The organism is Streptomyces sp. NPDC057702, from assembly GCF_042799315.1.
Lineage (GTDB): Bacteria > Actinomycetota > Actinomycetes > Streptomycetales > Streptomycetaceae > Streptomyces.
Genome location: NZ_JBHVJC010000001.1, coordinates 57,672 through 171,425, shown reverse-complemented (window position 1 = coordinate 171,425; position 113,754 = coordinate 57,672). Strand labels below are relative to the sequence as shown.

General features: G+C 73.7%; 99 protein-coding genes, 4 pseudogenes and 1 CRISPR repeat array (2 of these 104 running past the window's edge). Of the genes and pseudogenes, 49 read left to right on the top strand and 54 right to left on the bottom strand.

What is annotated here, in order from left to right; all coding sequences use genetic code 11:
• On the top strand, positions 1-355 hold the end of the coding sequence (locus tag ACFVFR_RS00725; protein WP_383696497.1) for an immediate early protein. The gene continues 1,214 nt to the left of window position 1, outside the view; 355 of the gene's 1,569 nt are visible here — the last part of the coding sequence; its start codon lies beyond the left edge, outside the window; it ends in the stop codon at positions 353-355.
• A gap of 1,107 nt (positions 356-1,462) precedes the next feature.
• Here ACFVFR_RS00725 and purU read toward each other — a convergent pair.
• Positions 1,463-2,383 (bottom strand): formyltetrahydrofolate deformylase, encoded by a 921-nt coding sequence (gene purU / locus ACFVFR_RS00720; RefSeq protein ID WP_383696495.1) that lies wholly within the window; start codon positions 2,381-2,383, stop codon positions 1,463-1,465.
• Between the two features lie 196 nt (positions 2,384-2,579).
• On the opposite strand from purU, the gene ACFVFR_RS00715 reads away from it, so the two are divergent.
• Positions 2,580-2,960 carry a hypothetical protein gene (locus ACFVFR_RS00715; protein ID WP_383696493.1) on the top strand — a complete coding sequence of 127 codons (381 nt, stop codon included), beginning with the start codon at positions 2,580-2,582 and terminating at the stop codon, positions 2,958-2,960.
• A 14-nt stretch (positions 2,961-2,974) separates the two neighbouring features.
• On the opposite strand, the gene ACFVFR_RS00710 is transcribed toward ACFVFR_RS00715, so the two are convergent.
• Entirely contained in the window at positions 2,975-3,475 is a 501-nt protein-coding gene (locus tag ACFVFR_RS00710; protein ID WP_383696795.1) for a hypothetical protein, read from the bottom strand.
• A 117-nt stretch (positions 3,476-3,592) separates the two neighbouring features.
• On the opposite strand from ACFVFR_RS00710, the gene ACFVFR_RS00705 reads away from it, so the two are divergent.
• Positions 3,593-4,930, top strand: coding sequence for an ABC transporter substrate-binding protein (locus ACFVFR_RS00705; protein ID WP_383696491.1), 1,338 nt, complete (start codon positions 3,593-3,595; stop codon positions 4,928-4,930).
• A 63-nt stretch (positions 4,931-4,993) separates the two neighbouring features.
• On the opposite strand, the gene ACFVFR_RS00700 is transcribed toward ACFVFR_RS00705, so the two are convergent.
• Both ACFVFR_RS00700 and ACFVFR_RS00695 read right to left on the bottom strand, forming a co-directional pair.
• A complete protein-coding gene (locus tag ACFVFR_RS00700; protein WP_383696489.1) occupies positions 4,994-7,219 on the bottom strand; it encodes a hypothetical protein in 2,226 nt (741 codons plus the stop codon).
• 435 nt (positions 7,220-7,654) lie between these two features.
• Positions 7,655-9,043 (bottom strand): transcriptional regulator, encoded by a 1,389-nt coding sequence (locus ACFVFR_RS00695; protein WP_383696487.1) that lies wholly within the window; start codon positions 9,041-9,043, stop codon positions 7,655-7,657.
• Positions 9,044-9,363: 320 nt separating this feature from the next.
• Between ACFVFR_RS00695 and ACFVFR_RS00690 the strand changes: the two genes are divergently transcribed.
• Positions 9,364-10,035: a bifunctional DNA primase/polymerase gene (locus tag ACFVFR_RS00690; RefSeq protein WP_383696485.1), complete on the top strand. Its 672-nt coding sequence runs from the start codon at positions 9,364-9,366 to the stop codon at positions 10,033-10,035.
• Between the two features lie 304 nt (positions 10,036-10,339).
• On the opposite strand, the gene ACFVFR_RS00685 is transcribed toward ACFVFR_RS00690, so the two are convergent.
• Both ACFVFR_RS00685 and ACFVFR_RS00680 read right to left on the bottom strand, forming a co-directional pair.
• Positions 10,340-10,846, bottom strand: a complete 507-nt coding sequence (locus ACFVFR_RS00685) for an RICIN domain-containing protein (protein ID WP_383696482.1) — start codon at positions 10,844-10,846, stop codon at positions 10,340-10,342.
• 231 nt (positions 10,847-11,077) lie between these two features.
• Positions 11,078-11,530, bottom strand: coding sequence for a protein kilB (locus ACFVFR_RS00680; protein ID WP_383696481.1), 453 nt, complete (start codon positions 11,528-11,530; stop codon positions 11,078-11,080).
• Between the two features lie 348 nt (positions 11,531-11,878).
• Here ACFVFR_RS00680 and ACFVFR_RS00675 point away from each other — a divergent pair, with 348 nt between their 5' ends.
• The 4 genes from ACFVFR_RS00675 to ACFVFR_RS00660 all read left to right on the top strand — a co-directional run bounded on the left by ACFVFR_RS00675 (position 11,879) and on the right by ACFVFR_RS00660 (position 16,562).
• Entirely contained in the window at positions 11,879-12,736 is an 858-nt protein-coding gene (locus ACFVFR_RS00675; RefSeq protein ID WP_383696479.1) for an SDR family oxidoreductase, read from the top strand.
• Between the two features lie 251 nt (positions 12,737-12,987).
• The gene (locus ACFVFR_RS00670) at positions 12,988-13,743 is read left to right on the top strand and encodes an ABC transporter ATP-binding protein (protein ID WP_383696793.1); all 756 of its coding nucleotides are present in this window, start codon (positions 12,988-12,990) and stop codon (positions 13,741-13,743) included.
• Complete coding sequence (locus ACFVFR_RS00665) at positions 13,740-15,464, top strand: transporter (protein WP_383696477.1); 1,725 nt, start codon at positions 13,740-13,742, stop codon at positions 15,462-15,464. The genes ACFVFR_RS00670 and ACFVFR_RS00665 overlap by 4 nt, the downstream gene beginning before the upstream one ends.
• Before the next feature lie 207 nt (positions 15,465-15,671).
• The gene (locus tag ACFVFR_RS00660) at positions 15,672-16,562 is read left to right on the top strand and encodes a hypothetical protein (RefSeq protein ID WP_383696474.1); all 891 of its coding nucleotides are present in this window, start codon (positions 15,672-15,674) and stop codon (positions 16,560-16,562) included.
• A 279-nt stretch (positions 16,563-16,841) separates the two neighbouring features.
• On the opposite strand, the gene ACFVFR_RS00655 is transcribed toward ACFVFR_RS00660, so the two are convergent.
• Positions 16,842-17,111: a helix-turn-helix transcriptional regulator gene (locus tag ACFVFR_RS00655; RefSeq protein ID WP_383696470.1), complete on the bottom strand. Its 270-nt coding sequence runs from the start codon at positions 17,109-17,111 to the stop codon at positions 16,842-16,844.
• Between the two features lie 205 nt (positions 17,112-17,316).
• On the opposite strand from ACFVFR_RS00655, the gene ACFVFR_RS00650 reads away from it, so the two are divergent.
• On the top strand, positions 17,317-18,306 hold the full coding sequence (locus ACFVFR_RS00650) for a LysR family transcriptional regulator (protein WP_383696468.1): 990 nt from the start codon (positions 17,317-17,319) through the stop codon (positions 18,304-18,306).
• A 1,101-nt stretch (positions 18,307-19,407) separates the two neighbouring features.
• Here the strand turns inward: ACFVFR_RS00650 and ACFVFR_RS00645 are convergent.
• The 3 genes from ACFVFR_RS00645 to ACFVFR_RS00635 all read right to left on the bottom strand — a co-directional run bounded on the left by ACFVFR_RS00645 (position 19,408) and on the right by ACFVFR_RS00635 (position 22,411).
• The gene (locus tag ACFVFR_RS00645; RefSeq protein ID WP_383696467.1) at positions 19,408-19,908 is read right to left on the bottom strand and encodes a hypothetical protein; all 501 of its coding nucleotides are present in this window, start codon (positions 19,906-19,908) and stop codon (positions 19,408-19,410) included.
• A 168-nt stretch (positions 19,909-20,076) separates the two neighbouring features.
• Positions 20,077-20,946 carry an alpha/beta fold hydrolase gene (locus tag ACFVFR_RS00640; RefSeq protein ID WP_383696792.1) on the bottom strand — a complete coding sequence of 290 codons (870 nt, stop codon included), beginning with the start codon at positions 20,944-20,946 and terminating at the stop codon, positions 20,077-20,079.
• A 772-nt stretch (positions 20,947-21,718) separates the two neighbouring features.
• Entirely contained in the window at positions 21,719-22,411 is a 693-nt protein-coding gene (locus ACFVFR_RS00635) for a metal-dependent transcriptional regulator (protein WP_383696464.1), read from the bottom strand.
• A 265-nt stretch (positions 22,412-22,676) separates the two neighbouring features.
• Here ACFVFR_RS00635 and ACFVFR_RS00630 point away from each other — a divergent pair, with 265 nt between their 5' ends.
• A complete protein-coding gene (locus tag ACFVFR_RS00630; protein ID WP_383696462.1) occupies positions 22,677-23,450 on the top strand; it encodes an SIS domain-containing protein in 774 nt (257 codons plus the stop codon).
• A gap of 393 nt (positions 23,451-23,843) precedes the next feature.
• Here the strand turns inward: ACFVFR_RS00630 and ACFVFR_RS00625 are convergent, their stop codons facing one another.
• The 3 genes from ACFVFR_RS00625 to ACFVFR_RS00615 form a co-directional block, all read right to left on the bottom strand.
• A complete protein-coding gene (locus ACFVFR_RS00625) occupies positions 23,844-25,433 on the bottom strand; it encodes a PAS domain-containing protein (protein WP_383696459.1) in 1,590 nt (529 codons plus the stop codon).
• A 1,085-nt stretch (positions 25,434-26,518) separates the two neighbouring features.
• Positions 26,519-27,388, bottom strand: coding sequence for a PhzF family phenazine biosynthesis protein (locus ACFVFR_RS00620; protein WP_383696456.1), 870 nt, complete (start codon positions 27,386-27,388; stop codon positions 26,519-26,521).
• Positions 27,389-27,528: 140 nt separating this feature from the next.
• On the bottom strand, positions 27,529-27,840 hold the full coding sequence (locus ACFVFR_RS00615; protein WP_383696453.1) for an EthD family reductase: 312 nt from the start codon (positions 27,838-27,840) through the stop codon (positions 27,529-27,531).
• 335 nt (positions 27,841-28,175) lie between these two features.
• Here ACFVFR_RS00615 and ACFVFR_RS00610 point away from each other — a divergent pair, with 335 nt between their 5' ends.
• The gene (locus tag ACFVFR_RS00610) at positions 28,176-28,472 is read left to right on the top strand and encodes a winged helix-turn-helix transcriptional regulator (protein WP_383696789.1); all 297 of its coding nucleotides are present in this window, start codon (positions 28,176-28,178) and stop codon (positions 28,470-28,472) included.
• A 312-nt stretch (positions 28,473-28,784) separates the two neighbouring features.
• Here the strand turns inward: ACFVFR_RS00610 and pdxH are convergent, their stop codons facing one another.
• Entirely contained in the window at positions 28,785-29,486 is a 702-nt protein-coding gene (pdxH, locus tag ACFVFR_RS00605) for a pyridoxamine 5'-phosphate oxidase (RefSeq protein ID WP_383696450.1), read from the bottom strand.
• A 377-nt stretch (positions 29,487-29,863) separates the two neighbouring features.
• On the opposite strand from pdxH, the gene ACFVFR_RS00600 reads away from it, so the two are divergent.
• From ACFVFR_RS00600 to ACFVFR_RS00590, 3 genes are all read left to right on the top strand, one after another.
• Positions 29,864-30,964, top strand: coding sequence for a citrate synthase 2 (locus ACFVFR_RS00600; protein ID WP_383696449.1), 1,101 nt, complete (start codon positions 29,864-29,866; stop codon positions 30,962-30,964).
• Between the two features lie 446 nt (positions 30,965-31,410).
• A complete protein-coding gene (locus ACFVFR_RS00595; RefSeq protein WP_383696446.1) occupies positions 31,411-32,625 on the top strand; it encodes a Cmx/CmrA family chloramphenicol efflux MFS transporter in 1,215 nt (404 codons plus the stop codon).
• Between the two features lie 117 nt (positions 32,626-32,742).
• Positions 32,743-33,321, top strand: coding sequence for a TetR/AcrR family transcriptional regulator (locus ACFVFR_RS00590; protein WP_383696443.1), 579 nt, complete (start codon positions 32,743-32,745; stop codon positions 33,319-33,321).
• Between the two features lie 190 nt (positions 33,322-33,511).
• Here the strand turns inward: ACFVFR_RS00590 and ACFVFR_RS00585 are convergent, their stop codons facing one another.
• On the bottom strand, positions 33,512-33,976 hold the full coding sequence (locus tag ACFVFR_RS00585; RefSeq protein WP_383696441.1) for a hypothetical protein: 465 nt from the start codon (positions 33,974-33,976) through the stop codon (positions 33,512-33,514).
• Positions 33,976-34,296 (bottom strand): hypothetical protein, encoded by a 321-nt coding sequence (locus ACFVFR_RS00580; RefSeq protein WP_383696439.1) that lies wholly within the window; start codon positions 34,294-34,296, stop codon positions 33,976-33,978. Before ACFVFR_RS00580 ends, ACFVFR_RS00585 begins: the two co-directional genes overlap by 1 nt.
• A gap of 38 nt (positions 34,297-34,334) precedes the next feature.
• Here ACFVFR_RS00580 and ACFVFR_RS00575 point away from each other — a divergent pair, with 38 nt between their 5' ends.
• The 9 genes from ACFVFR_RS00575 (at position 34,335) to ACFVFR_RS00535 (ending at position 38,439) form a co-directional block, all read left to right on the top strand.
• On the top strand, positions 34,335-34,478 hold the full coding sequence (locus ACFVFR_RS00575; RefSeq protein ID WP_383696437.1) for a hypothetical protein: 144 nt from the start codon (positions 34,335-34,337) through the stop codon (positions 34,476-34,478).
• A gap of 250 nt (positions 34,479-34,728) precedes the next feature.
• Entirely contained in the window at positions 34,729-35,568 is an 840-nt protein-coding gene (locus ACFVFR_RS00570; RefSeq protein ID WP_383696435.1) for a Scr1 family TA system antitoxin-like transcriptional regulator, read from the top strand.
• Entirely contained in the window at positions 35,565-35,765 is a 201-nt protein-coding gene (locus ACFVFR_RS00565; RefSeq protein WP_383696433.1) for a DUF397 domain-containing protein, read from the top strand. Before ACFVFR_RS00570 ends, ACFVFR_RS00565 begins: the two co-directional genes overlap by 4 nt.
• A 247-nt stretch (positions 35,766-36,012) precedes the next feature.
• Positions 36,013-36,213: a DUF397 domain-containing protein gene (locus ACFVFR_RS00560; RefSeq protein ID WP_383696431.1), complete on the top strand. Its 201-nt coding sequence runs from the start codon at positions 36,013-36,015 to the stop codon at positions 36,211-36,213.
• Between the two features lie 48 nt (positions 36,214-36,261).
• Positions 36,262-36,462: a DUF397 domain-containing protein gene (locus ACFVFR_RS00555; RefSeq protein ID WP_383696429.1), complete on the top strand. Its 201-nt coding sequence runs from the start codon at positions 36,262-36,264 to the stop codon at positions 36,460-36,462.
• Between the two features lie 46 nt (positions 36,463-36,508).
• Positions 36,509-36,709 carry a DUF397 domain-containing protein gene (locus tag ACFVFR_RS00550; RefSeq protein WP_383696426.1) on the top strand — a complete coding sequence of 67 codons (201 nt, stop codon included), beginning with the start codon at positions 36,509-36,511 and terminating at the stop codon, positions 36,707-36,709.
• 37 nt (positions 36,710-36,746) lie between these two features.
• A complete protein-coding gene (locus ACFVFR_RS00545; protein ID WP_383696424.1) occupies positions 36,747-36,947 on the top strand; it encodes a DUF397 domain-containing protein in 201 nt (66 codons plus the stop codon).
• Positions 36,948-36,984: 37 nt separating this feature from the next.
• Positions 36,985-37,185 carry a DUF397 domain-containing protein gene (locus tag ACFVFR_RS00540; protein WP_383696421.1) on the top strand — a complete coding sequence of 67 codons (201 nt, stop codon included), beginning with the start codon at positions 36,985-36,987 and terminating at the stop codon, positions 37,183-37,185.
• 135 nt (positions 37,186-37,320) lie between these two features.
• Positions 37,321-38,439: an erythromycin esterase family protein gene (locus ACFVFR_RS00535; RefSeq protein ID WP_383696418.1), complete on the top strand. Its 1,119-nt coding sequence runs from the start codon at positions 37,321-37,323 to the stop codon at positions 38,437-38,439.
• A 104-nt stretch (positions 38,440-38,543) separates the two neighbouring features.
• Here ACFVFR_RS00535 and ACFVFR_RS00530 read toward each other — a convergent pair whose 3' ends face one another.
• From ACFVFR_RS00530 to ACFVFR_RS00520, 3 genes are all read right to left on the bottom strand, one after another.
• Complete coding sequence (locus ACFVFR_RS00530; RefSeq protein ID WP_383696415.1) at positions 38,544-40,286, bottom strand: CocE/NonD family hydrolase; 1,743 nt, start codon at positions 40,284-40,286, stop codon at positions 38,544-38,546.
• A 304-nt stretch (positions 40,287-40,590) separates the two neighbouring features.
• On the bottom strand, positions 40,591-41,124 hold the full coding sequence (locus ACFVFR_RS00525) for an AidA/PixA family protein (protein ID WP_383696413.1): 534 nt from the start codon (positions 41,122-41,124) through the stop codon (positions 40,591-40,593).
• Positions 41,125-41,228: 104 nt separating this feature from the next.
• Entirely contained in the window at positions 41,229-41,747 is a 519-nt protein-coding gene (locus ACFVFR_RS00520) for an AidA/PixA family protein (RefSeq protein WP_383696410.1), read from the bottom strand.
• 136 nt (positions 41,748-41,883) lie between these two features.
• On the opposite strand from ACFVFR_RS00520, the gene ACFVFR_RS00515 reads away from it, so the two are divergent.
• Positions 41,884-42,237, top strand: a complete 354-nt coding sequence (locus tag ACFVFR_RS00515) for a transposase (RefSeq protein ID WP_383696408.1) — start codon at positions 41,884-41,886, stop codon at positions 42,235-42,237.
• Positions 42,238-42,668: 431 nt separating this feature from the next.
• Here ACFVFR_RS00515 and ACFVFR_RS00510 read toward each other — a convergent pair whose 3' ends face one another.
• Positions 42,669-43,316: a DUF4360 domain-containing protein gene (locus ACFVFR_RS00510; RefSeq protein ID WP_383696406.1), complete on the bottom strand. Its 648-nt coding sequence runs from the start codon at positions 43,314-43,316 to the stop codon at positions 42,669-42,671.
• 450 nt (positions 43,317-43,766) lie between these two features.
• On the opposite strand from ACFVFR_RS00510, the gene ACFVFR_RS00505 reads away from it, so the two are divergent.
• Together ACFVFR_RS00505 and ACFVFR_RS00500 are read left to right on the top strand one after the other, a co-directional pair.
• Entirely contained in the window at positions 43,767-44,138 is a 372-nt protein-coding gene (locus ACFVFR_RS00505) for a hypothetical protein (RefSeq protein WP_383696403.1), read from the top strand.
• Positions 44,139-44,654: 516 nt separating this feature from the next.
• Positions 44,655-46,181: a DUF4157 domain-containing protein gene (locus ACFVFR_RS00500; protein ID WP_383696400.1), complete on the top strand. Its 1,527-nt coding sequence runs from the start codon at positions 44,655-44,657 to the stop codon at positions 46,179-46,181.
• A gap of 259 nt (positions 46,182-46,440) precedes the next feature.
• On the opposite strand, the gene ACFVFR_RS00495 is transcribed toward ACFVFR_RS00500, so the two are convergent.
• The 7 genes and pseudogenes from ACFVFR_RS00495 to ACFVFR_RS00465 all read right to left on the bottom strand — a co-directional run.
• Entirely contained in the window at positions 46,441-47,067 is a 627-nt protein-coding gene (locus tag ACFVFR_RS00495) for a TetR/AcrR family transcriptional regulator (RefSeq protein WP_383696398.1), read from the bottom strand.
• 260 nt (positions 47,068-47,327) lie between these two features.
• Positions 47,328-48,119, bottom strand: a pseudogene (locus ACFVFR_RS00490) (enoyl-CoA hydratase family protein); the annotation flags it as partial.
• Between the two features lie 793 nt (positions 48,120-48,912).
• Positions 48,913-50,076, bottom strand: a complete 1,164-nt coding sequence (locus ACFVFR_RS00485) for an acyl-CoA dehydrogenase family protein (protein WP_383696395.1) — start codon at positions 50,074-50,076, stop codon at positions 48,913-48,915.
• Between the two features lie 120 nt (positions 50,077-50,196).
• Complete coding sequence (locus ACFVFR_RS00480; protein ID WP_383696393.1) at positions 50,197-52,341, bottom strand: biotin carboxylase N-terminal domain-containing protein; 2,145 nt, start codon at positions 52,339-52,341, stop codon at positions 50,197-50,199.
• Positions 52,342-52,419: 78 nt separating this feature from the next.
• A complete protein-coding gene (locus ACFVFR_RS00475) occupies positions 52,420-54,018 on the bottom strand; it encodes an acyl-CoA carboxylase subunit beta (RefSeq protein ID WP_383696390.1) in 1,599 nt (532 codons plus the stop codon).
• Positions 54,015-56,006 (bottom strand): acyclic terpene utilization AtuA family protein, encoded by a 1,992-nt coding sequence (locus tag ACFVFR_RS00470; RefSeq protein WP_383696787.1) that lies wholly within the window; start codon positions 56,004-56,006, stop codon positions 54,015-54,017. Before ACFVFR_RS00470 ends, ACFVFR_RS00475 begins: the two co-directional genes overlap by 4 nt.
• Before the next feature lie 1,023 nt (positions 56,007-57,029).
• A pseudogene (locus tag ACFVFR_RS00465) lies at positions 57,030-57,824 on the bottom strand (TIGR03084 family metal-binding protein); the annotation flags it as partial.
• A 1,090-nt stretch (positions 57,825-58,914) separates the two neighbouring features.
• On the opposite strand from ACFVFR_RS00465, the gene ACFVFR_RS00460 reads away from it, so the two are divergent.
• The 3 genes from ACFVFR_RS00460 (at position 58,915) to ACFVFR_RS00450 (ending at position 62,109) form a co-directional block, all read left to right on the top strand.
• Positions 58,915-59,307 (top strand): hypothetical protein, encoded by a 393-nt coding sequence (locus ACFVFR_RS00460; protein ID WP_383696388.1) that lies wholly within the window; start codon positions 58,915-58,917, stop codon positions 59,305-59,307.
• Positions 59,308-59,763: 456 nt separating this feature from the next.
• Positions 59,764-60,372 carry a carbonic anhydrase gene (locus ACFVFR_RS00455; RefSeq protein WP_383696386.1) on the top strand — a complete coding sequence of 203 codons (609 nt, stop codon included), beginning with the start codon at positions 59,764-59,766 and terminating at the stop codon, positions 60,370-60,372.
• A 117-nt stretch (positions 60,373-60,489) separates the two neighbouring features.
• On the top strand, positions 60,490-62,109 hold the full coding sequence (locus tag ACFVFR_RS00450; protein WP_383696384.1) for a SulP family inorganic anion transporter: 1,620 nt from the start codon (positions 60,490-60,492) through the stop codon (positions 62,107-62,109).
• Between the two features lie 241 nt (positions 62,110-62,350).
• Here the strand turns inward: ACFVFR_RS00450 and ACFVFR_RS00445 are convergent, their stop codons facing one another.
• Both ACFVFR_RS00445 and ACFVFR_RS00440 read right to left on the bottom strand, forming a co-directional pair.
• Positions 62,351-63,490 (bottom strand): hypothetical protein, encoded by a 1,140-nt coding sequence (locus tag ACFVFR_RS00445; RefSeq protein ID WP_383696381.1) that lies wholly within the window; start codon positions 63,488-63,490, stop codon positions 62,351-62,353.
• A gap of 1,113 nt (positions 63,491-64,603) precedes the next feature.
• Positions 64,604-67,888: an FAD-binding and (Fe-S)-binding domain-containing protein gene (locus tag ACFVFR_RS00440; RefSeq protein WP_383696379.1), complete on the bottom strand. Its 3,285-nt coding sequence runs from the start codon at positions 67,886-67,888 to the stop codon at positions 64,604-64,606.
• A gap of 48 nt (positions 67,889-67,936) precedes the next feature.
• Between ACFVFR_RS00440 and ACFVFR_RS00435 the strand changes: the two are divergent.
• Positions 67,937-68,083, top strand: a pseudogene (locus ACFVFR_RS00435) (DUF4157 domain-containing protein); the annotation flags it as partial.
• A gap of 366 nt (positions 68,084-68,449) precedes the next feature.
• Here ACFVFR_RS00435 and ACFVFR_RS00430 read toward each other — a convergent pair.
• A complete protein-coding gene (locus ACFVFR_RS00430) occupies positions 68,450-68,899 on the bottom strand; it encodes a hypothetical protein (protein ID WP_383696833.1) in 450 nt (149 codons plus the stop codon).
• A gap of 563 nt (positions 68,900-69,462) precedes the next feature.
• Here ACFVFR_RS00430 and ACFVFR_RS00425 point away from each other — a divergent pair.
• A complete protein-coding gene (locus ACFVFR_RS00425; RefSeq protein WP_383696377.1) occupies positions 69,463-70,014 on the top strand; it encodes a cupin domain-containing protein in 552 nt (183 codons plus the stop codon).
• A 117-nt stretch (positions 70,015-70,131) separates the two neighbouring features.
• A CRISPR array of direct repeats spans positions 70,132-70,648; the repeat unit is 29 nt; unit sequence GGGACCATCCCCGCGTGTGCGGGGACCAG.
• Between the two features lie 140 nt (positions 70,649-70,788).
• Here ACFVFR_RS00425 and ACFVFR_RS00420 read toward each other — a convergent pair.
• The 9 genes from ACFVFR_RS00420 to ACFVFR_RS00380 form a co-directional block, all read right to left on the bottom strand.
• A complete protein-coding gene (locus tag ACFVFR_RS00420; protein WP_383696375.1) occupies positions 70,789-71,268 on the bottom strand; it encodes a hypothetical protein in 480 nt (159 codons plus the stop codon).
• Between the two features lie 38 nt (positions 71,269-71,306).
• Entirely contained in the window at positions 71,307-71,585 is a 279-nt protein-coding gene (locus tag ACFVFR_RS00415) for a hypothetical protein (protein ID WP_383696372.1), read from the bottom strand.
• On the bottom strand, positions 71,582-72,163 hold the full coding sequence (locus ACFVFR_RS00410) for a hypothetical protein (RefSeq protein WP_383696370.1): 582 nt from the start codon (positions 72,161-72,163) through the stop codon (positions 71,582-71,584). Before ACFVFR_RS00410 ends, ACFVFR_RS00415 begins: the two co-directional genes overlap by 4 nt.
• Positions 72,163-72,513: a hypothetical protein gene (locus tag ACFVFR_RS00405; protein ID WP_383696367.1), complete on the bottom strand. Its 351-nt coding sequence runs from the start codon at positions 72,511-72,513 to the stop codon at positions 72,163-72,165. The genes ACFVFR_RS00410 and ACFVFR_RS00405 overlap by 1 nt, the downstream gene beginning before the upstream one ends.
• 182 nt (positions 72,514-72,695) lie before the next feature.
• A complete protein-coding gene (locus tag ACFVFR_RS00400; RefSeq protein WP_383696365.1) occupies positions 72,696-73,538 on the bottom strand; it encodes a helix-turn-helix domain-containing protein in 843 nt (280 codons plus the stop codon).
• The gene (locus tag ACFVFR_RS00395; protein WP_383696362.1) at positions 73,535-74,263 is read right to left on the bottom strand and encodes a DUF6879 family protein; all 729 of its coding nucleotides are present in this window, start codon (positions 74,261-74,263) and stop codon (positions 73,535-73,537) included. The genes ACFVFR_RS00400 and ACFVFR_RS00395 overlap by 4 nt, the downstream gene beginning before the upstream one ends.
• A 170-nt stretch (positions 74,264-74,433) precedes the next feature.
• A complete protein-coding gene (locus tag ACFVFR_RS00390) occupies positions 74,434-74,697 on the bottom strand; it encodes a hypothetical protein (RefSeq protein WP_383696359.1) in 264 nt (87 codons plus the stop codon).
• On the bottom strand, positions 74,694-74,933 hold the full coding sequence (locus ACFVFR_RS00385; protein ID WP_383696357.1) for a hypothetical protein: 240 nt from the start codon (positions 74,931-74,933) through the stop codon (positions 74,694-74,696). Before ACFVFR_RS00385 ends, ACFVFR_RS00390 begins: the two co-directional genes overlap by 4 nt.
• Before the next feature lie 72 nt (positions 74,934-75,005).
• Positions 75,006-75,221, bottom strand: coding sequence for a hypothetical protein (locus ACFVFR_RS00380; protein WP_383696354.1), 216 nt, complete (start codon positions 75,219-75,221; stop codon positions 75,006-75,008).
• Positions 75,222-75,430: 209 nt separating this feature from the next.
• Between ACFVFR_RS00380 and ACFVFR_RS00375 the strand changes: the two genes are divergently transcribed.
• Complete coding sequence (locus ACFVFR_RS00375) at positions 75,431-76,138, top strand: GPP34 family phosphoprotein (RefSeq protein ID WP_383696351.1); 708 nt, start codon at positions 75,431-75,433, stop codon at positions 76,136-76,138.
• A gap of 318 nt (positions 76,139-76,456) precedes the next feature.
• Here the strand turns inward: ACFVFR_RS00375 and ACFVFR_RS00370 are convergent, their stop codons facing one another.
• On the bottom strand, positions 76,457-77,200 hold the full coding sequence (locus ACFVFR_RS00370; protein ID WP_383696786.1) for a putative protein N(5)-glutamine methyltransferase: 744 nt from the start codon (positions 77,198-77,200) through the stop codon (positions 76,457-76,459).
• A 1,904-nt stretch (positions 77,201-79,104) separates the two neighbouring features.
• Between ACFVFR_RS00370 and ACFVFR_RS00365 the strand changes: the two genes are divergently transcribed.
• Entirely contained in the window at positions 79,105-79,635 is a 531-nt protein-coding gene (locus ACFVFR_RS00365; RefSeq protein ID WP_383696348.1) for a VOC family protein, read from the top strand.
• Positions 79,636-79,850: 215 nt separating this feature from the next.
• On the opposite strand, the gene ACFVFR_RS00360 is transcribed toward ACFVFR_RS00365, so the two are convergent.
• Positions 79,851-80,354: a hypothetical protein gene (locus tag ACFVFR_RS00360; RefSeq protein WP_383696345.1), complete on the bottom strand. Its 504-nt coding sequence runs from the start codon at positions 80,352-80,354 to the stop codon at positions 79,851-79,853.
• 11 nt (positions 80,355-80,365) lie between these two features.
• Positions 80,366-80,683, bottom strand: coding sequence for a hypothetical protein (locus ACFVFR_RS00355; RefSeq protein WP_383696342.1), 318 nt, complete (start codon positions 80,681-80,683; stop codon positions 80,366-80,368).
• 442 nt (positions 80,684-81,125) lie between these two features.
• Here ACFVFR_RS00355 and ACFVFR_RS00350 point away from each other — a divergent pair, with 442 nt between their 5' ends.
• Together ACFVFR_RS00350 and ACFVFR_RS00345 are read left to right on the top strand one after the other, a co-directional pair.
• Positions 81,126-81,998: a helix-turn-helix domain-containing protein gene (locus tag ACFVFR_RS00350; protein WP_383696339.1), complete on the top strand. Its 873-nt coding sequence runs from the start codon at positions 81,126-81,128 to the stop codon at positions 81,996-81,998.
• Complete coding sequence (locus tag ACFVFR_RS00345; RefSeq protein WP_383696337.1) at positions 81,995-82,210, top strand: DUF397 domain-containing protein; 216 nt, start codon at positions 81,995-81,997, stop codon at positions 82,208-82,210. Before ACFVFR_RS00350 ends, ACFVFR_RS00345 begins: the two co-directional genes overlap by 4 nt.
• Positions 82,211-82,323: 113 nt before the next feature.
• On the opposite strand, the gene ACFVFR_RS00340 is transcribed toward ACFVFR_RS00345, so the two are convergent.
• Positions 82,324-83,910 carry a PLP-dependent aminotransferase family protein gene (locus tag ACFVFR_RS00340; RefSeq protein WP_383696334.1) on the bottom strand — a complete coding sequence of 529 codons (1,587 nt, stop codon included), beginning with the start codon at positions 83,908-83,910 and terminating at the stop codon, positions 82,324-82,326.
• A 46-nt stretch (positions 83,911-83,956) separates the two neighbouring features.
• Here ACFVFR_RS00340 and ACFVFR_RS00335 point away from each other — a divergent pair, with 46 nt between their 5' ends.
• Both ACFVFR_RS00335 and serC read left to right on the top strand, forming a co-directional pair.
• Positions 83,957-84,409, top strand: coding sequence for a carboxymuconolactone decarboxylase family protein (locus ACFVFR_RS00335; RefSeq protein WP_383696332.1), 453 nt, complete (start codon positions 83,957-83,959; stop codon positions 84,407-84,409).
• A 248-nt stretch (positions 84,410-84,657) separates the two neighbouring features.
• Positions 84,658-85,776 (top strand): phosphoserine transaminase, encoded by a 1,119-nt coding sequence (serC, locus tag ACFVFR_RS00330; protein ID WP_383696329.1) that lies wholly within the window; start codon positions 84,658-84,660, stop codon positions 85,774-85,776.
• Positions 85,777-85,972: 196 nt separating this feature from the next.
• Here serC and ACFVFR_RS00325 read toward each other — a convergent pair whose 3' ends face one another.
• A complete protein-coding gene (locus tag ACFVFR_RS00325) occupies positions 85,973-86,263 on the bottom strand; it encodes a hypothetical protein (protein WP_383696326.1) in 291 nt (96 codons plus the stop codon).
• A 238-nt stretch (positions 86,264-86,501) separates the two neighbouring features.
• Here ACFVFR_RS00325 and ACFVFR_RS00320 point away from each other — a divergent pair, with 238 nt between their 5' ends.
• Positions 86,502-87,095, top strand: a complete 594-nt coding sequence (locus tag ACFVFR_RS00320) for an NUDIX hydrolase (protein WP_383696323.1) — start codon at positions 86,502-86,504, stop codon at positions 87,093-87,095.
• A 108-nt stretch (positions 87,096-87,203) separates the two neighbouring features.
• Here the strand turns inward: ACFVFR_RS00320 and ACFVFR_RS00315 are convergent, their stop codons facing one another.
• The gene (locus tag ACFVFR_RS00315) at positions 87,204-88,241 is read right to left on the bottom strand and encodes a hypothetical protein (protein WP_383696320.1); all 1,038 of its coding nucleotides are present in this window, start codon (positions 88,239-88,241) and stop codon (positions 87,204-87,206) included.
• A 150-nt stretch (positions 88,242-88,391) separates the two neighbouring features.
• Here ACFVFR_RS00315 and ACFVFR_RS00310 point away from each other — a divergent pair, with 150 nt between their 5' ends.
• From ACFVFR_RS00310 to ACFVFR_RS00290, 5 genes are all read left to right on the top strand, one after another.
• Positions 88,392-89,036, top strand: a complete 645-nt coding sequence (locus ACFVFR_RS00310; RefSeq protein WP_383696318.1) for a Uma2 family endonuclease — start codon at positions 88,392-88,394, stop codon at positions 89,034-89,036.
• A 123-nt stretch (positions 89,037-89,159) separates the two neighbouring features.
• Positions 89,160-90,158: an aldo/keto reductase gene (locus tag ACFVFR_RS00305; protein WP_383696315.1), complete on the top strand. Its 999-nt coding sequence runs from the start codon at positions 89,160-89,162 to the stop codon at positions 90,156-90,158.
• A gap of 195 nt (positions 90,159-90,353) precedes the next feature.
• Positions 90,354-90,806, top strand: coding sequence for a hypothetical protein (locus ACFVFR_RS00300; RefSeq protein WP_383696313.1), 453 nt, complete (start codon positions 90,354-90,356; stop codon positions 90,804-90,806).
• A gap of 83 nt (positions 90,807-90,889) precedes the next feature.
• Entirely contained in the window at positions 90,890-93,163 is a 2,274-nt protein-coding gene (locus tag ACFVFR_RS00295; protein WP_383696310.1) for a DUF6571 family protein, read from the top strand.
• Positions 93,164-93,252: 89 nt separating this feature from the next.
• Positions 93,253-93,798, top strand: a complete 546-nt coding sequence (locus ACFVFR_RS00290) for a hypothetical protein (RefSeq protein WP_383696307.1) — start codon at positions 93,253-93,255, stop codon at positions 93,796-93,798.
• A gap of 266 nt (positions 93,799-94,064) precedes the next feature.
• Here the strand turns inward: ACFVFR_RS00290 and thpR are convergent, their stop codons facing one another.
• From thpR to ACFVFR_RS00275, 3 genes and pseudogenes are all read right to left on the bottom strand, one after another.
• A complete protein-coding gene (thpR, locus tag ACFVFR_RS00285; protein ID WP_383696304.1) occupies positions 94,065-94,631 on the bottom strand; it encodes an RNA 2',3'-cyclic phosphodiesterase in 567 nt (188 codons plus the stop codon).
• Positions 94,632-95,368: 737 nt separating this feature from the next.
• Positions 95,369-96,682 (bottom strand): annotated as a pseudogene (locus ACFVFR_RS00280) (MFS transporter); the annotation flags it as partial.
• A 226-nt stretch (positions 96,683-96,908) separates the two neighbouring features.
• The gene (locus ACFVFR_RS00275; RefSeq protein ID WP_383696301.1) at positions 96,909-97,373 is read right to left on the bottom strand and encodes a MarR family winged helix-turn-helix transcriptional regulator; all 465 of its coding nucleotides are present in this window, start codon (positions 97,371-97,373) and stop codon (positions 96,909-96,911) included.
• 128 nt (positions 97,374-97,501) lie between these two features.
• On the opposite strand from ACFVFR_RS00275, the gene ACFVFR_RS00270 reads away from it, so the two are divergent.
• Positions 97,502-97,714, top strand: a complete 213-nt coding sequence (locus ACFVFR_RS00270; protein ID WP_383696298.1) for a ribbon-helix-helix protein, CopG family — start codon at positions 97,502-97,504, stop codon at positions 97,712-97,714.
• A 222-nt stretch (positions 97,715-97,936) separates the two neighbouring features.
• Here ACFVFR_RS00270 and ACFVFR_RS00265 read toward each other — a convergent pair whose 3' ends face one another.
• Positions 97,937-99,403 (bottom strand): NCS2 family permease, encoded by a 1,467-nt coding sequence (locus ACFVFR_RS00265; RefSeq protein WP_383696296.1) that lies wholly within the window; start codon positions 99,401-99,403, stop codon positions 97,937-97,939.
• A gap of 318 nt (positions 99,404-99,721) precedes the next feature.
• On the opposite strand from ACFVFR_RS00265, the gene ACFVFR_RS00260 reads away from it, so the two are divergent.
• The gene (locus ACFVFR_RS00260) at positions 99,722-100,015 is read left to right on the top strand and encodes a DUF2530 domain-containing protein (protein ID WP_383696293.1); all 294 of its coding nucleotides are present in this window, start codon (positions 99,722-99,724) and stop codon (positions 100,013-100,015) included.
• 207 nt (positions 100,016-100,222) lie between these two features.
• Complete coding sequence (locus ACFVFR_RS00255) at positions 100,223-102,694, top strand: HAD-IC family P-type ATPase (protein ID WP_383696290.1); 2,472 nt, start codon at positions 100,223-100,225, stop codon at positions 102,692-102,694.
• A gap of 149 nt (positions 102,695-102,843) precedes the next feature.
• On the opposite strand, the gene ACFVFR_RS00250 is transcribed toward ACFVFR_RS00255, so the two are convergent.
• Together ACFVFR_RS00250 and ACFVFR_RS00245 are read right to left on the bottom strand one after the other, a co-directional pair.
• Positions 102,844-103,617 (bottom strand): calcium-binding protein, encoded by a 774-nt coding sequence (locus ACFVFR_RS00250; RefSeq protein WP_383696286.1) that lies wholly within the window; start codon positions 103,615-103,617, stop codon positions 102,844-102,846.
• Between the two features lie 248 nt (positions 103,618-103,865).
• Positions 103,866-104,261: a RidA family protein gene (locus tag ACFVFR_RS00245; RefSeq protein ID WP_383696784.1), complete on the bottom strand. Its 396-nt coding sequence runs from the start codon at positions 104,259-104,261 to the stop codon at positions 103,866-103,868.
• Between the two features lie 135 nt (positions 104,262-104,396).
• On the opposite strand from ACFVFR_RS00245, the gene ACFVFR_RS00240 reads away from it, so the two are divergent.
• Positions 104,397-105,374 carry a helix-turn-helix transcriptional regulator gene (locus ACFVFR_RS00240; RefSeq protein ID WP_383696283.1) on the top strand — a complete coding sequence of 326 codons (978 nt, stop codon included), beginning with the start codon at positions 104,397-104,399 and terminating at the stop codon, positions 105,372-105,374.
• A 44-nt stretch (positions 105,375-105,418) separates the two neighbouring features.
• On the opposite strand, the gene ACFVFR_RS00235 is transcribed toward ACFVFR_RS00240, so the two are convergent.
• The 3 genes from ACFVFR_RS00235 to ACFVFR_RS00225 form a co-directional block, all read right to left on the bottom strand.
• On the bottom strand, positions 105,419-105,823 hold the full coding sequence (locus tag ACFVFR_RS00235; protein ID WP_383696783.1) for a nuclear transport factor 2 family protein: 405 nt from the start codon (positions 105,821-105,823) through the stop codon (positions 105,419-105,421).
• Positions 105,824-106,069: 246 nt separating this feature from the next.
• A complete protein-coding gene (locus ACFVFR_RS00230; RefSeq protein ID WP_383696780.1) occupies positions 106,070-109,696 on the bottom strand; it encodes a sacsin N-terminal ATP-binding-like domain-containing protein in 3,627 nt (1,208 codons plus the stop codon).
• 617 nt (positions 109,697-110,313) lie between these two features.
• Complete coding sequence (locus ACFVFR_RS00225; protein WP_383696280.1) at positions 110,314-111,321, bottom strand: DUF3027 domain-containing protein; 1,008 nt, start codon at positions 111,319-111,321, stop codon at positions 110,314-110,316.
• Between the two features lie 573 nt (positions 111,322-111,894).
• On the opposite strand from ACFVFR_RS00225, the gene ACFVFR_RS00220 reads away from it, so the two are divergent.
• Entirely contained in the window at positions 111,895-113,715 is a 1,821-nt protein-coding gene (locus tag ACFVFR_RS00220; RefSeq protein ID WP_383696277.1) for an MFS transporter, read from the top strand.
• Positions 113,716-113,741: 26 nt separating this feature from the next.
• Positions 113,742-113,754, top strand: partial view of a hypothetical protein gene (locus ACFVFR_RS00215; protein ID WP_383696274.1) — the 5' end (the start) only. 515 nt of this gene lie beyond the right edge of the window; the window shows 13 of its 528 coding nt (coding positions 1-13); it begins with the start codon at positions 113,742-113,744; its stop codon lies beyond the right edge, outside the window.

Sequence of the window (113,754 nt, the reverse complement as noted above, 5' to 3'; positions counted from 1 at the left end):
CCTGAACCTGATGATCGACCTGTGCGCGCGGCTGTTGCCCCGGGTGCTCGCCGAGCGACGGCAGGCCGGGCTGGCGAGCCCGCCGCACAACCTGGGCCGGGCGGGCGTGCCGAGCCGCACGTTGCACCTGGAGGTCGAGGGGCACGGCGGCGGTCACTGGTACATCGCGCTCGACTCGCCCACCGCGCCGGCCTCCCCGGACGCGGAGGTGGCACACATCGCGCTGGATCGGGAGGAGTTCTGCCAGTTGGTGGCGGGTCACGTGCCACCGCTGGGCGCGGCGGCCGGCCAACTCGGCGACCCCGAGGCGATCCGCGACGTGCTCTACGCGACCGCCTCGCTCTCCCGCCTGTGAGCCCGCCCCGCAGCCCGCCGGGCCCGCCGAGGCACCTGACGCCGGTGGGACGCCGGGCCTCGCCACGACGCCGGGCACGGCGAGGCCCGGGGCCTCGCCCCGGCACCGATCCCGGGCTGGGCGCCGGGCCCCGGCAGGGCGACGCCCCCCGGTAGACGCCCGCCCCCGGTGGCGTACGGGCCGCGGCGGCACACGGACCGCCGCGCCCCGGCACCCCCAGCGCCCCAGACGACGAGCCCGCGCCAGTCGACGGCCCCCGGCGGTACGCGAGCCTCAGCGACACACGGGCGCGCGATCTCCGTCGGGCCCCCAGGCCCACGCGCAGGCCGGCACCCCGGCGACGAGCCCCCTCCGGCCAGCCCGTCGACCACCCGCACCCCAACGAGCCCGGCCCCCAGTCCCGGAAGACAAACCCACCCCGGGAGGCGGCCCCACCCCAGGGGGCGAGCCCACGCCGGACGACGAACCCACCCCGGGAGGCGGCCCCACCCCGGAATGACGAGCCCGTACCGAACGGCGACCCCACCCCAGACGGCGGCTCCGCGCCGGACAGCGACCCCACCCCAGGAGGCGAGCCCACCCCAGACGGCAGCCCCACGCCGGACAGCGGCCCACCCCAGGAGGCGACCCCACCCCAGACGGCGGCTCCGCGCTAGACAGTGGCCCCATCCCAGACGACGAGCCCGCGCCGAACGGCGACCCCACCCCCGGGCGGCGAGCCCACACTGGACGGCGGCCCCCGCCGGACAGCGGCCCCCGCCGGACGGCGGCCCCACCCAGGCGGCGAGCCCACCCCAGACGGCAGCCCCACGCCGAACGGCGACCCCACCCCAGGCGGCGAGCCCACACCGGACGGCGGCCCCACCCCAGACGGCAGCCCCGCGCCGGACAGCGGCCCACCTCAGGAGGCGGCCCCACCCCAGGAGGCGAGCCCGCGCCGGACGGCGGCTCCGCGCCGGACAGCGGCCCACCTCAGGAGGCGGCCCCACCCCAGGCGGCGAGCCCGCGCCGGACGGCGGCCCCGCGCCGGACAGCGGCCCACCCCAGGAGGCGGCCCCACCCCAGGCGGCGAGCCCGCGCCGGACGGCGGCCCCGCGCCGGACGGCGCTACGCGAAGACGACCGTGCGGCGGCCGTTGAGCAGGACGCGGCGCTCGCTGTGCCACTTGACGGCGCGGGCCAGGGCCTGGCACTCCACGTCGCGGCCCACCGCGACGAGCTGGTCCGGGGTGACGTCGTGGCCGACCCGCTCGACCTCCTGCTCGATGATCGGGCCCTCGTCGAGGTCGGCCGTCACGTAGTGCGCGGTGGCGCCGATGAGCTTGACGCCGCGCGCGTGCGCCTGGTGGTAGGGCTTGGCGCCCTTGAAGCTCGGCAGGAACGAGTGGTGGATGTTGATGATCCGCCCGGACAGCGCCTTGCACAGGTCGTCGGAGAGCACCTGCATGTAGCGGGCGAGCACGACGAGCTCGACGTTCTCCGCGCGGACCAGCTCCAGGAGCCGCGCCTCGGCCGCCGCCTTGGTGTCGGCGGTCACCGGGATGTGGTGGAAGGGAACGTCGTAGGAGGCGACGAGTTCGGCGAAGGTGGGGTGGTTGGAGACGACGGCCGCGATCTCGACGGGCAGCGCGCCGATGCTGGAGCGGAAGAGCAGGTCGTTGAGGCAGTGCCCGAACCGGCTCACCATCAGCACGACGCGCATCTTCTCGTCGGCCCGGTGGATCTGCCAGTCCATCGCGAAGGAGTCCCCGACGGCGGCGAAGCTGGCCCGCAGCTTCTCCACGGTGACCGGCGCCTGCGCGCGGGGGGCCGGCTCGGCGCTCTCCTCGCGCCCGCCGCCGGCGAAGTGCACCCGCATGAAGAACAGGCCGGTGTCGCGGTCGCCGAACTGCTGGCTGTCCTCGATGTTGCAACCGGTCATGAACAGGAAGCTGGACACGGCGTGCACGATGCCCTGTTTGTCGGGGCACGACAGCGTGAGCACGAAGCTCTCGGGAGCGGACGACGGCGCGGGGTGCGAGGCGTTCATAACGCGATAGCGTCGCACACCGCGCGGCGGGCCCGGGTGGTGCGGGTCGGCCCAGGCGGTGCGGGTCGGCCCCTGCACGCAACCTCGGGCTCGCGCCAGGAGCCGTTTCGGTCACGTCCTCCTCTCGGCTCGTCCGCGGCCGCGGGGCCACCGCCACCTTGCGGACCCGGTCTCCCTCGGCGTCGCGCGTTCGTCCGTGCTCGTCATCGGCGCGGTCCTCGGCCTCTTCCCCCTCACCCTGGGCGCGGTGGGCACTTTCCCGTCGGTGAAGCACCTGCGCGACAAGGTCGTGCCGCGACGGAGAGGCGTGAGGGTCGAGGCGCTCTCCGCGCACACACCGCCCGGGAGATCGGAGTACCGGTTCATCGACGGAGAGGGCAACAAGCGCACGTTCACGAGCGCGCTCCACACCGGAAGGTCTGAGGTGACCCACGACCCCAGGAACCCGAAGCGGACGGCCCCGAGCATGTCGCCACCACTACCGCTGGCGGTGCCGGTAACGACCCTGAAACTGGCTGTCGCCCCGGACCTGGTGGCAGGGGGCGTGGTCGCCGCCTTCAGCCCCGGGCTTCCCTGAGGACCCGCGTCCTCTCAGGCCGTGCGAGTCAGCTCCGCCAGCGCGTGCAGCGAGCGGGGCGGCACGTCCGGGTCCTCCCCGTCGCTCGCGGCCAGGTGCGCGTGGGCCTCGCGCGCGGCCCGCACCGCCTCCGGCCAACCGGGGTGGCCCATGTACGTGGAGACGGGCGCGTCCGCCCCGACCTCGTGCATGATGCGCAGCACCCGCAGCACGGCGACGTCCACGAGCGCGGCCTCCCGCGCGTCGCGGAAGATCGTCCCGACGTACTTCTCGGCCGACCAGTTGTCCAGCCAGGTGTCCTCGACCAGCCGGTACACGGCGTCGGTCACATCCCCGTACCCGTCCTGGCCCGCGAGCCAGCAGTCCCGTTGAAACCCGGGGTCGGAGAGCATGTGCAGCGCCGAGCGCACGTTGCTGCGCCAGCGCCACCACGGCATGTCAGTGAGCGGCATAGCGCCCATGGTGGTCGAGCGGCGACCGCGACGGGAAGTCTTCTCCGAACCTTGCACAGCAATCGATCATACGTTCCGCACAAGGAGCCCCCCTCACACCCCCGCAATTCACCTTCAATACACCTCGCATTAGACAGACAACTCTCAACCGTTCCGGGCGACGCGCAAGGGTCTGTGCCCATGAACGGTCGGCGACGTCCCTTCCTCCGTCCTTCCAATACCGCACGAGCGGCGGCGTGTGCGGCGGCCGGCACGCTGCTGATCAGTGGCTGCGGCATCCTCTCGGGGTCCTCCAGCGGCTCCCGCGACGACCCCATCACCGTGATGACCTGGGCCCCGGACGACACCAACGCGACGAACATGCCGGGCATGCCCGCCATGGCGCAGGCGTACGCCCGCTGGGTGAACGACAAGGGCGGCATCCACGGCCGCCCCCTGCGTGTCCTGACCTGCAACGACCGCAACGACGCCATCGCCGCCGCGCATTGCGCCCGGCGCGCCGCCGACGAACGGGCCGTGGCCGTCGTCGGCTCCTACAGCCAACACGGGCGCTCCTTCATGTCCCCGCTCGAAGCGGCCGGCATCCCCTACATAGGGGGCTACGGCCTCTCCGAGGAGGAGTTCAGCAGCCCCTTCTCCTATCCGGTCAACGGCGGCCAGGCGGCGCTGCTGGCGGGCAACGGGCGCCAGCTGGCCGGCGTGTGCGGGCCGGTGTCGCTGGTGCGTCCGGACACCATCGCCGGTGACGAACTGCCCGAACTCTTCGACGCGGGCCTGGCCGAGGGCGACCGCCGGCCGGCCGCCGACATCCGCGCCCCGGAGGACGCGAGCGACTACACGCGCCAGGCCGAGCAGGCGCTGTCCGGGGCGGGCACCGGCGCCACCCCGAGCACCGGCACCGGCGTGAGCGACGGCGCGGTCGCCGACACGACGGGCAACGGCCCGGGGTGCGTGACCGCGGCGCTCGGCAAGCGCACGAACACCTTCTTCGACTCCTTCCGCCGCGTGCAGAAGGAGGGCTCGAAGGTGCGGATCGCCTCGATCCTGGGCAGCGTGCGCCAGTCCCTGGTGGACAGCACGGGAGGCCGCGACAGCGCCCTGGAGGGCACGTACGCCACCGGCTGGTACCCGGTGGCCGACGACCCGCGCTGGAAGCCGATGCACACGGTCGTCGACGACTACGCCTTCGACGACAACCGCATCGACGTCGCCGACCCCGGCGTGCAGACCACGTGGATCGCGTACACGGCGCTCAGGTCCGTCCTCACCTCGCTCGACCCGGACAAGGTCAGCGCGCACTCGGTGCGCACCGTGCTGGATCGCGGCCACAGCGTCGACACCGGCGGCCTGACGCCCAAGCTACGCTGGCGCTTCCAGGACCTGCTGCCCATCCGCGACTACCCGCGGATCGTCAACGCCAACGTGACCTACCAGGTCGTCAGGGACGGCAAGCTGGTGGCGGTGCGGCAGGGCTTCGTGGACGTGGGCCGGACGCTGGTCAACCGCAAGGCGGCCTGACACCACGCGAGACGCGCCCCGCCCGGCCCGTGTGACGGGCGGGGCGGGGCGCGTCTCATGTGGCTAGAGCTGGGCCGCCTTGCGCTCCGTCAGCTTGTACTTGACCGCGAGGGGGTTCCACAGCTTCGCCGCCTGCTCCTTGGCCGCGCTGGCCGCGTCGCTGGCCCGGTTGCCGTTGAGCGTGTGCCCGGTGGAGCGGGCCCGGCCCTTGTCGCAGCCCTTCTTCTTGCCCGCCTGGTCGGCCCAGGCCGCGTAGTGGTTGTCCGCCGACGCGGAGGAGCGCCACGCCTTGGTGAGCGCCTGGGTGAGCTCCGCGTGCTGGGGGATCTTGTCCACCGAGAGCTCGCTGAGTCGGGTGACCAGGGCGTTGCGCTGCTGCGCCGCCGCTCGCAGGTCGGTGGCCGCCTTGGGCAGCGCCTTGCACGAGCGGATGTTGTTGACCGAGGCGATCACCGTGGCGCGGCTGTTGCCGCTGTCCTTGAGCAGCGCGTCCAGCGCCTTGACCTGCGGCTCGGCCGGATCGGCGGCCGGGGTGGGCGCGGGGGAGGCCGAGGGCGCCGCCGACTCGCTGGCCACGACCTCCTTATCGGACTCGACCTTCTTGTCGCCCTTGTCCTTCTTGTCGTCGTCGCCCATGCTCATCGCCGCGCCCGCCGCGAGCCCGGCCACGGCGCAGGCCGCGACCACCGCGCCGATGACCACCCCGCGCCGCGAGCGCCGCCGCCCGCCGTCGCCCCCGGGTCCGCCGCCCTGTCCGTCGTAGCCGCCGGGACCACCGTGGTCGGGGCCGTGGTCGTACGAGCCGTGCGGCGGGTACGCGCCCTGCCGCGGGGGCTGCGGGCCCGGGCCCTGGTCGAAGAGCGGCATCTGCTGCGTCGAGTCCGACGCCTCGCCCGCCCCCTCGGTCCGGAAGAGCCCGTCGAACTCCGCGGGCGGCTGCCGGTCGCCGGGCGCTCCGGGCCGTACCCCGTAGGGCGCGCCACCCGGGTGGGGCGGCGGGCCGGCCGCCGGGATCGGGCCCGGCAGCACCTGCGTCTCGTCGGCGGCGCCGGGCCGCGTCGGGCTGTCGCCGAAGACCGGTCGGCGCAGCATCGTGGTGGACTCGGCCGGCGACTCGGGCGGCTGCCGCAGCTCGGGCTGCGGCTGCCGGGCGCCGGCCGACGCGCCCGCTCCGGGGGCGGCGGACCGCGGGCGCAGGATCTGCGTGTGGCCCTGGTCGGCGGCGGGGGCCGGCGGCTGCGGGCGCAGGATCTGCGTGTGCGCCTGCCCGGCCGGGGGCGCCGCCGGCTGCGCGCGCAGGATCTGGGTCTGCGGCTGCGCCTCGGGCTGGTACGCGGCGGGCCGCCCGGGCTGGCCCGGGTAGGCGGCGGACCGCTCGGGCTCCCCGGCGTAGGACGCGGGCTGTCCCGGCTGCCCGGGGAGCTGACCGAACGCCCCCTGCTGGCCTCCGTACGATCCGGGCTGGCCCGACTGGCCCGACTGGCCCGCGTGGTCCGGCTGACCGGCGTAGGGGCCGCCCGGCAGCGGCTGGCCCGGCCCTGGCTGGCCGGGCTGGGGCTGGCCGGGCAGGGGGGCCTGGTCGTACGGGCTCGGCCGCGGGGCCTGCGGCTGGTCGGGCTGGCCCGGGTAGCCGTAGCCCTGCTGCGGGTAGCCGGCCGGCTGGTCGGCCTGCGGGTAGCCGTAGCCCGGGGCCGGAGCCTGCGGGTAGCCGTAGCCCTGACCCTGGGCCGGCGGGTAGCCGTAGCCCTGCGGGGCGGCGGGGAAGGGCTGGCCCTCGGCGGGCAGCGGCAGCGCGGGCACCCCGTAACCGCCGGGCGGCGGCTGCGGCGCGCCGGCGGGGGCGCCCTCGGCGGGCAGCGGCAACGCGCCACCGTGCGGCGGGCCGCCGGGCATCGGGCCGGGCAGCGCGGCGCCGGGCGGCGGGCCGCCCGCTATGGCCCCGCCGACCGGCGGCATGAACTGGGTGGCCTCCGCGTCGGGCCCGGTGGTCTGGCCGTACCCGGCGGGCGCGGCGGGCGGCAGCGCCTGGCCCGGCGCCGGCTCCCGCGCCATCAGCGTCCCGGCCGGCTCGGCGGGCGGCGGGCCCTGCGGCGGGCGCGGCGTGTCGGGGCCCCACGGGTCGCCCCAGGGCTGGCCCTCGGCCGGGGCCGCCTGGTCGGGCGAGGGCCAGCCCTGGGGCGCGCCCTGCCCTCCTCCGTGGCGCAGGCCAGCGGAGGGCAGGACCACGCCCTCGTGCGCGGGCGGGGCCGCAGGTGGCTGCGGCTCGTTTCCCTGTCCGCTCTGCGTCACCGGGGACTCCTATGAGATATGCGGGAAGTACGGAACCGCCGTCACGCTACCGGGTCGCCGCGCCCGGCGGGCCGCGGGCAACGCCCCAGGGCCCGCCGCACCGGGGCGTGTCGGGGGCGCGGACCGGTACGGATGGGGCGTGCCGCGACAGCTCACGCAGCACGCCACAAGGTCCCGCACAACGCCCACGCGGAAAGGGGCCCGGCGGGGGCCCGCGGGCCGCGCCGCCGAGCCCCCGCCGGTCCCGTGCCAGCGGCGCCGTACCCGCCTCACCCCCCGGTACGACACCGCGCCCTCCCCGCACGGGCCCGCTCTCCTCCTCCCCCGGCCCCGACTCCCAGGCCACCGCGCGCGAGGTCCCGCACGCCCACGGGCGCCCCCCGCGCGCCCCGTCGCGCCCGTGGTGGGCCAGAACACACCGCGCCGGCCGGTCGGTTACGCCGCCGCCACCTCCAGCCGGGCCTCGAACTCGCGCACCACGGGCTCGTCGCGGAAGGGTTCGAGCCGCTGCTGGAGGTCCTCCAGGTACTCCACTCCTCGGTGGGAGCGCAGCGCGCCCAGCAGTTCCACGGCGCGCGTCCCGGTGTGGCACGCCTCCTCGACCTCGCGCTGTTGGACCTGGGCGGCGGCCAGCAGCAGCAGGCCGATGGCGCGGCGGCGGGCCCGCGAGTCGGGGTGGCTGTCCACGGCCTCCCGCGCGCGCTGCCCGGCGGCCTCGCCCTGGCCCAGGTCGCGGTGGCAGTGGGCCAGCTCGTCGGCGAGGTAGGCGCCGTCGAAGTGCCGGATCCAGTGCGGGTCGTCGCCGGACTCGGGGGCGTCGTCGGCCTGTTCCAGCGCGGCCAGGGCCTGCCGGGTCGAGGTCTGGCAGGCCCCGGTGTCGCCGAGCAACGCGTGTCCACGCGCCTCGGCCGCGTGGAACATGGCCCGCACCCGTGGGGTGATCTGCCCCCGGGCGCCCTCCTGCGCGGCCCGCGCGAGCTGGGCGATCTCGCGCGGGTTGCCCAGGGCGGCGGCCAGGTGGCTCATGCTCGCGGCCAGCACGTACCCGCCGTACCCACGGTCGCCGGCGGCCTGGGCCAGCCGCAGCGCCTGGATGTAGTAGCGCTGGGCGAGGCCGGGTTGGCCGGTGTCGACGGCCATGTAGCCGGCGAGTTCGGTCAGCCGGGAGACGGCGGCGAACAGGTCGCGGCCCACCGACTCGCGGTAGGAGCCGGCCAGCAGCCCGGAGACCACGCTGTTCAGATAGTGGACGACGATCGGGCGCACGTGGCCGCTGCCGTAGCGGTGGTCGAGCTCGACGAGCGCCTCCGTGGTCGCGCGGACCGCGGCCACGTCGGCCTTGCCGACCCGGGCCCCCGCCGTGCGCGCCACCTGCGGGTCGGCGCTGGTGATCAGCCAGTCCCGGCTGGGCTCGACCAGCGCGGAGGCGGCGACCGTCGAGCCGCTGAGGAAGTCACGCCGCCCCACGTCGCTCCGCCACAGCTCGCAGACCTGCTCGATCGCGCCGAGCACGGTGGGCGAGAACTGGAGACCCACCCCCGAGGCGAGGTTCTTGCCGCCCGCCATGCCGATCTCGTCGATGGTGACGGTGCGCCCCAGCTTGCGCCCCAACGCCTCGGCGATGACCGCCGGGGCCCGCCCACGCGGCTGCTGGCCCCGCAGCCAGCGGGCCACGGACGTCTTGTCGTAGCGCAGGTCGAGGCCGTGTTCGGCGCCGCACATGTTCACGCGACGCGCCAACCCCGCGTTGGAACAAGCCGCTTCCTGGATGAGCGCCTGCAACCGTTCGTTCGGCTGCCGCGCCACGAGTGGCCTAGCGGCCATGGTGTACCCCCTGTTACTGCTGCGCGTTCACCCGGTGAACGCTGGTCTCTCGCCATCGCTGCCCGTGCCGGCGGCGGGAAATGCGACACGTGCCCGCCTCGGTCACGCGCGACGCCCACGGACCCCCGCGCCCCTCCCGACGCGTGACGACCGGAGGGGACCATGGCGTGTCCGTCACGGAAGGTGGTTACCCGCACACAGGCTGAGTCCTCGTACGCGCCCCCGCCCATGCACCCATGCGCCCCATGTGCCGTCGCGGTGCTCCCCTCCCCGGCTTCGGCCTGGCCGTAACCCTTGGTGACAAGGGGAGTTGAGAGGGCGTGGAGAAGACCTTGGACGTCACAGCAAGTGCGCAAATCCCCCCGCAGCATGGCGAAGCGCTGCTCGACGCGGCCGTGCGGTACGCGGACGAGCGTCATTGGGATGTCCACCCGGGCACCTGGCTCCAGGTGGTCGAGGGGGGCGAACGGTGCTCGTGTCAGCGGGCCGACTGTGCCGCACCCGGTGCGCACCCGGCGCGGGCGGACTGGGCGGGCGCGGCCAGCGGCAGCGGGGTGGCCGCGCGCCGCATGTGGGGCAAGACCCCGCAGGCGTCGATCCTGTTGCCCACCGGGCGCAGCTTCGACGTCCTGGAGGTGTCCGAGTCGGCGGGCTGTCTGGCGCTGGCCCGCATGGAGCGGATGGGTGTGCCGCTGGGCCCCATCGCCTGTACGCCGGGTCGCCGGATGCTGTTCTGGGTGCTGCCGGGCGGCGCCTCGAAGGTGCTCGACCTGGTCCGTCGCATCGGCTGGCCGCCCGCCGCGCTGGACCTGGTCCCGCGCGGCGAGGGGGACTACGTGGTGGCGCCGCCCTCCCGGGTGGGCTCGCGGGGCCCGGTCCTGTGGGCCCGGCACCCCACGTCCGCCAACCGCTGGCTCCCCGACGCGGAGGAGGTCGCCAGCGCGCTGGCGTACGCGTGCGGACGCGAGGCCAGCGTGGCCCGGCGCGGCTGACCGCCCTCGCCGCGCCCGCCGGTGGGCGCGGCGGAGAGGGGCCCGGACCTCCGTCGGCGGACGGCGGCCCATACGGCCCGGCGGGTCAGGGCGCGCGAGGGCCCGGTGGGGCACGGTGGGGTCACCGTGTCCCACCGGGCCCTCTTCTTTCGAGGCCGAGCCCCGGGCCTCGGGTGGACGCGGCGCCCGGTCGCGTCCGCCCTCGCCCCGCGCGGCCACGGATACGGCTACGACGGGGCTGGCGCGACGCCCCGCCGACCCGGGCGGGTCAGCGGTCGGGCCGGCGACCGTCAGGCGGCGACCGTCAGGCGCCGACCAGTGTCCAGAGCTGGTCGTCGTACCGCCGGTCGCAGGGGGTCTGGACGACGGGCTCGTTGTCGGCGAAGCCCCGGGCCACCAGGCACAGGCCGGTGTGTCTGTTCCGTATCTGGAAGCCGTGTTCGGTGGAGCTGGAGAGGTGGTCCCAGCGCTGGTCGCCGTACACCCCGCAGTCGAACTGCCGCGCGTTCTGACCGGTTCTGGAGGTCAGACACCTGCCGCTGTTGGCGTTCACCCAGTAGATGCCGTCAGGGCCTCCGTTGTACTCCCACTTCTGGTCGTTCCACGGGCCGCAGTCGGAGACGACGACGGGGTTCTCGTTCGCCGGGCCCCGCACCACGACGCACAGGCCGCTGTGCACGTTCGCGATCTTGTACAGGACCCTGGTGCCGCCGACCCCGTGGTCCTGGGCCACGGCCGCCGGCTGGGTCCCGGCCGCGCACAGCGCCATGGTCAGCGCGGCCAGGGCCGTCGCGATTCCCGTTTTCCGCATGACGTTCCACCTTCCGGAGAGCTGGACGAGAGCGTGCGCCCCCAGAATGGTGTGGACCAGAGCGCGACACCATGCCCGTACCGGCTTCGCCGCGTGATACCGCCACTCTTCGACTGATGTACGCACATCAGCCCCCGGCCCGCCCCCGCGCGTCCGCCCGTCCCGCCCCCGCGCCACGCACGCCGCCCCGGGCCCACGCGCCGCCCCGGCCACGCGCGCGGCGCGGGCCGCTCAGGCCAACGCCCGGCCGGCGGCGGCGATCAGGGCGTCGGTGGCGGCGATGGCCGTCTCGCGACGGGCCGACAGGTCCGCGTGGTCGGTGGCCTCGCGCAGGTCGAAGGCGGCGAGGGCGGCCGAGCGGGCCGGGGCGGCGAGGGCGGGTTCGAGGACGGCGACGGTGACCAGGGGGCCGGTCACGGCCGAGCGGGTGGCGTGCGAGGCGGTGCGGGCGGCGTCGACGGCCACCGGGTCCGCGCCGTCCAGCCGCAGGGCCACCCGGTGACGCAGGGCCCGCCGGTGGTCCCCGAGCGCCGCGACCAGTTCGGCGAGCGCGGTGCGCAACGCCTCCTCCCGCCGCTCGGCGCGGGCCGCCCGACGCGCGCCACGGTCGAGTCGGAGTTGGAGCAGTCCGGTGAGCGCGCCGCCGAGCAGCGTGCCGGCCACCGCGATGACGCTGGGCCACATCGCGCGGTCTCCTCGGGAGTTCGGGAATACGGGGGTACGGGGGTACGGGGTGGTGGCGCCGGCCGGCCGGGGCCGCGCCCCGTCGCCCCGCGCGCGAACATCCTGCGCGACATCCGGTTCCGCTGCCCAGCCCCGCCGCCCGGCCCCGTGGTGCGCCGGCCCCGGTGCGCGGGTCCACGACGGGACCCGGGTGCGCGGCTGGGCGGGAGCCACCTCGGGACCCGGTGCGCGGCTGGGCGGGAGCCAACGCGGCGCCGGGGAGCGCGGCCAGGGCTGGTGCGCGCGGATTCCCCCGGCCCCGGGCACTCGCGGACACGACCTGTCCGCGAGGCTTCCTAGGGTCGGGGCATGACACAGACGCGGAAGATCCTTGTCACCGGTGCCACCGGAACCGTCGGCCGGCAGGTCGTCGCCGAACTGCTCGCCCGGGGCCACGCGGTGCGCGCCCTCACCCGTGACCCGGCCGGCGCCGCCCTCCCCGCCGGCGTCGAGGTCGTACGGGGCGACCTCACCGATCCCGACAGCCTGGCCCCGGCCCTGGTGGGGGTGAGCGGACTGCACCTGATCACCTTCGGCGGGGCGCTGTTCGCCCCGCTGGAGACCGGGCCACGGATCGTGGAGCTGGCGCGGGCGGCCGGTGTGCGCCGGATCAGCGTGCTGCACGGCGGCGGGCCCTCGCCGCTGGAGGACGCGGTGCGCGCCGCCGACGGGCTGGACTGGACGGTGCTCATGCCGGTCGAGTTCATGGCCAACGCCCTGGAGTGGGCGCCGGGGATCGTGGCCTCGGACGAGGTGCGCGAGCCGTACGTGGACCGGCTCAGCGCCATGGTCCACGAGCGCGACATCGGCGCCGTGGCGGCGGTCGCGCTCACCGAGGAGGGGCACGGCGGCCGGGAGTACGTGATCACCGGCCCCGAGGTGCTGACCGTCGGCGACAAGGTGGCCGCCCTCGCCGCCGCCCGCGGCCGGGCCGTCCGGCTGGTCGAGCTGAGCCGGGAGGAGGCCGTCGAGCGGTGGCGGGCGGCGGGCCAGCCGCAGGAGGTCATCGACTTCATCGTCGCGGCGTACGGCGACACCCCGCTGGTGGGACGTACGGTCACCGACACCGTCGCGCGGGTCACCGGCCGGCCGGCGCGCACCTTCGCCCAGTGGGCCACCGAGCACGCGGCCGGCTTCGCGCCCGCGCCCTCCGACACCCCCGCGTAACCGCCGTGTGACCTGCGGGAACGGTCGCGAAGGCCGGCTCCGGGCGGGCCGCCGTAGGGTGGACGGCGCACGGGGGCGACACGGACCTCCGGGCGTCGGCGGAAGGCGATTCGGTGGCATCGGAGGCAGCGCACACCAGCTCGGAGGCGGAACCGGCGGACCGGCGGACCGCGCCGGAGGTCGGGGCCGGGGCACAGGCCCGGGCCTCGGCGGGGCCCGCGTCGGGCGGCGCGGACACGCGGCCCCCCGCGGTGCGCGTCTCGGGGCTGTGGAAGCGGTTCGGGGAGCAGGTGGCGGTCGCCGGTATCGATCTCGACCTGCCCGCCGGCCAGTTCGTCGGCCTCGTCGGCCCGAACGGTGCCGGCAAGACCACCACCCTGTCGATGATCACCGGGTTGCTCCGGCCCGACCTGGGGCGGGTGGAGATCGCCGGGCACGACGTGTGGCGGGACCCGGTGGCCGTCAAGGCCCGGATCGGGGTGCTGCCCGAGGGGCTGCGGCTGTTCGAGCGGCTGTCGGGGCGCGAGCTCCTGGCGTACACCGGGCGGCTGCGCGGTCTGGACGGTGACGAGGTCGACCAGCGCGCCACCCAGCTCCTGGACGTGCTCGACCTGGCCGGCGCGCAACACAAGCTGGTGGTCGACTACTCGACGGGCATGCGCAAGAAGATCGGGCTCGCGGCGGCGCTGCTGCACAACCCCGAGGTGCTGTTCCTGGACGAGCCGTTCGAGGGCGTGGACCCCGTCTCCGCCCAGACCATCCGGGGCGTCCTGGAGCGCTACACCGCCTCGGGCGCCACGGTCGTCTTCTCCAGTCACGTGATGGAGCTGGTGGAGTCGCTGTGCGACTGGGTCGCGGTGATGGCCGGCGCCAGCATCCGCGCCCACGGCCCGCTCGCCGAGGTACGCGGCGACGCGGCCTCGCTCCAGGACGCGTTCCTGGAGCTGGTGGGCGCGGGCGACCGGGCGCACGGGCACGACCTGGACTGGCTGGGCGGTGCCCGATGAGCGTCCCGCCCCCGCACCGACCCGCCGACCCCGCTTCGTCCCACGGCGGTTCGGCGGTGGCCCAGGCGGCGCCGGCGGCCCCGCTCGCGCAATCCGCCGGCGGCGGGACCACCGCCCCCGCGACGGCCTCGGTCGGCGTGCTGGTCCCGGTCTTCGTCGCGCTCAAGCTCGCGCTGCTACGCAACGGGCTGCGGCAGTCGAGCCGGCGGCGGACCGCGTACATCGCCTCGGTCGTCCTCGTCGGTCTCGTCGCGGCCCTCCAACTCCTCGGCCTGATCGCGCTGCGCGGCAACGAGCACGCCACGTCCCTGGTCGTCCTGCTCACCGCGGTGCTCGCGCTGGGCTGGGCCGTGATGCCGCTGCTCTTCCCCGGCGGCGACGAGACGCTGGACGCCACGCGGCTGGTGATGCTGCCGCTGCGGCCTTCCGCCCTGGTCGTGGCGCTGCTGGCGTCCTCGCTGGTGGGCATCGGCCCGTTGTTCACCCTCGCGCTCGCGGTCGGTTCGGTGGTGGCCGTCGCGCACGGTGGCGCGGCGGCCGTGGTGGCCGTACTGGCCGTGGCGCTGACGATGCTGGTGTGCGTGGCGCTGGCCCGGCTGGTGGCCACCGCCAACATCCGGCTGCTGACCAGCCGCAAGGGCCGCGATCTGGCCCTGTTGAGCGGCCTGTTCATCGCGGTGGGCGCGCAGGCCGTCAACCTCGGCACCCAGAAGCTCTCCCAGGAGGGCGGGCTGGAGTCCCTGGAGCCGCTGGCCGACGTGGTGCGCTGGGTGCCGCCGGCGGCGGCGGTGGACGCGGTGGGATCGGCCGGCGACGGGGCGTACGGGACGGCCGTGGCGCAACTCGCGCTCACCGGCGTCGCCCTGGTGGGCCTCCTGTGGTTCTGGCAGCGCGCCCTGACCGCGCTCATGACGGCACCCGACTCCTCGACCCTTCAGGTCGCCGAGAAGAGCGCGGGCCGCTCCGACGCGCACGGCCTGGCCCGGCTGCTGCCGGCCGGCCGCACCGGCACCGTCATGCTGCGGACGCTGCGGTACGCCTGGCGCGACCCGAAGACCAAGGCGAGTTGGGCCACCGCGCTGGGTATCGGGCTGCTGCTGCCGGTGGTGCTGGCCGTGCAGGGCGGTGGCAGCGTGTACTCGGCGTGCTGGTCGGCCGGGCTGCTCGGCCTCCAGATGTACAACCAGTTCGGGCAGGACTCGTCGGCGTTCTGGATGGTCGCCCAGACCATCGGCACCCCGCGCGACGCCTATCTCGAACTACGCGGCCGGGCCCTGGCCCTGACCCTGGTCACCCTGCCGTACGTGGCGCTGGTGGTGCTGGGTTCGGCGGCGCTGCTGGACGACTGGGCCGCCCTGCCGGAGACCCTCGGCCTCTCGCTGGCCCTGCTCGGCGCGCTGCTGGCCACCGGCGCGGTGGCCAGCGCCCGCTACCCGTACTCCATCCCGCAGGACAGCGGCCACAAGAACGTCGTCCCCGGCCAGGCCGGTCTGGCGTGGATCTCCATCCTGAGCGGCATGCTGGTGGGCGGCGCGCTGTGCTCCCCCGTCGTGGGCCTGACCATCTGGCTCCACGTCGCCGGCCACCACGGCCTGCTGTGGCTCGTCCTGCCGGTCGGCGCCGGCTACGCGTACGTCGTGGCCCGCGTCGGCCTCCGCGTCGCCGCCCCCCAGACGGTGGCCCGCCTCCCGGAGATCCTGACGGCCGTCAGCAAGGGGTAGTCGGAGCGGGGTGACAGGCGGGGCCCGCGCGTCGGCGCGGGCCCCGCCTTCGCGTACGGGCTCCGCGTACGGGCTCCGCACCGGGGACGGCCGCCGGCCCTGGTGAGCCGCGAGGGAAACCGTGGGCGCGTGGGGCGCGTGGTATAGAGACGCGGGATCGGGGACCCCCGCGTACACGGTCCCCAGGAGAACGACCGGGAGGTCCGCGTGGGGGTACGGGATCGCATACGAGGTGTCGGCGAGGCGGTGACCTCGGCGGCGGCGAACGTCGGCCGGGAGGTCGTCAGTCGGGGCGGCGACGCCCGCCGGACCGGAGCCAACGCCTCCGGTGAGTGGGTGCTCGGCGTGCTGGGCGCGCTGCCCGCGCCGCCGGCGCCCGCCGAGCGGGAGTGGGAGTTCTCGTTGGGGGCGCTCATCTGCCAGCACCCCCGCGTGCCCGCCGTCACGGCCAGGGCGCTGGGCGGCCTGGACGGCCTGGGGGCGCTGCGGTTCGGGCCCGAGTCCGTGGGCTTCGACGGCGAGGACATCCCCTGGAAGAAGGTCACGGGGCTGCGGCTGCACAACGCGTTCAGCTCCATGACGACCGAGGGGCTCGACGCGGAGGTGGACCGGATCCGGGAGGTCCTGCCGCCGCTGCCCGGGCGCAGGTGGGCGGTGACCAAGGTGGTCGAGGGCCTGGCCACGGTGGTCCTGGCGGCTCTGGAGCAGGCCGCCGACCAGCGGCTCGACGGTGTCGACGTCGCCTGCGAGGTGACGTATCGCGGGGCGCTGGGTCGGGAGAGGTCGCTGCGCGCCAACCTCTTCACGACGGCGCTGCTGGCCCATCAGGTCGATGTCGCCCACAGTCTGATGGTCACGGCCCAGGCGGCCGGCGTCCCGGTGATCCCGGCCGACCCCGCCGCGCTGGACGCGAGGACGGTGGAGCGGGTGCGCGCGCTGCGCGAACGCACCGACGCGATGGCCACCGAACTCCGCGAGCAGAGCGCCGAGGACACCCCCGCCGCCCCCGCACCGGCCTCTCCTTCGACCCCGAACGGCCCGGCCCCGGACCACTCGTCACCGAACGGACCGTCACCGTCCGGGGCGCCACGGTCGTAGCGGTGACGGGCCGGCCGCCGCCGGACCGTCGCCGCCCGGGGCAGTGCTGTCTCCTGGGGTGGTGCCGTCCTGGGGCGGGGTCGTCCTGGGGCGGGGTCGGCGGCCAGAGGCGTAACCGCCGGCCCCGCCGCCCGCACGCTCCGCCGGTCGGGAGCCGCCCAACCAACCGGCCGGGAACGTGGGGGCGCTGGGCCGATCAGACGGAGGGCTGACCGGCCCAGCGGGGAAATAGTCCCCCGGCCTCGGCGTGCGCACAATTGTCACGGGAGGCATTGCCGTTTACGGCAACAGGTCGGAACGGTATCGATATCCGATCAGGGCGGCCTGCAACCTGGATTCCACGCCGAGTTTCCGCACGATGTTCGCCACGTGCGCGCGCACCGTCCGCTCCGATATACACAGCTCGTGAGCCATATGCGCGGCCGGCAGCCCTTCCGAGAGCCTCAACAGCACTTCGCATTCGCGCCGGGTCAGGCTCGCGACCCTGGCGAGCATGTCCTCGCCCTCGCGGCGCCCGGACGTCAATTCGGATACTCCCATGCTGTGCATCCACCCTCCCTACATCCGCTCTCACCATAGTAAGCAGCGCGACGAACCGGGCCACGACCACCTCACTCACGCCCGGCAAGTGACACAGCTCACCGCGCAATTGACTCCACCACGCGTGTCAGCATCGCGGCGATAGGGATTCCCTTTCATCATTCACTCCCCGGGAAATACGTCTGCTTAGGATACGGACCGGAAGGAGTTCGCCATGCGCGTGGAACAGTTGGAGTACCTGGCAGCGGTGACCCGGCTGGGGTCATTACGTCGCGCGGCGGACGAACTGCACCTCTCCCAACCCGCGCTGGGCGAAACCCTGCGCAACCTGGAACGGGAACTCGGGGTGGAACTGCTGGACCGTCGACGTTCCGGCACGCGGATCAGTGACGGCGGGCGGGAACTGCTGCCCCACGTCGCCGATGTCCTGGCGGCGGTCGACCGGTTGCGGCGGGCGGCCCGGGACCGGCAGGGCGCCGACCGACCGGTGCGGCTGGGTACGGTCAGCGCGGCCACGTTCTCGCTGCTGATGCCGGCCATCCGGGAGCTGCGGGCCGCCCATCCGCTGACCCGGGTGGACGTGGTCGCGGGCCAGCAGGACGCGATTCAACAGCACCTCTCGGAGGGCGGGTTCGACCTCGGGCTGGTCAGCTACCTGCACGGTGAACAGCCCCCGTCGGGTCCGCACACCACGGAGCTGTTGCGCGGGCGCCCGGTGGTCTGCGTGCGGGGCGACAGCCCGTTGGCCGCGCGGGGGGCGGTCACCGTCGCCGACCTGCTGGCCCACCCGCTGATCGTGATGCGGGCCGGTTACGCCATGCACGGCTACGTGCGCAGGCTCCTCGCCGGCCGCGACCCCTCCCCCTCGTACGCGACCGACGGCCCCGAGATGGGCAAGCTGATGGTGGCCGAGGGGCTGGGCGTGACCGTACTGCCCGACTACAGCGTGGTCGGCGACCCGCTGGAACGTAGCGGGCGGATCACGTGCCGACCGTTGGCGGGCGACACGACCGAGGTCCGGGTGCTGATCCAGCGTCGGGGCGCGGACCTGCCCAGGGCGGCGCGTGACCTGCACGCGATCCTCGTCCGCCGGGCCACGGAGCGGCGCGTGCGCCAGCCCGCACCACCCCCCGGGCCGCCACCACCCGAGCCGCCGGCCGCCGGCCGCCCGGGCGGCCGGCCACGCGGTCGGGGGACGCGCTGACGCACCGCGACCACGGTCCCCGCGACCGCGCGCCGGGCGAACCGGCGATCAGAGCGCACCGGCGATTCAGAGCGCATCGGCGATGGGGGTGGAGGAGGCGAGAGGGAGCGGCCAGGTCGGGAGAATGACCACGGCGGGGGCCCGATGCGGCGCATTCCGGAGCGTCAGGCGACGCCGGAGAACACGTTCTCCGGCGTCGCTGTCATTCTTTCCCGGGTACGCGCGCGCTTTCCCGGATGTGCGCGCACTTCGCCCAGGCAGCTCGGGAGATCTCGTGGTACCGGGGCCCATTGGCCCGTGGCGAACTGTTCTCCTCGGTCCGCGCCGAGGACGCTCCGCCGGCGCGGACCACGAAGTCCGCGCTACCGCGGGGGTGAGGGCCGCGCCCACGGTTGTTCACCCGGCAGGAGCGTTCGCCACTGCCGCCTTTGTCGTTTCCCGACTCGTGAGGGGGGCAGCCGTGCGTTCTTTGGCGGGAATCACGGCTGCCCCCGTGTCCACTCCGGCAGGAATCCAGCGCGCGGTATCCGCAGGCCGCTCGTGGCCTGATGGGGCGGATACCGCGGGACGCGATCGCGCTGGACGGTCCCGGAGTGGAGGTGGCGAGCCGATCGAATCGGGGGATGTGCCGATCAGCTCGCTGGAACAACCATCGCCGGAAAGGGCGCCGGGCGCAATTGTCATTCCCGGCATCGCCGCTGGCGACAATCGCGCCCGTGGACCGAGCTGAAATAGGGACACCCGGTCCTGGCCCGCCGGGAGTTCACGAGACCGGAACAGGCGGAGGGCTCGACCGCTCGCGCGGTGGGGGAATTCCGACGAGGGCGCCGGGCGGGCGCCGACCGTCACGTGGCCACCAGAGCGGGGGTGCGCCCGACGGACGGAGTCGCGTCCGGGCCGAGGCGGCCACGGCCCGCCGGCGGGGGACACGCGCCCTGGCGAGGCTGGGCCCGGGGCGGGGCTGGGCTCGGGGCGGGGCTGGGCCCGGGGCGGGGCTGGGCCCGAGGCGGGGCTGGGCCCGGGGCGGGGCTGTGTCCGAGGGCAGGGCTGGGCCCGGGGCGAGGCTGTGTCCAGAGGGCGGCGCTGTGTCCGAGGGCGGCGCTATGCCCGCTGGTGGGGAGCGAGTGCGCCGACCAGGGCTGTGAGAAACGCCTGCGGGGCGCGGCTGGGGATGGTCAGGGCCTCGCCCTGGCGGGTGGTGACGATGACGCTGTCCATGCCCATCGGCACGGCCCAGCCGCCGCCGACCAGGCGCGGCGGGCGCTGACCCGGCGTCATGGCCGGGTGGGCCGCGAAGGGGCGGCCCGGCGGCTGGCGGGTGAGGTCCAGCGCGGCGGCGGCCGAGGCGGGGTCGAGGTCGGTGAGCGCGAACCGTTCGCGGCCGACCCGCAGGGTGGTGTGGTCGAGGTCGATGCGGTTGTAGACGTACTTAGAGATCGGGACGCTGGTGAACGCGAAGAGCAGGAGCAGGAACAGCGCGGAGACCGCGAGCCACGGCCCCAGGTCCGCCGGCAGCGCGTCCACGGCCATCCAGGCGACGCCGACGACGTAGAGGGTGACGCAGATCAGGGTCCAGACCTTGGACGGGCGCTCGCGATACATGCGCTCGATGATCGACAACGGGTTTCCCCCTGGCAAGCGCCCGCCCGCCCCCGCCGCGATGAGATGAGCCACACGAGGCCGCTTCCCGCGCGTCGCGGGCCCGTTGGCCCGCGCCGGGCACGGCGGTCGCTCGCGGCCGAGGCCGGGGGCCCGCCGTGGCCGGCGCGCTCAGGCGGGGAGGACCGTCTCCAGAAACGGTTCGACAACGCGCCGCCAGCCCTCCGGTTGGTCGTAGTGGACGAAGTGGCCGGCGTCCGACACCTCCGCGTAGGTGCCGCGCGGCAGCACGCGCACCATCTCCTGGGCCTCCGCGCGGCCCAACTCGCCGTCCAGGCCGCGCACGACCAGGGTCGGGCACTGGACGAGCGCGAGCTCCTCCCAGTGCGCGTCGTGCACCCAGGTCTCCCGGGCCAGCAACATCTGGCGGCGGGAGAAGACCGGGCGCCAGCCGTCGGCGCGCTCGGACATGATCTCGGCGAAGAACTCGCCCCGCGCCGGCCGGGGGCGCTCCAGCCACGGGTCGCCCTCGCCGAACCACGTGCGCACGTCGGCCAGCGTGGCGAAGGGCACCGGCCAGGACTTGAACCACGCCGACCACTCGTGCTGCGAGGCGGCGCCCAGGGCCGAGGCCCGCATGTCGCAGATGACCAGGGCGCGCACCAGGTCGGGTCGGCGGGCCGCGAGCTGCCAGGCGGTCAGGGCGCCCATGGAGTGCCCGATCAGGGTGACCGGGCCGAGGCCGAGCTGCTCGACGGCGGCCTCGGCGTCCGCCACGTACGCCTCGCGCGTGAACGGGCCGTCGGACGGCTTGTCGCTGCGGCCGTGGCCACGCTGGTCGAGCGCGACGGCCCGATACCGGGTGGAGAGCCAGCGGGCGGTCTCCGCCCAGTGCGCGCCACGGCCCATCAGCCCGTGCAGTAACAACACGCCGGGGACCTGGTCGCCGGCTCGGCCGCTCTCCGCCTTGGGCGGATCGGCGTACTCCCACGCGGCGAGCCGCACGCCCCCGGCTCCGGTCACGTCCGTGCGCCGCACCATGTGTCCTGGCACCTCCATCCCTCCCTAGAGCAGCCCCACCGTATCGAACCTGCATTCGAACAAGCAGCTATCGGCGCGAACACCCCTCGTTCGAGTGACCGCGCTCGGGGATTGTTCGCCGCCCCCACGGGGAGACAGCTACACGGGGGCGGACTGCTCGGGGAAGGGAGTCCGCCGCGGTCGACCTTGAGAGCTCGGGGCTCCGGGTCGCCACAGGGGAGCGGGGAGGCGGGGCCCCGGCGGCCACGGCCGCCGGGGCCCTTGTGCTGCCGGCCGCACCGCGCGTGCCCGGGGCGCCGCGTGTGCCGCGCACCGCGCCGCGCGTGACACCTCGCGCGACCCACGGCAGGCGGGCGCGCTCCCCACGACCTTGACGGGCCCATCGGCCCCCCTCTCCAGCCCCGGAGACGCCGGGACGAGGCCCGCTTGCCCCACATCCCCGGTTCTCAACGCAACTCCGCGCATATGCGTCAGCGACAGCGTCGCACGCTGCGCGCCCGAACGTGCGGTTTCCGTCAACTCCGCTCCGGAAAAACCGCGTTGCCGCAGGTGAGCGGCGTGCTCGAAGGCCGGCAGCACCCGGGGCGGCTCCGGCGCGGGTTCCGCGCACCGCGCCCCCGCCCGCACCACTCCCCGCCCGCGCCGGCCTCCGCGGCGACCCCCGGAGGCGGCGTACGGGCGAGGCGTACGGACACGGCGTACCGGCGTGGCACACGGAGATGGCGCCGGTCCCCGCGAGGGGGCCGGCGCCATGTGGGTCCGCGACGCGGTGCTAGCGCTTGGCCACGAACACGTGCGAGGCGATGGCCGACTCCAGCTCCGCCGCCTCGCCGCTGCTGCCGACCAGGACGCCCCCGGCCGACTCGGTCACGCTGACCACGGCGCCGGGCTGCACTCCGGCCCGCCGCAGCGTGTACATGAGCTGGGCGTCCGTCTGGATGGGCTCGCCGATGCGGCGGACCACGACGGTCTTGCCCTCCGTGCCCGGCTCCAGCTCCAGCAGGCTCACCATGCCGGAGTCCAGGAACGGATCGGCCTCGGCCGTCTCGCCCAGCTCTTCCAGGCCGGGGATGGGGTTGCCGTACGGCGACTCGGTGGGGTGCCGCAGCAGCTCCAGCACGCGACGCTCCACCGCCTCGCTCATGACGTGCTCCCAGCGGCAGGCCTCGGCGTGCACCTGCTCCCACTCCAGGCCGATGACGTCGACGAGCAGGCACTCGGCGAGCCGGTGCTTACGCATGACGCGCGTCGCCAGGCGACGCCCCTCGTCGGTCAGCTCCAGGTGACGGTCACCGGCGACGGTCACCAGCCCGTCACGCTCCATTCGCGCCACCGTCTGGCTCACCGTGGGGCCGCTCTGGTCGAGCCGCTCCGCGATCCGGGCGCGCATCGGGACCACGCCTTCTTCCTCGAGCTCCAGGATGGTGCGGAGATACATCTCCGTCGTGTCGATCAGTCCGGACATGTGCGTGCCCCTCGATGTGTCGTGCGGTGGCCCTGGACTCAATTCTGACTCATCCCACAGACAACCGGGACTCGCGCGCGTGATCGACCCGTGTTCGACCGAGTACGACGTATTGACAGCGCACTGGTCCAGACCGCAACGTGATCCGCGCCACGCACGGCACAGGCACGCCAGCGGATGCCGAAAAAGCGCGCACATCCATGGGCGTTCCAGAGCGAAAACACCCGAATAACGAAAGCAGAACCAAGGAAAGGGCCCCTCGTCGATGAGCGAGAGCACGCGGTCAGTCCCCGCCGAACTGGCCGAGCAATACCTCGACGCCGCTATCGCCCTGCTACGCACCGTACGGGACGAGGAGAAGGGGCCCATCGCCGAAGCGGGCGCGATGATCGCGGACACCGTGGCGGCGGGCGGGCGGATCTTCGCCTTCGGCGCGGGGCACTCCTCGCTGCCCGCGCAGGACGTCGTCTATCGCGCGGGTGGGCTCGCGCTGGTGAACCTGCTCCAGGTGCCGGGGGTGATCGGGGTGGACATCCGGCCGGCCACGCTGGGCAGCGCGCTGGAGCGGGTGGACGGGCTGGCCGGCGTGGTGCTGGACACCAGCCCGGTGGTGGCCGGCGACCTGCTCGTGGTCATCTCGCTGTCCGGGCGGAACTCGCTGCCGGTGGAGATGGCGGTCAACGCCCGCGCGCTGGGCCTGAAGGTGATCGGTGTGACGTCCGTGGCGTACACGGAGCGGACGAAGTCGCGGCACTCCTCGGGCACCTTCCTCAAGGACCACTGCGACCTCGTGTTGGACAGCAAGATCGCGGTCGGGGACGCCGAGTTGACCGCGGAGGGCGTCGAGGCGCCGTTCGCGCCCGCGTCCACCGTGGTGACCAGCGCCATCATGCAGGCGGTGATGGCCGCGGCGGCCGGCGCGCTGGTCGCGCGCGGCATCGAGCCGCCGCTGCTGCGCTCGGGCAACGTGGACGGCGGCCACGAGTGGAACGGGCGCGTGATGACCGAGTACCGCGACCGGATCTTCTACCGGCACTGAGCCGCGCGCGTCGCCCGGGGCGACGGCCCCGGGCGACGGGGCGCCCCCACACCCCGGGCGCCCCGGGTCACGGCCCGCCCGGCGCACGGGCCCGCACCCGCCGTACGCGCCACCCCGACACGCGAACCCGGACGTACGGCCCACGCCGGCACACGCGGCACCCTCGACGTACGAGCCGCGCCGGTACGCGCGGCACCCTCGACGTACGGCCCACGCCGGCACACGCGGCACCCCCGACGTACGAGCGCCCCCCGGTACGAGCCACGCCGGCGCACGGGGCCACCCCCGCCACGCGAGCCACCACCCGACCACGGGCCACCACCACACGGACACCCACCACACGGGCCACCACCGCACGGGCCCCCCGCCACGCACGGCGCTCCCGTCGCCCCGCTACCGCAGGCGTTGGGTCAGGTCGATGGCCGCCGCCACGCGGACCGCGACGTCCTCCGCGTACGCGGCGTCCGCGCGGTCGAAGGCGCGGCGGCTGGCCCCGCGCAGGAAGGTGGCCACGCCGAGCGTGCGCCCCCGGCTGCGGAGCACGGCGCACAGGCCGTGCACGGTGCCGCTGGGCCACCTGCGGGCCGCCGCCCACTGCGTACCGCCCTCCTCGTCGACGCGGCTCGCGCTGGCGCGCACGGAGCCGCCACGGTCGGCGGCCTGGAGCGCGGGGTGGCCGGCGCCGTACGCCACCGGGATGCCGTCGGTGGTGCCCGGGGGCGCGGAGGGTCCGATACCGAAGGCGGCTCCCTCGGGGGCGGCGACGGCGCGTACGAGCACGATCGGCGGCCGGTCGGCCAGCGCCGACGGCTCGCCCGACCGGTCGGACCGGCCCGGCGGGGGCTGGTCCGGCTGGTCTGGCGGGGGCTCGTCCGGGCGGTGTGGCGACGGGTCGCCCGGCCGGTCGGCGGCGGGCTCGCGGACGAGGTCGATCAGGGCGTGGTCGGCGAAGCCGGCGAGGGCGAAGTCCAGGTAGACGGTGGCCGCCTCGAACGGGTCCTCGCACTCGGCGGCGGCCCGCGCGGCGCGGTGCAGCTGGTTGCTGCGGAAGCGGGTGCGGGCCCCCTCCTGCTCGGCCCGCTTGGCCTCCGTCACGTCGCGGAAGATCCAGGCCACGCCCAGCGGAACGGCCTCCTCGGTCAGCGGCGAGGCCAGCCGTAAGAAGCCGCTGCGCCAGCAGCGGCGCGGGGGCGGCTGTCCGACGTCGGCGGCCTCGCCGCGCACGGTCACCCAGATCTCGGCCGGCTCGGGCGGCGCCCCCTCGGCGAGTACGTGTTGGAAGGCGCTTTCCACCTCCTCCACGCCCTGGTCGAGGAGTTCGCCCAGCGGGCGGCCGAGGAGCGCCGCGCGGCTGGTGCCCAGCGAGCGTGCGGCGTGGCCGTTGACGACGGCGGGGCGCAGGTCGGCGTCGACGAGGACGACGCCCCAGGAGGCGTCCTCGAAGAGGGCCTCGCTGAGCGCGATGGAGCGTTCCAGGTCGATCTGGGTGTGAACCTCGCTGAAGGCGCAGTACACGCCGGCGGCCTTGCCGTCCGCGCCCGGTACGGCGGCGGACTGGGTGCGCACCAGCACCCGGCCGCCGGCCTTGGTCAGCAGCGCGAACTCGTGCACCTGGCGCCCGCGCGCGTGCATGGCGCCCAGGAGCAGCGTCTCCACCTCCTCGGCGTCGGCCGCCCGCACCGCCCAGCCGGCCAGGCCGCGCCGGCCGACGGCCTCGTCGGCCGACCAGCCGAGCACCCGCTCGGCCTCGCGGTTCCAGTGGGTGACGGTGCCGTCGGCGTCGAAGGCGCACAGGGCGGCGTCCATGCCGTCCAGCAGCGCGGCGAGCAGGTCGGAGTCGTCGCGGTCGGCCGGGCGGTCGGGGCCCTCGGCACCCGGGGCGTCGGGTGGGCCGGGCACGGGGCCGCCGGGGGGATCGTCGGCGTCGGAAGCGGATGGCGAACCCGAGGAACGGGCGGGCTCGGAGCGTGGCGAAGCGGTCACCGGTCACCCCCTGCTGGGCGTGCTGAACGTGCGGGACGTGGGCTGCGTGGGCTGCGTGGGCCGAAGTGCCGAAGTGTGCCGAATGGTCCGAACGGTGGGCGCGGGTGGCGGGCGTGGCGGTCGATGCCGCGCGACAGCCGCTCGCCGAGTTATTCAACTCGAACGTGACGCGGACCACACCACCTTCGGCTAAATCGTTGCCTGCCGGAAATTCGGTTGTGAGTGCTGCGAGCGGTTCCTAGTGTTGAGGTACACGAGAAGGGAGGTGGTTCGGCCGATGTACGAAATCCGGACGCGTGAGGTGACTGCGGGCTAGTCGCCCGACGTCGCATCTCGCCCGCTCCCCCGGCTCCGCAGCGCGGAGCGCGGAGGACAACGAGGCCGCGTAACGCCGGGCGTGCGCACATCAGTTGTGTGCGGCTGGCCAATCCCAAGCAGTCACCCGACCCGCGAGTCGCCGGTACGTCCGACCGGCCCCGATGCGCCATCCGGCGCACCGGGAGACGACTCGCGGGTCGTCTGTTTTTCCCCACGGCCGGCCTGACGCGCCACGGGAAGCGCCCCACTCGCGCAGGCCCCACCCACTCCCCGACTCCCCGGCCCCCCGCGTGATCGCGACGGACGCCCCCGGCCCCACACACGGGCCGCAGGTCACAGCCCCCACGCGCGGCTCGCGGGTCGCGGCGAGGGCCCCGCACGGGCCACGGATCACAGGTCACAGGCCCCCACCCACGGCTCGTGGCCCACGGATCACGGAACGCAACCCCTCACACGACTCGGTATCCCCCGTACAGCTCGCGGCGCGCGGACACGGAGGCGCGCGGAACACGCGTCACGGGCCTCACGCACGCATCGCGGCTCGCGGCGAATGGGCCCCGCACGGGCCACGGATCACAGGTCACAGGCCCCCACGCGCGGCTCGCGGCCCACGGCTCGCGGCCCATAGCCCTCCACACGACTCGGCCCCCGTACAGCTCGCGGCGCGCAGACACTCAGGCGAGCGGACGCGCAGGCGCGCGGACACACAGACGCCCGGACACTCAGGCGCGCAAACACGCAAACACGTGGACGGTCCGGCCGTCGTCTCAGGGGCCGTCGCGGATCACGGCCAACCCGCCGACCCGGGTCGTGATGCCCGCCGGCCCGCGTCGGGCCGAGGCGAGCACGCTGGCCGGGCGGCCGAGGCTGTCGCCCTGCTCCACCTCGATCGCGACCGTCCGCGCCCCTGTCACGTCGAGCAGGTGGGCGGCCAGGCAGCCGGTGCTGTTGGCGTTGGCGACGTCCTCGTCCACGCCGATCGCCGGCGCGAACATCCGCGCCGCGCCCGGCCCCTCGCCCGTCGGCGGTACGTGGACGAAGCAGCCGAGGAGTCCGTACCGCCGGCAGACCGCCGCCAGTCTGCCCGGCTGGGGGCGGACCCCGAGCAGCGCCGACCGGTCGCGGACCGGCACGAGCACGCGGGGCGCGCCGGGCGCGGCGATCCGTGGCACGTCGGTCGGATGCGCGTCGGCGGCGGTGAGCCCGAGCGCGGCGAGGATCGCGGCGTACGCGTCCGGTGCCGGATGGCGCAGCGCGACGGGGCCCTGGTCGAACCACACCTCGATGCCGGCGGGGCGGCGGATCGCGACGGTGTCGAACGTGCGCCCCCCGGTGCGCTGGCGGTCGTGCAGCTCGGCCAGCGCGGTGCGGGCCAACCGGACGGCCTGCGCGGCGATGGTGCCGTGGCCGCAGCCGGACAGTTCGGCGGTGGCGGTGAAGAACCGGACCGGCCAGTTACCGTCCGGCGCCCGTCCCGGGCCGAGGAACGCCGCGTGCGAGGCGCCGGACGCGGCGGCGACCGCACGCCGGTCGGCGTCCGTCGCCCTCGGGTCGTCGTCGGTCACGGCCGTGGGGCTACCGCCCCGGCCGTCGCGCCGCACACACGCGTCGACCACCGTGACATCCCGCCAGGGCATCGGCCCGCCTCCCCCGCGCGACGAACCGGCGACCGCCGAACAGCGACCACCGAACGGCAGCCACCGAACGGCGACCACCACCGGCCGGGACCGGCCTCACCACGACCGGCCGAACGCGCCCCGGAGCGTACCGGCCCGCCTCAGTCGGTGCCCTCCCGCACCGGGTAGTCGAGGACGACCAGGCCCCCGGTGGCGTAGTGGGCGACGTCGGCGGCCAGTCGCCGGCCGTGCGGCGACGCTCGCGCCACGGCCAGGGCGTCGGCATCGGCGAAGTCGGCCTCGAAGACCGCGAAGTACGGCGCGCGCCCCTCGGCCGCCGCCACGTCGAAGCTGTAGCGCCAGGCGAGCACGCCGGGCCAGCTCCTGACCAGCGGGAGGTGGTGGTTCACGTAGTAGTCGCGGAAGTGGTCGGGGTCGGTGGGTTCGGAGTACAGGACCAGCGTCCTATGCATGACGGCCTCCGTTCGGGGGTGTCGGCCGGCCGCCCGACGCGGGGCGGGGCCACCGGTGCGGGGCGCCGGCCGCGGGGCGGTTCCTGGCGGACGTACGGAGCGGCCCGATCGGCGGGGCGGCCCCGGGGGTCGGACGGGTGAGCGGCGTGCCGGTCTGGTCGGTGCGCCGTGGTTCCAGCGGGACGGTCCGTGTCATCGGCTCTCCCGTCGAGCTTGTTTCGAAATAAGAAACACTGAGGCGATGCTAGTGTTTCGAATTACGAAACGCAAGGAGGGTCATGCCGACACCGCGCCCAGGAACACCGGTTCGCGGCTCGACGACCGGCCGGCCGCTGATGGCCGCGATGGACCTGTTCGGCCGCCGGTGGGCGCTGCGCGTTCTCTGGGAGCTGCGTACGGGTCCGCTCGGCGCCCGCGCGCTGCTGGCCCGGTGCGAGGGGCTGTCGTCCAGCGTGCTCTACCAGCGGCTGCGCGAACTCACGTCGAGCGGGATCATCGCGCCCTCGCCCGACGGCTACGAGCTGACCCCGCTGGGCACGGCGCTCCGCGACGCCCTGAACCCGCTCGACGAGTGGGCGGCCACCTGGGCGCGCGAGCGGGAACGGGCCGACCAGGAGCCCACGGAGCGGTGACGTGAACGCCGCGGCCAACCGGCGCGGCGACGCGTGGGGCCACGCTCGACCGGCGGCGTGACGTGCGGGTCACGCCCGCCCGGGTCGAGCGGTGAGCTGACGACCAGTCCGACCCCCGGCACCCCCCGCCTCGCCCATCCGTTCGCGACGCGGGCCATCCGTTCGCGACGCGGGCCAGCGGTTCGGGACGCGGGCCAGCGGTTCGGGGCGCGGACGGGCGGGCGAGGCCAGGGGTCAGACGTCGAGGGCAAGGGCGGAGGCAGGGGCGGGGGCAGGCCCAGCGGGCAGGCGATCAGACGTCGGGGCCGGGGGTCAGGGGCAGAGCCGCTCGACGCGCCAGGTGGGCGCGGCCTCGTCGGGGCCTTCCGGGGCGGCGGCCAGGACGTAACGCAGCCGGTCGTGGAGGCGGTTGGCCCGGCCCTGCCAGAACTCGACCGCCTCGGGGACGACGCGGAAGCCGCCCCACTGCGGGGGGACGGGAACCTGCTCCTCGGGCGGGTAGCGGTCGGCGAGTTCGGCGTACATGCGGTCGAGTTCGGCGCGGGAGCCGATGACCTCGGACTGTCGGCTGGCCCAGGCGCCCAGTTGGGAGCCGTGCGGGCGGGTGCGGAAGTAGGCGGCCGTCTCGTCGCGGCCGGTGCGGCGCGCGGTGCCGGTGATGATGACCTGACGGTCCAACGGGTGCCAGGGGAAGAGCAGGGAGACCGCCGGGTTGGCGGCGAGTTGGCGGCCCTTGCGGGAGCCGTAGTTGGTGAAGAAGACGAAGCCGCGTTCGTCGTAGCCCTTGAGCAGGACCGTACGGGAGTGGGGGCGGCCCGCCTCGTCGACGGTGCTGGCGACCATCGCGTTGGGCTCGTGCAGGCCGCCGGTCACGGCCTCTTCGAACCAGTGGGTGAACTGGGCGAAGGGGGTGCCGGCGAGGTCGGATTCGAGGAGCCCCGCGCCACGGTAGTGCTCACGCATGGCGGCGGGGTCGTGTACGCGCTGCTGCGGGTCGGCATGGGACACGCGCATATCTTGCAGCATGCCGGGCAGACCACTTCACGCTGCCCCGGCCCGCGCCCCCGTAACCCTCTCGGGTGGAAGGGGGCACTGTGCCTCTTCTCACGCTTCCCCGCAGGTGGTGAACCCACCAAAATCATCGACTGGCCCACTGTGGCCTCCGGATACCGCCCGCTGACGTATCCGACCCGTACCGAGCCGCACGACGTACCGCCCGGTCCGGCTCCGTACGCGACGGGACCACCGACCCGTCGCGCGGAGCCACCGCCGAGGACGGTCGTCCCGGATCGCGAGCCGCGCCGACGGCCGTGAAACCGAGCCGACCGCCCGAAACCTTGACAACTTGGTCAGAAGCCGCTTTGTCGACCACTTCGCAGAGGAGCCGCCTGATGTCCGACTTCGTACCCGGACTTGAAGGAGTCGTCGCGTTCGAAACGGAGATCGCCGAACCCGACAAGGAGGGCGGCGCGCTTCGCTACCGAGGCGTGGACATCGAGGATCTGGTGGGCCGCGTCTCGTTCGGGAACGTGTGGGGGCTGCTGGTGGACGGGGCGTTCAACCCCGGGCTGCCGCCGGCCGAGCCGTTCCCGATCCCCGTGCACTCCGGTGACATCCGGGTGGACGTGCAGTCGGCGCTGGCGATGCTGGCGCCGGTGTGGGGCCTCAAACCGCTGCTCGACATCGACGAGGAGCAGGCCCGCGAGGACCTGGCGCGCGCGGCCGTGATGGCCCTGTCGTACGTGGCGCAGTCGGCGCGCGGGCAGGGGCTGCCGATGGTGCCGCAGCAGGAGATCGACAAGGCGGAGACGGTCGTGGAGCGCTTCATGCGGCGCTGGCGCGGCGATCCGGACCCCAAGCACGTGGCGGCCGTGGACGCGTACTGGACCTCGGCGGCCGAGCACGGCATGAACGCGTCCACGTTCACCGCCCGCGTCATCGCCTCCACCGGCGCGGACGTGGCCGGCGCGCTGTCCGGGGCGGTCGGCGCGATGTCGGGGCCGTTGCACGGCGGGGCGCCCTCGCGGGTGCTCGGCATGATCGAGGAGATCGAGCGCACCGGCGACGCGAGCGCGTACGTGAAGGGCGCGCTGGATCGCGGCGAGCGGCTGATGGGCTTCGGCCACCGGGTCTACCGGGCCGAGGACCCGCGCGCCCGCGTGCTGCGCCGCACCGCCCGTGAGCTGGGCGCGCCGCGTTTCGAGGTGGCCGAGGCGCTGGAGAAGGCCGCGCTGGCGGAGCTGCACGCGCGCCGGCCGGACCGGGTGCTGGCCACCAACGTCGAGTTCTGGGCGGCGATCGTGCTGGACTTCGCGGAGGTCCCGGCGCACATGTTCACCTCGATGTTCACGTGCGCCCGCACGGCCGGCTGGAGCGCGCACATCCTGGAGCAGAAGCGCACCGGCCGCCTGGTGCGGCCCTCCGCGCGCTACACGGGCCCCGCCGCGCGCGACCCGAAGGAGATCGTCGGGTACGCCGACATCGCCCGCTGAGGCGCTGACGCGCCGGCGCGCTGACGCGCCGATCCACCGTTACGCGAACGCCCCGTCGCCCCGGCCCCGCCGCCGGGCCGGCGGGGCGTTCGTCCGCGCCGGGCATTCGCCCCCGCCGGGACGCCGGCGCGGTCCCGAAGCGCCGAGGAGTCGGGGGCACCCGGCCCGCGCCGGTGCCGGTGCCGGTGTCGACATACCGACGCACGCCGACGCGCGCTGACGCGCACCCCGCAACTCCCCGCCCATGTTTTGAAGCGCTCGCTCCATAACATGCTAGGGTCCGGACCGACGAGCGGACGCCAGCCACGTGCCCAGATTCTGAAGCGTACGCTTCAGAACGAGCCGTGGCCACTCCCCCGCACCGCCACACACCCGCACCACCGCACTCGCCCCACACCCCACACCCCGCGCCCACCCGCGCGCCGGAGAACCACCGGAGGAACGCCGTGCCGCTGCCCGTATACGTCCTGGGCCTAGTGCTCTTCACCCAGGGAACGTCCGAGTTCATGCTCTCCGGGCTACTCCCGAACATGGCCGACGACCTGGGCGTCTCCATCCCCGACGCCGGACTGTTGATCTCCGCGTTCGCGATCGGGATGGTGGTCGGCGCGCCGCTGCTGGCGTTGACCACGTTGCGGTGGCCGCGTCGTACGGCGTTGGTCGCGCTCCAGGCGGTGTTCATCGCCGCGCACGTCGTGGGCGCGCTCGCGCCCGGGTACGGCGTGCTGTTCGCGACCCGGGTGGTCAGCGCACTGGTCTACGCCGGTTGCTGGGGGGTCGCGCTGGCGGCGGCGGTCAGCCTGGTGCCGGCCGGGGCGCGGGGGCGGGCGGTCGCGACGGTGGCCGGCGGGCTGACGCTGGCGACGATCGTGGGCGTGCCGGCCGGCACGCTGCTGAGCCAGCACGCGGGGTGGCGCGCGGCGTTCTGGGCGGTGGCCGCCGCGACGCTGGTCAGCCTGGTCTGCACGGTGTTCGCCATCCCGGCCGGGCGCGCGGCGACGGCGTCCGCCGCGCCCACCGGTTCCGCCCGCGCGGAGCTGCGCGGCATGGCCCGGCCCCAGCTGTGGCTCTCGTACGCGCTCACGGCGTTCACCTTCGGCGCGGTCATCGTGACCTTCAGCTATCTGGCGTCGCTGTTGACCGAGGTGAGCGGGCTCGCGGAGGGCTGGGTACCGGTCGTGTTGGCGCTGTTCGGCGTCGGCGGGCTGCTGGGCATCGCGGTCGGGGGCCGGCTGGCCGAGGCGTATCCGATGCGGACGCTCGGCTGGGGGCTGGCCGGGCTGGTGGGCGTCTCGGCGGCGCTGGCGCTCACGGCGCGGCACGCGGTGGTCGTGGTCGGGTTGGTCCTGGTGCTCGGCTTCGTCGCCTGGGTGACCAATCCGGTGCTCCAGTCGCGCGTGTTCGCGCTGGCCCCCGAGGCGCCGACGCTGGCCGGGGCCGCGAACACGGCCGCCTTCAACGTCGGCAACACGCTGGCCCCCCTGCTCGGCGGCCTGGTCATCGACGCGGGGTACGGCTTCGCTTCGGTGGCCTGGGTGGGCGTCGCGCTGGCGGCGGTCGGCTGCGCCGGCACGCTGTGGGCGGCCCGCCTGTCCGCGCGCCCCGAGCCCGCGGCACCTCCCGCGCACCCCGCCCACCTCGCACCCCCGGTGACCCGGTGACCCACGCGGCGGCCCGCCCGACAGGCACGACGGCCCGCCCGACCCGCACGGCGGTACGTCGCACGCGGCCACCCACAGGGTTTTGTACAAGCGCTACAGAACCCTTACCGTGGCGTCATGGCCAGGCCACGCGGGTTTGACGAGGATCGCGCCGTGGGCGCGGCGATGGAGACGTTCTGGCGGCACGGGTACGAGGCGACCTCGACCCGCGATCTGAGCCAGAGCACCGGGCTGGGCCCGTCCAGCCTGTACAACGCGTTCGGCGGCAAGCGCCAGCTCTTCGTCCGCGCGCTGCACCGCTACTGCGCCACCGCCACCGCGCACCAGGTCGAGGTACTCCGACGGCCCGGCCCGGTGCGCGAGCGGCTGCGGGCGCTGATGGTCGAGGCCGTCGACGCCGACCTGGACCCCGACGGCCCGCGCGGCTGCTTCGCCGTGAACTCGGCGATCGAGGCCGCCGGCGACGATCCGGAGGTCACCGAAGCGGTCCGGGGGAACTTCGCCCGGGTGGAGGAGGAGTTGTACGCGGTGCTGGCGCTGGGCCAGGGCACCGGCGAGATCCGCGCCGACCGCGACGCCCGCGCCCTGGCCCGCCAGGTGCAGAGCGCGTACTACGGGCTGCGCGTGCTGGCCCGTGCCCAGGACGACCGCGAGGCGCTGCTGACCACGGTGGACCTCACGTTGGCCGCACTGTAGCGGGGCGGGTGCGTACGCCCGGTGGCCGGGCTGGGGCGCGTGCGTACGCCCGGTGGCCGGGCTGGGGCGCGGGGTGGTGCGCGGCGCCGCCGTGTCGCTTGTGGCGGGTGGGGCGGCGCGGCGCGCGGTGGCGGGGGCCGACGGGTGGTGGTGGTCGGGCCCGGCCGGGGGCGGCGGGAGCGAGGGGGGTTCAGCTCTCGTCGGGGAGGTCTCCGCGCCACAGGAGCGCCGAGGTGTGTTCGCCGGTCAGCAGCGAGCGGAAAGCGTGGATGAGGGCGACGCGGCTGACCTCGCGCATCGGGGTCCACGCGGTGTGGCCCTGGCCGCAGTCGTCGCAGGGCGGCAGGTCGTCCGTGGCCAGCCAGCCGCCGTCGAAGACCAGGTCCACCTGTTCGGCCTGGCCGTTCTCCGGCGGGCGTTGGTCGAGCGCGAGCAGCCGGAGCGGTTCCGGTGGCGGGCGCAGGCCCAGCGCGTCCGCCACCCGCGCGGCGGCGGCCGGCAGCGCCTCGCCGGGCCGCAGGACGACTCCCGGCGGCGAAGCGACGCCGTCGCGTACGACCTGGAGGACGCGCGGCCAGGACCGGCTGACGTCGAGCGGGTCGGCGGGGTCCACGGGCCGCCACACGAGCAGGTGAACCCAGGTCTGACGATCCATCAGGATTCCTCTCCCCTGGACAGTTGGAGCATGCCGGCGCACTCTTCGGGCGCGCGGTCGTCGAAGGTGCACAGCCCCTGCTTGCCGCACCCGTCCGACCAGTACCAGCCCTCGACGGTGGTGCACTCGAAGCGTCGCGCGTTGGGGCACAGCACGTCCCTGCGCAGCGCGTCGGGGTCGAAGAGGGCCAGTTCGTAGGCGTGCTGGAAGTCGGTGTCGGTGGCCGGCGCCCACGTCTGGTCGGCGCGTAGGAAGAAGCGGAGCGGGACGCCGCGTACGACGACGCGGTGGGTGCCCTCGAAGACGAGGTCGGTCAGCACGGGGCGTCACCACGCTCGGGCCCGGCCTGTCCAGCCCCTTGGCGATCGACACCCCGTTCGAGGGGATGTTCGCGAAGTCGGTGGACATGCAAAGCCTCGATGGCCTTACGGTGCTGAACGGCGTCGCGAAGCGTCCTGGCCCGCTCGGCAATCATGCCGATGGCCCGACATTTGGCGCATGAACTCGCGCCGCCGACAGGTGAGTTGGCTTTCCGGTGGTCCCGCGCGACCACCGGCGGGCCCTCTCGCTCCGCGCGGTCGTGTCGGGCGATCAACGCGGCGAGTTTCGCATCAGGCGGGTTGGGGGCGGGGGTAGACGACATGGTGAATCCGCTCCTCTCCGTAGCGGCATCACTACCAGGGGGCATCAGCGTGACCCACACTGAGTAACCCTTCAAGTAATCCAAGCCGAAGGAAGAGATGAGATAACCCATGGTCAACCGCAAAGACCTCAACCCCGAGAGCAGCCCGCGCGCCAACTACGGAGCGCGTTTACGGAGGCACCGGGAGAATCGCGGCTGGACGCAGGAGCACTTCTCCGACCGCATGGGCATGTCCAGCCAGCACATTTCAGCCGTGGAAACAGCACGGAAACCGCCGACCCTTCCGTTCTCGCGCAAGGCGGATCATGTGCTCGGCCTGAACGGCACCAAGGAGTCGTTCGAGCGCCAGTGGAACGAGATCCGCCACGGGAACTTGCTCGAAGGTTTCCCGGAGTACGTCCTGATCGAGGGGCGAGCGGTCGAGATCCGACTGTTCACGGTCGGCGTCATTCCAGGATTGCTCCAGACGCCCGCGTACGCGCGTGCGCTCGCGGAGGATCACGTACGGCGAGGTCGCATCACGCCTGAGCTGGCCGAAGAGCGGGTCGCGCTCGTAGCCGAGCGTCAGAAGGCGCTCGTGCGGCACCGTCCCCCTGTCGTGATGGTGGTGATGGACGAGAGCTGCATCCGGCGACGGGTCGGCGGCGAGGAGGTCATGCGCGAGCAGCTCGCGCACCTGGAAGAGTTCGCCGAGCGGCCCAACACCACGCTCCAGATCGCCCCGTACGAGATCGGTGAGCGGAGGCCGTTCGATCTGCCGGTCAACCTGCTGACCATGACGGATCGCACGGTGGTCGCGTATGCGGAGTCTCACGCGCAGGGTCATCTGGAGCGTGAAAGCGGCTTCGTTCTGGGCGCGTTGGCGGACTACCATCAGCTCCAGGCCGAATCTCTGTCGCAGGCCGAGTCTGTGGCGATGATCAACCAGGTACGAAAGGGCGCCCCGTGACGACCGAACCCCGCTGGACCAAGTCCTCCTACAGCAACAACGGTGGTGACTGCGTCGAGGTCGCCGCCAACCTTGCTCCGTACGGTGCCGTCCCCGTCCGCGACAGCAAGGACCCGCAGGGCCCCGCCCTCGCCTTCGAGCCGGCGTCCTGGTCGGCGTTCGTGGCGAGCGTCAAGGCCGGCGACTTCACCGCGTAACCGCCCAGCCCGAACCGAAAGGCCCCCGCCCCTCCCCACCCGGGAGGAGCGGGGGCCTTCGGCGTTCCCCGCCCCCGCTTGTCGTAACTCCGGTGTAGTTACCGCCAGTTGAGTCGCCCGTGCTCCCCCGGACGCCTCCGGCCACGGCCGACGCACCCCCCGTACGCCTTCCACGCGCCCCCGCCCGCGCGCCTACGCTCCGTCGCGGGCCCCGACACCCGCCCACCCCGCGACGGAGGGATTCCCCGTGACACCCGCACCCCGCTGGACCAAGTCCAGTCACTCCGACAACGGTGGCAACTGCGTCGAAGTCGCCCCCAACCTCACCGCGTACGACACCGTCCCCGTCCGCGACAGCAAGGACCCCGACGGACCCACCCTCACCTTCGACACGTCCGCCTGGTCGGCGTTCGTGGCAGGCGTGCGAGCCGGCGACTTCGCGGCGTAACCCCGCACAGCGCGACCCTCGCCCACCCACACGACGGAGGAAACCCCGGTGACACCCACACCCCGATGGTCGAAGTCCAGCCACTCCGACAACGGCGGCGCCTGCGTCGAATTCGCCCCCAACCTCGCCGTGTACGGCACCGTCCCGGTCCGCGACAGCAAGGACCCCGACGGACCCACGCTGGCCTTCGAACCGACGGCCTGGCAGGCGTTCGTCACCAGCGTCAAGACCGGCGACCTCACGGCGTAACGCACCCACCGAACCCACCCACGCCACCCACACCGAAGGAGAACCCGTGCCCACCGAACCCCACTGGACCAAGTCCAGCCACTCCGACAACGGCGGCGAGTGCGTCGAGTTCGCCCCCAACCTCGCCCCACACGGCACCATCCCCGTCCGCGACAGCAAGGACCCCGACGGACCCACCCTCACCTTCGCGCCGGCGGCCTGGTCCGCGTTCGTCGCGAGCGTGCGGGCCGGCGACTTCGCGGCGTAACGCGCCCACCGACCCCACCCACGCCGAAGGAGAACCCGTGCCCACCGAACCCCACTGGACCAAGTCCAGCCACTCCAGCAACGGTGGCAACTGCGTCGAGATCGCCGCCAACCTCGCCGCGTACGGCACCATCCCGGTCCGCGACAGCAAGGACCCCGACGGACCCACCCTCACCTTCGAACCGACGGCCTGGCAGGCGTTCGTCACCAGCGTCAAGACCGGCAACCTCACGGCGTAACGCACCCACCGAACCCACCCACGCCGAAGGAGAACCCGTGCCCACCGAACCCCACTGGACCAAGTCCAGCCACTCCAGCAACGGCGGCGCCTGCGTCGAATTCGCCCCCAACCTCGCCCCACACGGCACCATCCCGGTCCGCGACAGCAAGGACCCCGACGGACCCACCCTCACCTTCGACACGTCCGCCTGGTCGGCGTTCGTGGCAGGCGTGCGGGCCGGGGACTTCGCGGCGTAACCCGCGCGGGGCGGCGGGCTCGGCCTGGTCGTGCTTGACCTCAACCCCGGTTCACCTCGCAGGCTGCCCGTGCGGCGTTCGGCCGCTCCCCGGGGCTCGGCTCCGGGGTGACGCGTAGCCCGGGAGGGGCCTGCCATGACCGAGACGGTGACCCGGTGGATCAGCCAGCACGCCCACGGCCTGACCACACTCGACCCGACGGCACCGCTGACCGACCTCCGGCCGCTGGCCGACGTGGTCGGTGACGCGCGGGTGGTCGCCCTCGGCACGGCGATCCGGCAGGCCCACGAGCCCTCCGCCCTCGCCCACCGGCTGGCCCGCTACCTGGTCGAAGACCTGGGCTTCCGCACGATCGCGTTGGAAGGCGACGACGCGGCCCGGGTCGGACTCGACACGTACGTCGCCACGGGCGCCGGAGACCCGGCCCGACTCCTGGCCGAGGCCCGTGCCTTCTGGCAGACCGGGGAGATCCTGGACCTCGTCCGCTGGATGCGCGCCTTCAACCGCCAGCATCCGAGCGACCCGGTCCGCTTCGCGGGCGTGCCCGGGGTGAACGGGGCGGGGGAGCCCGTCGGGCCCGGTGAGGTGGGGAAGCCCTCCGGGCCGGGTGCGGCGCCGGGGCCGGCGGGGCCGGACGGGCCGGCGGGGGTGACAGGGTCGGGTGGGGCGCCGGGGCCGGCGGGGCCGGGTGGGGCGCCGGGGTCGGCGGCGGCAGGGCCGGGTGGGTTGGCCGGGTTGGCGGGCATCGAGCGGGAGCTGGCCGCGCACACGATCCGGTGGCACGAGCACACCGGCGACCGGATCGTCTACTGGGGCGGCCTCGCGCACACCGCCGTCGGCGACCCCCGCTCCGTCTCCCCCGCGTCCCCACCGCAGATCCACCGCAACGCGGGCGGCTATCTGCGCGAACACTTCGGCGCGGGATACGTCTCACTGGGGCTGACCTTCCACCACGGCCGGGCCCCGTACCCGATCCCCACCCCACCAGCCGAGTTCGCCGAAGCGACACTGGGCACCGCCGGCCCGGACGCGTACCTGCTCGACCTGCGCGCACCCGACGCCCCCGCCCCCGTCCGCGCCTGGCTCGCCACCCCCACCAGGACGCGCCTGGTCGGCCCCTTCTACGACCCCCAGCACGACGCCGACCACCACCTGTCGGGCGGCTCGCTCACCGACTGGTTCGACGCGGTCGTCCACCTCCGGGAGATCACCCCGGGCCACCCCCTGCCCGAGCGCACGGACACGCCGGCCTGAGCGGGGGGCGGGCCGCCGGCCCACACACGCGGATGCCCCGGTGCGACCGGCCCGGCCCCGCTCGGCCGGGGCCCGGTCGCACCGGGGCTGTCGGGGGGTGGAGGTCAGTCCACGGGGGCCAGCGGGACGTCCAGGTAGGACTCGAAGCCCTCGGGCGAGGTGATGTCGAGAGTGGTCACCGAGGTGGCGGTGTCGGGAGTGGCGAAGAGCGGGTCGTGGGTGTCGACGACCAGTTGCAGCCGGCGGCCCTTGGCCAGGACGTAGTGGGCGGGCTGGAGCCGGAGGGTCACCGTGGTGGTCTCGCCCGCCGGCTGGTCGGTGAAGGTGTGGGGGGCGTGGGTGATGATCGTGGACCGGTCGGCGGCGGGGTCGTTGTCCAGCAGGTAGGCCACGATCGTGGCGTTCGCCCGCTGCGGGGTCACCGTCAGCCGCAGCTCCAGTTCGCCCTGCACGCGCGAGGCCCGCTCCAGCGGCGCGGAGTGCCAGAGCGCCGCGAGACCACGGTCGATCTCGGCGGTCCGGTAGACGTGGGGCAGGCCCGCGCGCTCGGCCAGGCCGGTCTGCACCAGCTTCGGGGCGACGACGACGTCGGTGCCCTGCCCGGTGGCCTTCACGGTGCGCGACCAGCCCGCCCGCGGCCCGTCCTCGGTCAGCTCGCCGTCGCTCGTGCCGGAAGCCACGTCCGTCAGGTGGAGGCGCTTCGGAGGCAGGGCGTAACTGGCCCAGTCGGGGTGACGCTGGTCGGACAGGAGGTTGTGCATGTACTCCGAGCGGACGTCGAAACGCGGCTCCCGCCCGTCACCGGCGGTCCCGCCCAGATGGTGGTCCAGCCAGCGGTAGGCCATCTCGGTGGGCTTGGACAACAGACCCGCCAGGCCGGGGAGTTCACCGTTACCGTGATCGCCGACCTGCACGAGGAGCGACTTGGGGCCCGTCAGGCCGTTGTGGAAGTCGATGACGGCCGGCACCGAGAAGATCGTCTCGTGCCAGGCGGTCGTGAGCAGGATCGGCGTCCCGGCGTCGTTGTACGCGTCCAGGTAGGCGCGGGGCGACCGCTCCCGCGCGAACTCCCTTACCTGGTCGTCGATCGTGTTGGCGCGGACCTTCTGGATGACCTCGCGGAACTCCGGCGAGCACCGGTCCTCGCCGAACAGCTTCACCAGCGCCTCGAAGGCCGCCAGGTGGCGGGTGCCGTTCTCGTACAGCGAGGCGAGCAGGTCACCCCAGGCACTCGTGCCGGCCACGGCCTTGATCCGCCGGTCCCGCGCGGCGGCCAACAGGCTCGTCCCGGCGCCGTAGGAGGAGCCGAAGAAGCCGATCCGCTCCGCGTCGGCCGGCGTGTTGGCCAGCACCCAGTCCACGACCTCGGCGGCGTCGGCCACGTCCCGCGGCCCGGCCACGTGGATCTCACCCGTGGACTTGGCCAGACCACGCTGGCTGTAGGCCAGCACGACGTAGCCACCCAGGGCCCAGCGCGGGAGCATGCCCAGATAGGCGCGGTGCCCGACGTTGATCAGCGGGGCGGGCAGGACGACGACGGGGAAGGTCTGCCCGGGGGCGGGGTCACGCGGGACGCTCAACGAGGCGTCCAGCACCGTCCCGTCCGCCAGCGTGATCGCGACCTCCGTGAACCGGGCGATCTCGGCGTAGACCTCGTACGTGTCGGCCAGACCCCACTGGTCCAGGCGGCCGATACGACGTGGCGACGGGTCCGACAGCCCCTCGCGGATGGCTTCCAACCGGGCGTGGTCGTCGGCGTTCAGCGCGAACGGGGAGTCGAAGGTGCCGTCAACAGGCATGCGGGCGCCCGCCTTCCGTGCGGTGGTGGTGACGAGTGGTCGTCTCATGCTCACCCCACGAAGATCGCCCTCAGGGAAACGTGCCCCATTGACCACTCGAACGGGCGATCGGCACTGATCAAACCCCTTAGCCGGATAACCAGCCAGAACACGGCTGATAGCCGTCGGTGGTGGGGTGCTTGGGCAGGACTCTCGGCGCGGGCCCACTCGGAGTGAGGCCCGCGCGGCGTCGAGCCCACGCGGCGTCGCCCCCCGGGCCCGTGCGGCTGGAGATGCGCGCTCCGTCCGGCCGCACGGGTTGTCGTTCAGCGGGGCCGGGGCCGCCAGCGGGGCCGGGGGCCCGGTGACTCCGTCACTGGCCGAAAGTGATTTCCGTCGCGACCAGGAAATAGCCCAGGACCTCCGCGTCGCGGTTCAGGACCTGGAAGAAGAACTCGAATACGCCCACCCCCCGACCCGTGACCCGCATGTCCCAGGCGTGCTTCCTGAACTCCTGGGTCGCGAAATGCGTGTCGCCCTCGTCCCGGGGGTCCGGATAGGGCACCTGAACCGGGTGGATTTCGGCCGAGAACCCCGATGCCAGGCCCTGTCCACTGACATTGCGACAGTGGTACATCAACACCGCGTACGAGGAGTCGAGTGCGATGCTGGTCTCCTGCCAGCGCACGACGTCACCGGGCTCGGCGTCAATCCGCACCACACCGGAAGCCGGCGGCGACAACGCCCCGGCCAGAGGCGGAATGTGCACGTACTTCTCGTCCACCCACGTCGGTGCGTCGGATTTCCGCGAAGGATTCTCGTACCGCGCGACAATCGATTCCGCGTCGAACACCACGAGGACGTCAATGCGGCGCGACGCCTTACCGCCGCCCGCGTCTTCTGCCATAGCTGACCTCCAGCACTGGGCCCACGATTCCTACGGCCGCCTCCCCCCTGGGTGAGGCTCCGTGGCGCCCGGCCGAGCGGACCGGGCGCCACGGCGGGCGCACGCTAGCTGATCGTGAGGAACGGGTCCCACGAGAAGTAGCCGACGACCTTGCCGTCCTGGTCAATGACCTGGAAGAAGAACGTGTACGAGTCGCTGCCCTTGTTCAGGACCTCCGCCGACCAGTGCGGGGCGATGACGTCCTTCTGGGTCTTGAACGCCGCCTCGTCACCCGCCTGCGGGTCCGGGTAGGGCAGGTCGGCCGTGGGGCGCTTGGACTGCGGCGTCTCGATCAGCTTTTTCGACGGGTCACCGGGAACGTAGCGGTAGAACAGCACGCTGTAGAAGGAGTCGACCGAGTAGGTGGTCTCGCGCCAGCGAATGGTGTCCTGCCGCTTCGCGGAAACGTTGAGTTCGGCCCCGGAACTACCGTTGACCTCGTTCTTGTGTCGAACCGTCATGTAGATGTAGGACTTGGGGTCGCTGACGGGCGTCGGGTTGTTGTGGTCCTGGGACGGGTTCTGCGTGTTAGCGATAAGATCCTGGGCGTTGATGGCAACCAGTACGTCGATTGTTTCCGACATTTACGCCTCCCGCTGTGCGGCTTTCCCACAGACCGACCTTCGGCCTGTGGGGCACAAAGCTAGAACCGCGAGCCGCGACACCACCGCAGGAGGCGGCGTTTCTTTTGGTGCTCTTCGCTGTCCGAGTAGAGGTCCTGTGAACCCCCTCGTCACGCGCCTTGTCCCCGACGAGTTGTGGAAATCCTTCCGAGTGGTCGTGCCCTCCCAGCAGCCGAGCCGACCGCAGGGCGGTGGTCGCCGCAAGGCCGACGACCGGGCGGTGCTGGCCGGCATCGTCTTCGTCACCCTGACCGGCTGCGCCTGGCGGGAGCTGCCGCCGGCACTCGGCCCCCGCTGGCAGACGGTCTACCGCCACTTCTCCGAGTGGAGCCGCGCCAGCACGTGGGAGCGGCTGCGGCACGTCGTCACCCAGCGGCGCGGGAACTCGGCCGAGGACCTGTGGGTCCGCCTCGTGGTCGACTCGCTGCACGAGCGGTGGGCGTCGTACTAGCGGAACCGAGCGCGCCACATACGACACGGGAGCGGCACACGGCGACAGTCGGCCCGCCAAAAGAAACAGAGCGTGCACCGACAGTTCACCCGTACGAGGGGTCACCGTCCCGGCCACCCGCCCCGACATCAGTGAACTCACCGTACATACAAGGCAGTTGACGCCGACAACGACCATCGGACCGACGCCCCGCCCACTCCCCGTACGCGGGGGTCGTACGGCGGGGGGAAGGGCGCGCCCTTCCCCCCGCCACACGCGGACACCGACCGGCGCCCACCGCGACCGCCGGCCCGGACCCGGCACCCACCGGCTACGGCCACCGGCCGCCCGGGCCACCGACACCGCGACCGCGACCACGGAGGTCACGGCGCCACCACGAGCGCGGGTTCACCACGCCGCGAGCGCCGACGGCCGGCCGCCGACCGCTCAGGTCACGGCTTGGGGCACTGCTTCCAGGCCAGGCGGTAGACGGTGTTGATGTCGCCGTCCGTGGAGTCCATGGTCATGAAGCTGGTCTTCTTCGGGTCCGAGGTGCCGGCGTTCACGCGCAGTTCGGTGTTGACGTTGAAGTTGCGCCGCGCGCCGCAGGGGGCCCAGACGAGCTGGCCCCAGTCGGTCTTGTCGGTGGCCTGCCAGTTGTCGTTGTGCGGGCCCTTGAACGGGTGGGACAGCGAGGCCGTGTCCGGCGAGCCCTGGAAGTAGTACGACGCCTTCTGCTGGCTGGTGGCACCCGGTTGGAGCGAGGCGTAGCCACGGTAGTCCGCGCTGGCGACCGCGTAGGTGAAGCCGCTCGGGACGTACACGACCAGGCTGAGCTGGCAGTTCTTCCTGAAGTCGGTGGGATCGGAGTCACCACCGACTCTCGCCAGGTAGCGGCTGTACGTCACGGTGAAGGCGGTGTTGTCCGGAGCGACGGCCACCTCGGCGGTGCCCTTGGGGCAGCCCGAGCCGTTGACCGTCGCGACCTCGATCACGATCTTGTCGGCGGGCGGGTTCTCGATCGTGGCCGGGCTCTGCGGGGAGAGCGTCGCGCCGAAGAGGCCCACTACCGCGCTGGTCGCGAGAATGCCGGAGTGCATGAGAAGTCCAATCCTGTGCCTTGGGGATGAGCGGTTACGCGGGCACGCGGGGGCCACCGAGGAGCTGGGGACGTGCTGTGCGTGAGCGGCGACCCGCCGGAACCCGTACCGATGGAGCGGTACGGCGGAGACGCATGGGATCAGAGCGCCATGCGCATGCCAATTGAGCGAGATGTTAAGGAGCCGTACGGGGGTCGCCTAGGGCGAACTCAGGCCAAACCGAGGGCATACGACGTATAGGGGCCATACGTCGTAGAGCACCCGCCCGTGGTCCCGGGTGCCGCGAGCCCGCGCCGGCGCGGCGTTCGGCCACGGTGGGGGCCGCCGTCGTGCCCGCACCGCGCCCGGCCACGGTGGGGGCCGCCGCGCACGTCCGCCGCGCCCACCGTCGCCCGCCGTGTTGCGTACCGTGGCGGCCGTGCCCACCGCCGGTTATCGAGAGGCCGTCACATGCCCACCGTCAGCTTCTTCTTCGACGCGGGATCGGGCGGCGCCCTGTGGCCCACCACACCCGAGGACCGGGAGGAGTGGGGATACCCCGTGGAGCTGGACCGACTGCCGATCGGCGACGCGACGCGCGCCGCGCTGGGCGAGCTGATCGCCCGCTACGACACGTCGTTGAACTGGGACTACCCACCCGACCCGGGCCCCTGGCGCGAAGCGGAGTGCCGTCACTTCAACGAGGCGGTCGGGCGCGTCCTGGACCGCCTCCGTGCCGAACTCGGCCCGACCTGGCGGATTCACGACGCGTTCCCGCCGCTCCACGAGGACCCGGACCTTGACCGCTACCTGGCCGACCCGGCCCGGTTCACGCGCGGCTAGCTTCGCCTGGGCGGGTGCGCCTGGGCGGCGGGGTTCGCCTGGGCGGCGGGCTGCGGAGTGGGGCGCGCCTGGGCGGCGGGCTTGCGGGGTGAGGGCGGCGGGGTTGGGGGCTGGCTTGCGAGGTGGGCTGGCTGTGAGGTGGTGCGCGCCAGGGCGGCACGCTGCGGAGCGGGGTGCGCCTGGGCAGCGGGCTGCGGGGTGGGCTGGCTATTGCGTGGGCTGGCTGCGGGGTGGCGGACGTCAGGGCGGGCGCCGGGTGGCGGGGTGCGGGCTGCGGGGTGGGTTGGTTCGCGCGGCGACGGGGGCCGGGAAGCGGGCGACGCGCGGCGGTGACGGGAGCGGGCGCGGGCCTCATCATGTGAGGGGCGTGGCGGCAGCCACGGAGCGCACCAGCGGCGCGTGCGCCGCCATGTCGGAGGCCGGCCACCGGGGGCAGCCGGGCGCGCGGGACCTCGACGTGGGCGCGTACGACCTGGGCGCGTACGACGTGGGCACGTACGACAGGGGAGGAAAGCCATGCACGCGGACGGCCGAGCGAAGAGCACCGAGACCGTCAACAGCCGCCCCACCGGCACGGCCCCCCGTCACGCCGCCCCGCCGCCTCCCCCGCTCCTGGCCCTCCAACGCGAGGTCGGCAACGCGGTGGTGGGCCAGCTCCTCCACCGGGCCGAACGCCCCGCGCCAGGCGCCTCCGTACGCCAGGTCCTGCGCACGCCGGGGCGCCCCCTGGACGACCGGTTGCGCGCCGACATGGAGTCGCGGCTCGGCGCCGACTTCTCGGGCGTCCGCGTCCACGAGGGCGCCGCCGCCCGGGCCTCCGCCGCCGACATCGACGCCCGCGCCTACACCCACGGCCAGCACGTCGTCCTCGGCGAGGGCGGCGGCGACCGGCACACCCTGGCCCACGAACTCACCCACGTCATCCAGCAGCGTCAGGGCCCGGTCGCCGGCACGGACGACGGGACGGGGCTGCGGATCTCCGACCCCTCGGACCGCCACGAACGCGAGGCCGAGGCGAACGCCGGGCGGGTGATGTCCGGCAGCGGAACCGACGCGCAGAGCGCGGGAACACCGCAGGTCACGGCGGTGTCGGAACAGCGGTCATCCGTGCAACGCGCGGTCGAGAACGACACCTACCTGGACGACGACGACCCGAACAAGGCCGACGCGCGGGAGTTCTTCGACGCCGTCGACGCTCTCACCCAGGCCGCCTACCACCGCGTCGTCAACTCCCCCAACCTCAGCGCCTCCGGGGTCTCGGCCAAGTACCTGGCCCACATCCACCGTTGGAACACCACCTGGACCGAGTACGTGGGAGGCGGGAAGCCCAAGCTCATGGCGGCCCGCTTCGGGTACGCGGTGGAGGCGCTGGTCACCTCCGCCATCGAGGCGAGCAACCCGATGACCGGATTCACGATCGGCGCGCAGGTCGCCCACGGCTCGACCCGGCCCGACCTGGTACTCCGGGCGAACAACCACGCCGAGATCGCCTGGGTCGACATCACGGCGTCCGGAAGCGCCGGCCACATCTACGACAAGGGCGACTGGAGCAGGGACATCTCCATGTTCGCGGAGGTGACGTACCCGTCCGTGAACAACGCGACCCTGTACCTGATGCGGCAGAACCTGGCCAACGGGGTCGCGATGACCGCCGAGGAACTCGCGGAGCGGAAGGCGGAGGCGGAGATCAGGTACAAGGAGCAGAAGGCCACCTGGAAGGCGCTGGCCACCGAAGTACTGGAGGGCGACGTCCAGAACCAGGTCGAGCAGCGGACGGGACTCCCGCCCAAGGTCTGGGAGCTGGCCGGCAACAAGGAGAAGGTCCAGGAGGCCATCGCCCAGATCCTGGGCGACGAGTTCGACGCCGAGACGCCTCCTCCCCTGACGATGGTGCCCAGCATCCTGGAGGCTCTGGGGTTGCAGCCGAAGGCGAGGAAGTGGGGCGAGTTCACCGTGGGGTTCAGCGTGAGCACGCCGGCCGGCGACGCGTGGCTCGTCGACCACCCCCACCCGCGCCTACGTCCCGATGTGACACAGCCGTAGCGCCTCGCCACTCCGCGCGCCGGGACACCACCCGGCGTCCACGGCGACAGGCACCACGGCGGCGAACACCACGGCGACGGGCGCGCCCCTCACCGACCACACCCCCGCCAGGCCCGCCCCGGCAGCCTGACCCAACCAACCCGACTCCGGGCGGCCCGCGCCCAGCCAGCCCGCACCCCGGCGGCCCGTTCCCGCCCAGTCCGTCCCCACCAGCCCGCACGAGCGGCGGCCGTGCCCCGGGGACGGCGGCGGGTCGTACTCACTCCCGCGTGAGGACCTCGTGGACGAGGCGGGCCCACTGGGTCACGACGCGTTCGCGACGGGAGGCGTCGTCCGTGAGGAGGTTGGCCAGACCGAGGCCACGGGCCATGTCGAGGAGGCCCTGGACGGTCTCGCGTGCGCCGGGGACGCCCTCGTCCGCGCCGAGGAGTTCGATCGCCATGCGGTGGCTCTCGCGACCGATGCGGGCCTCAAGTGCCGTGACCCGCGAGCCCAGTTGGGGCTCGTTCGCGGCCGCCACCCACAGTTGCAGCGCGGCCCGGAACAGGGGGCCCGTGTACAGGTCCACCAGCGCGTCCACCACGGCGTGCGTGCGCTCGGGGCCGTCGCCCTCGGGCGGGTCGGCCGCGTCGGACAGCAGCGCGCGCAACGCCGCCGAGCGCTCCTCGGCGACCTGCTCGACAGCGGCCGTGAACAGGTCCTCGCGCGTGGGGAAGTGGTGCTGCGCCGCCCCACGGGACACCCCCGCCCGCTCGGCCACCACCGACACCGTAGAACCCGCCCAGCCGTGCTCGGCCAGACAGGCGATGGCCGCCTCAAGCAGCCGCTGCCGGGTGGCGCGGCTGCGGTCCTGTTTCGGGTCACGCAGTGCGGGGCGCGCGGTCACCGGAAATCCTCCACGGTACGGGGGCCTTCGGCCGTGGCGGCGTCGGCTGCGGGGTGGGTTGGGGAGTGAGGTGTGGGGGTGGGTGTGGCTTCGGCTGTGGGGTGGGGTGGGGGTGGTTCTTCGGCCGCGCGATGGGTGGGGGGCTCGGTGGTAGCGGGTTCGGATTCGGGGGTGGCGGGGGCGGGCTCGGGCTCGGGTTGGCGAGCGGTGGCGGCGGGTTCGGCCTCGGGGGCGGCGGCGGGCTCGGGTGGGGTGGTCAGCCAGGCCGGGGCGCGGCGTTCCAGGAACGCGGTCATTCCCTCACGCGCTTCGGGCGAGCCGAAGAGTTGGGCCGAGCGTTCGACCAGCGCGGCCGTGTCGCGGTCGAAGACCCGCAGCACTTCCGCCGTGGCCAGCCGCTTCGACGCGGCCAGCCCCTGGGGCGAGCCCCGGCGCAGGCCGTCCAGGACCGGGGCCAACGCCTGGTCCGGGTCGCCGGCGAGGGTGACCAGGCCGATGCGGGCCGCCTCCGACGCGTCGAAGCGCTCGCCGGTCAGGTAGTAGCGGCCGACCGCGCGTGGGTCCAGCCGGGGCAGCAGCGGCAGGGAGATCACGGCGGGCGCCAGGCCGAGCCGGGCCTCGGTGAACGCGAAGCTCGCGGCGGGCCCGGCCACGGAGATGTCGCAGGCTCCGAGCAGACCGAGCCCGCCGGCGCGTACGTGCCCGGTGACCCGGGCCACCACCGGCACCGACAACTCCACGACGGCACGCATCAGCCGGGCGAGGCCCAGCGGCCCGGCCACCGGCGCGTCCCCCTCCGCCGCCGCTCCGCCCACCGCCTCACTCAGATCGGCACCGGCGCAGAACGTGTTGCCCGTGTGGTCGAGCAAGACGGCCCGCGTCGCGGGGTCCGCCGCCGCGGCCACCAGGCCCGCCAGCAACTCCGTCACCAGGCGGGACGAGAGCGCGTTGCGGTTGTGCGGCGAGTCGAGGGTGAGCGTGGCGATGCCACGGTCGTGCCCGCGACGCACGAGCGGCGCCACGGACCCCGGGCGCTCGGACGGGTGGGTCATCGGTCCGCCGACCTCCTTCCTGTTTCCTGCCTGATTCCTGGCTGTTTCCCGCCACCGGCCCGGGGCCTGGCCCGGCGATCGGCCGGTGGTCGGCGGCCTCGACGAGCGCGGGTGGCTGGCGCTGACGTTCCGACCGTGGCTGGCCGAGCGTGTCGCCTCGCGGCGGGCTGGGTCTGTCGCTCTCGGCTGGTTCGGTCGCGGCTTGTCGCCTCGCGGCTGGCTGCTTGGTGGCGGGTGGGTTGTGGGTGGGTTGTGGGTGGGTGCGTACCGCTGGGTGGGTTGTGGGTGGCTGGGGTCGGGCTGGCGGGGTGGGCGGGGCTGGTCGGCGGTCGGCCTTCGTCTCGGGTGGGATCGGCGAGGTGCCGGCGCGGGCGGTGGACGGAAGAACCTATTCAACTCGCCACGTCAGCGCACGGGGCGCGCCGGGGGCGGCGGAAGCGCTCGGGCGCTCGTTGAGGTTGATGGCCTGCGGGCCCCACTGGTTCCCCGGAGCACGCATCCCGGAGCCTCGATCCCGGGCACCCCGTACCCGACCCGTACGACCACGAGCCCCCAACCCGTACGACCCCGAGCCCCAACCCGTAGCACTCCGACCGCTGCCCCCTACACGCACGGACTCCCACTCCCGGGCACCCCCGACCTCCGCCCCGGACCACCACGGGCCCCGCCCCGGACGCCCACCACCCCGCGCCCCCCCGGCGAGCGGTGCGTACCCGGCGGGATACTCGGGATCCACAGAACACGCGGACCATACGGGCCAGGCAGGTCATACAGGCCGTACGGGGCACGTGGGTCAGTACGACTTGGGCAGGCCCAGCGTGGTGTGGGAGACGAAGTTCAGGATCATCTCGCGGCTGACCGGCGCGATACGGACGACCCGCGCGCCGGTGATCAGCGACGCCAGGCCGTACTCCGAGGCGAGCCCGTTGCCGCCGAGGGTGTGCACGGCCTGGTCGACGGCGTTCACGGTGGCCTCGCCCGCCGCGTACTTCGCCATGTTGGCCGCCTCACCGGCCGCCATGTCGTCGCCCGCGTCGTAGAGGACGGCCGCCTTGCGCATCATCAGCCGGGCCAGTTCCACCTCGATGTGCGCCTGGGCCAGCGGGTGGGCTATGGCCTGGTGGGTGCCGATCGGCGCCTGCCAGACCTGACGGGTGCTGGCGTACTCGACGGCGCGGGCGATCGCGAACCGCGCCATGCCGAGGCCGAAGGCGGCCGTCATGACCCGCTCCGGGTTCAGGCCGGCGAAGAGTTGGAGGAGACCGGCGTCCTCGTCGCCGACCAGCGCGCCGGCCGGCAACCGCACCTCGTCGAGGGTCAGCTCGAACTGCTTCTCCGCCGCCGACACCTCCATCGGGATCTGCCGGTAGCCGAAACCCGGGGTGTCCCGGTCCACGATGAACAGGCACGGCTTGAGCTTGCCGGTGCGGGCGTCCTCCGCGCGGCCGACGATCATCGTCGCGTCGGCGACGTCCACACCGGAGATGAAGACCTTGCGGCCGGTGAGCGCCCAGCCGTCACCGTCCCGACGGGCGGTGGTGGTGATGCGGTGCGAGTTCGACCCCGCGTCGGGCTCGGTGATGCCGAACGCCATCGTGCGCGAGCCGTCGGCCAGCCCCGGCAGCCAGGCCCGTTTCTGCTCCTCGGTGCCGAAGCGGGCGATGACGGTGCCGCAGATGGCGGGCGAGACGACCATCAGCAGCAGCGGGCAACCCGCCGCGCCCAACTCCTCCAGGACGATGGAGAGTTCGACGATCCCGCCGCCCCCGCCGCCGTACTCCTCCGGCAGGTTGACCCCGAGATAGCCCAACGCGCCTGCCTCCGCCCACAGTTCGACGGGCTGCTGGCCCGCGCGGACGACGGAGTCCATGTACGAGCGGCCGTAACGCTGGCCCAGCGCCGCGACGGCGGAGCGCAGCGCGCGGTGTTCCTCGGATTCGATCAGGGCGTCGGTCATGGGGGTGGTCCTCCTCGAAGCGGTGCGGGGTGCCGTACGAGACGGGGCGGGGTACGCGTCGGGCGTACGGGGCGGGGCGGGGCCCTGGCGCGGGCACGCGGGCACGCCCCTCCGGGGTGATCAGGTGGAGACGACGGCGAGCAGGGCGCCGACCTCCACCTGTTGGCCCGGCGTCACGCGCAGGGCCGTCAGGGTGCCGGCGGCCGGCGCGGTGATCTTGTGTTCCATCTTCATCGCCTCCAGCCACAGCAGCGGCTGTCCGGCCCGCACCGGCTCGCCCTCGGCCACGTCGGCGAGTCGGACGACGGTGCCGGGCATAGGCGCGAGCAGCGAACCGGGCTCGGCACGGGTGGCGGGATCGGGGAAGCGCGGCAGCGCGGTGAAGACGTACGCGGCGGGTTGGCGGGTCGGGACCGGGGACCCGACCGAGGGCGTGACCGGGACCGGGGCTGGAATGGGGGGCGGGGCCGGGGCCTCGGTGGTCGGCGTGCCGGCCGGCGCGGCCTCCCCCGCCGGGCGGGCCCCACGCGGCGACAGCGGCGGTACGTCGACGTACACCGTCCCGTCCTCGTACGCGCTCACCGCGAACCGCCGCCGCACGCCGGCCACCTCCAGGACGACCAGGTCCCGGGTGGCCAAGACCAACCGCGGGTCAGGCAACCCTTCGACGGTCAGACCCGCGCGGGAGAGTTGGTAGCGGACCTCGTGGTCCGTGCCGTCCGGCTCGGCGCGGTAGGTCTTGGTCTGCGGCTGGGACGGCACGTTGCGCCAAGCGCCGCCGAGGCGGGAGCGCCCCTGGCCGTCGGCCAGCGCGGCGGCCAGAGCGGCCAGCCGTACGCCCGACTCGTCCGGCGGGGCCGTCAGGTCGGCGAGATGACGGTCGTAGAAGCCGGTGTCGATGTCGGCGGCGACGAACTCCGGGTGCCGCAGGGAACGGACGAGCAGGTCGCGGTTGGTGACCGGGCCGTGCAGCCGGGCCCGCTCCAGGGCGTGGGCGAGTTGGCGGATCGCCTCCGCGCGGGTCGGGGCCCAGGTGATGACCTTGGCCAGCATGGGGTCGTAGTGGACGCCCACGGTGTCGCCGGCCTCGAACCCGGAGTCCACCCGAGGCCCGGCAGCGGGCCACGCTCCGCCCGACAGCCCGGCCCCGCCCGCCGGCCCGGCGCCCGCCGCGCGTCCCGTCGCGGCCCCGCCCGCCCCCTCCCGTCCGGCCGGGCCCAGGTCGAAGCGGTGGATCGGGCCGGTCTGCGGCTGCCAGTCGCGGGCCGGGTCCTCGGCGTACAGGCGGGCCTCCACCGCGTGCCCGGTGGGTTCGGGCGGGGTGGCGGGCAGCGGGTGGCCCTCGGCGACGCGCAGTTGCCAGGCGACGAGATCGAGTCCGTAGACGCACTCGGTGACCGGGTGCTCGACCTGGAGTCGGGTGTTCATCTCCAGGAAGTAGCCACGGCCCTGCGGAGAGACGAGGAATTCGACGGTGCCCGCGCCCCGGTAGTCGATCGCGGTGGCCGCCCGGGTCGCGGCCTCGTGCAGCGCCGCGCGCAGCCCGGCCGGTAGGGCGGGGGCCGGGGCCTCCTCGATGACCTTCTGGTGGCGGCGCTGGAGCGAGCAGTCCCGGGTGCCGAGCACCCACACCGTGCCGTGCGCGTCCGCGAGGAGCTGCACCTCGACATGGCGCCCGCGCTCCACGTACGGCTCGGCGAACACCTCGCCGTCACCGAACGCCGAGACCGCCTCGGCCCGCGCCGCCTTCACCTCGGCTGGCAAGGCGTCGAGTTCGCGTACCAGGCGCATGCCGCGTCCGCCGCCGCCCGCCGCCGCCTTGACCAGCAGCGGCAGGTCCGCCTCGGTGGCCTCGGCGGGTTCGACCGGGGCGAGCAGCGGCACGCCCGCGTCGGCCATCAGCTTCTTGGCCCGGGTCTTGGACGCCATGGCGGCCATCGCCTCCGGCGGCGGGCCGACCCAGGTCAGGCCGGCGGCCAGAACGGCGCGGGCGAAGTCGGGGCGCTCGGAGAGGAAGCCGTAACCGGGGTGGACGGCGTCCGCGCCACCGGTCAGCGCGGCCCGTACGAGCAGGTCGCCCCGGAGATAGGTGTCGGCGGGGGCGGCGCCCGGCAACCGTACGGCCGTATCCGCCTCGCGGGTGTGCGCGGCGTCCGCGTCGGCGTCCGAGAAGACGGCGACGGTGGCGATGCCCAGCTCACGGCAGGTGCGGAAGATACGGCGGGCGATCTCGCCGCGGTTGGCGACGAGCAGGGTGGTGATCACGGGTGCCTCGGCTCCGATCACTGGTGCGGTCACTGGCGCGGTCACGGCCGCCTCACGTCCACGGGGTCCACCGCCGCCTCACATCCGAAAGACGCCGAAGCCGCCGCGTACGCCCTCGACCGGCGCGCCGTGCACGACCGACAGGCACAGACCGAGGACGGTGCGGGTGTCGCGCGGGTCGATCACGCCGTCGTCGTAGAGCCGGCCCGACAGGAACATCGGCAGCGACTCGGACTCGATCTGCCGCTCCACCATGGCGCGCAGCGCGGCGTCCCCCTCCTCGTCGTACGGCTGACCCTTCGCGGCGGCCGAGGCGCGGGCGACGATGGACAGCACGCCGGCGAGTTGCTGCGGACCCATCACGGCGGACTTGGCGCTGGGCCAGGCGAACAGGAAGCGCGGGTCGTACGCCCGCCCGCACATGCCGTAGTGCCCGGCCCCGTACGAGGCTCCGACCAGCACGGACAGATGGGGGACGGTCGAGTTGGACACCGCGTTGATCATCATGGCGCCGTGTTTGATGATCCCGCCCTGCTCGTACTGGCTGCCGACCATGTAGCCGGTGGTGTTGTGCAGGAAGATCAGCGGGGTGTCGCGCTGGTTGGCGAGTTGGATGAACTGGGCGGCCTTCTGCGACTCGGCGGAGAAGAGCACGCCGCGCGCGTTGGCCAGGACACCCACCGGATAGCCGTGCAGGGTGGCCCAGCCGGTGACCAGGCTCGGCCCGTACAGCGGCTTGAACTCGTCGAAGTCCGAGCCGTCCACGAGTCGGGCGATCACCTCGCGCGGGTCGAAGGGTTCCTTCAGGTCGCCGGGCACGATGCCCAGCAACTCCTCCTCGGCGTACTTCGGCGGGTTGGCGGGCGGCGGATCGGCGTGGGCCTTGACCCAGTTGAGCCGGGCCACGACGCGGCGGGCCTGGCGCAGCGCGTCCCGCTCGTCCACGGCGAAGTAGTCGGCGAGTCCGGAAACGCGGGCGTGCATGTCGGCGCCGCCGAGCGACTCGTCGTCGCTCTCCTCGCCGGTGGCCATCCTGACCAGCGGCGGACCGCCGAGGAAGACCTTCGCCCGCTCCCGGACCATGATCGTGTGGTCGGACATGCCGGGGACGTACGCGCCACCGGCCGTCGAGTTGCCGAACACCACGGCCACGGTGGGGATGCCGGCCGCCGACAGCCGCGTGAGGTCCCGGAACAGGGCGCCCCCGGGGATGAAGATCTCCTTCTGGCTGGGCAGGTCGGCGCCGCCGGACTCGACCAGCGAGAGACACGGCAGCCGGTTGGCGCGGGCGATCTCGTTGGCCCGCAGCGCCTTCTTCAACGTCCACGGGTTGCTGGCGCCGCCGCGTACCGTCGGGTCGTTGGCCGTGATCAGGCACTCCACGCCCGCGACCACGCCGATACCGGTGACCAGCGCGGCGCCCACGGCGTAGTCGCTGCCCCAGGCGGCGAGCGGGGAGAGTTCGAGGAAGGGCGTGTCCGGGTCGACGAGCAGCTCGATCCGCTCGCGGGCCAGCAACTTGCCGCGCGCACGGTGCCGGGCGACGTACTTCTCTCCGCCGCCGCCGATCGCCTTGGCGTGTTCGGCTGCCACCTCGGCGAGTTTGTCGAGCATCGCCGCCCGGTTGGCGGCGTACTCGGCGCTGGTCACATCGAGCGCCGACGCGAAGACGGTCACAACAACACCTCCGGTATCTCCAGTCGCCGGGCGCGCAGCCACTCGCCGACGGCCTTGGCCTGCGGGTCGAACCGCGCCTGCGCCGCGACGCCCTCGCCGAGCAACCCGTCGACCAGGAAGTTCAGCGCGCGCAGCGCGGGCAGCGCATGCCGGGTGACGGGCAGCCCGGCCACCTCGGGCAGCAACTCGCGCAGCCGCTCCACGGTCAGCTCGTGGGCCAGCCAGCGCCAGCCGGCGTCCGTACGCGCCCAGACGCCGATGTTGGCGCTGCCGCCCTTGTCGCCGCTGCGGGCCCCGACGACCAGGCCGAGCGGCGCGCGGCGGGTTGGCAGGTCGGGTGGCAACGGCGCGGGGAGCGGCGGCGCGTCCAGCGGTGCCAGCCCACGGGTGTGCGCCGGCGGGTCGACGGTCAGGCGCGCGCCGTCGGGCAGCACCGCCGTGTGCGGCACGCTGGCGGCGGGCACGTAGGCCGCCTCGAACACGCCGTACGGGGCGCCCTCGCCGGGCGGGGCCGTGACGTGGAAGCCGGGCACGCTGGCCAGGGCGAGTTCGACGGCGGCGGCTCCGAGCGCGCGCCCCACCGGTTCCAGCTCCGGATCGCGCGCCACCAGCCGCAGCAGCGCGCTGGCCTCCTCCTGCACGGCCGCGTCCGGGTGGTCGGTCCGAGCCAGCGACCACCGCACCTCGGCCGGCCGCCGCCCGGTGAGCGCGTCCTCGACCTGCTCGCGTACGAGGGCGGCCTTGGCCTCGACGTCCAGCCCGGTCAGCACGAAGGTGACCGCGTTACGCCAACCCCCCAGCCGGGTCAGCCCGACCTTGAGATCGGGCGGCGGCGCCTCCCCGCGCACCCCGCTGACCCGCACCCGGTCGGGCCCCTCCTGAGCCAGGCGCACCGTGTCGAGCCGCGCGGTCACATCGGGCCCCGCGTAGCGCGCCCCCTGCGTCTCGTAGAGGAGTTGGGCCGTGACGGTCTCGACGGTGACGGCCCCGCCGGTCCCGGGATGCTTGGTGATCACGCACGAGCCGTCGTGGTGGATCTCGGCGACCGGGAACCCGGGGCGGTAGGGGCGGTCGGGCCGTTTGGGGTGGTCGGGGTGGTCGGGCCGGCTGGGGCGTACGCCGGCGCCCTCCCCGGCGGGGTGGCGGGCCGTACCGGGGGCGGGTGCCCCCGCCGCCGGCGGGTCGGCGGGTCGCGGGGTGTCCTCGGGCGGGGGTGGCGGGTCGGCGGGTCGGGTGGCGGTCCCCAGGCCGGGCCGCGGGGAGAAGGGTTCGGCGGTGTCGGGGACGGGGCCGGGGGAGGCGGGTCCAGCGGTCTCCGGGGCGGGGCCCCGGGGGAAGGGTTCGGCGGTGTCGGGGGCGGGGCCGCGGGCCAGGTGTTCGGTGAAGAAGGCGTAGTTGCCGCCGGTGGCCTGCGCGCCGCACTCCAGGACGTGGCCGGCGACCACGGCCCCGGCCAGCGCGTCCCAGTCGTCGGGCGCCCACCCGAAGTGCGCGGCGGCGGGCCCGCTGACCAGGGCGGCGTCGGTGACGCGACCGGTGACTACGACATCGGCGCCAGCGCGCAGACAGGCGGCGATACCCGCACCGCCGAGATAGGCGTTGGCGGTCAGCGCATTCGCGCCCCACCCCTCGCGGTGCGCCCGCGCCAGCACGTCGTCACCCTCCACGTGCGCCACGCGGACCGCGACCCCGGCCCGGGCGGCGAGGTCGCGTACCGCCTCGGCCAGCGCGGCCGGCGCGAGCCCACCCGCGTTGGCGACGATCCGTACGCCGCGCTCCACCGCGAGACCAAGCCCTTCCTCCAACTGCCGCAGAAAGGTCCTGGCGTACCCACGGCCCGGGTCCTTCATTCGGTCCCGACCGAGGATGAGCATGGTCAACTCGGCGAGATAGTCCCCGGTCACCACGTCCAGCGGCCCCCCGGTGAGCATCTCCCGCAACGCGTCGAACCGGTCACCGTAGAACCCGGAGGCGTTACCGATCCGCAGCGGCCGAACGACGCCACCCGAGCCCGGCCCCCCAACCGAGCCAACCCCCCGACCCCACCCCGAGGCGACCCCCGACCGGGACCGCCCCGACACCGACGGGGCGACCGGGCCTGGCGACGTGGCCGAGTCCGGCGTGGTGGCCGGGCTTGGCGTGTGGGGCGAGCCCGACGTGGTGGCCGGGCCCGGCGTGGTGGCCGGGCTTGGCGTGGTGGCTGAGTCTGGCGTGGTGGCTGAGTCCGGCGTGGTGGCCGACCTCGGCCCGCCGGCCGGGCTTGGCATGAGGGCCGAGTCCGGCGTGGTGGCCGAGCCCAATGCGGCGGCTGAACCCGACGCGATCGCCGAGCTGGGCACGGTGGCCTGGCTTGGCGTGGTGGCCTGGCTTGGCGTGTGGGCCGAGTCCGGCGTGGTGGCTGAGTCCGGCGTGGTGGCTGAGTCCGGCCCGCCGGCCGGGCTTGGCGTGTGGGTCGAGTCCGGCGTGGCGGCCGAGCCCAATGCGGCGGCTGAACACGACGCGATCGCCGAGCTGGGCACGGTGGCCTGGCTTGGCGTGGTGGCCGAGCTCGGCCCGAACGCCGAACCCGACGTGGCGGCCTGGCTCGGCCTGGTGGCCGACCCCGGCCCGCCGCCCGAGCCCGACGCGGTTGCGGAGCCCGACGCGATCGCCGAGCCCGACGTGGCGGTGGGGTCTGGCCCGGAGGCCAGGTCCGACCCGGTAGCCAAGCCAGACCCGGTGGCCAACCCCGGCACGACGAGCGGGTCGGGCGTACGGGGCGGGGCGGGCTCACCCGAAGGGTCCGACGCGCCAGGCGGACCCGGCTCGGCTACCGGGACGCGCTCCCCCGGTGAATCCGCCCCACCAGGAGAGTTGAGCTCACCAGTAGGGCCGGGCCCACCAGAAGAGTTGAGCGCCTCCCCGGGAGCGCCGGGCGCCTCGGAAGGGTTGGGCCCACCGAACGGGCCGGCCACCACACCGGGCCCACCAGCCACACCGGATACACCGGACACGGCGGCGCGCCCCGCGCCGGGTGGGCCGGCGAACGCCTGGGCGATGTCGAGCCAGCGGTGGGCCTCGGCGCCGTGGGCGGACAGGGCCAGGTCGTCGCGGTGTGCCCGCCGCGTGACCAGCAGGCAGAAGTCCAACGCGGGCCCGCTCACGCGCTCCGTGGCGTCGGCTGGCCCGTACGTCCACAGCGAGCCGTCCGGGGCGATCAGCTCGACCCTGAACTGCATTGCCGGTGGGGTGAGTTGACGTATGGCGTACGCGTAGTCCCGGGCCCGGACGCCGATGTGGGCGACGTGCCGCAGCCGTGCGGTGGGTTGGCGGCGTACGCCGAGCGCGTCGGCCACGTCCTGGCCGTGCGCCCAGGTCTCCATGAGCCGGGCGGTGGCCATCGAGGCCGCCCCCATCGGCGGGCCGTACCACGGCAGCTTGGCACCCTCGGGCAGCGCGGCGAGCAGGTCGGCCAGCGCTGTCCGGCCGGAGCGCCAGCGCGCCAACAGGACGTCCGGTGGCTCGATCGCGCCGGCCGCCGCGCCCTCGTCGACGAAGCGGTCCGGCGTGGCGCGGGCCTTCTCGGCCTCCCGCGCGAACAGTTCCGGCGCGTTGGCGGCCTCGCTCGCCCGCGCGTCGGTCCAGGCCAGATGGGCGATCTGGTGCGCGATGGTCCAGCCGGCGGCGGGCGTCGGCAGGGCCCACTGGGCCGGGTCGAGCCCGGCGACCAGCGCGTCCAGGGCCTCCCCCTCGACCCGCAGGTCGGTGAGCAGGGCGGCGGTCTCGGCCACAGTGCGCTCTCCCCTCTTCGTTCCCGTAAAACCCATCGATGCCACCAACCCCACCAACTCGCCGCCCCCGAGCGCCGAACGAGTCGTTCGTCCCCACCAGCGCGATCCCCCGACCCGGCCCGGCCCGCCGGGGCGCCCCCGACGCACCCGACCCGACCAGCGCCGACCCGCTCCGCAGCCCCCGCCACCGGCCACCACTCCCACCGCGCGCCCCACCCCCGCACACCCCACAACCCCGCCCCACACCCCCCACCCACCGGATGACCGGGAACCGGCCGGCCGAGAGCGGAACGGCCCGTTCGGCCACCGCCCCCGGCCCGCCCCGGCGCGCGGCGGGTCGAAGAGTGGTCGTATCGGCTCGGATCGGGCGGAGGCCGGCCGGGACTGCGGCGGAGGCCGGTCGCCGGAACGGGACGACGGCGGGACGGCGGGTTGACCAGGCGGCGGAGCGGGCGGGGTGACGAGGTGCGCGGAACGGCGGGTTGGCGGGAATCGCGGCGGCGTCGGCCCCGGAGATTCGGGGGCGCGGGGTCGGTGGACGGGCTCGCGGCGGCGGGCCCGCGAGTGGCGTGCGGGGGGCGTCCAGCGGCGTGCGGTGAGCGGTATCCGGAATGGTGCGGCGCGCGTCGGCGCCGGGCCCCGGCGCCGGCATCGAGAGTGACACCACACCAGGAAACAAGCAAGCGTGATTGCATTGTTCGTTCACCTCGCGCGGCCCCACGCCGCTCGCCCGGCTCAGCCGGCGCTGGCCCCTATCGCAGCCCCTATCGGCCCACAGTCGCGGCCAGGCGAAAGGATTCGGGCGAACTCCGTGGCTGAATAAGGGCAGGTGGGCGACGTCACGGCGACTTTCCGACACCACCCCACTCGGCACTCCGATGACAACTTGCCGCCATTTGCGCGTAGTTGCCCCACCAGAATCCTCATACGCCCAGGTCATAAGGCGCGTAAGGAGTCGGATACCAGCCGGGTGGCACAGCGCGGAAACGAGACGTTCACTTCGGCGCGCGCGCGTGTGCGAGCGTCGGGCTATACGCTGTTCGTCCTGGGCATGAGCCGGGGACGCCCCTTACGCGGCGGGCGTTTTCTACAGGTCTCCTGACTCTCGGACAAGGGCGGTGCGGCGATGCGGAACTGGGCAGCGCGAAGCCTGCTGGCGGCCGTCATCGGCGCCATGCTGGCCGTGTTGCTGAGTGCCCCCACCGCCCAGGCGTCCGCGACCGGACCGGCCAGCTCGACCAGCGCCGGGCAGCTCGCGGAGACCGTCAAGCTCTGTGAGGACAGCCCGCGCCAGCAGCGGCAGGGCGAGGAGTTGCCCGCCCGGTCGTCCGCACCGGGCCGGTACGGCGCGACGCAGACGCCTCCGCCGACCTTCCGGCAGTGCAGTTCGACGCCCGTGAACCTCGCCGCGCGTCCGTGCGGCGCACCGGGCCCGGGCGGCCCGGACTGCGCGTCCCGTGGGCAACACCCGGAACGCAGAGCGTCGTTGCCCGTCATGCTCCAGGTCTTTCGCTGCTGAGATGACGGCGTAAGAGCCCCGGACCGGTGCGCATCCGGCCCGGACCCAGTTCGCGATCCGCGCCGGGCCCACTGTCGTGCCCCGTGGCCTCGCGAGGCGGCCGTGTATCCGGCCGCGCGTGGTGTCCGGCCCGAGCGGCGGTCCGCTCCCCCCAGCTCCCTTCCGAGCTCCCGTAACCCCCCACGTGCGCTACCCGCGCCGCGGGCGTGCCACCGCATGCCCCCGGCGACTCCCGCGCGCCCCATCCGGGCGCGGAGGCGACCGGTGAGGATGGCCGTACCGCGGCCCCCACATCGGTGCTCTCTCCCGGGTCGCACGCCGGCCGCCCCTGGGGCGACCGCTCTCCCGCTCGGGACGGTTTCGCTGGGCCCCCTTTCACTCCCCTGAGTTCCGTTCGCTTCGAACGCGCCAGTTCGTACCGATGCGCACCCTCATTCAGCGCAGGAGGCAACTGACATGAAATCCCTCATCGACCACGCCCGCACCTTCCACGATCAGCTCCACCGGCGCGCCGACCTGGCCGCGCTGGCCGCCGGGCAGTCGCCGGAGGCGCTGTTCATCACGTGCTCCGACTCCCGGGTCATCCCGTCGCTGATCACCGGCGCCCGCCCGGGCGGGCTCTTCGAACTCCGCACGGCGGGCAACATCGTTCCCGAGTACCGCGCCGAACGCCCCAGCGGCGAGACGGCCACCATCGAGTACGCGGTGGAGGTGCTGGGCGTCGCGGACATCGTGGTCTGCGGCCACTCGCACTGCGGGGCCGTCGGCGCGCTCGTGCGCGGCGAGGACCTGGCCGCCGTGCCGGCCGTCTCCAACTGGCTCACCCAGGCCACGCATTCGCCGACCGGCCCACACGGACCGCTGGAGCCCGGCGACCACGGCCCGGAGGTCGCCCTCCCGGTCCAGGCGCACGTACTGGCCCAGTTGGAGCGGTTGCGCGGCTACCCGTGCGTCGCCCGGCGGCTCGCGGCCGGCACGATCGGCCTGCACGGCTGGTTCTACGAGGTGCACACGGGCGCGGTGCTCGCGCACGAGGCGTCCTCCGACGCGTTCCGCCCGCTGTGAGCGCCGGCCAGCGGCCGACCCCCGGCCGCTTCCCCCGCCCCCTCTCCCCCCTTCCGACCTCCCGCAGCTCCCGGCCCCGGGCCGGCGAGCCGCGGCGAACCGCATCGCGAGGACACCATGCGCCCCACCGCCCTCACCCTGCGGCGTGACGTCGCCGCCTCACTCGTCGTCTTCCTCGTCGCCCTGCCGCTGTGTGTCGGCGTGGCCGTCGCCTCCGGCGTCCCGGCCGAGGTGGGGCTGATCACCGGCATCGTCGGCGGGCTGCTCACCGGCATGCTGCCCGGCAGCAGCCTCCAGGTCAGCGGCCCGGCCGCAGGCCTGACCGTACTCGTCTACGAGGCGGTCGAAACGTACGGACTCGGCGCCCTCGGCGTCATCGTGCTGGCCAGCGGGCTGGCGCAACTCGCCCTGGGCGCGCTCGGGTTCGGGCGTTGGTTCCGGGCCATCTCGCTCTCGGTGGTCGAGGGCATGCTCGCCGGCATCGGGCTGGTCATCATCGCCGGCCAGCTGTACGCCATGGGCGACATGCCCGCGCCCAAGACCGGGCTGGACAAGATAACCGGGCTGCCCGGCCTGGTCGGTGACATAGCCGGGAGCACGGACGCGCTGGTCGCGTTCGCGGTCGGCGCCGGGGTCGTCGCGGTGCTGGCCCTGTGGCCACGGCTGCCCGCCAAGGCGCGGGTGGTGCCCGGCGCGCTGGTCGCCGTCGTCCTGGCCACGGGTGTCACCGCGCTGGCCGACCTGTCGATCGCCAAGGTCAAGGTGCAGGGTCTGCTGGACTCGGTGAACGTGCCGGGCGGCGGCGACTTCGCCGACCTGGCGCAGGTCGGGCTGATCGGCACGATCGTGGCCTTCACCCTGATCGCGTCGGCCGAGAGCCTGTTCAGCGCCGCCGCCGTGGACCGGCTGCACGACGGTCCGCGTACCGACTACGACAAGGAGCTGATGGCGCAGGGCGCGGGCAACACGCTCTGTGGCGTCCTGGGCGCGCTGCCGATGACGGCGGTCATCGTCCGCAGCTCGGCCAACGTGCACGCCGGGGCCGCCACCAAGGCGTCCCGGGTGCTGCACGGCGTGTGGCTGTTGCTGTTCGCCGCGCTGCTGCCGGCCGTCATCGGGCTGATCCCGCTGGCCGCGCTCGCGGGCGTCCTGGTGCACGCGGGCTGGAAGCTGCTGCCGCTGGGGCACCTGGTGCCGATGTGGCGCAAGCACCGGGGCGAGGCGATCATCCTGGGCGTGACGGCCGTCTCCATCGTGGCGGTCAACATGTTCGAGGGTGTACTGATCGGCCTGGCCCTGTCGGTGATCAAGACGGCGTGGGAGACCTCGCACATCCACACCGAGGTCAGGGAGACACCCAGCGGCGCCATCCGCGTCTCCCTCACCGGCAACGCCACGTTCCTGCGGCTGCCGAAGATGCTCGACGCGCTGGAGTCACTGCCGGCCGACCGGCCCATCGAACTGGACCTGGCGGGCCTGCGCCACCTCGACCACGCGTGCGGCACGGCCCTGACGGGTTGGGCCGAGCGGCACAACGACGAGGGCACCGTCCCGGTCCGCATCGCGGCCGAGGCGCGGCTGGCCGGCACGACCGGCGCCGAGGTCACCGCGTCCGTCGGGACCACCGAACCGGCCGACGGGGCCGAAGGGGGCGAAGGGGCCAAGACGGCCGGCGAGGGCGCGGCCGACGGGCCGGCCAAGCCCTCCGACCAGGAGCGGGAGCGGGTGACCGCCTGACCCTCCCCCGACCGGCCCCGCCCCCGCTTCCCCCCGGGGGCGGGGCCACACCACGGGCCGGGTCCGGCACGGGATGCCGGGCCCGGTTCGTGCGCGTGCGCTGGGTGTGCGTGTGAGTGGCGGGTGCGGTTCGTACACGGGCGCCGGGTGGCGGGTGTGGATGACGGGGGCACCCGCCGAGCACGGCATCGCGCCCGGCGACTCGGCGAGCGGGAGCGCTTCGGTGGCGACCGCGTCGGGCTCAGCCAGAGGCGGGGGCGGTGGCGCTCCAGCTCAGGCGGTAGCGCCGGAAGCTGGTGGACGTCAGGCCGGGGAAGGCCAACTGGTTGTCCCACTGGTCGCCTTCGACACCCGCCCGCCCAGCCCGTTCGGGATCGGGCTGGTTGGCGTCGCTGCCAGGGCCGCCGACCTCGGAGTCGGCGTCGGTACGCGCTTCGGCGTCGGGGGCCGTGCGTGCGCCGGGCTCGGCGTCGGTACGCGCTTCGGCGTCGATACGCCGCGCGTCGGGGTCCGTGGGCTCGGCCGGCTGGTCGTCGTGGGTCGCGTGGAGGGCGGCCAGCGCCTCGACGTGGGCCTGGACGCTGACCCACTCCGCGTAGTTGAGCACCCGGGTGCCGTCCACGCTCACGTGGAAGTGGGCCGCCAGCAGGCCGTCGAAGTCGTCCACCTCCGGCTCGTCCCCGTCGAACCAGCCGTCCACCCAGCGGCGTAGCCGCGCCTCGTCCGGCCCGTCGAACTCGATGTCCACCGCGATCACGGCGCCCGGCGCCGACGTCTCGCGCGCGCCCGGGGTGCGGGCGGTGCGGTAGAGCCGGTACGGGGTCACCCCCACCCGCTCGATCCCCGGCACGGCGGCGTCGATCGCGGCCAGGTGCGTGGCCTGCGACCGAGTGGCCGCGTACCGCTCGTACGCCGCCTCACTCGTCCACTGCGCGTAGTGCGCCAGCGTCTCGCCGTCGGTCGCGGTGTACACGCTGTAACCCAGCAGGTCGGGCGTGGGCCAGGGCAGCCGCTCCCAGGCGGCGGCGATCGCGTCCACGGCCGCCCGCTGCCGCTCGGGCGTGCCCACCCGCCAGGTGCTGAACGTCGCCAACCCCGCGTCGGCCCGCGCGGCGTCGGGAAACGCGGGCGCGGGGCGAGCCCCGGCCGAACCCACCGCGCCGACCGGAAGGGTTGACCCGGTGGGGGCGGCCGAGCCGGCCGTCGGAAGAGTTGGTTCGGTGGAGGCGTTCGGATCGACCGTCGGAAGAGTTGGCTGGGCGGAAGCGCCCGGGGCGGTCGGAGGGGTTGGCCCCGTGGCGGCGGGCGGGTCGACCGGAGCAGCGGGCTCGGCGGAGGCGTTCGGGTCGGTCGGGGTGGGCGGCTGGTCGGCTGCGGTCATCACCGGTCTCCTCGTCGTCCGGGTGGTACGCGCCGTCGCCGGCGCGAGGCCGCGCCGCTCCCCGGGCCCGGGTGTCGCGCGGCCTCGCCCTTGCCGTCCCCTGCCGTGAGCGAGGCACGCGCGCGCTGACCAGCGGACCGGGGTGCGGCGCGGATGGCCTCCATCCTGGGAGTTGAACCAAGGTTGAGGTCAAGTCCTCCTCGGGGAACCGCCCCGTGTTCGGCCCACCGGCCACACGCACCCGATGTCGGTCGAACACCGGGCCCGGCCCCCGCCGAGGAGTCTGCCGGACAACCCTGCGAACCCCCGCGACTCTTCCCGCCGCCCGTACCGAGGTCTGGCACGTGCGCTCTCCCTCTTGCGAACATCGCGCTCCGGCTCGCGTTCGGGCTGGCCGGCGGGGTGGTCGGGCCGCGCCTGGAGTCGACGGGCGGTGCGGTAGCGCGCGGTGAGCCCCACCCTTGTCGCGGGGTGGCTGTACGCGTTCGTCGCCTTCGCCGCCGGAGGGGCGGCACGGTCCAGGAAGGGGGGCGGCCCTCACGGCCTGGGGCGCCCTCGTGGTGACCGTCGTCGCCTCCCATGCGACGAAGGCGACGCAAGGCGGCTTCAGAGCACCACACTTCCACGACCCGGCCCCCACGGCCGGTCTCCTCGACCGGCGCGAGTTCCTGTCCGTGATCGCGGCGTGGTGCGTCTTCGCCACCCTTCCGGGTCCGCTCCACGGGCTCGCCGGGCATCTCTCCCACGCTGGCTCCGGCCCCGGCCGGCCACTCCGTCGCCTGCCCTCCCCACTGGTGATTCCGGGCGTGGTCGCCGTCGAGACCACCCCACGGCTGAGTCGGGAGGGCCGGTCTTCGGGACGGGACGGTCGGGGGCCCGACCTGGACCGTCACCCACCTCCTGGCGGCGGAAGCCCTCGTCCTCGTGACCGGCTCGGCGGTCGCGACGCGGCGCTCCCGCGCCGGGGGCGACCCGTCGGCGCCCTGGCAACGGGGGGCCCACCCACCTGGCGCACCGGCCCCAGCCCCGGCACCAGCACCAGCACCAGCACCAAACTCGGACGACGTCTCGCCGTCAGTGGTCACCGCGCCAGTGGTCACCGCTGGCGGTAGGTCATCCGCCCGACCCGTCGACGGGCGACCCGCCCGCCATCGGCCCAGACGGCCCAGTCGGCTCGATCGGCCCAGTCGGCTCACCGGATGGCCGCCGCCGCGACAGCGCGTCCGCCAGCACTTCCGCCAGGTGCCGGGCGGGGTGGTCGGCGAGTTGGTGGAGTTGGGTGCGGCAGGAGTAGCCGTCGGCCAGGACCTCCGCATCGGCCGGGCGGTCGCGTACGGCGGGGAGCAGGGACTCCTCGGCGCAGGCGACGGAGACGTCGTAGTGGCCGGCCTCGAAGCCGAAGTTGCCGGCCAGACCGCAGCAGCCGCCGCTGAGTTCGCCGGTCAGGCCGGCCCGCTCACGGAGCGCGCGCTCGGCCGTGTCACCGAGGACCGCGTGCTGGTGGCAGTGGGTCTGGCCGACGACGGGTCGGTCCACGCGGGGCGGGACCCAGTCCGGCGCGAACTCTTCGAGGACCTGCGCGAAGGTGCGTACGGACGCGGCGAGTCGCGCCGCGTCGGGCGTGTCCGGGCCGAGGAGTTCGGGAAGGTCGCCGCGCAGCGCGGCGGCGCAGCTGGGTTCGAGGACGACCAGCGGCAGCCCCGCGTCCAGCGCCGGGGCCAGCGCGGCCACCGTACGCCGCATGACCGCCTTCGCCCGGTCGAGTTGACCGGTGGAGACCCAGGTCAGGCCGCAGCACAGTGGCCGGCCCGGCCCGGTGGGCGGCACCACGACCCGCAGCCCCGCGTCCTCAAGCACCGCGACGGCGGCCCGCCCCACGCTCGGTGAGAGGTAGCTGGTGAACGTGTCGGGCCACACCACGACGGTCGCCCGCGCCTCCACCTCTTCCCGCCGTCCCTTCCCCTCCGGCCGTCCCCTCCCTTCCCGCCGTTCCTTCTCGTCCTCCGGCGGGCTCCCCTTCCCCACCAGGGCAGGCCGCGCCCCCTCCCGCAGCCGGGACGCGCCCGGTGACCCACCGCGCCCCGGTGACCCGTCCCGCCCCGGGTCCGCCGCCCGGTGGGCCCGGGCCCGCGCGCGCCACCAGCGGGGGAAGGACTCGCTCGCCGGTACCGGCAGGTCGCGCTCCGGGGCGATCCCGCCAACTCGCTTGGCCAGTGCGGCGAGTGGGCCCAGCCGGGTCGCCGCGCCCGCGAGCGGCGCCAGCCGCAGGGCGGCGGTGGCCCGCAGCCACACCGGCAGCCAGCCCATGGCGTAGTGCGCGGCCGGGCGCACCCGGCCCGCGTAGTGGTGGTGCAGGAACTCCGCCTTGTAGGTGGCCATGTCCACGCCGACCGGGCAGTCGCTGCGGCAGCCCTTGCAGGACAGGCACAGGTCGAGCGCGTCGCGTACCTCGGTGGAGCGCCAGCCGTCCGTGACGATCTCACCGGCCAGCATCTCGTGCAGCAGCCGGGCCCGGCCCCGCGTCGAGTGCCGCTCCTGACCGGTGACGCGGAAGGAGGGGCACATGACACCGGAGCCGGCGGCGGTGGTCGTACGGCACTTGGCGACGCCCACGCAGCGGCGTACGGCGGCGGAGAAGTCGCCGCCGTCCTCCGGGTAGCCGAACGCCACGTCCACCGGCTCGCGTGGCAGCACCGCGAACCGCAGGTTCTCGTCGATGCGGTGCGGCCGGGCCAGCATGCCCGGGTTCATCCCGCCGTCCGGGTCCCACAGGTCCTTGAACCGCTCGAAGAGTCGGACGAGTTCGTCGCCGTACATCTTCGGCAGCAGTTCGGCGCGCGCCTGCCCGTCGCCGTGTTCGCCCGACAGCGAGCCGCCGTGCGCCACGACCAGTTCGGCCAGGTCGTACGAGAAGTCGCGGTAGCGGGCGATGCCGGGAGCGGTGAGCAGGTCGAAGTCGACGCGTACGTGGATGCAGCCGTCGCCGAAGTGCCCGTACGGGGTGCCGCGCAGCCCGTGCTGGCCGAGCAGGGCGCGGAAGTCGCGCAGGTAGGCGCCCAGCCGCGCGGGGGGCACCGCGCAGTCCTCCCACCCCGGCCACGCCTCGCCGCCGACCGGGCCCCCCGCCTCGGCCGGGGCCGCGCCCGCGTCGCCGGGCATGCGGGTGGCGGTGCCGGCGGCGTCCTCGCGGACACGCCACAGGGCGCGTTGGTGGGCCGGGTCGGTGATGACGGTGCTGCCCGTGGCCTCGGCCGACGCGGCGCGCAGCAGCGCGGCGGCGTGCGCGCGCGCCCGCGCGGGGCTCTCGCCGCCCAGCTCCACGAAGAGCCAGGCCGCGCCCCGGGGCAGGGACGCGGCGGCCCGTGGCCCGACCAGGTCGGCGGCCATGCCCTCGACGGTGAGCGGGCCGTACGGCAGCAAGGTGCTGGCCGCGTCGGCGGCGGCGTTCTCGTCGGCGTACCCGAGGATCGCCAGCACCCGCGCGGCCGGCGCCCGCACCAGGCGCACCGTCGCCTGGCTGGCCACGCCGAGGGTGCCCTCGCTGCCGGTGAAGGCCCGCGCCAGGTCCCCGCCGCGCTCGGGGAGCAGCTCGTCCAGCGCGTACCCCGAGATGCGGCGGGGCAGCTCGGGGAACCCGGTCCGCAACAGCGCCAGGTCCCCGTCGACCAGGCCCCGCAGCCCCTCCCGCAACGGCCCCGGCAACTCGGCCAGCCCGCCCCGGGCCAGCCGCACCCGCTCGCCGCCGTACCGCAGCACCTCCAGTTCGCGCACATTGTCGGCGGTGGTGCCCCACGCCACCGAGTGCGACCCGCAGGAGTTGTTGCCGATCATGCCGCCGATGGTGCAGCGGTCGTGCGTGGAGGGGTCGGGGCCGAACGTCAGGCCGTGTGGCGCGGCGGCCGAGCGCAGGTCGTCGCAGATGACGCCGGGCTGGACGACGGCGGTACGGGCCTCGGGGTCGAGGGCGACGATCCGGTTCAGGTGCCGGGCCAGGTCGAGGACGACGCCGACGCCGGTGGCCTGCCCGGCGATCGAGGTGCCACCGCCGCGCGGTACGACCGGTACGCCGTGCTCGCGGCAGACGGCCAGCGCGGCGGCGATGTCGTCCGCGTCGCGCGGGGCGACGACGGCGAGCGGGACGCGGCGGTAGTTGGAGGCGTCCATCGTGTGCAGCGCGCGGGCGGTCGTGTCGTCCGCCACCTCCCCCCGCACGGCCGCCCGCAGCGCGGCGACCACCTCCCGCCCCTCCCCCGCACCACGCACCACCCCGCCCCCACGCGGCACCCCGCTCCCACCGGTTCCCCGCCCGCCACCCGCTCGGTGGCCCGCACCCGTTCGCCGCCCGTCGCCCGCTCGGTGCCCGTCGCCCGCACCCGGTTCGTTCCGCTCTCGCGCCATACCCCCAGGGTGCCCGCCCGGCCCCACGCGTCACGTCCCGGCACACGGATGTCGGCTCGCGCCGTCGGGTGGGGGTGGGGGGCCGGTGCCGACCTCCCCGACGTCCGCGTGTACGACGACAGCGCGACCAGCGTCTCGGCGGCCGGCGGAGCCCACGCGTACACCTCCGGCAGCCATGTGTTCCTCGGCGACGGTGGCCGGGACAGGCACGCGCTGACCCCCGAACTCACCCACGTCGTCCAGCGACGTTCCGGCCCGGTGGCGCGCACGGACAACGGCGGCGGGTCGCGGGTCAGTGACCCCGTGGACGGTACGGACGGGCCGCCGAAGCGAACGCGGACCCCCGAGACGGCCGGTCACCCCGACGGCCCCGCGCCTGCCCGGCCGGCCCCAGGCCCACCCGGCAGGTGCTCGACCCGGTGCGCCGAACGGGTCGCCCCATCCGCCGCGCGCGATCGAGGTCGGGGGCCGCCCCGGGCCCAGTGCCGGACGCGAGCCCGGGGGCGTTCGACGCCGAGGGCCGGCCGCGCCGTGCGGCCGGCCCCCGGGCCGCGTTCGTGGTCAGCCGCAGCGGTCACACAGGTAGCTGGGCCGGGCCGTGGGCAGGGACTTGCCCACGCCGGGCTCGGGGACCCAGCGGCCCCGGTGGGACCGACGGGAGGCCGGCCCGTACGGCGACTGCCAGGCCGGCCGGTCGGCCCGGTGCGCGCCGCCCGTCGCGCGCCGCCACGGCGTCGAGCCGTACGCCGGTCGGACGCTCAGCCGCGGGAGGGCCAGGCGTCGCCGGCCCAACGACTCCAGGCGTACGGACCGCACGCCCAGCCGCTCCAGGACGGCGAACGGGTGGCGCGGGTACGGGGGCCGGGCGCGGCCGGTCACCCGGCGCGTGGGAGCGGGCAGCGCGGCGTACGCCGGGGCGTACGCGCAGCCGCAGCCCGGGCGGTGGTGACGGGCGGCGGGCAGGCAGGTGGGCGGGGCCACCCGGTTCGTGGACACCGAGTTCGTGGACACAGAGAGACACCGGTTTCAGTGAGAGGACCGCAGCGGAAAGCGGCGCGGCGCACTCGGGCGACGCGCGACGGATCAGCGTTCGGGGGAACTCACTCGCAGTACAACGGCATGTCCTTGACCTGATGACAGTGGGCGCAAGGACGGTAACGGCCACCGCCCACCGGCCTCCACCGATTTTCGGCCCGCCAGCGAGGGCCGGCCGACGCCGCCCCCGCCTCCCCCGGGCGCCGCCCCGGGACGACGCCGAGCCGCCGGGACCGAGTGCGCGCGTTCCCGAAGCGGACGTGCTGGGGTGGGGGCGCGCCCGGGGCGGTGGCGAAGCAGGTGCCGCGGATTCCCGCCCGGTGGTGACGGCGGGTTGGCGGGTGGGTGGGGGCGAGTCGCCCGGTTCCGCCGCTCGCTCTCGTCCAGGGCCGGGGGGTGGTCTTCGCTCGGGTGGGACTAGGACTTCGGCCCTGGTCCGGGGGCGGGGCAGGTCCGGTCGGGGGGCCGATGTCGGGGGCCGGTGGGCGGGGAGACGATGCGGGTCACGATCCGTCGAGCCCGTCGAGAAGGAGTACGCCATGTCGTACCTGGAACCCCTCGCCTACCCGGAGCCCCGCTACCACGGTGAGCGGGGCGAGGTGAACGCCGTCTTCCGCCCGGCCGACACGCCCCCGGACCTCTCCTCGCCCGGCGGCTCCACCCACTATCTCGCCACGAACGACTCCACCGGCGGAGAGTTCGGGCTGTACAAGGTGGAGTTGGGGGCGCGTTCGGCTGGCGCGAAGACCCACTTCCACCGGGCGATGTCGGAGTCCTTCTACGTTCTCTCCGGCGAGCTGGAGCTCTACAACGGCGAGAAGTGGGTGACCGGCCGCGCGGGCGACTTCCTGTACGTCCCGGTCGGCGGCCTGCACGCGTTCAAGAACACCACCGACGAGCCCATGTCCATGCTCATGCTCTTCTCTCCTGGCGCCCCGCGCGAGGAGTACTTCGAGCGGGTCGCGGAGGTGACCCAGCGCGGCGGCGAAGAGTTGAAGGGATTCCGTGTCCGCCACGACAGCTACTTCGCCGAGGACTTCGAGCGGGACGCGGGGGAGGCGGAGGCGCGGGCGGACGGCGGAGGCGTCTAGTACCGGCGGCGGTGTGCCGTGCGTCCCGCTCCGGTGCTCCCTCCCTGGACGAGGCGTGTAAACCAGGTGGACCGTGAGCAGCACTCCCGGCAGGGTTCTTGCCGGGAGTGCTGTACCGGGGCCACCCCCGCGTGCGCGGGGACCAGTTCGCCGCTTCCACCGAATGTGGAATGTGCGAAGGACCATCCCCGCGTGCGCGGGGGCCAGCGGGCTCCGGCGACGACGACGTGCTGCGCGCGGGGACCATCCCCGCGTGCGCGGGGACCAGTCGACGCCCAGGTTCTCGTACGTGACACCGCCGGGACCATCCCCGCGTGTGCGGGGACCAGTACGCCGACCCGTCCGCGACGGAGGTGACCGCGGGACCATCCCCGCGTGTGCGGGGACCAGTAGCCCGGCTGGTGCACGAAGGTGTCGTCCAGGGGACCATCCCCGCGTGTGCGGGGACCAGAGCTATGGTCTGGAGCAGCGATGCTTCTCCCTGGGACCATCCCCGCGTGTGCGGGGACCAGTAGCCAGGTCTTGAATGCGGCGAGGTAGGATCCGGACCATCCCCGCGTGTGCGGGGACCAGGGACGGCCCGCTGTGGTGGCACCCTCCGGGCCGGGACCATCCCCGCGTGTGCGGGGACCAGGGTAATTGACCTGCGAGTTTACCCGGCGAGAGACCGGTTTTCTGCAACTTTCACTGATCGCGACCTAACGCCCAACTCCGACAAAAACCCCACCCATGCCCCCCTAGACCCGCCGGGCGCTGAAGTCGCCTGCCCTGACTTCAGTCGTGAGAGCTGACGATACCTGGGGCGGGGGGCGGGGGCGGGTTGGTCGGGTTCTTGGCGGGCGCTCCACGAACGGCCTCCCGGCGATCGTCGCGGGCAGGCTCGCCCGGTCGCTCGGGTAACGGTCCGTGGTGCACGATCCAGGCCGTGGCCAGGTCGTCGGAGAGGCTGAGCGCGTGCGCGAGCCATCGCGTCGGCGGGGTGGGCGCGCCCCAGGGGTGAGCCCATCGCGGTCCCGGGCCTCGGGTGCGGTCGGCGTGCGGCACCAGGGCCATGCCTTGGGTGATGACCCGGATGTGTTGGGCGAGCATCGCGTAGCGCCAGTGCCAGCCCCCGAGGTCATCGGCGGAGGGCAGCCAGGAGCAGGGCCTCGGGCCCGCGATCATCGGGGTGTCGCTGTTCGCTGTCATCCACCGCTGAAGGCAGGCGGGTCCGCAGATCAGGACCCAGGTGGCGCCCAGGGGCAGGAGACTCACACCAGCGCCGGGCGGCGGGGCCCACCCGTGTGCCCGCGTCACGGCGCTTCGGGGCCGATGTCCTCGGCCGGGACGATCCGCCAGTGAACCGTGGTGGTCGCGACGTAGCGCACGTGACGGCCGTCGGGGTGGTCGCGGGCGGCGTGCGCGGTGCACCAGCGCTGGGCCTGGCGGTGCTGGCCCGTGATCGACGCGTCGGGGTCGGGGGTCGGCGACCGCTGCCCGCAGGTGACGCACGCCGCGCGCACGACGTACGACGCGGCCTGCGGGTCGGGCCGCAACGCCATCTCCACGTACCGGTGCCTGCTGCGGCTCACCGCCCCTCCTCCTCGATGACCATGTGGCGGGCGCAGGCGCGGTGGGCGGTCAGCCGTTGCGGGTAGCGGTCGGCGGCGGTGAGTCGGCCGTGGGCGGTCACCGCGTGCGCGCGGGGAACGGTCTGCCGGCAGATGCGGCACTGGAGTGCGAGCGCGGTGGGCCCGTGGATGGCGGTGACGGCCGGGGCCAGCACCTCGGCCAACCGGTCGGCGTCGGTGACGTAGCGCCCACTCCAGTGCGGCGGCACGCGCCAGTGGATGCCCGGGCCGTCCTGCCGGTCGGCGGGTGGTACGCCGACGTAGGCCAGACCGGCCGGTGGTGAGGGCAACACCGCGACGTGGGGGCGGAGTCGGTCCCACTGCCACCACGGGGCGTGCGGGGCCTCGTCGGGTGGGATGAGCCAGATCACCGTGCGCGCGGGGGAGTCGATGATCGCGGCGGTGGACGCGCCCAGCCTGTCGAGAACTCCGAACGCCCGGTCTGCGACGGCGGCGCAGGTTCGTACGGCGTCCCAGTGCCGACCGGTCGGCAGCAACACGGGCCCCGCCACAGGCGGCGGCGCCCAGTCGAGGGCCATCACCGCGACCACCCCGGCCGCTGGGCCGCGATGACCTCGGCCAGGTCCTCGGCGGGAGTCAGGAGACAACCCTCCGCTGGAGGCACGCGCCACCAGACCAGGTGCGTGCGGGCCATGCCGGGCACGAAGATGAACGAGCCGTCATCCCCGCTGAGCGTGACCTCCTCGCGCCCGCGCAGGTGCTGCACGGCCGGCGCCTTCGGCTCGATCAGCCAGCTCACGCGACGGTCCAGATCCTCCTGGATCACCGCGCCGCTGACGTCCCCCAGCGCGGCCAAGACCGGCTCCCCCAGGTGGAACGGCAACGTCAGCGTGTGCCAGCCGAGGGCCCCGACACGCACCCAGGCCATCCCGCCACCAGGCGGGACCCAGTCGTAAGGCGAGGGCGTCGCGTGATCGGCTTCGGTCGGCATGGCGCAGCCTCCGGAGTCATCGGTGATTGCTTGATGACTGACCGTAGGTCTGCGTGTTGCTGCCGTTGTAGACGGTTGCGCGGGATTGCGGATCGGGGCCTGCCGTTGCGGCGGATTGTCTAGGCAGCGTCCAGAGCGGCCTGCGCTCGGGCGATCAGCCGGCGGGCCTGGTGGTCCCGGACTGCCGATTCGGCGAGCCAGGCCCATGCCCGTTCGTACAGGCGGATAGCGTCGTCGTCATCAAGCCACATCTCAGTGGTCAGGGTCTCCACGATGACGAGCCTTTGATCATAGATCCAGAAGCCGTGCGATGGGAGGCGGCGGAGGTGCGCGCCGAACGGCATGATGCCCAAGTCGACAGTGTCCACGCCGATCAGCGATGCCAGCCGATCAAGCTGGGCCGACATCACCTCTGGCGGGCAAGAACGGGCATACAGCGCGCCCTCCCAGATGAGGAAGCGGAAGGACTTGCCCGGCTCGTAGATCACCTGCTGGTGACGCATCCGCGCGCGAACGGCGTCCTCGATATCCCGCGGTGCCTGCCGGAACTCGGCGGCAGCGGAGAAGATATGGCGCGCATAGTCGGCAGTCTGTGCCAGCCCCGGAATACGGGTGACCTCCAGCGCACGGATCATGCGGGTGGCCTCCGTCTCGGCCAGCGCCACATCCTGCCGCGGCCGGAACCCGTCGGCGAGCTGACGACGCCACGACCGGTACGTCGTCTCCAAGCCAGCTAGTCGGCCCTTTAGCTCGCCCGTCAGGTCCTGCCGTCCGACGGCTGCCGCCCAACTCGTCAGATCGGCGGGTGTCGCGGTCTGCTTGCCGGTCTCCAGACGCGAGACCTTCGACGGGTGCCAACCCAACGCCTCGGCTAGATCCCTGCCGGTCATGTCGGCCTCGGTGCGCAGCTCGCGTAACTGCGCACCGAGGGCTACCCGTGCGCTCTGGAAGTCGGTGCTCACATGGGGGAAGGTACCTGCTCCCCAGGTGCGGCGTGGTGCCATGCGGCATCGCGTGCCTGACAGGCCGTAACCACCTCGGCCGGGTCTTCGGTCAGGTAGACACCCAGGGTGGTGTTCTCGTCGTCGAAGGCGAAGCGAGCTACGAGCCGCGAGTCGAAGAGCCAGAAGTCGTAGTCGGGCAACCGCAGATGTTGGTCCTGGGTGCGGGTGAGGGTGCGGATGTCCTCGCCGGCAGCGATGTTGCCGGGCGCGGTGGCGGCGAGAAATCGCTGACCCTCGGTGATCGGTTCGTCCACGATCCGCACGCGCTCGAATCGCTTCCCCGCAGCAACCTGCTTCCGCACGTTGAGGCGCCAGGCGTTGTCCGGATCTGTAGAAACGTCCTCCCCGGCTGCCCACCGCTGCCACTTCGCGCTGGCGCGATCGACCGCATAGCCGCGCCGAGTCTCCAGCCGCCACGCAGTGTGCTGGAACTCGCTGAAGAGGTGCGCCATGTCGGCGAATGGTGTCAGCTCGGGTACGGCGGCGCGCGGAGCGTACCGGATGAGAAGCGAGCGCGGCACCCGCACGAACGACTCACTGGGCTTCACGTCTCGGAGCTGGGCAAGGTGCTCGGGGTCCGTCTCACGGTCGCCCTGCACCAGGACCTCGTCGGTCTCCGGGATGTCATACAAGGTAGGGCAGTTGCCTTCTTCGCTGGTGGTGCCGAGGAACCTCAACGTCATGAATCCTCCCTCGTGTGCGGACGAGATCAGCATGTGCCAGATAGCGGGTCTGCATCCGCGCGTTGCGGCAGATTGCTCGCGTGACTCCGTTCCCGCTCGTTGCGCGCAATCCACAGGCTCCGGGCGTGACGAAAGCCCCCTCGCCCAGCCGTAGCCAGGCGAGGGGGCGCTCACTTTCCGAGGAGTCCGTACAGGCCGATCACGAGCCCGGTGACGCCGACTAGCGCGGCCAGGGACGGGAGCGGCCAGCGGGAACGCTCCAGCGCGTCGAGCCGGGCCTCGTGGTCCGCGAGGCGTGCGTCGGTCTGTTGCCCACGCTGCACGAGCAGAGCGAGAGATCCGTCGGTGCGGGCGAACCCCTCGGCCATCGTGCCGCGAATCCGCTCCAGTTCGACGGCGACGCTGGCCGGATCGGACGGCGCAGGGATGGTCACGAGCTGCCGACCCCCTGATCGTCGTCCACCAGGCCGAGACCGACGCGGTCGAGCAGGGTCTCGACGCTCGGGAGGGCCATCACGCGGGCGAGGCCGCCAGCGACGGCCAGGGCGCCGGCGACCCACGGCAGGGCGGCGGGGATGCCGGATGCGACGACGGTGGCGGGCAGGGCGACCGCGAAGGCTACGGCGGCCTGTAGGGCGGTGCGTACGGCGCGCTTCGTGGCGGTGGTCATGGGGATGCCTTCCTGTAGATGCGGTGCGACACGGAGGCCCGCCCGGCGCGGTGCCGGGCGGGCCGTGGTGGGTCAGGCGACGTGGAACCCGTGGCGGTTGCCGAGCGCGGCGAGGGTCGCGCGGCCCGGAATGCCATCGGCGCCGGCGCCGGTGTAGCCGCCCCGGCGCTGCCACTTGGCGTAGGCGGTCACGGTGGCGCTGCCGAAGTGCCCTTCCGCGTAGCGGGAGTCGAGTAGGCGCTCGGCGCCGAGCGCCTGCTCGACCACGCGGGCACCCGTGTACGACACGGGCGTGCCGGTCTTGGCCGGGTCGCGGCGCGCGGCGGTGACCAGTCGAGCGAGCGAGACGACGGTCCTCGACGCCCCGGGGCGGGGGACGGAGGCGCCCGGTACGTCCGTGAGAACTCTTCGGCTGAGCTGGTTGGCGTCGTCGCTACGGGCCTGGTGGGGGCAGGCGCGCGAGCGGGCGCGGAGCGCGATGGGTCAGGATGAGACCCATGGCTGGCTTACTGTCGCAACCGCTGACCCTGCCCGAAGAGTTCGTCCTCCTCTCGCAACTGGACACCGGTCACGTACGCGACGTCGCGCAGACGGCGGTGGGTTGCGCCGCCGCCGAGCTCGGCGAACTCGCACTGCGCCGGCACCTTTTGGTCCGCGCCAACAAGAGCCGGAAGTTCGGCTTCGAGGTCTACTCCTACTCCGCGCGGAGGCCGGGCGAGATATCTCTGCTCAGCACCGAGCCCATCGGCATCGGCTGGGCCGACGCCCTCCTGGCCGAGCTCCACCAGAGCGCCGCCGGGGACCAGCCGCTGAAACTGCCTCGCTGGCTCCGGCATCGCGGACACGCGGCGCTGGCCCTGCACCGCGCCGCACTCGCCGACCGTGGCCTGCTGCGACACGAGCCCCGCACGCTCTGGCGCAGGGAGCGACACCACACCGACCGCGAGACACGGAACGCGCTGCTCGCCGAGGTCCGCGCCGCACACCAGGAGCGCGTCCCGCTGGACGCGCGCCTGATGTTCCTGTGCGATCTCGCGGAGAAGGCGGAGCTCATGAACGACCTCGGCCTCACCCTGACCTTCCGCGAACACCTGGCCCGCGCCCGGGCTCACGCGCGCGGCACCGATCCGGAGAGTCAGCTCCCCGAGGACTTGCGGGACACGAGCGTCATGCTCACGACGTGGATACCGAGCCGAAAAGGGTGACGGCTAACCGCCGTCCATACGCCCCTGCCACACGACGTGGTGTCACTCCCGGGGAGCCGTGTCGACTCCGTAGCGCGCTCACCTCGTGAGGCGACCGTCAGCCGCACGCCACGGCCCCACCCAACCCCCCTCGCCGCCAGCCAACCCGTCGCCACTCCCCCGGCACCCGTCAACCCAGCGCCGGCTCACCCGACGCCCCTCGCGCCTGGCCACCCCACCCGGCCCCCCGCAACCCCAGCCCACTCGCCACCTCACCCGGTACTGGCTCACCCCGCATCCGCCAACCCGCCGCCAGTCAACCCGCCGACCCGCCGGCCCTCATCCCGCGCGGGGCGTGCCGATGACCACCGTGACGTCGAGCTCGTCGGAGCAGGTCAGGCGGGCCGCCAGGCCGCCGCGTAGGAAGGCGAGTGCGGCTCGCGCGGCCTGGCGTTCGCTCGTCTCGACCAGGACGCAGCCGCCCGGCGCCAGCCACTCCCGCGCGGCGGCGGCCACCCGGCGCAGCACGTCGAGCCCGTCCGTACCACCGTCCAGTGCCACCAGCGGTTCGTGGTCGCGGGCCTCGGGCGGGAGCAGCGCGATCGCGTCGGAGGGCACGTACGGCACATTGGCGGCCAGTACGTCGATCCGCCCGCGTAGGGCGGCGGGTAGCGGTGCGAACAGGTCACCCGCGTAGACGCGCCCGCCGACGGCGGCGACGTTACGACGCGCGCAGCGTACGGCGGCCGGGTCCACGTCGGCGGCGTACAGCTCGGTGTCGGGCCCGAGCGCGGCCACCAGCGCCGCGCCCACCGCGCCCGACCCGCAGCACAGGTCCACCACGACGGCCGGCGCGGCGGCGGGGCCGCGCCCGGCGAGGGGCGCGACCAGCGCACCGGGCCCGCGCCCGGTCGGGGTCGCACGGCGGCCGTTCGCGGCGGGCCGGTGGACGGCGGCGAACCGACGCCCCGCCCCGGACCGGTGCGCCACGCCCACTCCGAGCTCAGCGGCGACCCCGGGCGCGGCGCCCCCCGCAGGCCCACCGGCGCCCCCGGGCGCCACCCCCACACGGACCCCAGCCACACCCCCGGACGCGGTGACCGCCCCAGTCCCCGTGCCGGAAGCAGGCCCGCCAGCCACCCCGCGTCCACCGCCGCCGGAACCAGCCGCGCCGGCGAACCCCGACGCGCCAGCCGCTCCCAACGCGCTGGTCGACCCGCCTCCGGAAGCCGCCCGCCACGCGCTGGCCGGCTGACGGGCCACCACGTGCGCGACGGCCTGTCGGACCAGGAACTCCGTACGCCGCCGGGGCACGAACACCCCTGGGTCCAGCGCGATCCGCAGCCCGCAGAACTCCGCCCAGCCCACCACCTGCTCCAGCGGCAACCCGGCCGCGCGCCGCCGCACCATCGACTCGGCTTCCGCCGGCGTACGGGCGGTGTACAGGATCAACCGAGCCTCGTCCTCGGCGAACACACAGCCAGCGGCCCGCAGCCGCGCGACCACATCGGCCGGTACGACGGCCGCCGGGAAAGCGGCGAGCGCGGGCGAGTCAGCGGCTTCGGAAGAGTTGGCAAGTACGGGAGGTGCGGCGGGCGCTGGAGGCGCGGCGGGTACAGCGCGTACGGCGGGTACGGCGGCTTCGGAAGGATCGGCGGGTACGGAAGGATCGGCGGGTACGGGAAGCGCGGCCAACGCGCAAGGCGCGACGGGTCGAGGCGACACGGCGGGCTCGGCCGGTACGGCGGGTGCGGGGGGCGCGACGGGCTCGGGACGTAGCGCCGGCACAGGAAGCGCGGCGGGCTCGGGGGGAGCGGGGGGCAGCGCGCGGGTACGCGGCGAGTGCTGCGCCGCAGGGGTGACACGGGGTACGTCGGAAACGTCTGACACGGGAACCTTTCGGGGCGCCTGCGGGGCCCCGTGGGTTCACCTAGGCGATGAACCGCGCCCGTCCAAGGGGGAGCACCCGACCTGACACAGCGGTAATGGGGCTCACCTCCTCGTTCGATCATCCGTCCACTGCTGGAGCGTGCAACTGTACCCGCCCGGCGCGCACCGGGCCCGCCCGCGCCAGCAACCCGCCCGGCCACGCCATCCGCACGCGGGCACCACCGCGACCACCCCTCGGCCACCCACTCCGACCAGCACCACCGACCCGCACCACCCCAGCCACCACCACAACCAGCACCACCTCAGCCACCACCACCCCGAGCACCACCACCACAACCGGCACCACCCCGAGCGCCACCACCACGACCGGCGCCCGCCGCAACCCGACGCCCGGCCCGCCCGCCCACGGCCGACCACGGCCCGCCCGCGACTCGCCGCCGCCCGCATCACCGCCGCCGGGTCCCGCCAACCCTTCAACCTCTCAACCCTCCGCGCGCCCCCAAGGCCCCGAGGTGTCGAGGCCCCGCCCGGAGGCCGAGCGAGCCGCGCGGACGGGCCACCCGCAGACATCGCCCGGATGTCGTACGACGCCCGCCCCTCGTCGCCGCGACCCGCGAAGGGTGGGCCACTTGATCGCGAGCGCCGCGCGGCCGGGTACGGGACCCACCACCTCAGCGGCGACCGGGCACGAGAGATGCCCCACACAGGTTTATCGTTCAACCTTTTTTCGCCACCCTTCACACCCCAGGCGGACGCCAGCCACCCCCCACCCGACCCCGGACCTGAACCGACGAGCACGGCACCACGAGCGCCGCGTCCGACCAGGCCAGACCCTCCGCACGCCAACTCCTCACGCACACCCCACAGATAGCCGACCAGGCCAGGCCCACAAACCCTCCGACACCGCCCCACCCGACGCCCGTCGCGCGCCACCACCCCCACCGACCAGGGGGTAAGCGGTCGCCGCCGTCGGGTCGCGAACATGACCCAAATTGATTCAATGTTCAACCTAATTCGGCGGCATGCTGGACGAAGCCGTGGCGGCAAGACGGTCCGTCCGGCCCAACAACCCTTCTACGCAACGGAGTTGATCCGTCATGTCGCACGCCCTGCCCCTCCGGCTCCACCACCACGCCTGGATCACCGACGACCAGGAAGCCAACCGGCGCTTCTACGAGGAGGTGATCGGCCTGCCCCTGGTGGCCACGTGGACCGAGCGCGAGGTGCTGTCCGGGTCCGAGCGCGCCTACAGTCACGCCCTCTATGGCCTGGCCGACGGCAGCGCGCTCGCCTTCTTCCAGTTCGCCGACGCCCAGGACCAGGAAGAGTTCAGGACCGGCATCCACGCGACCCCCGTGCGGCACGTCGCCTTCAAGGTGGAGGCAGAGACGCAGGAGGCCATCCACAAGCGCGCCACCGAGGCCGACCACCCGGGGACGAACGCCCACGTCATGGATCACGGCTTCTGCGTCTCGCTGTACGTCACGGACCCCAACGGGCTGATCCTGGAGTTCGCCGTCGACCACCCCGACGTGGCGGAGATCGACGCCGAACGGCGCGCCACCGCACACGCCGACCTCGCCCGCTGGCTGGCCGGGGACCACACCAGCAACAACCGCTGGCGCTGACCGCGACACCGGACGCCGTCGAACTGGCCCCGGGCCAGCTTCGACCCGCCGCCGGCACGTGACCGCCACCGACGCAGGCGCGCCACCCCGACGCGGCCCCCCTCGACCGCCCGCGCAGGCGGCGCCGGACGGCGACGGGCGACAGCGGCAGCGACGAACGGCGACGGGCGACGGGCGACGACGGCCAGCGACAAGCGGGGCGGCGGGCGGGCGGGTCACGACACCGCCCCACCCCGCCGCCCCGCGAACCCCGCCCCACCCCGGCCCTCACCGGCCGCGCCCCGCCACAACACAGGAGGGTCCTGGCCGGTCACGGCGACGCGTAGGGCGTGGACCAGGGCCACGCGGCCGAGGTCGGTCACCGGGGTCCAGACCAGCCCGTGGCCATCGCAGTCGCACGACGCGAGGTCGCCCGCGCCGAGCCAGCCGCCGTCCACGATGAGCGATAGCTGTTCCGGGTACGCGCCCTCGTCGGGCTGTTGGTCCACGGCGAGCAACCGGGGCTCGGGCGGCGGCCGAAGGCCCAGCGCGGTCGCGGCCCGTCCCGCCGCCGCCCGCACCGGTTCGCCGGGCCGCACGATCACACCGGGCGGCCCGGCCCCGCCGTCGCGGGCGACCTGGAGGACCCGAGGCCAGGATCGCGAGAGGTCCAGCGGCGCGGCCGGATCGGCCGGCCGCCAGACGAGGAGTTCGACCCGCAGCTCACGCGGGACGCGCACCGCACGCGGCATCACGACGCGGCCCCCGCCAGCAGGGCCATTACGGAGCACTCGGCGGGTTCCTTGTCGTCGAAGGTGCACATCCCCGAGGCGCCGCACCCGTCCGACCAGAACCACGCCTCGTCGGTCGTGTACTCGACCCGCCGCGCGTTCGGGCACAGCACGTCCTTGGCGAGCGCGTCGGGGTCGAACAACGAGAGTTCGTAGGCGTGTTGGAAGTCCAGATCGGTCGTCGGCGACCACGCGCCGTCCACCTGGACGAAGAACCGCATCGCGAGCCCCTTCACGATGACCCGGTGCGCGCCCACCAGCGCGAGGTGCTGCGTCACGCGGCACCGCCCCCACCGACCGCTTCGCGATGCAGCGGGCACCGGCAGTCGCCCCACGCGTCGGCGCGATGCTGGTCCTCAAGCTCGCCCCGTGTCACCGCGGTTGGGTCGACGCGGACCGTCAAGAGCACGGTGGGGGTCGGGCGCTCCGAAGTGCGCTTTCGGTACACCTTCATGGTCATGGTGCGTGTGTGATTCATGGCTCGCTCGTTCCTAACAGCGGAGGACGCGTCCACTCGAACCCGTGAAGATCCGGGGCGCGGTCTCAACCACGTTCCTGGGCAGCCGAGTTTGCCGCAATAGAATCTGCTCGGAATTCAGCCTGAGCAGATGAAGTGGCACATGCCAGGACGGTCGCATCGACCTTCACTGCACGCACATCGGGCGCCAAACTGGGCACGAGGTAGGTAGCGGCGCACTCATACGCCGGGATTGAGGACACATGGCCGCACGACCGCAGCCGACGGCACGACGCATCGGACTGGGCCACGAGTTGCGACAACTAAGAAAAGAGGCTGGGTTCACGATCGCCGAGGCCGTGCAGGGGCTCCCCATAGACGAGAGCACGCTGCAGCGTGTGGAGACCGGCTGGAAGTCCTTCCGGCAGGCAGCTCAGTTGCGTGAACTGCTGGAGCGGTACGGGATCACCGACGAGGAGCAGGTAGCTCGACTGCTCTCACTCCAGCGCGAAGCCTCCAGCCGGGAGTGGTGGACCGGAACCGGAACCACGATGCTGTCGGGCATGCCGAGATTCCTGGGCGTCGAATCGGCGGCGAAGGAGATTCGGATCTTCCATCCGACGATCGTCCCTGGACTGTTGCAGACCAGGCCCTATGCCATGGCAGTCCACGACGTGCACAAGCCAATCGACGAGAGCACGACTGAGTTCATTCGTCAGAGCGTCGAGCTCCGGATGAAGCGGCAGGAGGCAGTCGTTCGCGACGACGACCCGTTGAAGGTCTGGGCTGTCTTGTACGAGCCGGCGCTGCGCTACCTCATCGGCGACACAGCGGTCATGCGCGATCAGTACGAGTCTCTCGCCGAGCTGGCAGACCGAGAGAACGTGACGCTGCAGGTCCTGCCGCAAGCAGGGCGCGGATACGTAGCGTTCCACGATGTAAATATCATGATCCTGAACGACGGCCTGCCCATGACCGTCCAAACAGACACCGCCTGGTTCACCGTTGCGGTGACCGACAAGCCGAAGGAAGTAGGGCGCTTCAACCGGATGTTCGACGCGCTGGCTGCCAGCGCTCTGCCGCCGAGAGAGACCCCTAAGATCCTGGCCCAACTCGCGAAGGAACTCCCGGAATGACAATCACCCCCTCTCCTCGAAGCACCTGGCACAAGTCCTCGTACTCCAACGGCGGCGGCAACTGCGTCGAATGGGCCCCAGGTCACGCCGCGACCAGCGGCACCGTCCCCGTACGCGACTCCAAGAACCCCGACGGGCCCGCCCTCGCCTTCAGCACCCCGGCGTGGGCGGCGTTCATCGCCGGCGTCAAAGCAGGCGACTTCCACGCCTGACCCGCGCGCGAGCGCGACCCGCCCCCGCTCCTCTCGCGGCTCCAGCCTTGAGCGTCGCGGGGGCTTCCGCGACCGTCACCCCACCCCACCCCGCCGCGCGCAGCGCGCCCCCCTCACCCCGCCGACGGCAACGCCCCGCACAACGCGTCCAGCGCCCCCGCGAACGTGTGGTCCGGGGGCGTGCCGTAGCCGACGACCAGGCCGTCCTGGGGTGGCATGGGGGACGCCGGATGGCGGTACGTGTGCAGGCCGTCCACGGACAGGCCCTGCCAGGCCGCGGCCTGGACGATGGTGCGTTCCGTGCCGGGTGGCAGTTCCAGCACCGCGTGCAGGCCGGCCGCGATGCCGGTGACGGCGATGTGCGGGGCGCGTTCGGCCAGCAGCGAGACGAGCTGGTCGCGGCGGCGCCGGTAGCGCTGGCGCATGCGGCGTACGTGGCGGTCGTACGCGCCGGACGCGATGAGGTCGGCGAGGACGAGCTGGTCGGGCACGCTCACCCACACCTCGCGCTCGCCCTTGGCCGCGAGCACCGCGTCCACCAGCGCGTCGGGCAGGACGAGCCAGCCGACGCGGACGGCCGGGGACAGGCTCTTGCTGACCGAGCCGACGTAGACCACATGTGCCGGGTCCAGGCCCTGCACGGCGCCCACCGGCTGCCGGTCGTAGCGGAACTCGCCGTCGTAGTCGTCCTCGATGACCAGGCCGCCGGTGGTGCGGGCCCAGTCGATCACGGCCGCCCGGCGCTCGGGGTGCAGCGGGCCGCCCGTCGGGTACTGGTGCGCGGGCGTCAGCAACACCGCACGGGCGGCCATCGCAGTCAACTCGCCGACCTGTGCGCCGTGTTGGTCCACCGTCAGCGGCACGCCGTGGACGCCGGCGCGGCGCAGGATGGTGCGGTGGAACTCCAGGCCGTAGGACTCCACGGCCATCGTCACCCCGCCGCGCCCGCCCGCCCCGGCCGTCAGCACGTCCGGCGCGAACTCGGCGACCCGCCCCCAGGCGGCGGCCCGCCCCACCCCGTTCCGCTCGACGCCGGTTCGCCCGACACCGGTTCGCCCCACGCCGCCGTGCTCGGCGCGCGGCGGCCCGTCCTCGCGCGCCGCGTCCACCAGCACCTCGGCCAGCAGCCGCACCCCGTGGGCGGCGCCCGCGCAGATCACGACGCGCTCGGGGTCGACCCGTACGCCTCGGGCGCGGGCCAGGTACTCCGTCAGGACGTGCCGCAACTCGACGCGCCCGCGCGGGTCGTTGACGCCGAACGCCGAGCTGGGCGCGTTGCCCAGGGCCCGCCGCGAGGAGGTGAGCCAGGCGGCGCGCGGGAACGAGGAGGCGTCGGGCGCGCCCGGGTGCAGGTCGAAGGTGGGCCGGGCGGCCAGCGGTGGGCGAGTGGGGGCGCGCGGCGCGACGGGCCGGGCCGGCACGGCGCCCGGCGCGACCCGGGTGCCCGCGCCCCGGCGCGCGGTCAGCCAGCCCTCGGCGACGAGTTCGGAGTACGCCTCGGCGACCGTGTTGCGAGCCACGCCCAGGTCCACCGCGAGCGAACGGTAGGGCGGCAGCCGGGTGCCGGGGACGAGTCGCCCGGTACGGATCGCCTCCCGCAGGGCACGCGTCAGCGAAGCCCGTACACCTCCCGGACCGGTCAACTCCAGATGAAGGTCACTGCCCGGCCCACCCGTCGCTTTGCCCCACGATTCCGCCATGGCAATGAACCATATGTGCGCCCCATCGGCCTCCTAGAGTCGAGGTATGACCACAGAACACACCGCTCGGATGAACTTCACGAAGGCCGCCCCCAAGGTCTTCCAGGCCATGATCGACCTGACCGCCGCGGCCAAGGAGGGGTTGGACCACTCCCTGGTCGAGCTGGTCCAGATCCGCGCCTCGCAGATCAACCACTGTGCGTACTGCCTGCTCATGCACACCACCGACGCCCGTAAGGCCGGTGAGAGCGAGGAGCGGATCAACCTGGTCAGCGCCTGGCACGAGGCGCCGAACTTCTTCACCGAGAAGGAGCAGGCCGCCCTCGCGCTGACCGAGGCCGTCACCCTGCTGCCCAACGGCATCTCCGACGAGGTGTACGACCGGGCCGCCAAGCACTTCGAGGAGAGCGAGCTCGCCAGGCTCATCGGCGTCATCTTCGCCATCAACGCGTGGAACCGCATCGCGGTGACCACCAGCAAGGTCCCCGGCACGATGTGAGCCGGCCCGCACCACCGCGCCGAGCCGCGTGCCCAGCCCCACCGCACGCGGCCGGCGCCGCCCCGCGCGGGGGCCCACCGGCGGCCCGCGCCACTTTTCGGCCAGCCCGAAACGCGCCCCCATTCCAGGGGCATATTCAGCCTGATCTGACGTCTATCAGGTCAGATCTGGTCGCGAACGGTGCTCACCTGGTCTCATACGGTGGACCGCCCTCTAGCACGTCGGGCGTAACGGATTAGGCTTCGCCCGTGGCTGAGATCCAGATTCCTGCTGACATCAAGCCCGCCGACGGACGCTTCGGCTCGGGCCCCTCCAAGGTGCGCACGGAGGCGCTCAGCGCCCTGGCCGCCACCGGCACCTCGCTGCTGGGCACCTCACACCGGCAGGCGCCGGTCAAGGACCTGGTGGGTCGGGTTCGCGCAGGCGTGCGCGAACTCTTCTCGCTGCCGGACGGCTACGAGGTCATCCTGGGCAACGGCGGCACCACCGCCTTCTGGGACATCGCGACCCACGGCCTCATCGAGCGCACCTCACAGCACCTGACCTTCGGCGAGTTCTCGTCGAAGTTCGCCAAGGCCGCCAAGCTCGCCCCGTGGCTGGGCGAGCCGACGGTGATCAACTCGGACCCCGGCACCCACCCGGAGCCGGTCGCCGAGGCGGGTGTGGACGTCTACGCCTACACCCACAACGAGACCTCGACCGGTGTGGCAGCGCCGCTGCGCCGGGTCGCGGGTGCCGACGAGGGGTCGCTGGTCCTGGTGGACGCGACCTCCGGAGCCGGCGGGCTGCCCGTCGACATCACCGAGACCGACGTCTACTACTTCGCCCCGCAGAAGTCCTTCGCCGCCGACGGCGGCCTGTGGCTGGCGGCCTTCTCGCCCGCCGCGCTGGAGCGCGCCGCCCGCGTGCACGCCTCGGGGCGGTACGTGCCCGAGTTCTTCTCGCTGCCGACCGCTATCGACAACTCGCTCAAGAACCAGACGTACAACACCCCGGCGCTGGCCACCCTCTTCCTCCTCGCTGACCAGCTCGACTGGATCAACGGGCAGGGCGGCCTGGACTGGGCCGTGAGCCGTACCGCCGACTCCTCCACGCGCCTGTACGGCTGGGCCGAGAAGTCGTCGTACGCGTCGCCGTTCGTCGCCGAGCCGGCGCAGCGCTCCCAGGTCGTGGGGACCATCGACTTCGCCGACAGCGTCGACGCCGCCGCTGTCGCCAAGGTGCTGCGGGCCAACGGCATCGTGGACACCGAGCCCTACCGCAAGCTGGGCCGCAACCAGCTGCGCGTCGCCATGTTCCCGTCCGTGGACCCCGCCGACGTCGAGGCCCTGACGGCCTGCGTGGACCACGTCATCGAAAAGCTCTGACCCCTCGCGGGCCCGCCCCGCATCCCGCTCCACCCGTTCCGCCCAGCCCCGCCCGCCACCGCCGCCGGACGGGGCTGCCGCGTGGCCGGGGGCGCGTGCGCGGGCTCGCGAGAGGCGCGGGGGGCTGTGGGGCGGGGCGGTGTGGGGCCGGGGGGCGCCGGGACCCGGAAGGGGTTCCCGCTGCCGGCGGGCGTCCTCAGCTGTGGATGACGTCGAACGGCACGGTGTTCGTCCGCCGGTCACGCGACCCCTTGAGGTAGATCTGACCGCTCCCCTCCGGCCAGGCGGGCGGGACCGCCGACGTGGCCTTCTTGGGATCACCGGTCACCGGCTGGGCAACGGTCTCGTACTCCTTACCGGTCAGGATAAAGACCGCGTGGTTGACCGAGCCGAGTTCGATCCCGTTGAACGTGAGGGGCGCGTTGTGGCCGGCCTCGTCCGGAACGACCGTGTCGAGGCTCATGATTCCCTTGGCGTCGCCTGCCATGACCGATACTCCTTCGCGTTCGCCTGCTACTGCCGAATTCGTTCCCCGGCACCGAGGCTAGGTCGCCCCCGCGCATTCCCAGACGACCGGGAACACCGTGCGACGCGTTTTCGCCCGCACAGCCCAAAAGCACGACCAGCGACGCGGGTACGTGTCCCCTGCGACCCGGGCCCCACGAGAGAACGACAGGGCCGGGACGCCGCCCCGTATCTCCCGCCACCCGTCCGGAGACCCCCTCATGGCCGAGTACGCTTACGCCCTCGTGTACGCGAAAGACGGAAAGTTCCTCATCGCGAAGAAGAGAAGGAAAAGCTTCTTCTACAAGGGCGCCATCTACCCCGAGGGAAAGAAGATCGAACGAGGGGCGGAGAAGGAGGCCCTGCCCGGTGGGCGCGTCGAGACCGCCCAGAAGGAGACGCCACCGGCGGCAGCCGCCCGGGAGTTCCAGGAGGAGACCGGGGTCGCGGACATCGGGCAGCACTACGCGAAACACCGCACCTGGAAAGCGGGCGCCGACACCTATCACGGCGTCTACTTCCTGGTCGAGACCGGAGACAAACCGAAGGGCCTCGACGCCTATTTCGGCCTGGCGGGTGGGAACGTCATCGCCGGACGCTCCGCCGCGAGCGATATCGAGAGCAAGAAGATCACGACGTACGGCGAGATCCACAAGAAGTACCCCCGGGCTCCCGTGGACAACGAGCTGTACGAGATCCAGCGGTGGGACGTGAACAACAAGACGACCTGGGCCGAGATCGAGAAATGGAAGAAGGACGCCGACCCGGCCCGAAGCTGGTTCACGGACATCCTGGGGGAGATCCGTCAACCGTAGGCCCGTGTCACCACCTCCACGACCCCGGAGCGGCCCGCCGAGGCCGGGCGGGAGGCGAGGCCCGCGCGACGCGGTCGCCAGGGGCCGCCCGGCGACACCGCGCGGACCTCACCTGCGGCGGAAGAGGCGGCGGCCGGCCAGGCCGACAGCCGCGCAGACCGCGAGGAGGACGCCGACGAGGTAGTAGTTGCCGGAGTCGTTCGTCTCGTCCCCGTCCGACGAGCCCTTCCCGCCGCCGGCCGCCTTGTCCGCTCCCTGCTGGCGGCGGGCCTGCGGCGAGAGCTGGTCGTCCTCCAGGTGGACCGCCGTGACCCGGCTGTGCCGGCCCTCGGTGCCGTACATCAGCGTGCCGCCGTCCGGGCTGTACGTCACCGACTCGCCCTGCCGCTGGATCGGCAGCCTCGGCTCGCCGATCTTCTTCGGCTTGCCGCCGCGCCAGTCGAACAGCACCGCCTCGAAGTAGCCGCGCAACACCAGGTGCGCACCGTCCGGCGAGAACGCGCCGTCCGTCACCCACATGCCCACCTCGCCGATCCGCTCGAAGCGGTTGACACCGGTGGCCGCGAGCCTGGCCGGGCCCGCGTACAGCCCGCCGCCCTCCTCGCGCTTGCTGACGATGTACACCCGGCCCGTCTTCGGGTGCACCATCATCGCCTCGGCGTCGCGCGGACCGCCCTCGTACTGGACCGTGTACTGCGTCGCCGTCACCGTGATGTCCGCCAGCCGCTTCGGCTCGGGGAACGCGTAGATCCACACCTTGGGCCAGGTGCCGCCCAGGTTGTCGCCGATGTCCGCGACGTAGACCCGACCGTCGGGGCCCACGGAGACGGCCTCCACGTCACGCGGGTCGCCGATGCCGCGCAGCGTCACGGTGGCGACCGTACGCCCCGTCTCGGAGTCCACGGCGTACACGAACGGGCCGTCGTCGCTGTCGTTGTGCGTCCAGTACACGCCCGGGTGCGCCCGGCTCGCCGCGAGCCCGCTGGACTCGGTGATCCGGTCGTCCTCGATGGTGAACGACGACGGCCGTCCGCCCGAGCCCGCCGCGTGCGCGGACGCGAGGGGCACCACCCCCGACGGGACGACGGGAAGCGCCGCCAGGGCGACGGCGACGGCACAGCTGACCACGCGAGAAAGCGAACCCATGGGCGTAAGCCTGCCATCCCCGCCCAGACCGCCTCCGCCCGCGCCCCTGCCCGCCCTCGGACGTCAAGCGCGCGCCGTCAAACCACCCGTTCGACGGAAGTCGCGCCAAGCGTCCTGGGTACGCTGGAAGGGTCGGCAAGAATCCCGATCATGGGAGCACTGATGATGCACGTCGTGCCACAGCCTGAGTGGCCCCGCCCGCCCGTGGGCGGGTACACCGCCGACGATCTGGACCGGCTTCCCAACCTGCCTCCGCACACGGAGCTGATCGACGGGAGCCTCGTCCTCGTGAGTCCGCAGACCAAGTTCCACATGCGGGTCATGCGCCTGCTGGAGCACAGTCTCGTCCTAGCCGCCCCGGACGACCTGGAGATCTGTCGGGAGATGACGGTACGTCTCGGCCCTCGCGACCGGCCGGAGCCCGACGTGCTGGCCGTGCACGCCAGCGCGGACACCGGAATGCTCCAGACCACGTACGAGCCCGCCGACGTGGTGCTCGCCGTCGAGGTCGTCTCCGCCGACTCCGAGGCCCGGGACCGCGAGGCGAAGCCGCTCAAGTACGCCGCCGCCGGCATCCCGCACTTCTGGCGCGTGGAGGAGGCCCGGGGGCTGCCCGTCGTCTACGTCTTCGAGCTCGAACCCGCGCGCCGGACGTACGCCGTGACCGGGATCTACCACGAGCGGCTGAAGGTGGCCGTGCCGTTCCCCGTCGAGATCGACCTCACCGCCATCGACCCACGCCGGACCGGCGGCGCGGACGCGGCCGGCGGGAGCGCGCCGGAGGCGGACGCGTAACCCACGCCGGAGCCGGACGCCGCAACCGCGCCGGAGGCGGGCGCGTGCCCCGGGCCGGCAGCGACGCGTGGGGCCAGGGGTGTACTTGCCTGGAGCCCGCTCCAGGGCGTTGGCTTGGCTCCCATGAAGTACACGCAGCTCGGACACACCGGCCTCAAGGTCAGCCGCCTGGTGCTCGGCACCATGAACTTCGGCCCGCAGACCGACGAGGCCGACAGCCACACCATCATGGACACCGCCCTCGGCGCGGGCGTCAACGTCTTCGACACGGCCAACGCGTACGGCTGGGGCGCCAACAAGGGGCGCACCGAGGAGATCATCGGGTCCTGGTTCGCCCAGGGTGGCGACCGCCGCGACAAGGTCGTCCTGGCGACCAAGGCGTACGCCAACATGGCCCTCGACGACGGCCCGGCCTGGCCCAACCACGACAAGCTCTCGGCCCTGAACATCCGCCGGTCGGTCGAGGCCAGCCTGCGGCGGCTGCGTACCGACCACATCGACCTGTACCAGTTCCACCACGTGGACCGGGACACGCCGTGGGAGGAGATCTGGCAGGCCGTCGACGTCCTCATCCAGCAGGGCAAGATCCTCTACGCCGGCTCGTCCAACCACGCGGGCTGGCACATCGCCAAGGCCAACGAGGCGGCCCGCCGGCGCGGCGCGCTGGGCCTGGTCAGCGAGCAGTGCCTGTACAACCTGGCCGAGCGCACCGCCGAGATGGAGGTCATCCCGGCCGCGCGCGACTACGGCCTCGGCGTCATCCCCTGGTCGCCGCTGCACGGCGGGCTGCTCGGCGGCGCGATCCGCAAGGAGCGCGAGGGCGGCGCCGGCCGCACCGCCTCCGGCCGCGCCGCCACCACCCTGGCCGACCCCGCGGTGCGCCAGCGCGTCCAGCGGTACGAGGACCTGCTGGCCGAGCACGGCGTCGAGCCCGGCGAGGCGGCCCTCGCCTGGCTCCTCACCCGTCCCGGCGTCACCGGCCCGATCGTCGGCCCGCGCACGGTCGAGCAGCTTGAGTCGGCGCTGCGAGCGGTCGAGTTGGAGCTGAGCGACGAGGTGCTGACCGGCCTCGACGAGATCTTCCCGGGCCCGGGTCCGGCACCGGAGTCCTTCGCCTGGTGACGGGACGGGAAGCGGTCTGAGCGGTGGTGTACGGGGCGGGCCCCGGCGGTTGACGCCGGGGCCCGCCCCCGTCGTATGTGACGCCGCGCCGTGATCGCGCCTGCGCCCGCCGTCACCGCCGCCCTGCTACCGTTCCGCACGGTAACTACGCTGCTACACCCGCGAGTTGACGCGCCCGGGGGAAGTGGGGGAAGCATGTCGTTCCAGGAGGAATGGGGCCGCATTCGCGGCGAGGCAGCCGCGCGGACGCGGCTCGATGGCACGGGCGGCACGTCGGGCGGCGACGCGGACCGGCTCGTCGTCCACCAGGAGGACCTGGGCAGGGTCGGCCACGAGGCGTTCCTGCTGCACGGAAAGCTCAAGAAGGCCGCGGACGTCGCCCGTGGGGCCACGGGGGAAGGCTCGACGGCCACCGCCGCCACCACGCTCACCTCACACCACTTCGCCATGGGCACCGCGCTGACCGCCACCGCGGCCGTCTGGGACGACCAGGTCAGGACGCTCCTCCAGTCGTGCGCCCACATCTCCAACCACCTCGACTTCTCGAAGAAGTCGCACACCCACGAGGACGAGAAGATCGCCGCCACCATGTCGCACCGCGACGGCGGCGCCGCCTCGCCCTCCGAGATCGCGAAGTACTACCGATAGGCCGGGCCGGCCCTCGGCCGGCGCGCCACGCGCACGGGCGCGGGTACAGCACGAGCAACGGGAACGTGTGAGGTGAGCGCACGATGGCACTGACGTACGACGACGTCTACCAGGTCTCCCTGTCCGGCCTCGGCTCGGCGGCCGAGGACTGGAAGGAGATGGTGGACCACCTCGCCAAGCTGGCCACCGAGGCCGCGGACGGCATGGTGAGGCAGTCCGAGGCCGCCCGCTGGGAAGGCGTGAACGCGGGCGTCACCCGTCCGTTCATCCGCGCCACCGGCGCGGAGTTCCGCGACGCGCACACCCAGGCCAAGAGCGTCTGGAGCATGCTGCGCGACGCGCACCAGGAACTGACGGCGATTCAAAAAGCCCTACGAAAAGCCGTGGACGTGGACGCCAGGAACCACGGCATCCTGGTCTCCGGCGGCCCCGGCTCCACCGTGATCTGCGCGTACGTGGACAGGACCGGCGAGAAGACCAAGCACACGGCGAACCAGGTCGCCTATCTCAAGGCCCTCCAGGACCAGATCAACCACCTCCTCGGACAGGCCGACGAGATCGACACCTCGGTGGCCCGCGCCCTCGGAAGAATCCACGGCGACGACTCCCACGACTTCGGTCACGCGAGGTACGACTCGCTCGACGACGCCCAGCGCGAACGCACCGTCCAACTCGCCAGGAAAAGCCTGGCCCTGCACAAGGTGGGCGAACAGCTCAGCGACAAGGAACTGGCCGAGTTCCACCAGCTCATGCGGAACAATTCCAAGGACCGGGAATTCGCGGTCGAGTTCTACCGCGACATGGGCGCTCGCGACGCGCTGCACTTCCAGGCCCAACTGTCCCTCGACACGTCGGCCGGCGGCGACACGACGCGGCTGGAACTGGCGCGAAGCATCCAGAAGGACATGGGCCTGACCCTGGCCACGGCCACCGACCCGCCCACCGGAAAGGACAACCCGCACACGTCCTTCCGCGAGGACCGCGCGTACCTGGGCAGGGCCTGGATCAACGAACTGAAGAGGGCGGGGAGGCAGTCGCTCAACGTGGGGCTCGACCACGCCCAACCCGTCGGGTACCAGGCCCTGGCATCGCTGCTGCGCAACGGCACGTACGACAAGAGCTTCCTCCAGCCCATCGCCGAGGACCTGGTGACTCTCGAACGCCGGGGCGCGACCTGGCCGGTGCCCGACCCCCACGAGGGCGTCACGGACTTCGGCCTCAACCTCACCGACAAGAAGGGTTCGGGCTGGGACCCCATGACCGGCGTCCTGGAGGCGCTCGGCCACAGCCCCGAAGCGTCCACCGCGTTCTTCAGCGGCTCCACCGGCGGCGGCGACAGCGACCTCGACCGGATGAGCAACCTGGATCACTTCCTCAGCGAGGACAACGGCCGCGCATGGCTCTCCGACAAGACCAGCGGCCTCACCGACCCCGACCAGAAAAGCACCCACCCCGCCAAGGAGGCCCTGGGTCACGCCCTCCAGTCCGCCACCTCGGGCCGCCCCCACGACGACGACGGCCCACTACAGCCACACACCCGCGAGCAGGCGAAGGTCTTCGAGCAGGTGGTGAAGGAACTCGGAAGCAACCCCGGATCCATCAAACAGGACGGCGACCTGGCAGTCCTCGCACCCAGCCTGGGGAACATGTCGGCTGAGTACATGTACGACATTCAGCGGGCTTACGCGGGCGGGGATTCAAGCGGGTACTTCGAGCAGGAGGGGGCTGACGTAAGCCTCAAGAGTCTTAATGATGAGCGCACGCTCACCAAGTTCCTCCAAGCGACCGCTGAAGACCCCAAGGCGTATGCGGCCATCACCCACGCCCAACAGGTCGTGACCACCGAAGCGATCAGCTCCGCCATCGGCGATCGTGGGGAAGAGCCTCTCGCTGCCTCAGCGGAGCGGGCCACAAGGCCAGGGGCGATCATTGCGAGCGTGACCGCCGCCGGGCAAGGCGACGCCATCGCTGCTGCCGATGACAGCGTGGAGAAAATCCAGGAGTTCAACAAGAACCTGGAAACCGGCGCCAAATGGGCGGGACGCTTCGCAGAGATGGCAGCAAATCACATCCCCGTTTACGGCGATATCGCAAGCTGGGCTTACGAGGATGCCCAAGAGGCGGTACTGGAGCACTACACGAAGGACGAGGAGGAGGCAGCCAAACTCATCCAGGAGAACAGGAAGGACTATCTCGACAGCGAGCGTGAAAGATCCGCACACGCCATGAAGCAAGCCTATATCGACGCGGCCAAACGCGAGGGAATCTCCTTTGCGCCAGGAACGCCTGGCGCCGGGGCGGCCGATGATGTGTTCCAGGCCGTCAACAGTGGATTCGCAGATGGGCGGACCCGATAGTGCGCGCGCGAATCGCCTCCCTCACGTCGCCTGTCGGCATTTCGACACTGACAACCCTGACACTGGCCCTGGGTGCCGGGATCTGGTGGGTGACAGCCGATCCGCTGGCAGAGGACCGGGCTACAAAGGTGCCTGAACGGGTCTGCGAGGACCGCATTCCAGGAGGGCAGGTCAAGCCTCTGCTCCCCGCTCGCGACGGAAAGCTCAAGGAAGAAACGCTGTACTTCGACAGGCTCTACGATCAAGGGCACTGCATCTTGAGCACCAAGAACGAAGAGGTGCTCATAGCAGTCGAGTCCATTCCGGTGTACCGGTATCCGCGCGAAAGCACGCAACGCCAAGGGATTCCCATTTCCCTGGGACCAGCTTACGGATACATGTCGAAGGAACACTCCATCCAGCTCTACATCCCGTGCGCCGCCAAGTACAAAACGCAACGAGTAGTCGTGGGGGTGACCGCGACGACCAACCAACCCGACACCGCTACCGCCCCACCCCGCGCCGAACCCGTCGAAGGTGATGACAAGGTGGCGGCCTTCACCGCGGCCGTGGCCCGCGAGATCACCCGCGACTGGCTCAAATGTCCCGGTGCTGACAAGCTGCCCGACGGCCCCGTGAAGATCCACTGGCCGTAGCGGGCCGTGCCAGGGACGGCCGGGGCGGGCGGGCGCCGCGAGGCGTGGTCAGCCGACGAACGCGGCTACCGCCACCACCACGAGCAGCAGGATGAGCGTGCCGCTCACGATCAGGCTTCGAATCTTCGGGTCCACCCTCCGAGGTTAGCCCGAGCGTCGCGCGAGGAGGTCACCGACCCGGCGCGGCCCCGCGTCCCCTCCCGCTCAGGCGGGTGGGCCCGAGCCGGGGTGTGGCGGGTTCCGGGGCCGGCCGGCCCGAGGCCCGGCTACTCGCCCAGCGGCCAGGACGCCACGGTCTGGTAGCGCGGCTGGGCGCCGGGTACGCCGGGCTCGGGGAGGTTGCTGCGGACCAGGCTGAGCGTGTCGGCGCGCCACGGGCGGCCCTCGAAGTCGGCGAGGGCGGCGGCGTAACGGGGCAGGTCGGCGGCGTGGGCGCGGTCGCGGGCGAGGGTGAGGTGGGGGGTGTAGGAACGGTGCTCGGCCATGTCGACGCCCGCGCGGCGGGCCGCCGCCGAGGCCGAGTCGGCCAGCCGGCGCATCGGGGGCAGGCCGCCGGACGCCCCGGCCCACAGCGCGCGGTCGCCGAAGGTGCCGCCGCCCTGGAAACGGAGTTGGAACGCGCCGTTGCGGTGCGCGGCCCGGCCGAGTCGGGTGTACAGCTCGGGCACCGTGTCGGCGTCCACCTCGCCGTAGAAGGCGAGCGTGAAGTGCCAGCCGGCGCGGGCGGTCCAGGTCAGCCGGTCAGCGCCGGGCAGGTCGTGCAACGGGGCGACGGCGGCGGCGAGTTCCGCGGTGGCCGCCGCCGGCGGCAGCACGGCTGCGAAGAGTCTCATCCGCTCAGTGTCGCCCACCGCCTCCGGCGCCCGACCTGCCGGGCGGGGCGAGACACCGACGGGACCCACCGACCAGGCCACCGGACCCGATGGCAGAGCCCATCGGCCGAGCCGCAGGACGGGCAACCGAGCCCAACGGCTGGGCTCACCAGCCGGGCCGGGCCACGTGCCGGACCCATCAGCCGAACCCACCGGCCGAACCCACGACCGGCCCACCCGCCGAGCCAGGCAGACCCACCGGCCGAACCCACCGGCCGAACCACCCGCCGGCCAGGCAGACCCATCAGCCGGGCCGACGACCGAAACCACCCGCCGGGCCGGGCCGGCTCACCAACCGGCCCGCCCCCGCCGGCCGGCCCGAAGGCGGGGGGGCGGGCCGGCGCGGGGGCTCGCCCCAGGCGTACCGGGCCCCGCTACCTCGACTTCGCCAGCGAATTGTCCACGCCCACGCCCCGCGCGGCGCCGCCGCCCGGCCGCGGGCCGCCCTCGCGCGGGCCACCACGCCCGGCGGCCCGCTCCGGCGCGGAGACGGGGTCCCGCGCGGAGCCGGGCTCCGGCGCGTCAGCGGACTCCGCCGCGTAGGGCCGCACCGGCGCGTAGCCGGACCGCGACGCGTCGGCGGCCCGCGACGTGGGCGCGGCCTCCGCATCCTCACGCGCACGCTCCGTCGCGTCCGCGCGCGCTCCCTCCCCCACGTCCCCGGCGACGCTCCCCGCGCCGCCCGGAGGGCTCACCACCCCCGCGCGCGGCACGAGCCGTACGCCTCGGCGTGGGTCGAGTCGGAGGCGGTGGCCGCCGACGTGGACGAGGATCAGACCGACGGTGCCGGCGGCCAGCGCGGAGACGAGGCCGCCGGCGGCGAAGCCGGCTCGGGCGCCGTAGGTGTCGGTCGCCCAGCCGACGAGCGGGCCGCCGATGGGGGTGCCGCCGACGAAGACCATCATGTACAGGCTCATGACGCGGCCCCGCATGGACGGGTCGGTCGCGAGCTGCACGCTGGCGTTGGCGGTGACGTTGAACGTCAGACCGAAGACGCCGATCGGGACCATCAGCGCGGCGAAGGCCCAGAACGCGGGCGTGAACGCGGCGACGATCTCCAGCAGGCCGAACACCAGCGCCGCGCCCACCAGCATGCGCAGCCGCGAGGTGCCGCGTCGGGCGGCGAGCAGCGCCCCGGTCAGCGAGCCGGCGGCCATCAACGTGTTGAGCAGGCCGTACGTGCCGGGGCCGGCGTGGAAGACGTCGTCGGCGAAGGCGGTCAGCCAGATGGGGAAGTTGAAGCCGAAGGTGCCGATGAAGCCGACGAGCACGATCGGCCAGAGCAGTTCGGGGCGACCGGCGACGTACCGCAGGCCCTCGCGCAACTGTCCCTTGCCGCGCGGCGCGCGCTCCACGTGGTGCAGCTCGCCGGTCCGCATCATCAGCAGGCCGATCAGCGGAGCCGTGAAGGAGAGCCCGTTGAGCAGGAACGCCCAGCCGCTGCCGACGGCGGTGATCAGGACGCCGGCCACGGCGGGGCCGACGAGGCGGGCGGACTGGAAGTTCGCGGAGTTCAGGCTGACGGCGTTGCGCAGGTCCTTCGGGCCGACCATCTCCATGACGAACGCCTGCCGGGCGGGGGTGTCCACCACGGTGACCATGCCGAGCAGGAAGGCGATCAGGTAGACGTGCCAGACCTGGACGTGGCCGCTGAGGGTGAGCGCGGCGAGCGCGAACCCGCACAGGCCGAGCGCGGTCTGCGTGAACAGCAGGATGCCGCGCTTGGAGTAGCGGTCGGCGATGACGCCGCCGTACAGGCCGAACAGCAGCATCGGCAGGAACTGGAGCGCGGTGGTGATGCCGACGGCGGTGGCCGAGCCGGTGAGTCCGAGCACCAGCCAGTCCTGGGTGATGCGGGACATCCAGGTGCCGGTGTTGGATATGACGGCGCCGCTGGCGAAGAGCCGGTAGTTGCGGACCCTGAGCGAGCTGAACATCGTGCCGCGCGTCGGCGGCGAAGCGGTGGTCGGTTTCGGTGCGGGTGCGGAGTCTGCTCCGGGTCCCGTACTCAAAGCGGCTTCGCCTCCTTTCGGTAGGGGGGCCGCCCCTGGGGCGGCCCCGTGTTCACGGTGCTTGGCTTCGTGCGTCCTCGTGGTGTGCGGTTTCCCGGCCGGCTGGCCCGGGGCGGGCCGGCGAGCCGGGGGCGGCGGCCCGGTGGTCGGGCCGCCGGTGGATCGGGCCCGGCCGGTGGGCGGTCGGGGGGCCGGCGCGCAGGTGGGCCGGGCGCCGGGGCGGGCGTTACAGGTGGGCGAGCTTTTCCAGGACGGGCGCGGCGGCCCGCAACGTGGCCCACTCGTCCTCGTCGAGCTGACCGGCCAGGTCGGCCAGCCAGGCGTTGCGCTTGCGGCGGCTCTCCTCCAGCATCGCCTCGGCCCGCTCCGTCTGGGAGACGACCTTCTGGCGGCGGTCCTCGGGGTGCGGCTCCAGCCTGACCAGGCTCTTGGCTTCGAGCAGGGCCACGATGCGGGTCATCGACGGCGGCTGTACGTGTTCTCTGCGGGCCAGCTCGCCCGGCGTGGCCGAGCCGCAGCGCGCGAGGGTGCCCAGAACCGACATCTCGGTCGGGCTGAGCGATTCGTCAACGCGTCCGCCGCGCCCACCGTCGGTACCAAGCGGCTGGTGCTTGAGACGTCGGGAGAGTCGCATCACGGCGGATCGCAGTGCGTTCACGGCGGCAGCGTCGTCGCCGGTCAAGTCAGGCATGTATTTAGCGTAACTCATTACGCTACCTAACAAAACCCAATAACGTTTCCCCTGCGAATCACCCATACGAGTGATCTCGCGCCATAAAGCGAACGACCAGCGCCCCGGCCCCGGCAACGCTGTCCCCCATGGGATCAACGGTGCTCAGCTTGCGGATCGACGGGGAGTTGCTCGACCGGATGCGCCAGCATGCCGCCAGACGGGGCATGAGCGTCCAGGAGTACGTGGTCCGGACGCTGGTCCGGGAGGACTTCGACGAGCGCTTCCACGCCTCGGTCGACGAGACGGCCGCCTTCTACGCCGAGCCGGGCACACCGTCGTCGCCCGCCAGCCCCCACTGACCCACGGCGCCGGCGCGCGCCACCGCGCCCCGCGCACGCCGGCCACCCCACCCACGCGCCGACGCTGACACCGGCGCCGACGTCCACCCTCCGCCCCAACAGCCACCGGGCCCGACCGGCGCGCTGCCGACGGGCCCGGTGACGGGGTCAGGCGGGGTGCGGTGCGTGGTGGCGCGGACCGGCCCGGCCCGCGCCACCACGTCACCCGCACGGGGGCGGACGCTATTTGACGCCCAGCGCCTGCTCGATCGGGTTGAGCAGGAAGTACACCAGGAAGCACGCCCCGACGACGTTGAGCAGCCAGGGGATCTCGCGCCACCGCTGGGTCGCCACGCGCAGCAGGATGAAGGCCAGCACGCCGATCCCGATGCCGTTGGTGATGCTGTACGTGAACGGCATCGCGATGATCGTGAGGAACGCCGGGACGGCGATCGTCACGTCGTTCCAGTCGATCTCCTTGACGTTGGCCGCCATGATCAGGAAGCCGACGACCAGCAACGCGGGCGTCGCCGCCTGGGAGGGCACGACCTTGGCCAGCGGCGTGAACACGAGCGCGAGCAGGAAGAGCCCGCCGGTCACGATGTTGGCCAGGCCCGTGCGGGCGCCCTCGCCGACGCCGGCGGTGGACTCCACGAAGCAGGTGTTGGCCGAGGCGGAGCCGAAGCCGCCGCCCGCCACGGCGATGCCGTCCACCATGAGGATGCGGCCCATCCCCGGGAGCTGGCCCTTCTCGTCGGTGAGCCCGGCCTCCTCGCCGACGCCGATGATGGTGCCCATCGCGTCGAAGAAGCCCGACAGCAGCACCGTGAAGACGAACAGGCAGCCGGTGAGGACGCCCACCTCCTTGAACCCGCCGAAGAGGCTGATCTCGCCGATGAGTCCGAAGTCGGGGCTGCCCACCACGCTGTCCGGCACCTCGGGCACGGACAGGCCCCAGCTCTTGTCCGGGATGGTGACGATCGCGTTGATGATGATGGCGACGAAGGCCATCACCGTGATGCCGATGAGGATCGCGCCCCGCGTCTTGCGGACGACCAGGACGAACGTCAGCGCCAGGCCGAGCACGAAGACGACCACCGGCCAGCCCTGGAGCTGGCCCTCGACGCCGAGGCCGAGCGGGACGCTGGTCCTGGCGTCGTCCGGGTTGCGGGTGACGAAGCCGGAGTCCACCAGGCCGATGAGCGAGATGAACAGGCCGATGCCGATGGCGATGGCGCGCCGGAGCCCGCCGGGAATGGCGTCCATGACGCGTTGCCGCAGTCCGGAGGCGACCAGGATCATCAGCACCAGGCCGGCCAGCACGACCATGCCCATCGCGTCCGGCCAGCTCATCTTCGGCGCGAGCTGGAGCGAGACGACGGCGTTGATGCCCAGGCCCGCCGCGATGGCGATCGGGACGTTGCCGATGACGCCCATGAGCAGCGTGGTGAGGCCGGCCATCAGGGCGGTGGCCGTCACGAGCTGCCCGTTGTCCAGGTAGTGCTCGTACTTGTCGTGCCCCGACCCGAGGATGATCGGGTTCAGCACGATGATGTACGCCATGGCGAAGAAGGTCGCCAGCCCGCCACGCAGCTCGCGGGCGACCGTCGAGCCCCGCTGCGTGATCTTGAAGAACCGGTCGACGGCGTTCTGCGGCTCGGGCGGGGAAGGCTGCGGGGCGCTGGCCGCGGCGGTAGCCGAGGGGGACATGCGGGACCTCAGTCGGACGGGCCTTGAGGGAAGGCGGGGGTGGGGTGACGCAAGGGGACGGAGCGGGGCCATCCGCCGCTGGCCGACAGGTGGTGACGGCGCGCGCCGCCGACCCCTTCTCGCACCCGCGTTGGGATGTTCCTACGAACAAGTCCGGACGAAACTGGACCGTTGCAGTATGAACAAACAAGGAGGAGATTGCTATCTCCGCGCGTAGACCTATATAGATCCACTTCGGTCCGGGGCGCCCTGTCGACCTCGGGCGCGACGCTCGGCGCCCCCGGCGGCCGGCCCCGGGGCACGGACTACGCTGAGGGCATGAAGAAGTGGACCCCCCTGCACGAGGCGCCCGAGCCCCTGGAGGGCAACGTCGTCGCCACGATCACCGGTGGCACGATCGTGTGGTTCGTCCTCTTCCTCGTCCAGCTCCCCTTCTACGGCTGGTTCGACGACCACGGCCACCTGTGGTGGCTGTGGACCTGCCTGGCCGGCGCGGGTCTGGGGCTGATCGGGATCTGGTACGTGCGCAAGCGGGACGAGGCGCTGCGCCGGCACGCGGCCCGCGCCGCCGACGCCGCCCCCACCGGCGGGGCCGGGCCCTCAGCGGCATAGCCGCCGGCCGAGGTGGCGTAACCCTCGGTCGACGCGCGATCACCGCAGGTCAGACGAGGTGTGCGGGGCGAGCGGGGCGGGGTGGTGGGGCGGTGCCCCCGACGCGGCGACGGGCCTTCGGGTTGCCGGAAGAGTTGAGAGAACCGCCACCTGTTTTTGGTGTGCGTTCAAGGGGTGCGGGCCGCCTTCCCCCCGTACCGTCGTCTCATGACCTACCGGGCTGAGACCGCAGTCGACGAACCTGATCCGGACGGCGGTCCGCCCTCCGCGCGAACCGACGCGGCGACGCGTCACCCCGACCATCCCGGGCTGAGCACGGCCGAGGTCGCGGAGCGGGTGAGCCGGGGCGAGGTCAACGACGTGCCCGTGCGCTCCTCGCGCTCGACCGCCGACATCGTGCGCGCCAACGTCTTCACGCGCTTCAACGCGATCATCGGCGTCCTGTTCGTCATCATGCTGATCGTCGCGCCGATCCAGGACGCGCTGTTCGGCTTCGTGATCGTGGCCAACACCGCGATCGGCATCATCCAGGAGCTGCGCGCCAAGAAGACGCTGGACAGCCTGGCCGTCATCGGCGAGGCCAAGCCGTCCGTGCGTCGGGACGGGGTCTCCGGTGAGATCCCGGTCGGCGAGATCGTGCTGGGCGACCTGGTCGAGCTGGGGCCCGGCGACAAGTGCGTGGTCGACGGCGAGGTCGTGGAGGCCGACGGGCTGGAGATCGACGAGTCGCTGCTGACCGGCGAGGCGGACCCGGTGCTCAAGCGCCCGGGCGACCCGGTGATGTCCGGGTCCTTCGTGGTCGCGGGCGGCGGCGCGTTCACCGCGACCAAGGTCGGCCGGGAGGCGTACGCGGTCCAGCTCGCCGAGGAGGCGTCGCGGTTCACGCTGGTCCACTCCGAGCTGCGCAGCGGCATCAGCCAGATCCTCAAGTACGTGACCTGGATGATGATCCCCACCGCGATCGGGCTGGTCATCAGCCAGAGCGTGGTGGAGAACAACGACTGGCGCGAGGCGGTGCGCCGGATGGTCGGCGGCATCGTGCCGATGGTGCCCGAGGGTCTGGTGCTGCTGACCTCGGTGGCCTTCGCGATCGGGGTGATCCGGCTGGGCCGCAAGCAGTGCCTGGTGCAGGAGCTGCCCGCGATCGAGGGTCTGGCCCGGGTGGACGTGGTGTGCCTGGACAAGACCGGCACGCTCACCGAGGGCGGCATGGACGTCACCGAGGTGCGGCTGCTGGCCTCGGGCGAGGAGCGTTCCGACGACGGGACCGCCGCTCGGGGCACGCCGGACGAGGCGTACGTGGGGCAGGTGCTCGGCGCGCTCGGCGGCTCCGACCCACGGCCCAACGCCAGCCTCCAGGCGATCATCGACCGGTACCCCGAGCGGGACGGCTGGGAGTGCACGGCCGCGCTGCCGTTCTCCTCGGCCCGCAAGTACAGCGGTGCCACGCTGAGCGAGCCGGGCGGCGCGGAGCGCACCTGGCTGCTGGGCGCCCCGGACGTGCTGCTGCCCGCCGACGACCCGGCGCTCGCGGAGATCGAGAGCCTGAACACGCAGGGTCTGCGGGTGCTGTTGCTGGCCGGTACGGAGCGGGAGCTGGAGCACGAGCGGGTCGCCGAGGGCGTACGGCCCACCGCGCTGATCGTCCTCGAACAGCGGCTGCGGCCCGACGCGGCCGACACGCTGCGGTACTTCGCGGAGCAGAACGTCGCGGCGAAGGTCATCTCGGGTGACAACGCCGTCTCGGTGGGGGCGGTGGCCGGCAAGCTGGGGCTGCCGGGGGCCGAGCACACGGTGGACGCCCGTCGACTGCCGGCCGACCGCGAGGAGATGGCCACCGCGTTGGAGGAGGGCGCGGTATTCGGTCGCGTCACCCCGCAGCAGAAGCGGGACATGGTGGGCGCGCTCCAGTCGCGCGGTCACAACGTGGCGATGACCGGTGACGGCGTCAACGACGTGCTGGCGCTCAAGGACGCGGACATCGGCGTCGCGATGGGCTCGGGCTCGGAGGCCACCCGCGCGGTCGCCCAGATCGTGCTGCTCAACAACAGCTTCTCGACGCTGCCGTCGGTGGTCGCCGAGGGCCGTCGGGTGATCGGCAACATCGAGCGGGTCGCCAACCTGTTCCTGGTCAAGACCGTGTACTCGGTACTGCTGGCACTGCTGGTGGTCTGCTCGCAGGTCTCGTACCCGTTCCTGCCCCGGCACCTGACACTGCTGTCCACGCTGACCATCGGCGTGCCGGCGTTCTTCCTGGCGCTGGCCCCCAACAAGGAACGGGCGCGGCCCCACTTCGTACGCCGGGTGATGCGGTACGCGATCCCCGCCGGCGCCATCGCGGCCATCGCCACCTTCGCCACCTACCTCGTCGCCCGGCACGTCTACACCGGCGAGGGCGCGCGGGACGCGGAGACCAGCGCGGCCACCCTGACGCTGTTCCTGATCTCGATGTGGGTGCTGGCGATCATCGCGCGGCCGTACACCTGGTGGCGGATCGGGCTGGTGCTGACGATGGCGCTCGGCTTCGTCATCGTGATCGTGACGCCCTGGTTGCAGGACTTCTTCGCGCTGAAGCTGGTGGGCGCGTCGATGCCGTGGACGGCGGTGGGCATCGCGGTGGCCGCCTCCGTCGTGCTGGAGGTGGCCTGGCGCTGGGTGGGTCGTCGCTTCCCGGCGTAACACCCCGGGTGTGGACGTCGCCTCCCCGCGGGGGCGGCGGACGCCCCGTCACACACGAGCGGGCCCGCGCCGATGACGGCGCGGGCCCGACCCGTTCCGGCGCGGGTGCCGGGGCCGCGGGGCGGCTGGCCGGCCGGCCGGTTCGCTGACTACTTGACGTCGACGAAGTCCACGCCGGAGGCGACCGCGGCGTGCGTGCTGTAACCGGCGAAGTTCCAGCGCCAGTCACCGTCCACCGACGCCTTGACCGTGGTCTTGTAGTCGCCGTTCTTGTTGCCCTTGACCGTCTTGACGGTCGAGAAGGTCTTGGCGCCCTTCTTGCGGAACTCCAGCTTGGCCGACTGGTTGCCGTGGTTGACCCACTTGTTGTCGCCGAAGACGTCCCAGTGGGCGCGGGTCAGCTTGCCCGTGACCGTGAGCGTCTTGCCCTTCTTGACGGGCTCGGGGGAGGCGTTGACCGTCAGCTTCCCCTGCCGCTGGAGCTTGAAGGACCCGGCCTTGGCGCTCTCGTAGAAGTCGCCGTCCTTGGCGTCCACCCAGGCGTCCACGTACCACGTGCCGGCCAGCGCGTTGGTGTACAGGTCCACGCGCGGGTCGACGGTGAAGGTCGCGGTGCAGGTCGCGGCCTTCTTGTTGGCCGCGGCCACGCACTTGACGCCCTTGTTCGGCGTGAAGAACCCGGCGGACGGGCCCTTGATGGTGATGTCCGCGGCCTTGATGCCCGAGTTGTCCTGGGCCGTGACAGCGACGGTGAAGCTCTTGGCACCGCTGGTGCCGATGACGACGTTCTTGCCGCCGTTGGCGACCACCTTGGTGATCTTGGTGTCGCCGTAGCCGCTCGCGTGTGCCGTCGTCGCGGTCAGACCGCTGAGTGCGGTGACACCGGCGACAGCGAGTACGGCCAGAGATGCGCTCTTGCGCATAAATCCCCCCATACGATGAAAAGGGCTCCGTCCTATCTCATGAGATGACGGAGTCCGACGGGAGCGACTGTACGTATTTCACCCGCCATTCACAACTGTTTCCGGAGTCCCATGAGTTGGGCCGAACACGCGCACGCCTCCACCACCCCGGTCGCCCCCGTGACCACGTCCACCCCAGGGGACGCGAGCCACTCGAAAGGGTGCGCCACAGGGCGCGGCGGGCGCGGGGCGCGGCGGCGCGCGGGAGGTCAGGCGACGGCGGTGCCCTCAAGCTCGACCAGTTGGCCGGGCAGGGCCAGCCGCGTCACCCCGAGCAGCGTGGTGGTCGGCGCCACCGAGGCGGCGGCCAGCCGCGCCGCGAGCACGCCGTAGTGCCGCAGGAGCAGGTCGACATCGGTGGTGTAGACGTTGAGCCGCACGAGGTCGGCCAGCGACATGTCGGCCTCGCCGAGCACGGCCACCAGGTTGTCGACACTCAGCGCCAACTGCGCCGCCAGGTCCCCCTCGTGTCGGGGCTCGCCGTCGCGACCTGTCGCGGTCTGCCCCGACAGGTACAGCGTCCGGGTCTGTCCCTGGACGAGAACGCCCTGGTGAAAGCCCATCTCCGCCGACCATGTCGTCGGGTTGACCGCCGTTCGTTCCACTGTCATGTCCGTTCCGTTCGCCTCGTGGTGAGTACGCGCGCCCGTCGGTGCGACCACCGCCGGATTCGACGTCGCGCAACGAGCCTCCCGGCAGATCACGACACCCTCTGTCACGTACTCCCCTACAGTTCCTCCATGCGTGCCGACCGGCTGGTCTCCCTGGTCCTCCTGCTGCGTCAGCGCGGTCGGCTGACCGCGGACACGCTGGCCCGCGAGCTGGAGGTGTCGACCCGTACCGTGCTGCGCGACATCCAGGCACTGTCGTCAGCCGGCGTCCCGGTGTACGCCGAACGCGGCCCGCACGGCGGCTTCGCGCTGCTGCCCGGCTTCCGGACCGAGCTGACCGGGCTCAACCACGACGAGGCCCTGGCGCTGCTGACCGCCGGATCGGGGCGCGCGGAGCGCGTGTTCGGCCTCGGCCCGGCGCTCGCCTCGGCCCTGCGGAAGGTGGTCGACGCACTGCCCGAGGACCACCGGGCCAGCGCGAGCGACGCGGCCCGGCGCATCCTCGTCGACCCGCGCACCGATCTGCTCGCCCGGCGGGTGGCCACCGACGCGGTGGTCGGCCCCGCGATGGTCGCGGTACGGCGCGCGGTGCTGGCCGGGCACCGGTTGCGCATCCACTACGCGGCCACGGGCCAGCCGCCCCGGTGGCGCACGGTGGACCCGATCGGCCTGGTCACCGTGGGCGGCCGGGGCTATCTGCTGGCCACGCGGGACGGCGCGGACCGTACGTACCGACTCTCCCGGGTGGAGGCCGCCGAGGAACTGCCCGAACCGGCGGAGCGGCCGAACGGGATCGACCTGGACCAGATCTGGCGGGAGCGCTCCGCGCGGTTCCTCTTCGAGGGCGGCCAGCACCTCAGCGCGCTGGTGCGGGTGCGCGCGGCGCGGCGGGAGGAGCTGCTGGAGACCGCGCTGGCCGTCCGCGCGGAGGAGCCCGACGCCGAGGGCTGGTCCCGGCTGGAGGTCACCTTCCAGGACGCGCGGCACGCCGAGTGGGCGTTGTGGGAACTGGGCCCGGACGCGGAGGCGCTGACCCCCCGTTCGTTGCGCGCCTCCCTGCACGCCCGCGCCACGGCCATCGCCACCCGCTACGCGGACTCCGCCTGAGCACGCGAGAACCGGCGGCGGCCGCGCGCTCGGGCTCAGGCCGCTCAGGCTGTCGGCGGGGTGGTGGCGCAGGCCGCCGCGATAGCCCGGGTGTCCCAGTAGAAGGGGCGGATCTCGGTGATCCGCCCGTCCCTGACCGTGAGGGTCTGGAGGATCGGGAAGTCGAGCGCGCGGCCGGTGGCGCGGGCGCGGGCGCGCACCCGGGTGTGGACGACGGCGGTCTCACCCGTGGCGAGGAACTCCTGTTCCACCATGGCGAAGGACTCCCACACCTGCCCCATGCGCAGGAAGAACCGCGCCAGGCCGCTGTGCCCGAGCCAGGTGCCGCCGTAGGGCAGACCGGCCGCCTGGCGCAGTACGACGTCGTACGAGAAGAAGGGCGCGAGCAGGCCGAACGAGGCCGCGCCCGGCCCCCCGGCCGCCAGGTAGGCCGCCTCGGCCGCGTACATGCCGGTGAGCAGGGCCGTCGAGTCCGTGGCGGGCGCGGCGACGGAGGCGCCGGCGGACGGGGCGGGGGTGGCGGCGGGTCGGGCGAGGCCAGGGGCGGGGGGAGTGGCGGGCCCGGTGGTGGGTGACGGCGTCATGTCACCAGCCTGCGCACGCGCGGGGGTTCGCGCTGGCGGCCATCGGACGTCGTTGTCCGACCCGGGGCCGCTCGCGCGGAGGACCCCGGGCCGGTCACGCGGGCCTGTCGCTCAGGCCGTGCCGCGCGGCCCGTCGAACCAGCGGGAGCGGGCCAGTTCCTCGGTGCGGGTGGGGTCCTCCAGGAGGGCGGCCACCTCGAAGCGGCGTTCCCACTGGCCGGCGGCCCAGCACAGACCGGCCGCGACGCCCTCGACGGTGGCCGCGTGCAGGGTGCCGTCGACGTACCGCCAGTCCAGCTCGACCTGGCGTACGCCCGCCGCGTCGCTCGCCGCCTCGGCCGTCCGGCCGAGCTCGACCAGCAGCTCCTCGTGTTCCACGTACGCCAGCGGGACGCCGGGCAGCAGTTCGCGGACCGCCTCGGCGACCTCGTGCGGCTCGCCGCGCGAGACCACCGGGGCGGGGTACGCCTCGCCGAGGCGGCGCACCTGGAGCAGTTCCGCCAACTCGCCGGCACGGGCCGGCGGGACCGGCAGCAGGGGCGCGCCCTCGGCCATGGCCAGCGGCAGCAGGTCCGGCGCGTCGGCGACCAGCGCGTCCGCCGCGTCCACCACCTGGACGGTGTACGCGTCCGGCCCCTGGTCAGCGGCGTACGTGACCGCCCGCAGCTCGTCGGGGAGGGTGACGTCCTCCGGGGCCAGGCCGGCCAGTGCCCCGTACAGGCCGCGCAGTTGGGCCGGGCCCACCTCGCCGGCCTCCTCCGCGAGGCGGGCCAGGAGTTCGGCGGCCCCGCCGGGCTCGTCGAGGAGCGCGGCCACCGACGTGCGCACCCCGAGCGCGCGCAGTACCTGCGCGTCCACGTCGGCGGTGTCGGCGGCCTCGTACAGGCCCGCGAGCAGCGGATCGCCGCCGGCGGCGCGCAGCCCCGCCGGGCGCCGGCCGTCGAGCACCGGGTGGCCGCGCAGCCACCACGCGGTGTACGGCCGCACGACCTCGGTGGTCCCGCCGGGCAGCAGCACCCGCACCGGGGTGGTGAGCGCGTCGCGCAGCGGCGGTCGGGAGAGCATGGCCAGGGCGAGCGGCCAGGCGTCGTCGTCCACCAGGTCCAGATCGCGTACGGCCACGATCTCGGTGGCCACCGGCGGCACCGACGTCGGCTCCAACGCGTCCAGCAGGTCCTCGCACCACACGTCCACCGCGTCGAGCACGCCCACGTCGTCGGGCTCGGGGTAGTCGCTGTCCCGGGGCTCCAGCTCGTCCGGGTCGAGCACCACGTCGGTGGCGCGCACCAGCGTGAAGCCGGCCAGCACACCCACCGCCGCCAGCGTCTCCTCGCCCCAGCGGTCGGCCAACTCGGCGTCGCAGGCGGCGAGTTCACCGGGTCGGATGACGCGCTCGAAGTCGCTGCCGGGCACCACCAGGTCACCGGCGAGCGCGGGCTCGCCGTCCTCGTCGGGCAGCGCGAGCGCGGCCAGCCACGGCTCGTCGCCGGGCGCCAGCCGCGCGTCCCGCACCAGCGTGAGCACCGTCTCGGCCAGCGCGTCGGCGTCCAGCGGGCCGCCGGGCGCGTCCCCGTCCGCGTACGCCTCGTCCAGGTACGGGTCGAAGTCGTCGGCCGCGTCCAGCGAGCCGGCGACCGCCGCCCGCACCTGCGGGGTGGTCAGCACGGCGCGCGGGGTGGCGGGCGTGGCGCCCAGCTTCTCCAGCAGCGGGTGCACGGCGTCGGGGTGGGCGACCTTGAGGCCGAGCCTCGCCAGCGTGCGGTGGTGGCGGGCCGCCGCGTCGGTGGCGTCGTCGGAGCCCCCGGCCGGGCCCTGGCCACCGGCGTAGGCCGGGCCGGCGGCCGGGTCCCGGTCGGCGCCGAGGCCCTCGGGCAGCGGCAGCAGCACCTGACGGGGGCCGATCGTCGTGCGGGCCGCGCCGCTCTCCTCGCCCCGGCGCCGGCCGGCGCCGGGGCTCAGCGGGGGGCCGGCCAGCGGCACCGGCAGGCCGGTCAGCAGCTCCGGATCGGTGCCGGCCAGCGCGTCGTACAGGCGCCGCCACCAGGTGGGGCGGCGTTCGGCGCCGGCGAGCCGCTCGATCATCTCGCCGAGCGGCACCCGGCCCACGTCCAGGGCGCGCAGTTCCGCCCGCCGCTCCAGGCCGGCGGGGAGCAGGTGGGGGAAGAGTTCGGCCAGTACGCGGACCGTCTCGGCGCCCGCGCCCTCCAGCACCTCCGCCTCCACCGGGCGCAGCACGCCCGGCGCGTCCTGGGCGGCGGGTTCGGCGTACGGGTCGGCGGGGGCCTCCGCGTCGGGGTCGGCCGCGCCCGGGACGGCGGCGGCCGGACCGGTGGCGGCGGGGTCGGCCGGGGCGCCGTCGACGCTCGCGTACGCGGTGGCCGCGCTCGGCAGGAAGGCCACCCGGGGCAGTTGGTCGAGGATCAGGCGGCGCAGGGCGCCGTCGAGTTCGCCCTTGCCCAGCGGCCCCGGCACCAGGTCGAGGGTGCCGACGGTCACCGGATGCCAGTCGCCGAGCAGCCCGGCGTACGCGTCGGCCGCGCGCGCCACCAGGAAGTCGGTGAGCGGGCCGGGCGCCACCCGGCGGCGGGTGGGCTCCAGCGGGAAGGAGGCGATGAGCAGCGCGGGCAGGCCCAGCGGCTCGTCCGTGGGGGTGGGCGCGTGCACGACCGGCGCGGCCCCGCCCCGGGCGGGCCCGGTACCGGGTACGCCGTTGTCGGCCCACTCCCCGCCGAGGCCGGGCAGCGCGGGCCCGCCGCCCAGCCGCGCCGGGGCGCCCGTCGCGTCCACCGGCACCGCCCAGGTGACCGACCACGCGGGGCGCAGTCGCTCCTCGACGGGGCGGTCGGCCAGGAGTTCGGCGCTCAGCGGGCCGCCGTCGCGGGCGACGCGCCAGCGGGTGGCACCGCTCTCGTGCGCGCTGTCCTCGATGACGACGTACGGCCCGTCCTGGCGGCGGCGCAGCGTCCGCACCCCGTCCGGGGTCTCCACGACGACCTCGGCCAGGCCCGGCAGGGTGAGCAGCAGCGAGGCGTCGATCGCGGCCAGCAGGCGGCGGGCCAGGTCCTCGGCGGCGCCGTCGCGCAGCGGCAGCACCACCACGGTGTCGTAGCCCTCGGGTGCGCGGCCCTCGGCGGGCAGCGGCAGCCGCAGCAGCGGCACGTGGCCCTCGCGGCGGCGCAGCTCGTCCGCCAGCTCCGCGCTCGCCTCGGCCGTGCTCCGGGCCAGTTCCCGCGCCTCGGCCAGCGACCAGCGCACGCCGCCGGTACGGCCCACGACGGCGGGCTCGTCGCTGACGGCGAGGACGGCGGCGAAGCCGACGCCGAACCGGCCGACGGCCAGCTCCTCCCGCGACGGGCCGGGCGAGGCCGCGTCGCGCTTGGCGGAGGCCCGCAGCGTGGACAGCGACTCGACGCCGGCCGCGTCCAGCGGGGCGCCGTTGTTGGCGGCGACCAGCACCGGCGGGGCCGGGCCGTCGCCCGCGTGCGGGCCGCCGACCGCGCCGGGCTCGTGCAGGGTCAGCCGGAGGCGGCCCGGGACCTGGGCGCGGGCCGCCGCGTCGGCGGCGTTCTGGGCGAGTTCGATGACGAGGCGGTCGCGGTAGCCGCCGAGCGCGAGATCCTCCTCGGCGTTGGCGTCCTCCCGGAAGCGCGCGGGCGACGCGGCCCACGCGTCCAGGACGCCGCGCCGCAGCCGCCCGGTACCGAACGGGTCCGCGTCCCCCGTCGTGCCGCGCACCATCGCCGTGCTGCTGCTCACGTGTGCTCTCCCCTGTGCCGGTCCGCCGGCGTTCCGTACGCGCGGTGCGTACGGCATGCCGACGGTGAACGTCCTGCGGTGAACGTACCGCCAACCCGCCGCGCCCTCCGACGCCCCCCGCCCCCTCCGCCAACGCCCCAGGTCACCACCGCGCCCGGGAGCTTTGGCCGCACGAGGTCCCGCCACCCGGACACGGCGGCGCCGGCGCGCGGCCGGCGGATCGCGGCGGCGGAGGGTCGGCGAAGGGGCGGCGCCGAAGGATCGGCGGGTTGGCCGGCCCGCGGCGCCCCGTGCGCGGGCGCCGAACGCCGGGCACCGAACGCCGCGAAGGTCAGACGGGCTCCGCCCGCCGCGCGCCACCGACCGATCCGCCCCTCCGCCGCCCTCGCGACCCGCCGACCCCGCAACCCGCCGACCCGCCGCGAGCGCGGCGTCCCGGGGCCGGTCCGACACGGAGGCCCCGGGGGGAGATCTGGGGCGGGAGGACCCGTGAAGGCGACCCGAAGGGGGACGCGCGGAAGGGGAGCCCGAGAGGAGAGCGTGACGGGGGACGGGAAAGGGCCCGCCCCGTGGGGGCGGGCCCGGTGGTCCGTGAGGTGTCAGGAGTGGCCGAGCTCCTCGGCGGGGCCGTCCGCTTCGACGGAGCCGCCGGTGCGGTCGGGGCGCAGGGTCAGCGGGTCGACCACGGTCTCGTCGATGACGGGCGGGGCCGGACGCGGCGGCGTGGGCATGACGGCGGCCTCGGAGTGGCCCCCGCAGCCGTAGCTGAGGGAGACCACACGGCCATCGGCGGGGCTGAACTCGTTGGCGCACACACCGAACGCCTGCCGCAGCGATCCCGTGAGCGGCACCAGGAACCCGCAGGTCATACAGGAGGCCGGGGCCGCCTGGGCCATCGGCGTCTGCTCGCCGTACGCCTCGTCCCAGCGGTCGGCGGCCACATGCAGCCCGTACCGGGACAGCACCCGGGCTCGGCCGAGGCCCAGCTCCTGGGCGACCCCCGCGATGGTGGCGATCACCGGTAGCCCGGTGCCGTCGGTCGCGGTGGCCGCGCCGGCGGGGCGGGCCGCCGGCGAGCCGGGCGTGAGGTCCGCGTCCTCGGTGTCGGCGAGCTGGGCGAGCTCGTCGGAGACGGCCGGCGACCGCTTGGCGTCGGCCGTTCCGGCCCCGGTCGCCGCACCGGCGGTCGACTCCTCGTCGGTCAGCGCGGAGTTGGGCGGCGGGGCGTCCTCGCCGGTGAAGCCCGGCTCCAGGCGCAGGTCGTCCGCGTCGGTCGGCAGCAGGTCGCCGGGGCCCATGTCACCCGGGCGCAGCCGCTCGCTCCACGGCACCCACTCCGGCGCGAGCAGCGCCTCGGGGCCGGGCAGCAACACCGACTCGTCGAGCGTGACGACCTTGGCGCGGGAGGCACGGGCGACGGTCACCGCCCAGCGCCAGCCCCGGTAACCGGGCTCTCCGCATTCGAAGAAATGGGTGACGACACGGTCTCCGTCAGCCACGGCGGCGACGTGTTCGCCGACCAGCCCCGGAAACGCCGCCTCCTGGGCCGCCGCACGGGCAAGATCGACCGCCTCGGCGCACAAGCGGTCCGGGGTACGGCTTCGCATCGCAGCACTCACAAGAATCGATTCTCTCCTACGCCGTCTCACGAGCGCGCCGGCCAAGCGGCCGGGACAGCGGACGGAGCGGACCTGGGGACCGCGTCGACGTCCGCGCCCGAACGGCCTCGGACGCACCAGTTACGTCCCATTCTGCGGGATGCTGACCCGATGCGTGGCCAAGAACGACCGCCAGTGGCGCGTAAGGCACGCTACCTTGTCGGGCTGCGCCGTCCCCACCCCGCCTCGGCTCCACGGGGTGCGCACGCCGCGCCGCCCGCCGGCCGCCCGCCCCCGCGCACGGCCCCCGCGCCGGTCCGCGCCGCGCCCCCGGGCACCCGCTTTCCCGGGCGCCCCTTGGGTCGTACGGCTTCCCCGGATGACCCACACCGGTGATCGCGGGCTCGGCGCGGCCCGCGTAACCCGTACCGCGTACCCCGTCACACCGATGCCGCCCGTCGCCCAAGCGGCCCGCGCGCGGCCCCGTCAACCGGCGGGGCGGGCTGCGAAGTGTGGGGGAAACGCGGAGGAGAAGCGGCGGAAAGTCGCTTACGCCGGCCTCGTTGGGTAGACGATGTCGTGGTGAGAGGCACGAGGTTCGCCGCGGGTGGCGCGATCGGAAGGTCGAGGCGCTCGTTCGGCCAGACGCTACGCCGCCCGTTCGCGAGCACGGCACGCGGCGTGCGGCGGGCTACCCATGCGCACGGGGCCGGGGAGTCCGGCCTCGGGAAGCTGATCGAGCTGCACGCGGTGAACTCCGCGGGCGACATGATGATCACCGTCGCCCTGGCGTCCACCGTCTTCTTCTCCGTACCGACGGACGAGGCGCGCGGCCGGGTGGCCCTCTACCTCGCCATCACGCTGGCCCCGTTCGCGTTGCTGGCGCCCGTGATCGGCCCGCTCCTGGACCGCATCCCGCACGGCCGCCGGGCGGCGATGGCCAGCGCCATGCTGACCCGGGCGCTGCTGGCGCTGACGATGGCCAACGTGGTCAGCGGCGGCGGCCTTGAGCTCTATCCGGCGGCCCTCGGGGTGCTGGTGGCGTCCAAGGCGTACGGGGTGGTGCGCTCCGCCGTCGTGCCCCGGCTGCTGCCCCCGCGCTTCTCGCTGGTCAAGGCGAACTCGCGGGTGACCCTCGGCGGGCTGCTGGCCACCGGCCTCGCGGCGCCCGTCGGCGCGGGGCTGCACCAGATCGGCCCGTCGTGGCCGCTGTACGGGGCGTGCGCGGTGTTCACCGTGGGCACGATCCTGTGCTTCACGCTGCCGCCCAAGGTGGACTCGGCCAAGGGCGAGGCGCGGGCCCACCTGATCGCGCACCCGCCCCACCTGCGCCCGCACGCCGCCGAGCACACGCGCCCCGCGCACCTGGCCGTCACGGCCCCCGTGCCGCACGGCGCGACGGCGGCCGAGCCGGTGGACGACACGCCGGGCGACACCGGCCCACCGGCGCGGACGGCGCCCCCGGACGGGGCCGCGCACCCCGACGCGCCCCCGACGCCCGAGGCGGCGGAGGCGGAGAGCCCGGGGCCGGACGCGGCGCCCGAAGCGGCGGCCCCGGGCGCCGGGCCCTCGGGCGCGGCGACATCGGACGCCGGAGCCCCGGGCATCGCACCCCCGGACGCCGGGCTCGCCGCCCAGGCCGAGCCGGCGCCGGAGGTCGCCCCGGCCCCGACGGGCACGCCCGCGTCGGCGACCGCCACGACCCCGACAGCCGCCGCGCCCGTCCCGGACCCGGCGCCCGCCACTCCCCCGGCCGGCCGCGAGGCCACCGCGTACGCGGACTGGGACGAGGAGCCGATCAAGCGGCCGGGGCTGCGGAACGTGGGCGCGTCCGTACTCCACGCGTGGCCCGCCAACGCCACCATGCGCACCCTCTCCGGCTTCCTGACGCTCTTCCTCGCGTTCATGCTGCGCGAGCACCCGTTGGGCGGGCTCAGTCCCGAGCTGTCGCTGGGCATGGTGGCCGTGTCGGCCGGCGCGGGCAACGCGCTGGGCACGGCGATCGGGGCCGGGCTGCGTGCCCGGGGGCCGGAGCTGATCATCGTCGCCGTGCTGACCACGGCCCTGGGCACGGCGATCACCGCCGCCGTGCTCTACAGCCAGGTGGCCGTCGCCGCGCTGGCGGCCGTCGCGGGCCTCTCCCAGGCGCTGGGCAAGCTGTCGCTGGACGCGCTGATCCAGCGGGACGTGCCGGAGAACGTCCGCACCTCCGCGTTCGCCCGTTCCGAGACCGCGCTCCAGATGTCGTGGGTCGTGGGCGGGGCGATCGGCATCGCACTGCCGCTCAACGGTGTCCTGGGCATGTCGGTGGCCGTCTGCTTCCTCGCGCTCGGCTGGCTCGGTACGGTGCGCGGGCTGCTCGCCTGCGCCCGGCGCGGCACGCCGCACCCGCGCGTGGCGTGATCCACGCGGCCCGATAGCCTGCCAGCATGACCACTGCCA

Excerpts from the sequence above, each read along its gene's own strand:
- purU (WP_383696495.1), bottom strand. The coding sequence starts at position 2,383 with ATGAACGCCTCGCACCCCGCGCCGTCGTCCGCTCCCGAGAGCTTCGTG.
- ACFVFR_RS00705 (WP_383696491.1), top strand. The coding sequence starts at position 3,593 with ATGAACGGTCGGCGACGTCCCTTCCTCCGTCCTTCCAATACCGCACGA.
- ACFVFR_RS00695 (WP_383696487.1), bottom strand. The coding sequence starts at position 9,043 with ATGGCCGCTAGGCCACTCGTGGCGCGGCAGCCGAACGAACGGTTGCAG.
- ACFVFR_RS00685 (WP_383696482.1), bottom strand. The coding sequence starts at position 10,846 with ATGCGGAAAACGGGAATCGCGACGGCCCTGGCCGCGCTGACCATGGCG.
- ACFVFR_RS00680 (WP_383696481.1), bottom strand. The coding sequence starts at position 11,530 with ATGTGGCCCAGCGTCATCGCGGTGGCCGGCACGCTGCTCGGCGGCGCG.
- ACFVFR_RS00675 (WP_383696479.1), top strand. The coding sequence starts at position 11,879 with ATGACACAGACGCGGAAGATCCTTGTCACCGGTGCCACCGGAACCGTC.
- ACFVFR_RS00665 (WP_383696477.1), top strand. The coding sequence starts at position 13,740 with ATGAGCGTCCCGCCCCCGCACCGACCCGCCGACCCCGCTTCGTCCCAC.
- ACFVFR_RS00655 (WP_383696470.1), bottom strand. The coding sequence starts at position 17,111 with ATGCACAGCATGGGAGTATCCGAATTGACGTCCGGGCGCCGCGAGGGC.
- ACFVFR_RS00650 (WP_383696468.1), top strand. The coding sequence starts at position 17,317 with ATGCGCGTGGAACAGTTGGAGTACCTGGCAGCGGTGACCCGGCTGGGG.
- ACFVFR_RS00645 (WP_383696467.1), bottom strand. The coding sequence starts at position 19,908 with ATGTATCGCGAGCGCCCGTCCAAGGTCTGGACCCTGATCTGCGTCACC.
- ACFVFR_RS00640 (WP_383696792.1), bottom strand. The coding sequence starts at position 20,946 with ATGGTGCGGCGCACGGACGTGACCGGAGCCGGGGGCGTGCGGCTCGCC.
- ACFVFR_RS00635 (WP_383696464.1), bottom strand. The coding sequence starts at position 22,411 with ATGTCCGGACTGATCGACACGACGGAGATGTATCTCCGCACCATCCTG.
- ACFVFR_RS00630 (WP_383696462.1), top strand. The coding sequence starts at position 22,677 with ATGAGCGAGAGCACGCGGTCAGTCCCCGCCGAACTGGCCGAGCAATAC.
- ACFVFR_RS00620 (WP_383696456.1), bottom strand. The coding sequence starts at position 27,388 with ATGCCCTGGCGGGATGTCACGGTGGTCGACGCGTGTGTGCGGCGCGAC.
- ACFVFR_RS00615 (WP_383696453.1), bottom strand. The coding sequence starts at position 27,840 with ATGCATAGGACGCTGGTCCTGTACTCCGAACCCACCGACCCCGACCAC.
- ACFVFR_RS00610 (WP_383696789.1), top strand. The coding sequence starts at position 28,176 with ATGGCCGCGATGGACCTGTTCGGCCGCCGGTGGGCGCTGCGCGTTCTC.
- pdxH (WP_383696450.1), bottom strand. The coding sequence starts at position 29,486 with ATGCGCGTGTCCCATGCCGACCCGCAGCAGCGCGTACACGACCCCGCC.
- ACFVFR_RS00600 (WP_383696449.1), top strand. The coding sequence starts at position 29,864 with ATGTCCGACTTCGTACCCGGACTTGAAGGAGTCGTCGCGTTCGAAACG.
- ACFVFR_RS00590 (WP_383696443.1), top strand. The coding sequence starts at position 32,743 with ATGGCCAGGCCACGCGGGTTTGACGAGGATCGCGCCGTGGGCGCGGCG.
- ACFVFR_RS00585 (WP_383696441.1), bottom strand. The coding sequence starts at position 33,976 with ATGGATCGTCAGACCTGGGTTCACCTGCTCGTGTGGCGGCCCGTGGAC.
- ACFVFR_RS00570 (WP_383696435.1), top strand. The coding sequence starts at position 34,729 with ATGGTCAACCGCAAAGACCTCAACCCCGAGAGCAGCCCGCGCGCCAAC.
- ACFVFR_RS00535 (WP_383696418.1), top strand. The coding sequence starts at position 37,321 with ATGACCGAGACGGTGACCCGGTGGATCAGCCAGCACGCCCACGGCCTG.
- ACFVFR_RS00530 (WP_383696415.1), bottom strand. The coding sequence starts at position 40,286 with ATGAGACGACCACTCGTCACCACCACCGCACGGAAGGCGGGCGCCCGC.
- ACFVFR_RS00525 (WP_383696413.1), bottom strand. The coding sequence starts at position 41,124 with ATGGCAGAAGACGCGGGCGGCGGTAAGGCGTCGCGCCGCATTGACGTC.
- ACFVFR_RS00520 (WP_383696410.1), bottom strand. The coding sequence starts at position 41,747 with ATGTCGGAAACAATCGACGTACTGGTTGCCATCAACGCCCAGGATCTT.
- ACFVFR_RS00510 (WP_383696406.1), bottom strand. The coding sequence starts at position 43,316 with ATGCACTCCGGCATTCTCGCGACCAGCGCGGTAGTGGGCCTCTTCGGC.
- ACFVFR_RS00505 (WP_383696403.1), top strand. The coding sequence starts at position 43,767 with ATGCCCACCGTCAGCTTCTTCTTCGACGCGGGATCGGGCGGCGCCCTG.
- ACFVFR_RS00500 (WP_383696400.1), top strand. The coding sequence starts at position 44,655 with ATGCACGCGGACGGCCGAGCGAAGAGCACCGAGACCGTCAACAGCCGC.
- ACFVFR_RS00485 (WP_383696395.1), bottom strand. The coding sequence starts at position 50,076 with ATGACCGACGCCCTGATCGAATCCGAGGAACACCGCGCGCTGCGCTCC.
- ACFVFR_RS00460 (WP_383696388.1), top strand. The coding sequence starts at position 58,915 with ATGCGGAACTGGGCAGCGCGAAGCCTGCTGGCGGCCGTCATCGGCGCC.
- ACFVFR_RS00455 (WP_383696386.1), top strand. The coding sequence starts at position 59,764 with ATGAAATCCCTCATCGACCACGCCCGCACCTTCCACGATCAGCTCCAC.
- ACFVFR_RS00450 (WP_383696384.1), top strand. The coding sequence starts at position 60,490 with ATGCGCCCCACCGCCCTCACCCTGCGGCGTGACGTCGCCGCCTCACTC.
- ACFVFR_RS00445 (WP_383696381.1), bottom strand. The coding sequence starts at position 63,490 with ATGACCGCAGCCGACCAGCCGCCCACCCCGACCGACCCGAACGCCTCC.
- ACFVFR_RS00440 (WP_383696379.1), bottom strand. The coding sequence starts at position 67,888 with ATGGCGCGAGAGCGGAACGAACCGGGTGCGGGCGACGGGCACCGAGCG.
- ACFVFR_RS00425 (WP_383696377.1), top strand. The coding sequence starts at position 69,463 with ATGTCGTACCTGGAACCCCTCGCCTACCCGGAGCCCCGCTACCACGGT.
- ACFVFR_RS00410 (WP_383696370.1), bottom strand. The coding sequence starts at position 72,163 with ATGGCCCTCGACTGGGCGCCGCCGCCTGTGGCGGGGCCCGTGTTGCTG.
- ACFVFR_RS00405 (WP_383696367.1), bottom strand. The coding sequence starts at position 72,513 with ATGGCCTGGGTGCGTGTCGGGGCCCTCGGCTGGCACACGCTGACGTTG.
- ACFVFR_RS00395 (WP_383696362.1), bottom strand. The coding sequence starts at position 74,263 with ATGACGTTGAGGTTCCTCGGCACCACCAGCGAAGAAGGCAACTGCCCT.
- ACFVFR_RS00385 (WP_383696357.1), bottom strand. The coding sequence starts at position 74,933 with ATGACCACCGCCACGAAGCGCGCCGTACGCACCGCCCTACAGGCCGCC.
- ACFVFR_RS00375 (WP_383696351.1), top strand. The coding sequence starts at position 75,431 with ATGGCTGGCTTACTGTCGCAACCGCTGACCCTGCCCGAAGAGTTCGTC.
- ACFVFR_RS00365 (WP_383696348.1), top strand. The coding sequence starts at position 79,105 with ATGTCGCACGCCCTGCCCCTCCGGCTCCACCACCACGCCTGGATCACC.
- ACFVFR_RS00350 (WP_383696339.1), top strand. The coding sequence starts at position 81,126 with ATGGCCGCACGACCGCAGCCGACGGCACGACGCATCGGACTGGGCCAC.
- ACFVFR_RS00345 (WP_383696337.1), top strand. The coding sequence starts at position 81,995 with ATGACAATCACCCCCTCTCCTCGAAGCACCTGGCACAAGTCCTCGTAC.
- ACFVFR_RS00340 (WP_383696334.1), bottom strand. The coding sequence starts at position 83,910 with ATGGCGGAATCGTGGGGCAAAGCGACGGGTGGGCCGGGCAGTGACCTT.
- ACFVFR_RS00335 (WP_383696332.1), top strand. The coding sequence starts at position 83,957 with ATGACCACAGAACACACCGCTCGGATGAACTTCACGAAGGCCGCCCCC.
- ACFVFR_RS00325 (WP_383696326.1), bottom strand. The coding sequence starts at position 86,263 with ATGGCAGGCGACGCCAAGGGAATCATGAGCCTCGACACGGTCGTTCCG.
- ACFVFR_RS00320 (WP_383696323.1), top strand. The coding sequence starts at position 86,502 with ATGGCCGAGTACGCTTACGCCCTCGTGTACGCGAAAGACGGAAAGTTC.
- ACFVFR_RS00315 (WP_383696320.1), bottom strand. The coding sequence starts at position 88,241 with ATGGGTTCGCTTTCTCGCGTGGTCAGCTGTGCCGTCGCCGTCGCCCTG.
- ACFVFR_RS00310 (WP_383696318.1), top strand. The coding sequence starts at position 88,392 with ATGGGAGCACTGATGATGCACGTCGTGCCACAGCCTGAGTGGCCCCGC.
- ACFVFR_RS00305 (WP_383696315.1), top strand. The coding sequence starts at position 89,160 with ATGAAGTACACGCAGCTCGGACACACCGGCCTCAAGGTCAGCCGCCTG.
- ACFVFR_RS00300 (WP_383696313.1), top strand. The coding sequence starts at position 90,354 with ATGTCGTTCCAGGAGGAATGGGGCCGCATTCGCGGCGAGGCAGCCGCG.
- ACFVFR_RS00295 (WP_383696310.1), top strand. The coding sequence starts at position 90,890 with ATGGCACTGACGTACGACGACGTCTACCAGGTCTCCCTGTCCGGCCTC.
- thpR (WP_383696304.1), bottom strand. The coding sequence starts at position 94,631 with ATGAGACTCTTCGCAGCCGTGCTGCCGCCGGCGGCGGCCACCGCGGAA.
- ACFVFR_RS00275 (WP_383696301.1), bottom strand. The coding sequence starts at position 97,373 with ATGCCTGACTTGACCGGCGACGACGCTGCCGCCGTGAACGCACTGCGA.
- ACFVFR_RS00270 (WP_383696298.1), top strand. The coding sequence starts at position 97,502 with ATGGGATCAACGGTGCTCAGCTTGCGGATCGACGGGGAGTTGCTCGAC.
- ACFVFR_RS00265 (WP_383696296.1), bottom strand. The coding sequence starts at position 99,403 with ATGTCCCCCTCGGCTACCGCCGCGGCCAGCGCCCCGCAGCCTTCCCCG.
- ACFVFR_RS00260 (WP_383696293.1), top strand. The coding sequence starts at position 99,722 with ATGAAGAAGTGGACCCCCCTGCACGAGGCGCCCGAGCCCCTGGAGGGC.
- ACFVFR_RS00255 (WP_383696290.1), top strand. The coding sequence starts at position 100,223 with ATGACCTACCGGGCTGAGACCGCAGTCGACGAACCTGATCCGGACGGC.
- ACFVFR_RS00250 (WP_383696286.1), bottom strand. The coding sequence starts at position 103,617 with ATGCGCAAGAGCGCATCTCTGGCCGTACTCGCTGTCGCCGGTGTCACC.
- ACFVFR_RS00240 (WP_383696283.1), top strand. The coding sequence starts at position 104,397 with ATGCGTGCCGACCGGCTGGTCTCCCTGGTCCTCCTGCTGCGTCAGCGC.
- ACFVFR_RS00235 (WP_383696783.1), bottom strand. The coding sequence starts at position 105,823 with ATGTACGCGGCCGAGGCGGCCTACCTGGCGGCCGGGGGGCCGGGCGCG.
- ACFVFR_RS00230 (WP_383696780.1), bottom strand. The coding sequence starts at position 109,696 with ATGGTGCGCGGCACGACGGGGGACGCGGACCCGTTCGGTACCGGGCGG.
- ACFVFR_RS00225 (WP_383696280.1), bottom strand. The coding sequence starts at position 111,321 with ATGCGAAGCCGTACCCCGGACCGCTTGTGCGCCGAGGCGGTCGATCTT.